We start from the raw sequence: 114,250 nt of genomic DNA on the forward strand, positions 1-114,250 counted from the left end.
ACGGCGCGGATGGCCTCGACAAGACGCGGCTCGAGGGGGACAGCGATGGCCACCTTGAGAGGCTCTGGGGTGGCGTGTGAAGGAGTGCTCGCGGAAAGTGACTCAGGACTCATGTGTCCAGTCTACTGAAAGGCGACTAGTATGCTGAACAGTCAAAGCGACGTCTTCCGGCTCCCATCCCCTCACAGGAGACCCACTCATGACCTCACCCTTCGACCTCTCCGGCCGGACGGCCCTCGTCACTGGCTCGAGCCGGGGCATCGGCCGGGCTCTGGCCCGCGGCCTCGCCGACGCAGGAGCGACTCTCGTGCTGCACGGGCGGGATCCAGAACGGGCGGAGGAGGCACGTCGGGAGTTCGCCACCGCGTACGGCGAAGACCGGGCGTACGCCGTCGCATTCGATGTGACTGACGCCGAAAGCGTGCAAGCAGGCGTACGGGAGGCCGAGGAGAAGGCGGGACCGTTGGCCATCCTCGTCAACAACGCCGGTATCCAGCACCGCGTCCCGCTGTTCGACCTCGATCCCACGGACTGGGACAGGGTGATCCGCACGGACCTCACGAGCGCCTTCCTCGTGGGGCGCGAGGCTGCTCGCGGCATGGCCGCTCGCGGAGGCGGGAAGATCATCAACATCTGCTCCGTCCAGACAGACCTCGCCCGTCCCTCGATCGGCGCCTACACGGCGGCAAAGGGAGGCCTCCGCAACCTCACGCGCGCCATGACGGCCGAATGGGCGGGGTCGGGCCTCCAGATCAACGGCATCGCGCCCGGTTACATCCACACCGAGATGACGCAGAACCTCGTCGACGATCCAGAATTCAACAGCTGGATCCTGAGCCGGACGCCCGCGCGCCGCTGGGGGACGGTCGAGGACATCGCTGGGCCGGTCGTTTGGCTTGCTTCATCGGCTTCGGACTTCGTCAACGGCCAGACGATCTTCGTCGACGGCGGGATGACCGTCGTCGTCTGACCCCCCGAAGCTAGGGGACGGCACGGAATGAAGCGCGAATTGCCAGAATCTCACCGGCACAGCGGCAAATCCGGGACAGAAGTTAGGTTTACCGAAATAGGCTGTTAAGAAACCCCGCCGCAGCGAGAGGTCCACTAGCGTAGTCTGCGGCACTTGCTGCGGCCGCACCCCGCGCAGCGACGCGGGCACGGCCCGAGAAACGGAGAGTACATTGTCTGCACAGATCGGCGTCACCGGACTCGCGGTGATGGGCGCGAACCTCGCCCGCAACCTCGCACGCAACGGCTACACCGTCGCGCTGCACAACCGCTCGGTGGAGAAGACCGACACCCTGCTGGCCAAGCACGGCGACGAGGGAGACTTCGTCCGCACGGAGACTCTCCAGGAGCTCGTCGACTCGCTCGAGAAGCCGCGCCGCGTCCTGATCATGGTCAAGGCCGGCGCTCCCGTGGACGCCGTCATCGACCAGCTCGTGCCGCTCCTGGAAGAGGGCGACATCGTGATCGACGCCGGCAACTCCCACTACGAGGACACGCGCCGCCGGGAGGCCGCGCTGGCCCAGGAGGGCCTGCACTTCGTGGGCGTGGGCGTCTCGGGCGGCGAGGAGGGCGCGCTCAACGGCCCGTCCATCATGCCCGGCGGCTCGAAGGAGTCCTACCAGGCGCTCGGGCCGCTGCTGGAGAAGATCGCGGCGAAGGCCGACGACGGCACCCCCTGCTGCGCGTGGATCGGCACCGACGGCGCTGGCCACTTCGTGAAGATGGTGCACAACGGCATCGAGTACGCGGACATGCAGGTCATCGGGGAGGCCTACGACCTCCTCCGCGCCGGCGCCGGCATCGAGCCCGCCGAGCAGGCGGAGATCTTCGAGGACTGGAACAGGGGCGAGCTCTCCTCGTTCCTGATCGAGATCACGGCCGAGGTGCTCCGCCACGTCGATGCGAAGACGGGCAAGCCGTTCGTCGACGTCGTCGTGGACGCAGCGGGCCAGAAGGGCACCGGCCGCTGGACCGTCCAGTCGGCCCTGGACCTGGGCTCGCCGGTCTCGGGCATCGCCGAGTCGGTGTTCGCCCGCGGCATCTCCTCCCAGCGCGCGCAGCGCGAGATCGCGCAGGAGACGCTCGCCGGCCACGAGGGCGACGTGAGCCTGCCGGAGGACTTCGTCGAGGACGTGCGCCAGGCGCTCTACGCCTCGAAGCTCGTCAGCTACGCGCAGGGCCTGGACATGCTCGCCAGCGCGGCGAAGGAGTACGGCTGGGACCTCAGGCTCGACGAGATCGCCTCGCTGTGGCGCGCGGGCTGCATCATCCGGGCCGAGCTCCTCAAGGACATCATGGAGGCGTACAAGGGCGACGAGAAGCCCGCGAACCTCCTGTTCGCCCCGGCCTTCGTCAAGTCGGTCGGCGACGCCGTCCCGGCCTGGCGCCGCGTCGTCGCGACTGCCGTGCAGCTCGGCATCCCGGTGCCCGTCTTCTCCTCCTCGCTCGCGTACTACGACGGCCTGCGCCGCAAGCGCCTCCCGGCCGCCGTCATCCAGGGCCAGCGTGACCTCTTCGGCGCGCACACCTACCAGCGGGTGGACACCGAGGGCACGTTCCACACCCTCTGGGGCGAGGACCACTCCGAGGTCTCGGCCGTCGACACCCACTGACAGGCCCTGCCGAGTTCTTACAGACGACGGCGCCGCTCACCCCTCAGGGCGAGCGGCGCCGTCGTGCGTAGCAGAGAGGTCGGCCGGTCAGCTGCGGGCGTCCGAGCGCGGCCTGCGCAGGGTGAACGTCTCAAATGCCTCGAGCCCGCCGCCCACTCCGGTCACGTTGTAGTAGGTGACCTTCATCCGCGTCTCGCCACCGGGTACGCCCGGGTCTACCTCGAACGCGCCAAAGCCGTAGGACTTGGCTGCATCCCGGACCGCTGACCAAGGCGCCTGCTCGTGCACGTAGACGGGGGTGCGGTGGCTGGTGGTCGGGTTCGGCTGGGCCGAGACCGAGACGATCACGCGGCATTCGGGAGGAGTGAAGAGGAGCTGGTTCGACAGTGCCGAGGTTCCTCCTCCGCCCAGGACCATATGGACTGTCCCCTGCGTCGTGTCCACGGCTTGCGTGTCGGTGGCCGCCGGGATCGGTGTGAGTGTCTGGTTCGGCTGCTGCCCTCGAATCGGGTGCGAGCGTTCGTAGTGGTGCTCGTGGCCGCACACGACCAGGTCCACGCCGTACTTGTCGAACAGCGGAACCCATTCTTGCCGCACACCCAAATCGGCGCCGTTGAAGTTGTTCGCCGTGCTGACGGCGACTTGGTGCACGCAGACTACGATCCAGTCGACGTCGCGGCTTGCCCGAGCCGCCTTGAGCTCGCCTTCGAGCCATCTCTTCTGGGCGCCCTGAGAATATCCCCGAACGTAGGAGTTTCCGCCGTCCTGGTAGCAGACGTCGTCGTTCGCGAGCGAAATGACACGGACCGCGCCCACCGTGAAGCTGTACCAAAGGCCGCGGGTGACGTCAGTCTGGCCTCCGGCATCGGGAACCTCGAAGTAGGTCTGGTAGGCCGCGTAGCCGATCGGGCCGTTCCCGAGTTCGTTCTCGTGGTTCCCGGCGGACGGCATCCAGGGCCGGTTGCGCGCACTGCGCGAATTGTTGGTCCAGAAGTCCCACCAGGTGCGGATGCGGTCGGTTGCGAGGTTTGCGTAGCAGAGGTCGCCGTTGAAGAGGTGGAACATGGGCTGGACCCGTTCGACGCCGCCCGTCGTGTCGCCAGCCGCAGGGGAGCCGAGGTTGTCATTGACCCAGGTGGTGGTCCCGGCCTGCTGCTTCCCGAGAGTAGGCGTGCCCTGGTCTCCGAAGCTTGTGAACGTCACGCGGGCACGGCCTCGCGGGCCGGTAGTAAAGGTGCCGAAATCTGGAGTCGCTCCCGCATGCACGGCAGCGTAGAGGTAGCCTGTCGAGGGTTTGAGCCCGGAGAGGGCGGCGTGATGGGTGTAGACAGTCCGGCCGGACTTGTCGTCGACGTAGCTCTTCGTCCCGGCAGCGACGGAGGCGGAGAAATTGCCGTGGCCGTCCCCGAGCAGGACGCGAGGGTCGGCCACCGGCTGAAGCGTGTGCCATGAGACGACCATCGTGCTCGAGGCATCGGCGCCGAACTGCAGATGGAGGCCATCAACTGTGGGCACTCCGACGGGGTCTGTTGTCGAAAGGGAACCCGGAAGGTCCTTGCTCGCGCTCTGATCAGAGGCGGCCGCCGCGGGAGACGCGATGGCCGCCGACCCGGCGGCTGCGGCAAGGCCGGCGCCGATGAGCAGGCGCCGGCGGGTGACGGGGGAGTTCTCAGGAGCGTTGTGGTCATGGGGCGAGCATGCTCGCCCCACTCCGCGGGAGCCCCAACCCAGAGTGAACGCCGGGTGCACGTTCAGTGCACTCACGTGTGCTTCAAGGTCGGGTCTCCCGAGGCCGTCAGATGTAGTAGTACTCGGCGGGATCGACTGCCGGCTTGGTCTCCTTGACGGCGTCCCGATGACGCCACGTGGCGGGGATGCCGGTGACGATCGAGTTCGGCGGCGCGTCCTTGACGACGACGGCGTTGGCGCCCACCGCGCTGCCGTGGCCGATGGTGATCGGCCCCAGCACCTTTGCGCCGGCCCCGATCGTGACCCCGTCCCCGATGGTGGGGTGGCGCTTGACCTTCGCGAGCGAGCGGCCGCCGAGGGTCACGCCGTGATAGATCATGACGTCGTCACCGATCTCCGACGTCTCTCCGATGACGACCCCCATGCCGTGGTCGATGAAGAAACGACGGCCGATGGTGGCGCCGGGATGGATCTCGATGCCTGTGATGAAGCGGCCGGCTTGAGAGATGAGCCGCGCGGGGAAGCGCAACTCGGGATTCTGCCACATCCTGTGCGTGAGGCGATGGATCCAGATGGCGTGGAGCCCCGAGTAGGCGAGGAAGTTCTCGACGTTTCCGCGGGCTGCGGGGTCGTGGGCGCGGGCGGACTCGAGGTCCTCCCGCAACCGCGCGAAGGTGCGTTTGATCAGAGACACAGGCTTCTTTCTACCGCAGCCCGCCGGAAGCGGGCGACTTTAGCCGCGGATGTCGTCGAAGAGGACAGTCGAGATGTAGCGCTCGCCGAAGTCGGGGACGACGACGACGATGAGCTTGCCCGCGTTCTCAGGACGCTTTGCGAGCTCGAGAGCGCCCCACACCGCGGCACCGGAGGAGATGCCACCGAGGATACCCTCCTGGGTCGCGAGGGCGCGGGCCGTCGCGACGGAGTCCTCGAGTGTGGCGTCGAGCACCTCGTCGTAGACGTTCGTGTCGAGGACTTCGGGAACGAAGTTCGCGCCGAGGCCCTGGATCTTGTGGGGACCCGGAGCGCCACCGTTGAGGATGGCAGAGTCCTTCGGCTCGACGGCGACGACCTGAAGGCCGGGCTTGCGCTCCTTGAGGAGCTGGCCCGCTCCCGTGATCGTGCCGCCGGTGCCGATGCCACCGACGAAGATGTCCACCTTGCCGTCGGTGTCGTTCCAGACCTCTTCCCCCGTGGTCGTACGGTGGATGGCCGGGTTGGCGGGGTTCGCGAACTGCTGCGCCCAGATCGAGTTCTCGGTGTTCGCGACGATTTCCTGGGCCTTCTCGACGGCGCCGCGCATGCCCTCCGAGCCAGGCGTCAGCACGATCTCGGCGCCGTACGCCCGGAGCAGGACGCGGCGCTCTGTCGACATCGTCTCGGGCATCGTGAGGATGACCCTGTAGCCGCGCGCCGCGCCCACGAGCGCAAGCGCAATCCCGGTGTTCCCGGACGTCCCCTCGACGATCGTGCCGCCCGGCTTGAGCGCGCCGGCCTTCTCCGCCGCATCGACAATCGCGACGCCGATCCTATCCTTGACGCTGTTCGCCGGGTTGTAGAACTCGAGCTTGACCGCGACGTCCGCGCCAAGGCCCTCGGTGAGGCGGTTGAGCCGGACGAGGGGCGTGTTGCCCACCAACTGGGTGACGTCATCGTAGATGCGCATAGGTTCCTCTTGTCGATTCGAAAGGGCGCGTTCAATCCTGGCAGCGCGTGCGGCTGGCCGCGCTCAGCCTAGCCACGGCTTACAAATGAGAGCTAGGCGTCAAGCCATGCCGAGTAATATTTCCGCGCCTTGGCGAGCTTCGGATTGATGATCACGTGGCAATAGCCCGCGTCCGGGTTTTTTGCGTAGTAGTTCTGGTGGAATTCCTCGGCTGGATAGAAGGTGCTCGCCCGGGTGACTTCCGTGACGATCGGCCGATCCCACAGCGGTTGATTGCGGTCGATCGACTCCTCGAACAGGACCTTTTCCTCGTCGTCCACATAGAACATCGAGGACCTGTACTGGGTGCCAACGTCGTAGCCCTGCCGATTCGGCGTCGTAGGGTCGTGGAGGGCGAAGAACATGTCGAGTACGGTTTCGGCGGGTATGACGGTCTCGTCGAACGTCACGGCCACCACCTCGGCGTGTCCCGTCATGCCGCTGCACACGCTGTAGTAGTCGGGATTGGGCAGAGCGCCACCCGTGTAGCCGGAGACGACGGACGTCACGCCCCGCGTCTTCTGGTAGACGGCGTCGAGGCACCAGAAGCATCCGCCGGCCAGAATGAAGGTCTTCATGCTGCCTACAATGTCCGGGACGAGCGGAAGATTCCCGAGAGAGGACCGGGCCTAGTGACTGAGGAGAGCGGTACGGGACAGGGCGCTGGACCTGAGACGTCGGCCGACGGAGCCAGCGTGGACGAGGAACGTCCGCAGCAGATCCCCGAGAAGGCTTCAGAAGAGGGCACGGAGCAGCCTTCCCCGGAAGCGGTGGCCGGAGAAGAGGTGGGCGCGGAAGACGCGGGCGCGAATGACGCCGGAGCGCCGGCTTCGACGGCGACCCTCGCCAAGGTGCTCCTCGCCGTCGAGGAGCTTTGGCCGGAGTCCCTCGCCGAGGGGTGGGACGCCGTCGGCCTCGTGACGGGGCATCCCTCGCAGGAGGTGACCAAGGTGCTCTTCGCGGTGGACCCCGTCCTCGAGGTGATCGAAGAGGCTGCGACGTGGGGCGCCGATCTCCTCATCACCCATCACCCCCTGCTTCTGCGCGGCGTCCATTCGGTCGCGGCGAACACCCCCAAGGGGAGGGCGGTGCACCGCCTGATCGAGTCCGGCACCGCATTGCTGACTGTTCACACCAACGGTGACAGCGCAGTGGGCGGCGTCTCCGACGTCCTCGCCGACGCCCTCGGGCTTGAGAACGTCGAGCCGCTCACGAAGGCGGAGAACGGTCTGCCTGAGGAGGGCATCGGTCGCGTCGGCGAGTTCCCCGAGATCACGAGTCTCGCCGACTTCGCTGGAACCCTGTTCGGGATCCTCCCCACGGTTGCCGGGGGAGTGCGGGTCTCGGGTGACCGTGACGGACTCGTGCGCCGCGTCGCGCTCTGTGGCGGCGCAGGGGACAGCCTCTTCGAGAGTGTCCGAGCCGCGGGCGCCGATGTGTATGTGACCGCCGATCTTCGGCACCACCCGGCGTCTGAGGCTCGCGAATCGAGCCCTGACGGGCGCCCGTACCTCATCGATGTGAGCCATTTCGCGAGCGAGTGGCTGTGGCTGCCCGCGGCGGCGCAGGCGCTCGACAACGTCCTGCACGACCAGGGGCATGCGATCGACATCCGGGTCTCCACGGTCAATACCGACCCATGGGACTTCATCCTCACGCCCGGCGAGGGATAGAGTCGCAGCCACGAGCGGCACGCTCGAACCCGCTAGGAGGAACTATGCCCAAAGCCCCCGCTGCCGAACAGCTCAAGCTGCTCGACCTCCAGGCGCTCGACGCGAAGCTCCATTCCCTGGACTTGCGCAGGCAGGCGCTCGACGCCGACCCGCGGCTTGTACCGATTGCGGAGGAACTGGCGGCTGCCTCGCGCGCCGCACGTGAGGCCGACCTCGCTGTCGAGGAAGCGCAGGCTGAGCTCGTCAAGGTCGAGCAGAGCGTCGAGCAGGTCAGCGCAAGGATCGAAAAGGACGAGGCGCGGCTCTACGCGGGTGGCCTCTCGAAGGACCTCCAGGCGCTCCAGCACGACATCGAGGGGCTCTCTGCGCGTCGCTCGGACCTCGAAGACGCGGAGCTCGAGGTCCTCGAACGGCTCGACGGCCTGCGCGGGCGACAGGCTGCTGCGGCAGCCGAGCTCGCTCAGGCGCAAGCAGCGAGCGCGGCCCTCCGGAGTGAGCTCGACGCTCAGCTCTCCGCCGTGGCCGAGGAGCGCGCCCACGTGGCTTCCGAGAGGTCAGAGGTCGCAGCCCACATTGATGGGGGCCTCGTCGAGGTCTACGAAAAGACCCTCGCAAAACGCGGTGTCGGGGCGGCGCGCCTGTTCCACGGCACCTCTGAGGGGTCGGGCATGTCTCTCAGCCCTGGTGATCTCGCCGCCATTCGCTCTGCCTCCGAGGACGATGTGGTCTTCTGCCCCGATTCGGGCTGCATCCTCGTGCGCTCACCCGAGTGGAGCTGACTAGCCCTCGAGGACGAGGACGAGCGAGGAAGGCTTCCTGCCGGTGCCTTCGTGGAACTCGGCGTTCCAGCGTTCCCGCGCGGCTGTCAGGAGCGCTTCGGGGGTGCCGGCAGTCCGCCCCTTGCGGGTGAGCAGATGCCGGACGAACTCGCCCCGATGATGCTTCGCGAAATGGCTCACCACTGTTCGCTTCCCGTTCCGCTCGCTCAGGACGTCGACCGTGACCGTCCGGCTGGCCGGGGGAGCGTAGGCGGCGGCGTAAGTGCTCGATCGGCAGTCGACGACGAGGCCCTCGGAGGCGCGTTCGACGAGTGCCTCGGCGAGGTGCGGCTTCCAGAAGGAGGCGAGCCTCCCGAGGCCGGGGAGCGCCGTCGACATTGAGAGACGGTAGGCCGGGACGAGATCCGAGAAGCCCACCGCGCCCCACAGCGCCGAAATCACTACGATCGAGGCGTCGGCCTTCCGCCGCTGAGCGGGGGTGAGGGACGAGTAGCCGAGTGCCTCATACAGCACTCCTGAGTAGACCTGGTGCGCGGGCGCCGCCGGCTCGGCGTGAAGCCGCCGGTTGCGCTCGACGTCGTGCGCAAGGGAAGGTCCCACACCTAGGGCTTCAAGCGCATCGTGGCGCGCGCTGACCTCGGCGAGGCTCTCCATCACCTCCTTGCGCGCGACCTCGAGGCCGGGGAAGCTCAAGGCGGAAAGATCGACGGCGGCGCCCTCCGGGGCGGGGGTCTTGCCTTCGGAGGGCGGCAGGAGGATGAGCACCACGGAATCCTACCGTCGCCCAGACGAATCCGCCGTGCGGAGAAGAGGCGCACCGCCGGTAGAATGCTGGGGCGAGGTCAGGTCGGCCGGGCGATCGCGGGACGCTTCTTCCATTCAGGAGGGTGTCGCGAGGAAAGTCCGGGCTCCGCAGGGCAGGGTGGTGGGTAACGCCCACTCGGGGAAACCCGCAGGCCAGTGCCACAGAGAAGAGACCGCCGTCGCGGGCCACGTCATCGACGCTGACCGTGACGGTAAGGGTGAAACGGCGGTGTAAGAGACCACCAGCTCCTCGGGTGACCGAGGAGGCTCGGTAAACCCCACCCGGAGCAAGGCCAGACAGGGCGCGTTCGAGGGCTGCCCGCCCGAGCGCCCGGGTAGGCCGCTTGAGGCCGCCGGCAACGGCGGTCCTAGATGGATGATCGCCTCCCATGCTGGGGCAACTCGGCATGGTGACAGAACCCGGCTCACAGGCCGGCCTGTCCTCGCACCCGAAAGTGAGAGTCTGTGAGTGACTTCACAGGCGTTCCCGGCCTGTCCCTTGGATGCGGCCCGTAGAATTGATAATGAACGTGGAAGTTCAGGAGCCGGCTCTGCGATCGCAGTGTCGGCTTTCTTCGTGTCGGGCGCCAGCACCAGGCCCCGGCCGCGCACGACGGCGTGCGCAAGACCGCAGAGAAAGGCACCTGTGTGAGCATGACGGAGACAGCCCGTAAAGTGGACGCCAGCCTCAACATCTGGGTCGGCCGAGAGGCCGCGGCGGAAGAGATGATCCCCCTGATCGGGCGCCTGTACCGCGAGAACAACGTCGTGACCTCTGTTCACGGCCGCAGTCTTATCAACCAGTCCGTCGTGAGCCTGCTCAAGCTCCACCGTTGGGCCCGGCAGATCGACAGCGAGGAGCTCGACCTCGAGGAGACCCTCCCGATCCTGAGGGTCCTCGATTCGCTTCAGCTCGGCGCCGCGTCGCTAGATCTCGCGCGGCTCAACGAGAAGTTCCGTTCCGAGGGAGCCGGCCGCTCGCTCGAGGCGTTCCTCCGCGACGAACTCGCGCCCATCGTCGGGCAGCACGGAGCCGACCCCCGGCCGAGCACCGACGTCGTTCTGTACGGCTTCGGCCGCATCGGCCGACTCGTGGCGCGCATCCTCATCGAGCATGCAGGCGGCGGCCACGGGCTTCGCCTGCGGGCGATCGTCGTGCGCAAGGGTTCGGACAAGGACCTCGTCAAGCGTGCGAGCCTCCTCCGCCGCGACTCCGTTCACGGTCCCTTCGAAGGAACCCTCACCGTCGACGAGGAGAACAACACCATCCTCGCGAACGGGACGCTCATCCAGGTGATCTACTCCGACAACCCCGCAACGGTCGACTACACCGCGTACGGGATCGACAACGCGATCGTGGTCGACAACACCGGAAAGTGGCGTGACGAGGCGGGCCTTTCGCAGCACCTCGAGAGCAAGGGCGTTGCGCGGGTGCTCCTGACCGCGCCCGGCAAGGGCGGTCTGCCGAACATCGTCCACGGCATCAACCACTCAGACATCACTGAAGCGGAGCGCATCGTCACTGCTGCTTCCTGCACGACCAACGCGATCACGCCGGTCCTCAAGGCCGTCAACGACAAGTTCGGCGTCGTTCACGGCCACGTCGAGACGGTGCACTCGTTCACCAACGATCAGAACCTCACCGACAACTTCCACAAGGGCGACCGCCGCGGCCGTTCTGCCGCCCTCAATATGGTGCTCACCGAGACCGGTGCGGCAAAGGCAGTCGCGAAGGCCCTTCCCGAGCTCGCCGGGAAGCTCACGGGCAACGCGATCCGCGTCCCCACCCCTGACGTCTCGATGGCCATCCTCAACCTGACCCTCGAGCACGAGACCACGAAGGACGAGGTCAACGCCTACCTGCGCGACGTGTCGCTGCATTCGGAGCTGCGGAAGCAGATCGACTACATCGCGTCCCCGGAGGTCGTCTCGACCGACTTCGTCGGGTCGCGTCGGGCTGGGATCGTCGACGGGCTCGCGACAATCAGCAATGGAAAGAACCTCGTGCTGTACGTGTGGTACGACAACGAGTTCGGCTACAGCTGCCAGGTGGTGCGCGTGCTCGAGGAGATGGCGGGCGTTCAGGCTCCTTCCTTCCCGGCTCAGTCCGCAGAGCGGGCGCCGCAGGAACTTTTGGCAACAACTCGGTGACGTCACTGGATTCACCCAGCGAGCGGGGGCAGGATGCACCTATGGAAGCGACTGAGCACGAGAGCACTCTGGAACACGCACTCGACGTGGCCAAGGAGAACGCGAAGCAGGCGCGCCGCTTGCTCGAGCACGCCAGGGCAAAGCTCGAAACCGGCGACGTGAGCCCTGAGCGGGTGACGCAGCTAGAAGAGCTGCTTCGAACCGCTGAGGAGGATCTGGCTCGGGTGACGAGGGAGCAGTAGCCTCCCACCGTCACGGGTGAGAAGAACCGCCGTCTAGTCAGGCCGTCTAGTCAGAAGGACCCGTCTCGAGGAAGGGGGGGGGCGCCGCACGAAAGTGCGGTGCCCCCCTTCTTCTTCTTCTTGCTTCTCTCTTAAGAGCTTCTCTTCCCTCTTGTGAGAGCAGTCGCGTTACGAAAGCTGTCCCGTTATGGGAGACGTCCCCTAAGACGTCCCGTGGTGTCAGTGGCCGAACGGGTCGGGGTCGACCCCTGGCATCCAGGTCAGCCCGGGCACGCCCCACCCGTTCTTCTTGGCGGCTTTCTTCGCCTTGCGCGCGTAACGGTCCACGAGCTTGTCGACGTAGAGCTTCCCGTCGAGATGGTCGTACTCGTGCTGCATCACTCGGGCGAACCAGCCCGTCGCAATGAAGTCCACTGGCTTGCCGTCGCCGTCGAAGCCCTCGACGTGAGCCCAGTCGGCTCGCTTGAGCGGGTAGGACTCGCCGGGGAACGAGAGGCAGCCTTCCTCGTCCTCCTCGGGGTCTGGGGCAGTGCCTGGGACCTTGGTGAGGGTCAGCCGTGGGTTGACCACGACGCCGCGGGGAGGGGCGCCGTCGTCGTTCTTGTACTTGTAGACGAAGATCCGAAGGCCGACGCCGATCTGAGGCGCGGCGAGCCCGACGCCGTTGGCGGCGTCATTGGTCTCGTGCATGTCATCGATAAGGGCCCGCAGCTCATCGTTGAACTCGGTCACCTCCGCGGCCCTCCGGTGCAGGACAGGCTCGCCCCAGATGGTCACCGGATGGACGGTCATGTGTGGCTCCTCGCTCTGGCGGAAGGGTGGGCTGCGGGCCAATACAAGAGGCCGCACGGCGAACCGTGCGGCCTCTTGCGCGGGGACTGCCCGCTGTCAGGGTGAGTAACGGGGGTCGAACCCGCGACCTTCTGGACCACAACCAGACGCTCTGCCGACTGAGCTATACCCACCACGCTGCACCAACGCACAACAAGAGACCATGTCCCTTGAAAAGACCCCGTCCCTTGAAGAGACGATGTCCCTTGCCTGCCGCGCTGGCAACGACCACTAGTCTACCTGCTGTTCACGGATGCTTTTGCCACTTCGAGCCAGTTGCTGCCAATTTTTCACGAACTAGCTTCCGGCTCACATGCTCGCTGCGGTGTCCTCGGTGCCTGCCCGGCCGGATGCCGACTCCACGATCCGCTCGGCGATGCTGTGTGCGGTTGCCGAGTCCGGCCCGGGCTGCGGAACGAAGACGGCCTCCCTGTAGTAGCGGAGTTCGTCGATCGAGTCGCGGATGTCGCCAAGGGCGCGGTGGCCGCCGGTCTTGGCGGGCGACTGGAAGTAAGCCCTCGGGTACCAACGCCTCGCGAGCTCCTTGATCGTCGAGACGTCGATGATCCGGTAGTGGAGGTGCTCGACTACCTGCGGCATGTCCCGGGCGAGGAACATCCGGTCAGTGCCGACGGAGTTCCCGCCGAGCTGCGCCTTGTTGGGCTCGGGGACCCACTGGCGGATGTAGGCCATGACCTCGGCCTCGGCCGCCTCGAGGGTGAGGCCGAGGGGGAGCTCGTCGAGCAGCTTCGACGTCGTGTGCATCTGGCGCACGAAGTCGTTCATGCCGGCGAGCGCTTCGTCCGAAGGCCGGATGACGACGTCGACTCCGTCGCCGAGGACGTTGAGTTCGGAGTCGGTCACGAGCACGGCGACTTCGATGAGAGCGTCGGTGGCGATGTCCAGCCCGGTCATCTCGCAATCGATCCACACGATGCGTTCAGCATGATTTGACACCCTGCCAATGTACCCGAGCGCCTCGTCGACGGCGTTCAGAGAGAGCCCCGGTGCTAAACTGAGGCTCTCTCCCGGCTTTGATCGAAGGGTGACCTATGTCCACGATGCGCTTTGGCTTTCTCGGGAGGATTCTCGAGTGGCTGAAGTCGTTCTGGACCGCCCTGCCCCCAGTCGGGGTGAACCAGCCGCCCCACTGGGCCATCGGCCAAGGCTTCGTCGGATCGCTGCTCATGGTCTACGGCTCGTTCGGCGTGGGCCGGTTCGCGGATGTATCGCCGCTCACCCGCAATCCTCTCCTCATCCCGTTGCGGACGGAGACGTGGGGTGTCACGAGCTGCATCCTTGCCCTCGCGCTGGGTGCGATGCTGCTCACCCGTTCGTGGCTGCGGCTAGGTCAGCGGCTGCGCTACTGGGGTCCGGGCACCATCCGGCCGGTCGGGCTCGCGATCGCCCTCTGGGGGCTCCCGCTCGTGGTTGCGGTGCCGATCTACTCGCGCGATGTCTATGCCTACGTGGGGCAGGGGCGTCTCATGGCAGCAGGGATGAATCCGTACACCACTGGGATCTCCACGCTCAACAATTGGCTCGAGCTCGGGACCGACCCTTCCTGGGCCACCACGCGGACCCCCTACGGTCCCTACTTCCTCTGGCTCGAGCGCTGGGTCGTCCAGCTGACCGCGGGCCAGCCCGACTCCTCGGTGCTGCTGTTCCGCGTCCTCGCCGTCGGCGGCGTCGCCCTGTGTGCCTACTACGGCTACCGCCTTGCCGAACTTCACGGGGTGGACGGGGCCCGGGCGGTGTGGCTCACCGTTGCCAACCCGCTCTTCCTCATCAGCTGCATAGCGAGCGCGCACAATGAAGCGCTCATGATCGGCTTCGCAGTCGCGGGGGTCTATTACGCCGCCAGAGGGAACTGGCTGCTCGGAATCGTGTTCGTGACCCTGTCGATCGGGATCAAGCCGATCACCGCCGTCGTCCTCCCGTTCATCGGGCTCCTCTGGGCGGGTCCGGGGGCGACCTGGCTTCGGCGCTTCGGCTGCTGGGCCGGAACGGGCCTCATCAGCCTCGCCATCTTCGCTGCGAGCGCTCCTGTCTACGGCCTGGGCTTCGGGTGGGTCAACGCGATCGTCGATCCGACGCCGGGCTTCATCTCCTACACGCCCTCGGGTTTCGCGAGCAACATCGTGGACACGCTCACGACCATCGTCGGGCTCGACGGCGGATCGATCGCAGACGGATTCCGCACCGTCCTCAAGTGGATCGGGATCGGCCTGGCCGTCTGGTTCATCCTCCGCGGTGACGACCGCAAGGTCGTGCGACGGCTCGGAATGGCCTTCATGTCGATCGTGGTGCTCGGCCCGATCATCCAGCCCTGGTACGTACTCTGGTTCATCCCGTTCCTCGCGGTGACGGGCATCAGGGACAACTGGGAGACCAAGCTCTGGTACCTGACCGTGGTCTTCTTCGTGGTCTTCGGAGCGCAGGACCAGCTCTACGTGTTCAGCTTCGTGAACACGCCGCTAGCGCCCGAATCGCTCGCGGGACTTGTCGCCTTCGTCTTCCTCGGGTATCTCGTCCTGATCGACCCGAAGACTCGAAGACTCGTCTTCGAGCGGGCGGTCCGGCGTCACGACCTAGCGGCCCGCAGCTCCTGATCCGCTACCGGCCGGCAGTTCCTGGTCAGCGACAGGGGCGCCGCGGCGACCGAGTCGGACCAGACGGATACTCGACCACACGAACAGTACGACGAGCATCACGTTGCGCAGCGTGAGCACGAGTGCCATGAGCGGGTTGTTGTGGCTGAGGGCGTCGTAGAACAGCGGGTAGATGAAGTACGTCGCGACCCCGATGGCGAGAAGAAGGACAGCGGGGATGCGCCAGCCGCGGCGATCCTGTGCGAGGCCCAGTGCGACGACGGGTCCGAGCCAGACCATGAACTGGGGCGAACCGACCTTGTTGAACACGATGAAGGCGCTCACCATGGTCAGTGCGCCGGCGAGCAGGAGCTCCGAACGGTCTTCGTGACCGCGCTTCTTGCCTTGGTGGAGCGCCCAAAAGATGACCGCCGCTACCCCGAGGGCTACGACCACGAAGAGCGGCTGCATGAGGGCGGAAGCTATCGTGCTGCCGGGACCGTCGACCTGCATCGAGTTGATCTCGGTGTTCATGTACATCCGAGCGCCCCCGATGCCGAGCACGGACATCCAGAGCCATGGCGTCGTGAAGGTCGCCTCGAGCTGCATCCCGCGTGAGCCCTGAGTGGTGAGGAAGTCGAGCAGGTGCGAGGTTACGCCGAGCGCGGCGGCGACTGCCGCAACGAGTACCGTCACCGCAGCCCCGCCGGCGACGATCTTCCAGCGGTCGCGGACGACGGCGAAGAGCGGCACGAGCGCGGCAGCGGGCCAGACTTTCATCCACGTTGCGAAGGCCAGGATCGCCGTGGCCGCGAAGGGGCTTGCCACTCCGAGGCTAAGGCCCATGAGCACGATGGGCGCCGTAACCCCGTCCACGCGGGCGAACCCGAGGTTGCCGAGGAGAGCGATGAAGACGAGCCACCACCAGGCTGCGCGCATGCCTTCCGGCTTCTTGCCCCAGCCGCTCAGGACGCCGAGTGCGATTCCGTTGAGGATGGAGACGAGGATCACCCAGACGGCGAGGAACGGACCCGGACCGAAGAGGCCCGAGATCCAAATGGGGAGCAGGCCGGCGAACGGGTAAACCCACGGAGACGGCTGTACGTCTTGGGGGAATCCGGAGGCGGCCCAATCGCGGTAGATGTTGGTGTCGCTGAACGCCTGACCTTGGAAGACGTACACGAGGAAGTAGGCGAGGAAGCCGAGGTGAACCACAAGGTAGCCGACCAAGAGGCCACGGGGAGAGAACAGAAAGCGCTTCAGCAGGTGGAGCCGATTGTTCCAAGGGCTGAGGTTCGCAGGGCGGGGCGTCTCGATGGAAATGGTGCTCTCCTGGGCGTCTTGACGGCCGCAAACGGTCATGGCGGCCACCCGGCAGTCTATCAGCGGGGCCTTCGAGGCCATCCCGCACAGCTGCTGCTGATAGCATCGAATGGATGTCACCCGGAGCGGATGACGCGCCGATCTGGCGCCCCGAGGCGGCGCTTGAGCGCGCGGACTGCTCGGCTCCTGAGAAAACAGTAGGGACTCCGATGCCTCAGCCTTCGGCTGGCCGCAGTCTTAGCGCTGCGCCTAGTGCCCGGACCATTGCCGGGCTCCCCGGCGGGGGAAGCATTGCCGTATGGCAGGGCTTCATTGCGTCGGTCTGCATGATGGCCGGCGGTCTTGGCGTCGGCTGGATGGCAAGCGGGTCCTCGCTTATCCGCGTCCCCTTCTTCATCTTCCTCCGCGACAACCCATTTCTCGTCGTCGCCTGCACGATCCTGGTCACTTTCGGCGGATTGTTCCTCGTCCGGGCTTGGCTGCGTCTAGGACAGCGGGTGGGGGAGTGGAGCTCCGTTCACCCTGCGGCGCTCTTTCGCATCGCAGCCCTGTGGTGCGCTCCGCTCATGCTGACCTTCCCGCTCTTCAGCAGGGATGTCTACGCGTACATCGGGCAAGGCCGTTTGATGATGGCGGGCTTGAACCCGTACGTCAACGGGATTTCGGCGCTGAACAACTACCACAACCTAGGGCCCGACTCGCTTTGGACGGAGGCTCCGACGCCCTACGGGCCCTTGTTCCTCTGGATCGAGCAGGGCATCGTGTGGATCAGCGGGGGAAACCTCGAGGTCGCCATCGCGTTGTTCAGGATCGTCGCCGCGCTTGGGGTCGCCCTGTGCGCCGTCGCCGTCGTCGGGCTCGCACATCATTACCGGCTCCCGACAGCCCGGACGCTCTGGCTGACTGTCGCGAACCCGCTGTTCGTCATCAACTTCGTAGCGAGCATTCACAACGACTCGCTCATGCTGGGCCTCGTCCTGCTGGGGCTGCTCGCCACGGTCCGCGGCCGTCCCATCCGTGGAGTCCTCTGGGTGACTTTGTCGATCGGGATCAAGCCCATCACGCTCATCGCTCTGCCGTTCATCGGCCTCATCTGGGCAGGGCGCCAAGCCGGATGGGGGCGGAAGATCACGTGCTGGGCTTTGACCGTCCTCATCTCGGGCGGCCTGCTGACGATAGAGGGAGCACTCACCGGCTTCTGGTTCGGGTGGCTTCCCGCGATGACCACGTCCGGAACCATCTGGACCTGGTATGCGCCCTTCGGTCTCCTCTCCATCACCGCGGCGACGCTCGTCCAGTACGTGAACGGCCCGGGCGATGCCGTCGGCGAGATCATCAAGGGCATTGGGCGCGGACTCGGCATGGTCGTTGCTCTCTGGTACGTGTTCCGGGGAAGCTTCGACAAGATGATGTTGCGGATTGCGCTTGCTCTCACGGCCGTTGTGGTCACAGCGGCCGCCATTCAACCGTGGTACGTCACGTGGCTCGCCGCCTTCTTCGCCCTCGCAGGGGTGGCGGATGGGTGGTACCTCCGGGCGTACTACTTTGCCACCGTGTTCTTCACGGTCATCGCGCTCACCGATCAGCTCGACGTGTTCGACTGGATCCCGCTTGTCGCGATCCGCGCTGTCGCGATCGCGCTGAGCGTCATCTTCGTTGCGTACATGATGTTCTGGGACTGGAAGACGCGGAGCCTCTTCACGCGAGTCGCTCCACTCAAGCAGGCGTCTCCCGCACGATAGACTGGGCAGGAACGCAGCGCGCTGCGCCCGCCCCAGTAGCTCAGCGGATAGAGCAGGGGCCTTCTAATCCTCTGGTCGGGGGTTCGACTCCCTCCTGGGGCGCGTTTGTGACTGTCTCGGGACGTTCGGCTGTGCCAGTCTCGGACATCGTCGGCACCCCCGGTCTTCTGACCGGGGGTGTTCTGCTTCTGGGGCAGGCTCCTCTTCTGGGCAGGCTCCTCGCGCTTGCCCAAGCGCCGTCCCGTCCGCCATTGGGTCTCCACAGAGGCCATCGCGGCGCGTTGTCCACATAGGGCGCCGGTACAGGAAGACTCCTCCCGCTCGTGACGGACGCTGGTTGTACCCGCAGGAGCGGGAACCGGATTCCGAAGAGACAGGGGATGGCGATGAGCGACACGATCACGGTTCGGGGATTCGTTGCGACGGACCCGAGGACCAACACAACAAACGGCGGGGACATCGTCTCGAGCTTCAGGCTCGCGGTGACCGAGCGACGCTACGATCGCGATGCCAGCGCGTGGATCGACGGCCACACCAACTGGTTCACGGTCGTGGGTTTCAGACAGTTGGCGAGCAACATGTGCGGAAGCCTCAAGAAGGGCAATCGGGTCATCGTGGTCGGCAAGCTCCGCCTCAAGCAATGGGAGAAGGACGGTCGGGTCTACCACTCGGCTGAGGTGGAAGCGGAATCAGTCGGCCATGACCTCTACTGGGGATCCGCCAAGTTCGCTCGCAATCCTCAAGACGGCCAGCGGCAGGAAGCGGCCAGTACTCGTGTGGCCGTCGAGGGAGTCGGCGTGGTGGACCTCGAGACCGGTGAGATGTCGGTGAACGAGGGAGGGCATGTGAGCGCCGCGGCGGGCCCTGATGGCTCCGATGAGGGCGAAACGGACGACGGCGGCGACTCGCTGGCCCCGGTCGGGGCGAGGGAGGATCTCCTGAGCCGAGGCGAGACAGGTCTCAAGGCCGACCTCCTGAGCGCGTGAACTCCCTCAGGAAGGGCGGGCTGTGCTCTCCCGTAGGACGACCTCTCCTGATGCAGGCGCGGGGTCGGCGCCGGTGAGGGCTGCCTCTGCCGCGCTACGGCCGATCTCTTCAAGCGGGAGGCGAACGGTCGTCAGGCCGGGAATGAAGTCTTCGAGGGTCTTGATGTCATCGAAGCCGGCCACGGCGTAGTCCGCTGGTGCATGCAGGCCGCGGTGGCGGAGTGCTGCCACGACGCCCATGGCCATCCTGTCGTTGACGGCGAAGATGCAGCAGGGGCTGCCGCTGTTCCTGGCTTGGCGCACCGTGTCCTCGAGTTCAAGGCCGGTCTCGAATCCGCCGTCCCGATTGAATGGGGCCCGGAGCACTTCGGCCTTGTCGAGTCCTTGCTCGGCGAGTCCTTCCTGAAATCCCGCAACACGCAGGTCGGAGGTCATGAGACCCTCGGGACCTGCGACGATGAGGAATCGGGAATGGCCTTGCCCGCCGAGGGCGCGCGCAAGCTCGCAGGCCAGCGTCTCATTCGGGATGTCGATGAGCACGGGCGGCGTGCCGGCCCCGTGCAGCAGGGTGTCACCATGGCCGGAGGCGTCGTGGCGGGATGGGTCGACAAGGTCATGACCGGCGAGCACGAGACGGCCCCCGTTCGCCAGATAGCGATATGCCTCGCGCAGGAGGGCCGAATTCGCCGCCTCGTCCTCAGGTCGGGTCGAGCGGCTGCCGGCCAGCACGATCGCATCAGCCCGGCGCGACGTGAACGCTTCTACAGCCAGGCGTTCCTCGGCCGGCGTTCCCTCGGTGCTCGTGAGCAAGAGGATCTTGTTGAGCTCCCGAGCCGCGGACTGCACGCCCCGCGCAATGGACGAGAAGTAGGGATCGGCGATGTCGTGGACGATCAGGCCGAGGAGGCCCGAGCTCGAACGGGCTAGGGCCTGAGCTTGGGCATTCGGGATGTATCCGAGCGTGGCAGCGGCTGCTTTGACCCGCTCAGCGATGTCCGCTCCTGGTATACGGCTGGATCCATTCAGGACCCGTGATGCAGTGGCGGGTGATACCCCCGCCGCTCGTGCGACCTCGCTGAGAGTCACCGCAGGCATGAACGTCTCCCTCGTCCGGCTTTCGCCCAGATTATGGCATTGAAGGAAGAGGTGAAGGAATGCGCTTGCCAACAAGAGCAGGTGTGTCGCAGACTTGAGGGATGGAATGCGCTTTCCCAATGAGGTGAAGGCGCTCGAGACGCTCCGCATCCGCCGGAGCCAACGCAAGGAGGCGGCAGTGGCCACCGAGACGAGAACGCTTCGAATCGCCATGAACGGCATCACTGGCCGAATGGGCTACCGCCAGCACCTGTTGCGGTCGATCCTGCCCATCCGGGATGCGGGCGGCCTGCTCCTCGAGGACGGCTCACGCGTACTCATCGAACCGATCCTCGTCGGGCGGAACGAGGCGAAGCTGCGCGAACTTGCCGAGCTTCACAAGGTGTCGGAGTGGTCTACAGATCTCGACGCCGTGATTGCGGATCCGAGCGTCGACGTCGTCTTCGATGCTTCGATGACGAGCTTGCGCGCCGAGACGCTTCGCAAGGCCATGCGTTCGGGCAAGCATGTGTTCACCGAGAAGCCGACTGCCGAGACCCTCGACGAGGCGATCGAGCTCGCCCGCATCGGCCGTGAGACCGGGGTGACCGCCGGCGTCGTGCACGACAAGCTCTACCTGCCGGGCCTCGTCAAGCTCCGCCGTTTGGTCGATGAGGGCTTCTTCGGCCGCATCCTCTCGATCCGAGGCGAATTCGGGTACTGGGTCTTCGAGGGAGATGTCCAGCCAGCCCAGCGTCCGTCGTGGAACTACCGCAAGGAGGACGGCGGCGGCATGACCACGGACATGTTCTGCCACTGGAACTATGTCCTTGAAGGAATCATCGGCAAGGTCAAGAGCGTCAATGCCTTGACCGCGACCCACATCCCTACGCGCTGGGACGAAGCCGGCCAGCCGTACACGGCGACGGCGGATGACGCCTCCTACGGCATCTTCGAGTTGGAGACGCCCGGAGGCGATGCAGTCGTGGGACAGATCAATTCGTCGTGGGCCGTCCGGGTGTATCGAGACGAGCTCGTCGAGTTCCAAGTGGACGGAACACACGGTTCGGCGGTCGCCGGGCTGACCAAGTGCGTGGCACAGCACCGTGCCCATACACCGAAGCCAGTGTGGAACCCGGACCTCCCGGTCACCGAGTCATTCCGCTCCCAGTGGCAGGAGGTCCCCGCGAATCAGGATCTTGACAACGGTTTCAAGCTCCAGTGGGAGGAATTCCTTCGGGATGTCCTCGCCGGCCGCGAGCACCGTTATGGGCTGCTCTCTGCAGCCCGCGGTGTGCAGCTCGCCGAGCTCGGCCTGCAATCGAACGCCGAGCGTCGGACCATCGAGATCCCGGAGATCGTCCTGTGAGCGCGGCGACCGGAGCACGCCTCGAGGTCTCGCTTCCACAAGCAGGAGGCGGGCTGCGCCGCCACGAACTCAGAGCGGCCCGGGAGTGGTCCCGGCCTGAGGCGCCGATTCGGGCCCGAAAGGCCTATGCGGCAGCACACGTCGTTCCGCTCGTGGGGGCGGACAACACGCCGGGGGCCCCCGCGAGCCTCGATTGGGAGAGCACTCTCGCGTTCCGCCGAGAACTGTGGTCGTACGGCCTGGGAGTTGCTGACGCGATGGACACCGCCCAGCGCGGGATGGGCCTCGACTGGACCGCGACCCAGGAGCTGATCACACGGGTCGGGGCGGAGGCGAGGACCGTGGCGATCGCCCGCCGCGGGGCCACCGCGGGCCTGTCCGTGCGGGACCTCGTCGCGTGTGGGGCGGGAACCGATCAGCTGGAGCTGGAAGCGGTTCCGGCGGGGCCAGCGGGAGTCGCGATGGCTCTTGAGGCCTACCGCGAGCAGTTGGCGGTCGTCGAGGACTCCGGGCCCAAGGCGATCATCATGGCATCGAGGGCCCTCGCTCGCGCCGCCACTGGTCCCGACGATTATCTTGGCGTGTATTCCGCGCTGCTCGAAGAGGCTCGGGAACCGGTGGTCCTCCATTGGCTCGGCACGATGTTCGACCCTGCGCTCGAGGGGTACTGGGGGAGCAGCGATGTCGCGTCTGCCACGCGCACTTTCCTTGAACTCGTGCACGCTCATGCGAAAAAGGTCGACGGCGTGAAGGTTTCACTGCTTGACGCCGAGCACGAGAAGGCCCTCCGGGCCGCGTTGCCGTCCGGAGTGCGCCTCTACACGGGTGACGACTTCAACTACCCCGAGCTCATCGACGGGGACGGCGAACGCCATTCGGATGCCCTCTTGGGGATCTTCGCGGCCATCTATCCCGCGGCCTCGGCAGCGCTCCAGGCGTACGACGGCGGCCATGGCGGCGAGGCGAGGACCATTCTGGACGGTACACGGGACTTGGGGCTCCACTTCTTCAGCGCCCCGACCTTCTACTACAAGACCGGAATCGCCTTCATGGCATGGCTCAATGGGCACCAGCCCGGCTTCCAGATGGTGGGCGGGCTCCAGTCCGGCCGGTCGGTCGTGCACCTCGCCCGGACGTTCGAGCTGGCCGACCGCGCCGGACTCCTCCGGGATCCAGAACTTGCGGTTCGTCGAATGTCCGCCTATCTCGAGGTCAACGGAGTAGCCCAGTGATGGCCGAGAGCAGCCGGCTGTCGCTCAACACGGCCACGACCAAGCGCTGGAGTCTGGAAGAGGCAGTGGACGGATGCGTGCGGGCGGGCATCCCTGCTATCGGGCCCTGGCGAGACAGGGTCCACGAGGCTGGCCTCGAGAGGGCAGCATCGATGATCAGGGCCGCCGGGCTCGAGGTCTCGTCGCTCTGCCGCGGCGGTTTCCTGACCGCAGCCGACGCGGAGGGGCGTGAGGCGGCCCTCGCTGACAATCGCACCGCCATCCTGGAGGCTGAGACGCTTGGTACGCGAGACCTCTACCTCGTCGTCGGTGGGCTACCCCGCGGATCGAAGGATGTGGTTGCAGCCAGGCAGCGTGTGGGGGAGCATCTCGCGGAGCTTGTCCCGTTCGCGCGCGACCACGGAGTGAGGATGCTCCTCGAGCCCCTGCATCCGATGTACGCCGCAGATCGCGCCGTCGTGTCAACTCTGGGTCAAGCACTTGACATGGCTGCACCCTTCGATCCTGCGGACGTAGCCGTAGCCGTGGACACGTTCCACGTCTGGTGGGATCCGGAGCTCGCGGAGCAGATTGCGCGTGCGGGCCGGGAGCGGCGTCTCGCGTCCTATCAGGTCTGTGATTTCAACCTCCCCATCGCAGCGGACGCGCTTCTCTCGCGCGGCATGATGGGGGACGGCGTCATCGACTTTCCGACGATCACTGGTTGGGTCCGCGACGCAGGCTACGAAGGCCCCATCGAAGTGGAGATCTTCAATCAGGAGGTCTGGGACACGGACGGGGACAAGACGCTGGCCGTCATGAAGGAACGGTACGAGGAGCTCGTGCTCCCGTACGCCTGAGCAGGGCTTCGTCCGGGCCTTGGGCAGGGTGCAACGGATATGAGATCGCCACGCAGAGCCACTAGATTAGACGGCATGGCGGAATTCATCTACACCATGACCAAGGCCCGGAAAGCCGTTGGCGACAAGGTGATCCTCGACGACGTCAGCATGTCGTTCTTTCCCGGTGCCAAGATCGGTGTCGTGGGTCCGAACGGCGCTGGCAAGTCGACCATTCTGAAGATCATGGCGGGGCTCGACACCCCGTCCAATGGCGAGGCCCGGCTCTCCCCGGGCTACAGCGTCGGTATCCTGCTCCAGGAACCGCCGCTCAACGAGGAGAAGACGGTCCTCGGGAACGTTCAGGAGGGCGTAGGCGAGATCTACGCCAAGATCCAACGGTTCAACGAGATCTCCGAGGAGATGGCGAACCCTGACGCCGACTACGACTCGCTTCTGGGCGAGATGGGCAAGCTCCAGGAAGCGATCGACACCGCGGACGCGTGGGACCTCGATTCCCAGCTAGAGCAGGCTATGGATGCGCTCCGCTGCCCGCCGCCTGACGCGGATGTGCGCGTGCTCTCGGGCGGTGAGCGCCGGCGCGTCGCGTTGTGCAAGCTTCTGCTTCAGAAGCCTGACCTCCTGCTCCTCGACGAGCCGACCAACCACCTTGACGCCGAGAGCGTTCAGTGGCTCGAGCAGCACCTCGCGAGCTACCCGGGCGCTGTGCTCGCCGTTACCCACGATCGCTACTTCCTCGACCACGTCGCGGAGTGGATCTGTGAGGTGGACCGCGGCCGGCTATACCCCTACGAGGGGAACTATTCGACCTACCTCGAGAAGAAGCGGGCCCGTCTCGAAGTGCAGGGCAAGAAGGATGCCAAGCTCGCGAAGCGTCTCGCCGACGAACTCGACTGGGTTCGCTCGAACGCGAAGGGTCGCCAGACCAAGTCGAAGGCTCGTCTGGCACGCTACGAGGAGATGGCCGCGGAGGCCGAGCGCACCCGCAAGCTGGACTTCGAGGAGATTCAGATCCCGCCGGGCCCGAGGCTCGGCCAGATGGTCATCGAGGCGACCAGCCTGAAGAAGGGCTTCGGTGACCGGACGCTCATCGAGGGCCTTTCGTTCTCCCTCCCGCGGAACGGCATCGTCGGCGTGATCGGACCCAACGGCGTCGGCAAGACCACGCTCTTCAAGACGATCGTCGGACTCGAGCCCCTCGACGGAGGCGACCTCAAGGTCGGCGACTCGGTGAAGATCTCGTACGTCGATCAGACTCGCGGGGGGATCGACCCCAACAAGTCGCTCTGGGAGGTCGTCTCCGATGGACTCGACCACATTCAGGTCGGGCAGGTCGAGATGCCGTCCCGCGCCTACGTCTCCGCGTTCGGCTTCAAGGGACCGGACCAGCAGAAGAAGGCCGGCGTCCTCTCCGGCGGGGAGCGCAACCGCCTGAACCTCGCGCTGACCCTCAAGCAGGGCGGGAACCTCCTGCTCCTCGACGAGCCCACGAACGACCTTGATGTCGAGACGTTGGCCAGCCTCGAGAACGCGTTGCTGGAGTTCCCGGGCTGCGCCGTCGTCGTCTCCCACGACCGCTGGTTCCTGGATCGCGTGGCGACCCACATCCTCGCCTACGAGGGAAGCGAGGAGGACGAGTCGAAGTGGTACTGGTTCGAGGGCAACTTCGAGTCGTACGAACAGAACAAGGTCGAACGCCTCGGCCCGGATGCGGCAGCCCCCCACCGCGTGACTCACCGGAAGCTCACGCGCGACTAAAGCCCCCTCGCTGGGACTGAGTCCCCTGATCAATGGTCACCTTCCGCGGCCAGCGGCCCTGGAAGGTGACCATTGGCGTCTAGGGAACCGGGATCCGGACCATCCCCTCCTGACCCACGGTCGCGACATGCACTCCGTCACGTGTGAAGATCCTTCCCACTCCGAGTCCTCGGGCGCCATGCGCGCTCGGGGACTCTTGGACGTAGAGGAGCCACTCATCGACACGGACCGGGCGATGCCACCACATCGCGTGATCCAGGCTCGCGATGTTCAGTTCGGGCGTCACCCAGCTGAGGCCGTGACGTCGCAGGACGGGCTCGAGGACCGTGTAGTCGCTCGCATAGGCGAGGGCCGCCCGGTGGAGCCGGTCGTCGTCGGGCATGGGACCGATCGTCTTCATCCAGACGGCATTCCGGGCCACGTGGTCGCCTGACGCGGAGATGTAGAGGGCAGGATCGACGTGGCGGACGTCGAACGGCCGGTCGAACGCCCAGTATTGCGCCACCGGGTGGTCGATCGAGCCCAGCAGGTCGGCGGTGCTCGGCAGGGATTCCGGCTCCGGCAGCCCTGCGGGCATCTCGGACTGATGGTCAACGCCAACCGACTCGGTCTGGAAGGAGGCGATCATCGACAGGATGGGCACCCCGTCCTGATACGCGTGGACCTGACGTGCCGAGAAGGAGCGCCCGTCCCGAAGCCGCTCGACCCCGAACGTGATGGACTTGTCGGCGTCCCCTGGCCGCAGGAAGTAGCCGTGCATCGAGTGGACGACGCGGTCCTCGGGAACGGTCCGGGTGGCAGCCATGAGGCTCTGGGCCAGGACTTGGCCGCCGAAGACCCGGTGCCGCGGTTGTCGCTCGCTCGGTCCCACGAAGATGTCCTTGTCGGTGCGAGCACCGCCCAGATTGTCGAGGTCGAGCAGTGTCAGCAGCGTGTCCGTGGGGCCGGACGGGCGGGCGGTCGACGTCATGCCTCGACACTAGACGCGCCTGTAGGAAGCCAACAACCCGACGCGGGGCGACGCCGGTTCGCGGCGCGGAAGCCGCGAGGGGGAAGATGGAAGTATGCCTGCTGCTTACCAATTCCCACTTCAGCTGCGTTTCGGCGATGTGGACTCGTACGGGCACGTCAACAACGTGCGCTTCCTGCAGTTCCTCGAGGACGCCCGTGTCCACTGGCTCCGCGAACCGCTTCCCGAGGGAGTCGGGGGCTTCGGCAGCGCATCCGGCCGAGGGGGCGGTACAGAGTCCACGATGTTCGACTACGTGACCGCGGAGAACTTCACCCTCGTCGGGCGGCATGAGATCGAGTACCTCGCCCCCCTCCTGTACCGGCCGGCGCCCATCGCGGTGAACCTCTGGATGACGAGGCTCGGCGGATCCAGCTTCGACCTCGGCTACTCGGTTGCAGAGCCGGACGGCAGTGCGATCTACGCCTACGCCTCGACGTCAATGGTCCTCGTCAGCCGCTCGACGGGCCTCCCGGTCCGTCTCCCAGCAGGGCTTCGGGAGGCCTTCGGACATTATTCCGGCCCCGCGGTGCCGTTCCGCAGGCGGCCGCCATTGCCCGCTGAGGTCACAGCCGGCGCCCCGGGAGCGGCCACCGCTGGAACGTCCGCAAACGGAGGCGCAGCGTGAGCGCCGCCGATCTCCAGACGGTTCTTGACCTCGGCGATCGCGAGGCCGTCGCCGACCTTCGCACCTTTCTCGCCCGGGCCAGGGCCATCGATCCAGCCGGCGCCATCAGGCTTCAGGCCGTCGGCACGGTCCTTGCCATGTACGTGTGCGTCTTGCGGCCACGCATGCTGGGCGAGCGTACACCGACGGTGCTCGGCATGCGGGCGATGCCCCTCGCAAGAGCGGCCGACGTCGACACCACAGTGCCCATGGCATCCGTCGCGGACCGACTCGCGCGCCTCGCCGACGACGGAACGCTCCTCGACGTCCCGCCGTCGTCCGTCCACGTGCCTTGGGCGGCGGTGACGCCGCCGCGCGGCCCTTGGTCCCCGATAGGAGAGGTTCCGGCCGAAGTCCTGGCCGCCGCGGCCGCCGGCGGCATGGCCGAGGTGGCAGCGATGGTTCCAGAGCAGCCGGGAGCGGCGATGGTCGACGGCGCACGGGCCGCCGTGTGGGGGAGAGAGGTCGACGGCGCCGATGGGCTGCCAGCCGGCGCCGCCTTCGCAGCGGAGGCGCTCGGCTTCCTGCGCCCCACCGAATCACTCGGGATGTTCGAGTCGGGACCGTGGCTGCGGATCAGCTCGCTCCGCGGGCATGTACTGTGCCGTGTGCCGGGCAGCAGGGGTTGAGCTGCCCCGGGCGGGTCAGTAGTCGAACGTGTTGACGAGGGAGTGGGCGGCTCGCTCGAGGTAGTCCCAGAGGGTGGCCTCGTGGAGCGGCGAGAGGTGAAGCGCGTCCACACCTGCACGCATGTGGTGCAGCCACCTGTCACGGGCCTCGGGGTTGACTTTGAAAGGCACGTGGCGCATGCGGAGGCGGGGGTGGCCGCGCTCTTGGCTGTAGGTGCCCGGGCCGCCCCAATACTGCTCGAGGAACATCGTCAGCCGCCTCCGGGCCGGGCCCAAGTCCTGTTCGGGATACATCGGACGCAGCACGGGATCCTCGGCGACGCCCTCGTAGAACACGTCCACGAGCTTGACGAACGCCTCGTGTCCACCGATCTCCGCGTAGAACGTGTTCGCGTAGTCCTCTTGGGCGAACGGGTCGTTCACCTTGAGCAGGTTCCTGCGGGCCAGACCCTCGCCCTGATTCTCGGTCACTGGCGTGAGCCGTCCTTCCTCGTGCTGTCCTCGGTCTACCGTAGCCCTTTGCGGGGCGGGGGCGTCATTCGGCGGCGCGCTGGCCCTGTGCATCCGGCTTGGTCGCGGCGGGGGTGGGACCTGTCGCGGTGCTGGGGGCGGGTCCAGCCGCAGCAGGAAGGTAGGAGCCCTGGGAACGGTTCCCCACGCGGAGGATCTCGCCATTGCGCAAGTACCAGATCGCGCCGTCCTCCGCGCGGACCCGAGTAATGCGAAGGCCAACGCTCTCTACGGTCCCGACCACCTCGCCGGCACCGAGCTCGATCACGTCGCCGATGCCGAACTGGTCCTCAAGTGTGAGGAAGATCCCTGAGAGAAAGTCGCGGATGAGCTGCTGGGCGCCGAAGGCGACCGCGACGCCGAGGATGCCGACGCTGGTCAGGAGCGGCGCGATATCGACCCCGAAGGCCTTGAGCACATAGATGAGCACGATCGTCGTGATGACAACGACGACCACGGAGTTCAGGAGCGAACCGATCGTCTTGGCGCGCTGAGCCCGCCGTTCGGAATCCAACGCCCTGAGCGCAGGGGCCGCCCACCGAAACAGGCGGCGCTTGGTCAGCTGGGAACCCGCGAGAACCCGCCTGACGACCTGCCGGATGAGGAACGACGCCGCGAGCCATACGAGGAGGCCGACGCCTATGGCAATGGCCACCTGCAGGAGAGTCGAGTTGAACGTGTTGACGGCGGTATTGAGCTCGGCCGTGGTCAGGTGTGGCAGCGGAGAGCCTGTGGCAGACGGCGTCGGGGTCGGCGTAGGCGTGGGCGACGCCGTGGCGGTGGGTGTGGTCAGGGGCATACGCAGAGCGAACTGCACAGTCCGTGTGCCTCCTCAGCTGGGGGGGAAGTGGGTTGCTTTCCACCCTAGCGAGGTTTGCTGGACGTCAGGGAAACGTCGGTTCGGCGTGGACCGGAAAGTTCACAGAACGTGCGATGAAACACAGATGGTGAGCCTCCTCGTGGAGAGAGTCCGCGAGCTCGCGCTGACTATCGTCGGCGAGTTCCACCCGGGGGTGCAGCACCGCTTCCGTGAACTCCCCGCTGCCGTCCCGATTCAGTCGCATTGTCCCCACGGCCGAATCGCTGTAACCCGTCACAGTGAGTCCATGGTTCACCGCCACGTGGAGGTACGAGAGCATGTGGCACTGCGAGAGGGCGGCCAACAGCAGCTGCTCGGGATTGAACCGGTCTCTGTCGCCGCGGAACGATGGGTCTGCCGAGCCCGGGAGGGTCGGCAGGCCCGGGAGGGCGATGTCGTGCTCTCGCCCGTACTCGCGGTACCCCGACGTGCCCGTCCCCCGATTTCCCGTCCACGTGACGGTCACGCTGTAGTGGTGCTCGCCGAGGGCCATGGGGTTACCGGTCTGCGGCCTGGGCGCGGAGGGCGCGTGCCACCCCGTCGCGATTCTCGAGCATCATGCGGCGCAGGGCGCCCTGATCCTCGCCCAACGCCGAGATGAAGTCGTCGGTGCGCTCGAGGGTCGCCTCGGTTGTCTGCCGAGCCGGGTAGAGGCCGACGACGATCTGCTGGGCAAGCGCGTGCGTGCGGTCTGCGACGATGCCTGGGACCGCGTCGAAGTACTTCTCGGCGTAGGGCGCGATCAGGCTCGCATCGTGCACGCGGACGAAGCCGTTGACAGCGGCCTGCTGGACGGCGTTCGAGAGCTCCCCGGTCTCGACGATCCTGTGCCACGCCTCGGCCTTGGCCTCCTGGGTGGGGAGTGCCGCTTTGGCGAGCGCCGCCGCGCACTGGCCTGTAGAGGTGTTGTCGTGGGAGAGCTCGTCGTCGATGCGATCGGTGCCGATCCGCCCCCCGGCGGCGAGCGAGGCGATGAGTTCCCAACGGAGGTCCTGGTCGACGTGGAGTCCCGGGACGCTCTGGGAGCCGTCGAGCAGCCCGGCGATGGCGTCGAGGTGCTCAGGGGAAGCTGCGAGCGCCGAGAACGCCTTGATGAATTGGAGCTGCGAGTCCGAACCGCCCGCAGCGTCGCGGGCCAGGTCCCACAGGCGTTCGGCGGTTGAGCGTTTGGTCCCGGCTTGGGCTTCTGGGGCGACGTAGAAGTCGAGGGTCGTTGCGAGCTGACGCAGGAGCGTCTGCACGACCGACGAGTCGGTTTCTGCCCCGATGTTCGAGAGCACGAGCTCTACGTAGGCGCGGGCGGGTGTCTCCGCGTCGCGCGCCCCGTCCCAGGCCGAGCCCCACACGAGCGTCCGGGGGAGGCTCTGGGCTATGTCTCGGAGGTGCTCGGTCGCGGTCGCGAGTGAGACGGGATCGAGCCGGACCTTGGCGTAGGCGAGGTCGTCATCGTTGAGCAGGACCAGCTCCGGACGGGCGATGCCCACGAGAGCCGGGACTTCGGTGACCTGCCCTTCGACGTCGAGCTCTTCGCGCTGGGTCCGTGCGAGGCGGCCCTCGCCGTCCCGTTCGTAGAAGCCGACGGCGAGACGGTGCGGCCTGAGGGTGGGCTGCACTTCGGCGGCGCTCTGCTGGATTGCGAACCGGGTGATGACGCCCTCGCCGTCGGTCTCGATCACGGGCGCGAGCGTATTGACGCCTGCGGTCTCGAGCCAGACTCCACCCCACGAGGAGAGGTCGCGTCCGCTTGCCGCTTCGAGTTCGGTCAGGAGATCCGCAAGGACGGTATTGCTCCACGCATGCTTTGCGAAGTAGCTGCGCACCCCGGCCATGAACTGCTCTTGACCTACCCATGAGACGAGCTGCTTGAGCACCGAGGCGCCCTTCGCATACGTGATGCCGTCGAAGTTGACCTCGACGTCGGCAAGGTCGCTGATGTCCGCGAAGATGGGGTGCGTCGTCGGGAGCTGGTCCTGCCGGTAGGCCCACGACTTCTCCACCGAGGCGAACGTCGTCCACGCGTGTCCGAAGTCCGGTGTATGCGCGGCGGCGAGGTGGGACATGTATTCGGCGAACGACTCATTGAGCCAGAGGTCGTCCCACCAGCGCATCGTGACATAGTCGCCGAACCACATATGCGCGAGCTCGTGGAGCACCGTGATGGCCCGCCGCTCGACCGTTGCCTGAGTGGGCTTGGATCGGAAGATGTAGCTCTCGAGGATCGTGACAGCCCCCGCATTCTCCATTGCGCCAGCGTTGAACTCGGGCACGAAGAGCTGATCGTACTTCTCGAACGGGTACTCGCAGCCGAACTGCTCCTCGAAGAACTCGAACCCCTGCTTGGTCGTCGTGAAGATGTTCTCAGCGTCGAGATACTGCATGAGTGACTTGCGCGCGAAGATGCCCAGAGGAATCCTGCGCCCCGCCGAATTCACGAGTTCGTCATGGACGGCCTCGTAGGGACCCGCAATGAGCGCCGTCACATAGCTCGAGAGGCGCGGCGTAGGGGCGAAGTCCCACAGGGAACGGGCACCGCCGTCGTCGGCAGACGAGACGCTGCGTGGCTCGGGGGCCGGGGAGTTGGAGACGACGACCCAGTGAGACGGCGCCGTGACCACGAAGTGGAAGCTCGCCTTCAGGTCTGGCTGTTCGAAGACCGAGAACATGCGGCGCGAATCCGGGACCTCGAACTGGGTGTAGAGGTACACCTCGCCGTCGACGGGGTCGACAAAACGGTGCAGGCCTTCGCCTGTGTTCATGTAGCGTGCATCGGCGTCCACGACCAGCACGTTGCGCGCCTCGAGGCTCGGGAGCTGGATCCGCAACCCGTCCGCGACCTCCGCGGGATCGAGTTCGCGATCGTTCAAGGTCACCGAACGGACAGAGTCGGTGATGGCGTCGATAAAGGTACTGGAACCAGGAACGGCGTCGAAAACCACCGTAGTGCGGGACCCGAAGACCCGTTCGCCGCGCGTCAGGTCGAGCTCGACCTCGTAGCTCTCGACCTTGAGCACGGCCTTCCGCCGCTCGACAGCCTCGGATCGGGTCAGGTTCGTCCCTGGCATGCGCGCCTCCTCGCATTCGCGTCCCGGCGCTGTGGCGCGCCGCACATATTTGAAATTATTCTTTCAGTTCCCGGCGGCGTGCAAGTACCCGCCGGTGTGTGACATCGGGAGGATGTGCTGCGCTAGCGTGGTGGCATGGCTGAGTCGGAGGGGCGCTGGGACCGCAAGGCCGTCCGCTTCGCGATCGGCTACCCGATCCTCCTCGCAGGTGGGTTCCTGCTTGCCGCGACCACCTTCAGGGGGCAGGTCCCGGAGCCGGTCGCGTGGCTGTGGGATGCGGGCGGGGGCCGTTCGTTCATCCCGTTCTGGACCTACCTCCTCGGCGGCGCCGCCCTCGTCGCAGCCATGGGGATCCTCCTGTGCCTGCAGGCGGGGATCCAATCCCGTCCGCCGATCTCCCGGAAGATCTTCATGGCTGGCGGTGTCGGAATGTCCATGTTCCTCGTGACTGTCCTGGGCGCCGGCCTCATAGGCCAAGTCGGTGCGAAGGATGCCCGCGACACCCACCCGGACCCCTTCGTCCTCGCCTCGGGCAGCGGCGCGACAGTGGCGCTCGCCGTCGTCATGTTCATGCTCTTCAAGCCCGACGAGCAATGGAGCCCGAGGGACGAGGAAGCGCTCCTCGAGGCACTGGACCCCGAGCGCGTGCGGAATACGTTTGTCTTCTGGGCCCATGCCCGGTCGTCGGTGTTCGTGATGCTTGCCGTCGTCGGCATCAACCTCTCGCTCCTCATGCTCCTCGTCTCTCCCTGGGTCTCGGCAGTCATCGCGCTCGCGTGCCTCGTGCTCGCGTCGATGCTGATCCTCCGAGTGAGCGTCCAGCCCGACGAGGTGCGGCTCGCCTTCGCCGGCCTCGTGCGCGTCGCGAACATCAGCACGTCACTGGTCCTGCGGGCCGGGGCCGGGGCAGTCTCGGCGCGGGCATATGGCGGGTGGGGGTATCGAAGGCATGGCAAGCTCGTAACGGCGCTCGTCGCCAGCGGCCAGGCCGTCGACGTGCTGTGCCGGGACGGCAGGCGCTACGTGTTCTCCGCGAAGGATCCCGCCCTTGCGGAACATGTCGCGGAAGTGCTCGGCGGGGCTGCGGCAGAGTAGGCTTGATCCGCCCCACCGCTGACCCGAGAGGAACTTCGCCGTGACCAAGCCCCGCGTCCACATCGCCACCGATCACGCTGGGATGGAACTGAGCTCGCATCTCGTGAGCCACCTTGGCGGCCAGGGCTACGAAGTGGTCGATCACGGTCCGCGCGAATACGACCCCCTCGACGACTACCCGGCCTTCTGCATCCGTGCAGCCCTCGCCGTCGTGGCGGACCAGGAGTCCGGCGTCCACGCGCTCGGGATCGTGCTCGGCGGGTCCGGCAACGGCGAGCAGATCGCGGCCAACAAGGTCAAGGGCGTCCGCGCGGCTCTCGCCTGGAACCTCGATACGGCCAAGTTGGCTCGCGAGCACAACGACGCGAACGTCATCGCAGTCGGCGGCCGCCAGCACAGCGTCGACGAGGCGACTGGGCTCATCGAGGCTTTCCTGGCCGAGCCGTTCAGCCAGGACGAGCGCCACGTGCGCCGGATCGGGAAGATCGCGGTCTACGAGACCACCGGCGAGATCGTGGACTGAGGGCAGTGCCCGAAGGCCATTCCATCCATCGCCTCGCCCGCCAGTTCGACGATGTGTTCGCGGGGGAGAGGCTAGCTGTCACGAGCCCCCAAGGTCGGTTCAGTTCGGGAGCGGCCCTGCTCGACGGTCGCGTGCTCGAGTCTGCCCGAGCCCATGGCAAGCAGCTGTTCCTCCGCTTCGAGGGTCCGCTGTATCTCCACGTTCATCTGGGGCTCTACGGCGCATGGGATTTCGGAGGGGACGCGACGTTCCGAGGCGCGTCGAGCATCGGGGCACCTCGTCGTGTGGGAGAGCGGGAAGTCGCGGACGACGACGGCGACGCCGCCTACGCGGGGCCCCCGCCTCCCGTCGGGGCCGTGCGGGTGCGCCTCGCGTCCGAGCATGGGTGGGCAGACCTCCGGGGAGCGACGGTGTGCTCGGTGGCAACCCAGCCGGAGGTCGATGCTGTTCTGGCTCGTCTCGGCCCGGACCCGCTCGGGCCTCCGCCCTTTGGCACCGATCCAGGGGAGGATTTCGCCCAACGTGTGAACCGCCGTCGGACGCCCCTCGCCCGGCTCCTCATGGACCAGTCCGTCGTGGCCGGAATCGGAAACGTCTACCGTGCCGAACTGCTGTTCCGTGCCCGACTGGATCCGGCCCTGCCCGGCGCTGCGCTCGGGACCGGGCGGGCGCTCGGGTTGTGGGCCGATGCGGTCGAGGCCTTGGGCCAAGGCGTGCGCGACGGTCGGATCATCACGACGGACCCCTCGCTCTGGACGGGACCCGAAGGATCCTTGCCGCCCCCGGAGGACGCGCATTGGGTCTACAAACGGCAGGGGCTCGAGTGCAGGGTCTGCGGGACCTTCGTACTGCTTGCGGACGAGGCCGGACGCAAGCTCTACTGGTGCCCCGCGTGCCAGAACGGCTGACATCTGCTCGCTCGGAGGCCGTGTGATTTGACAGGGGTTCGGGCACCCGCTTTAGTTGGAGGCGCCCAAGGGGCTGTAGCTCAATGGTAGAGCGCCAGTCTTCCAAACTGGATACGCGGGTTCGATTCCCGTCAGCCCCTCTCTCGCGCTCATCGACGCGCGAGTGTGCGCCCCTGCAGCGTCGCCTGTATTGTGGTCTGTGCATCGGAGACGGGGTGTAGCTCAGCTTGGCTAGAGCGCCTGCTTTGGGAGCAGGAAGTCGCAGGTTCAAATCCTGTCATCCCGACAGTTCCGCCGTCGGCAAGCCAGCCAGGGCGGCAACCCTACCAGAACATCCAGGAGAGCCACGCTGTGAAGAGCGCCGCCGAGAATCTGACCCCCACCCGCGTCAAGCTGAACGTCGAGGTTCCGTTCGAGGAGCTCAAGCCGAACATCGACGCGGCGTACCGGCAGGTCGCCGAGCAGATTCAGGTTCCGGGCTTCCGCAAGGGCAAGGTTCCCTCCCGCATCATCGACCAGCGCGTGGGCCGCGGCTACGTTCTTGAGACCGCGATCAACGACGGCCTCAACGAGTGGTACCAGCAGGCCGTCGCGGAGACGGGAATCCGCCCGCTCTCGCGCCCCGAGGTCGAGATCACCGAGGTCCCGGATCCGGCCGCAACCGACGGGCAGCTCACCTTCAGCGTCGAGGTCGACGTTCGCCCCGAGGTTGAGCTTCCGGACTACGCCGGCATCAAGGTCGACGTCGAGGCGGTGAAGGCTTCGGACGAGGACGTCGAGAAGTCCCTCAACGATCTTCGTTCGCGCTTCGGCACGCTCAAGACCGTGGAACGTCCGGCCCAGGCCGACGACTTCCTGACGATCGACCTCACCGCGACGGTCGACGGCGAGGAGGTTGACTCGGCGTCCGGGCTGTCCTACCAAGTCGGCTCGGGCACGATGCTCGAGGGCCTCGATGAGGCCGTGACGGGTCTCAGCGTTGATGAAGAGGCCATCTTCGAGACTCAGCTCGCCGGTGGCGAGCACGCTGGCGAGACCGCTCAGGTGAACGTGAAGGTCACGGCTGTCAAGGAGCGCGAGCTCCCCGAGGCCGACGACGACTTTGCGCAGCTCGCTTCGGAGTTCGACACCATCGCGGAGCTCCGCGAGGACCTCGAGAAGCAGGCCGCCGATGCGAAGGTCGCGCAGCAGGGCATCGAGGCCCGTGACAAGGTGCTCGAGAAGCTCGTCGACCTCGTCGAGGTCCCCGTTCCCGAAACCGTCATCGACGAGCAGGTCGCGGCGCACTTCAACCCCGAGGCGGGAGGCCACGCGGCAGCCGAGGACCACGACACCGAGGAACACCGCGCCGAGGTCAAGACCAACACGGAGCGCGCCTTCAAGAACGAGGTCATCCTTGACGCGATCGCTGACAAGGAGGAGATCGGCGTCTCGCAGAACGAGCTCATCGAGTACCTCATCTCGACCGCGTCCCAGTACGGCATGGACCCGAACCAGTTCGCCCAGATCATGGACCAGTCGGGCCAGGTGCCGATGATGGTCGGTGAGGTGCGGCGCCGCAAGGCTCTCGCCGTCGTCCTCGGCCAGGCAGAGGTGACCGACTCGGAGGGCAACGCTGTCGATCTGACTGACTTCGTGCGCCCGGCAACGGAGGAGGCTCCCGAGGCTGAGGCTTCTGAGGAAGCCGCTGCCGAGGTCATCCCGAGCGACGACCCGGCCGCCGCCAAGTTCTGATTGACCCTCATAGGAGGCCGCCGACCCCGCAGAAGAGCGGGGGACGGCGGCCTCTGCCGTTTCGCCCAGAGCGCACGCTTCGCGGCCCTGCGCGGTGCTTCTTCAGGGGCAGCATGCGCCCAAAGCGAACAGTGGCGGCGCACGGAACAAAGCGGCTTCGAAACGGGCTAGTGTCCCTGTAGCAACCGCTTTTGGAGCAGATCGAGAGGTATCGCACGATGCACCAGCAGGAGAGCACGCCGCGACTGGCGGGGCCCGCCGAGGCGAACGGTCAGGACTACATCTACCAGCGGCTCCTCAAGGAGCGGATCATCTGGCTCGGTTCAGAGGTCAGGGACGACAATGCGAACACGATCTGCTCGCAGCTGCTCCTCCTCTCCGCCGAGGATCCCGAGAAGGACATCTTCCTCTACATCAACTCGCCGGGCGGCTCGGTGACCGCGGGCATGGCCATCTACGACACGATGCAGTTCATCCCGAACGACGTCGTGACAGTCGCCACGGGTCTCGCCGCCTCCATGGGGCAGTTCCTGCTCTCGTCCGGGACGAAGGGCAAGCGCTACGCGACCCCGCACGCACGCATCCTCATGCACCAGCCTTCGGGCGGCATCGGCGGCACCGCCTCGGACATCAAGATCCAGGCCGAGCTCATCCTCCACATGAAGCAGGTCATGGCGCAGCTGACCGCGGACCAGACGGGGCAGACGATCGAGCAGATCCTCAAGGACAACGACCGCGACAAGTGGTTCACGGCCCAGGAGGCGCTCGAGTACGGGTTCTTCGACAAGATCGCCGAGCGCGCGGGACACGTGACCGGCGGCGGCGGGACGGACAAGTAAGAGACGCCCGCGGCAACGCACGGCAAGAAGGAGCAAGTGATGAACTACAACATGGGCGCCAATCCGGCGAGTCTGCCGACGAGCCGCTACGTCCTTCCCCAGTTCGAGGAGCGCACGCCGTACGGGTTCAAGCGCCAGGACCCGTACACGAAGCTGTTCGAAGACCGCATCATCTTCATGGGTGTCCAGGTCGACGATGCCTCCGCGGACGACATCATGGCCCAGCTGCTCGTCCTCGAGGCCAACGATCCTGACCGTGACATCACCATGTACATCAACTCGCCGGGCGGTTCGTTCACGGCGATGACGGCCATCTACGACACGATGCAGTTCATCCGGCCTGAGATCCAGACTGTGTGCCTCGGGATGGCCGCGTCTGCAGCGGCCGTCATCCTGGCTGCTGGCACGCCGGGCAAGCGGCTCGCCCTCCCGAACTCGACGGTCATGATCCACCAGCCATCGCTCGCCGGCGGCCAAGGCGGTCAGGCGACCGATCTCGAGATCCAGGCGCGAGAGGTCCTGCGGATGCGCGAGTGGCTCGAGCAGACGTGGGCCAAGCACACCAACAAGACGCCGGAGGAGATCAGCCGCGATATCGAGCGCGACCTCTTCCTGACAGCCCCCGAGGCTCAGGTCTACGGACTCGTGGACGAGGTCCTCGAGTCGCGCAAGATTCGGCAGAGTGCGATCGCCCGCTGACCGAGTGACGCCCCGGGCGCCCGTCGCCACACGCCGGTGCCGCCGAGAAATGTTCGGCGGCACCGGCGTTTGGCTTCACTGCGCTGTCGGTGCGGTGTCCTACAGTGGAGTGGTCACGGCTTCTGCCCCTACACGAAGGGATTCGACGAATGGCTCGAATTGGTGAGAGCGCGGATCTGCTGAAGTGCTCGTTCTGCGGAAAGAGCCAGAAGCAGGTGCGGAAGCTCATCGCGGGCCCTGGGGTCTACATCTGCGACGAGTGCATCGAGCTCTGCAACGAGATCATCGAGGAGGAGCTCGCTGAGGTCTCGGACCTCGGAAGCTTCGAATTGCCGAAGCCTCGTGAGATCTTTGACTTCCTGCAGGAATATGTCGTCGGTCAAGAGCACGCGAAGCGTGCTCTCGCCGTCGCGGTGTACAACCACTACAAGCGGATCCAGGCCGGCCACGGGTCGAAGTCGGGATCGCTTGCGGAGGGACACGGCCACGATGATGTGGAGATCGCAAAGTCCAACATCCTGCTCATCGGCCCTACGGGCTGCGGCAAGACGTATCTAGCGCAGACTCTCGCCCGCCGGCTCAACGTTCCGTTCGCGGTCGCGGACGCTACCGCCCTTACCGAAGCGGGCTACGTCGGCGAGGATGTCGAGAACATCCTCCTCAAGCTCATCCAGGCCGCTGACTATGACGTCAAGAAGGCCGAGCAGGGCATCATCTACATCGATGAGATCGACAAGATCTCGCGCAAGAGCGAGAACCCGTCGATCACGCGGGACGTCTCTGGCGAGGGCGTCCAGCAGGCGCTTCTCAAGATCCTCGAGGGAACCGTCGCCTCGGTTCCTCCGCAGGGTGGCCGCAAGCATCCGCATCAGGAGTTCATCCAGATCGACACGACCAACGTGCTGTTCATCGTTGCCGGGGCGTTCGCTGGTCTCGAGGAGATCATCGGACAGCGCGCAGGCAAGAAGGGCATCGGCTTCGGGGTGCCGCTCAGTTCGATCACGAAGCACGAGAGCACGTACGCGGACGTCATGCCGGAGGACCTGCTGAAGTTCGGGCTCATTCCCGAATTCATCGGTCGTCTTCCCGTCATCACGACCGTGGAGAACCTCGACCGCCCCGCGCTCATGCAGATCCTGACCGAGCCGAAGAACGCGCTCGTCAAGCAGTACCAGAAGATGTTCCATCTCGACGGCGTGGAGCTGCACTTCGAGGATGGGGCACTTGAGGCCATTGCCGATCTGGCGCTCGAACGCGGCACAGGCGCCCGCGGGCTCCGTGCCATCATGGAGGAAGTGCTCCTCCCCGTCATGTTCGATCTGCCGAGCCGCGACGATGTGGCGGGCGTCGTCGTCAACCGCGACGTCGTCCTACGCCATGAGCAGCCGGCGTTGATTCCGCACAGTGTGGTCGCCAAGCGCAGGACCAAGTCCGCATAACGACGGAATGGCTTGCCTGACGGCCGATCGAAGGAGCAGAGGATGACTGACGTGGTAGAGGGAAGCAGGAGCAAGGCCGACTTCTGGTTCGACCCGGCGTGTCCCTTCGCCTGGGTGACGTCTCGCTGGATCGGCGAGGTCGAGAAGGTCCGCGACATCGAGACGGAGTGGCACGTCATGAGCCTCTCGGTGCTCAACGAAGGCCGAGAGCTCGAGAGCGACTACCAGCGTGCCATGGACGAGAACTGGGGGCCCGTACGCGTGATCATTGCCGCGTCCGAGCTGCACGGCAAGGAGCACATCAAGCCGCTGTACGACGCGATGGGAACGCTCATCCACAACGAGGGCATCAAGGACCGGCCAGAGGTGATCCGGCGGGCTCTCGAACAGGTCGGCCTTCCGGCCGATCTGGCTGCATACGCGGACAGCGATGAGTACGACACGCAGCTGCGTGCGAGCCACAAGTCGGGCATCGAGCTCGTCGGGCAGGACGTCGGCACACCCGTCGTCGCGTTCAATGGCACCGCGTTCTTCGGCCCGGTCATGACGCGCGTTCCGCGGGGTGAGGAAGCAGGAGAGATCTGGGACGCCTCGGTTACACTCGCCGGCTACCCGCACTTCTTCGAGATCAAGCGCACCAGAACCGAGCGCCCCAAGGCGGTCTGAGGCGCGGTCCAACGGCCGAGAGAGGGCCGGGCGAATTACGATCCTGTACTTCGCCCGGCCCTCTTGCAGCTGCCTGTGATCACGCTCACAATAATTAGTACCTCCTCCCCAACAGGATGAGGACGTGGAAACCGAAGATCCAGTGACAGTCGTCACGACGCAGCCTCAGGCAAAGTCGACGGCTGGCTCTCAGTGACGGAGAGCAAGACCTGGATGCCAAGGATTCCACCAGACTGCACGACGTCACCGAGGCAGTCGTAAAGTCGAAGCCCCACCAACGCGAGAACGCTGATGGGGCTTCCCCTTTGTCTAAGGCACTTTTGGCGCCCTAAAGCACTTCCGGCGCTCTAAGGCACCTCGGGCGTCGACGCTAGGCGTCGACCGCCGCGAGTTCGACCCCCGAGACCCGCAGCTCATCAGCCGCATCGTCAAGGACGATCTCGCGCGCATTCGCGGCGGCCTGCAGGTCGCCGAGGCCGCCCTTGAGCTGGGCCAGCTGCCCAGCCGGCGCGGAGACGGTGGCCGAGAGAACCTCCGTGCGCTGCTTGACCTTGGCCTCGGACTTGGCCTTGCGGATGCCCGAGAGCGCGAGGCCCACGGTGGACAGCATCGCGAGGTCCCCCTCGACAGGCAGCGGCTCGGGCCACGGAGCCCTGTGGACCGATCCCTCGCGCCACCAGCTCCATACCTCTTCGGTCGCGAATGGGAGGACGGGGGCGAACAGCCGCAGGAGCGAGTCGAGGGTGGTCGCGAGCGCGGCAAGGACGGATGCCTGCTGGGCGTCGCCCTGAGCACCGTACGCTCGGTCCTTGACGAGCTCCACGTAGTCGTCCGTGAACTGCCAGAAGAACGATTCCGTGAGCTGGAGGGCTTTCGCAGGGTCGTAGGCCGCGAACGCGCTGCCGGCCTGGGCGACGACATCCGCGAGCTGGGCGAGGAGAGCCCGGTCGAGGGGGTTCACCAGCACAGGGTCCGACGAGTCACGCAGGACGTTCGCCTCGGTCGCGCCGAGGCCGAGCACGAACTTGGACGCGTTGAGGATCTTGATCGCGAGGCGGCGGCCGATCTTCATCTGGGCCACCTCGAAGGCCGTGTCAGCGCCGAGCTTCGCCGAGGCCGCCCAGTAGCGCACGGCGTCCGCGCCGAACTCCTCGAGGATGTCCGTCGGGACGACGACGTTGCCCTTCGACTTCGACATCTTCTTCCGGTCCGGGTCGAGCACCCATCCGGAGATCGCCGCGTTGGTCCACGGAACACAACCATGAAGCGCGTCGGCCCGCACTGCGGTCGAGAAGAGCCAGGTGCGGATGATCTCGTGCGCCTGAGGGCGGAGGTCGAACGGGAAGACGTTTGCGAAGAACGCGTCGTCACGGCTCCAGCGGCCCACGATCTGAGGGGTAAGGGAGGAAGTCGCCCACGTGTCGAGAACGTCGGGATCACCGGTGAAGCCGCCGGGCTGGTCCCGCTGCGACTCGTCGAACCCAGGTGCAGGCTCGGCCACCGGGTCGACCGGGAGCATGGAGTCCTCGGGGACGATCGGGTTCTCGTAGTCTGGATTCCCGCCCTCGTCGAGGCGGTACCAGACCGGGATCGGCACGCCGAAGAAGCGCTGGCGGGACACGAGCCAGTCCCCGTTGAGGCCTTCGACCCAATTCTCATAGCGCGAGCGCATGAAGGCAGGGTGCCACGCGAGCTCGCGACCGCGCTCGATGAGGCGGGCCCGGCGGTCCGCGTCGCGCCCGCCATTGCGGATGTACCACTGGCGGCTCGTGACCACCTCGAGTGGCTTGTCACCCTTCTCATAGAAGTTGACCGGGTGCATGATCTTCTTCGGCTCGCCGTCGAGCAGTCCTCGCTCGCCGAGCATCTTCACGACACCCTCCTTCGCGGAGAACGCCGTCTTGCCTGCGATCTCAGCGTAGGCGTCACGGCCCTCTTCGGAGGTGATCCACTCGGGGGTCTCTGCGAGCAGGCGCCCGTCCCGGCCGATGATCGAACGCGTCGGAAGCTGCAGCTCGCGCCACCACGTGACGTCGGTGAGGTCACCGAAGGTGCAGACCATAGCGATGCCGGAGCCCTTGTCGGGCTTGGCGAGAGGGTGGGCCTTCACCTCGACCTCGACGCCGAACAGCGGCGAGCGCACGGTCGTGCCGAAGAGCGGCTTGTAGCGCTCGTCGTCCGGGTGCGCGACGAGGGCCGCGCACGCGGCGAGCAGCTCGGGACGGGTGGTCTCGATGTGGACCTCGCGGCCGTCGTCGGCCGTGAACGCATAGCGGTAGTAGGCGCCGGGGACTTCGCGGTCCTCGAGTTCGGCCTGAGCGACTGCGGTGCGGAAGGTGACGTCCCACAGGGTCGGCGCCTCGGCGAGATATGCATCCCCTTCGCCGAGGTTGCGCAGGAAGGCCCGCTGGGAGACGGCGCGCGAGACGTCATCGATCGTGCGGTACGTCATGTCCCAGTCGACCGAGAGTCCGAGTGTCTTGAAGAGGTGCTCGAAGACCTTCTCGTCTTCGACCGCGAGCTCCTCGCAGAGCTCGATGAAGTTGCGGCGCGAGATGACGTCGAAGTCCCGCTGATTCTTGGCGGGCTGGGCGGGCGGCCGGTAATCGGCGTCGTACGGGATGCTGGGATCGCAGCGGACGCCGTAGTAGTTCTGGACACGGCGCTCGGTGGGGAGTCCGTTGTCGTCCCAGCCCATGGGGTAGAAGACGTTCTTGCCCGTCATGCGCTGGTAGCGCGCGAGGAGGTCCGTCTGCGTGAACGAGAACATGTGCCCGACGTGCAGGGAGCCCGAAGCGGTCGGCGGGGGAGTGTCGATCGAGTAGACCTGGCTGCGGCTGGTCTCGGGGTCGAAGCGATAGACGCCTTCGTCGAGCCACCGCTCGGTGAGCTTCGCCTCGAGGCCCTCGAGGGCGGGCTTGTCGGGGACGCCGGGGGTGGCTGGGCGGGAACTGTGGGTGGCTGGGTGGGAGGGGGTGGGCGTGTCTGTACCCGTGGGGTTCGCTTCAGGCATGGTTGCAATTCTACGTACGAATCCCAACCATGGGCCCATGGGTACCGTCAGTCTGCGTCGCGTGTACGAACCATCGCCCGAGGGGACGTTTCGGATCCTCGTGGACCGGATCTGGCCCCGGGGCGTGAGCAAAGAGAAAGCCGGCGTCGATCTCTGGCTCAAAGAGGCCGGCCCCTCGACCGAGCTGCGGAAGTGGTTCGGCCACGACCCAGAGCGCTTCGACGAGTTCGGGCGGCGCTACCGGGAGGAGCTCAAAGGATCGGAGGCGCTCCAGCAGCTCAAGGAAGCAGTCAAGGAGCACGAGAAGGTCGATCTCGTCTATTCCGCGCACGACGAGGAGCACAATCAGGCCGTGGTCCTGCGGGAAGTCCTCGGAACGGGCGGATGAGTGAGCGGGAGTAGTTTGGGTGGCATGACCTCTGACGCCACGCAGCTCACCCCCGCCCCCGACGCAGCCTCTCCAGTCCGTGACCAGAGGGCGGCCCTCGTGACGGGAGCGAGCACAGGCATCGGCGAGGCGTCCGTTCGGGCCCTCGCGGCCGAGGGCTGGCGGGTCTACGCCGTGGCGCGCCGGGCCGAACGCCTCGAGCGGCTGGCTGCCGAGACAGGTGCAGTCGCGCTTCCGGCAGACATAGCGGAGGACGACGACGTCGCCCGCCTCGTGCGCGCAGTGGAGGACGCCGGAGGAATCGACACGCTCGTCAATATCGCGGGCGGGGCTCGCGGCACCGAATGGATCGCCGACGCGAAGACCGACGACTGGGAGTGGATGCTGCGGGTCAACGTGATCGGCACCATGAAGGTCACTCGAGCCTTCCTGCCGATGCTCCGAGCGCACGGGCACGGCACTGTGCTCAACCTGACCTCGGTTGCCGGCCTCGTCTCGTACGAGGGCGGTGGCGGGTACAACGCAGCGAAGTTCGCCGAGCATGGCATGACCCGTGCCCTGCGGCTCGAGGAAGCCGAGCACAACGTTCGCGTCATCGAGGTCATGCCCGGCCTCGTCAAGACCGAAGAGTTCTCGCTCCGCCGTCTCGACGGGGACGCCGCGGCCGCCGAGAAGGTTTACGAAGGCGTCGAGGAGCCGCTGACGGCGGAGGATGTCGCCGACGTCATCCGCTACGCGGTGACGGTGCCGCACCACGTGAACCTGGACGACATCGTGATCCGCCCCGTAGCCCAGGCAGCGGCCCACAAGCTCCTCCGCCGGAGCTGACCCGGAAGCTGCCCAGCGAAGGGTAGACTGGAGGGCAAAGCGTCGACCCGGCCATCACCGGCGAGCTTCCGGAAGAACGGCGAGTTCCCACCACGGGGAATTGCCCAGTAGAACCGGACGGGCAGGCCCGTCATAGCCCTCACGAGAGGCCCCTGCGCCGCATGTGCGAGCACGCAGCGCGCGGGCAAGCGAGGTGGTACCGCGGTGCCGCCCGGCAGATCCGGGCGTACGCCGTCCTCGCGTCCGATGCCATACAGCCAAGGACTTCCGTGAGCGTGTACCCCAAGGCGACCACCTCGCCGCACCCCGAGAACGCGGCCGGTACGCCGGCGACGAGCACCGTTCGGTTCCCCGACCTCGAGGAGCGGATCCTCAAGTACTGGGACGAGGACGGCACCTTCCAGGCTTCCATCGACCAGCGCGACAGCGGCCGCGACGGCTCCAACGAGTTCGTGTTCTACGACGGCCCGCCCTTCGCCAACGGCCTTCCGCACTACGGTCATCTCCTCACCGGCTACGCCAAGGACCTCGTCGCGCGCTACCAGACGCAGCGCGGCAAGCGCGTCGAGCGCCGCTTCGGGTGGGACACGCACGGCCTGCCCGCCGAACTCGAGGCCATGAAACAGCTTGGGATGAGCGACAAGGCCCACATCGAGAAGATGGGCATCGACAAGTTCAACGATGCCTGCCGTGCCTCGGTGCTCAAGTACACCCACGAGTGGGAGGCGTACGTGAAGCGCCAGGCCCGCTGGGTCGACTTCGAGAATGACTACAAGACGCTCAACGTCGAGTACATGGAGTCCGTCGTCTGGGCGTTCAAGACGCTCTACGACAAGGGACTCACCTACAGCGGGTACCGCGTGCTCCCGTACTGCTGGAAGGACGAGACCCCGCTCTCGAACCACGAGCTCCGCATGGACGACGACGTCTACAAGGACCGCCAGGACCAGACGGTCACCGTGACGTTCCCGCTGCTCGCCGGCGAGTCTGAGGCGTCGAAGGCGCTCGCGGGCGTCCTCGCGATCGCGTGGACGACGACGCCCTGGACCCTTCCGACGAACGAAGCCCTCGCGGTCGGGCCCGAGGTGCGCTACGCCGTCGTGCCCGCCGGGCCGCGCGGCATCGCCGCTTCCGACATCCCGGGTGACGCACGCTTCCTGCTCGCGGAGAGCCTCATCCCGAGCTACGCCAAGGACCTCGGCTACGAGGACGGCGAGGGAACGTCTGCCGCTCAGGCGGCGGCTGCCGCCGTCGAACGCTCTTTCCTCGGCTCGGAGCTCGACGGGATCCGCTACGAGCCCCTCTGGGACTACTTCACCGACGCCGAGACGTGGGGGACCGGCAAAGGGTGGCAAATCCTCGTCGCTGACTATGTCACGACGACGGACGGCACCGGCATCGTCCACCAGGCTCCCGCCTATGGCGAGGACGACCAGAAGGTGTGCGAGGCTGCGGGAATCCCCGTGATTCTCTCAGTGGACGACGGCGCGAAGTTCCTTCCGCTGTTCGCCTCCGGCGAGGATGCTCCCCTCGCAGACATCGTGGGACTCCAGGTCTTCGAGGCCAACAAGCCGATCACGCGCGTGCTGCGCGAACAGGGCAGGCTCGTCAAGCAGGCGAGCTACGTGCACAGCTACCCGCACTGCTGGCGGTGCCGCAACCCTCTGATCTACCGCGCCGTCTCGAGCTGGTTCGTGGAGGTCACGAAGATCAAGGACCGCATGCTCGAGCTCAACGAGCAGATCAACTGGATCCCCAGCAACGTCAAGCACGGACAGTTCGGCAAGTGGCTCGAGAACGCCCGGGACTGGTCGATCAGCCGCAACCGGTACTGGGGGTCGCCGATCCCTGTGTGGGTCTCTGACAACCCCGAGTATCCGCGGACGGATGTCTACGGCTCCCTCGCCGAGCTCGAGCGCGACTTCGGTCGGCTTCCGCTCAACCATGACGGGCAGCCCGACCTGCACCGGCCCTTCATCGACGAGCTCACACGGCCCAATCCCGACGATCCGACCGGTCAGTCGACCATGCGTCGAGTCCCCGACGTACTGGACGTCTGGTTCGACTCGGGCTCGATGCCGTACGCCCAGGTGCACTACCCCATGGAGAACCAGGACTGGTTCGAAACGCACAACCCCGGCGACTTCATCGTCGAGTACATCGGCCAGACCCGTGGCTGGTTCTACACGCTCCATATCCTGGCGACCGCGCTGTTCGACCGGCCCGCGTTCCGGAACGTCATCAGCCATGGGATCGTCCTCGGCTCGGACGGGCAGAAGATGTCCAAGAGCCTGCGGAATTACCCCGATGTCTCCGAGGTCCTCGACCGTGACGGGTCGGACGCCATGCGGTGGTTCCTCATGGCGAGCCCGATCCTGCGCGGCGGAAACCTCATCGTCACCGAGCAGGGCATCCGGGACGGCGTGCGCCAGGTGATCCTCCCGCTCTGGAACGTGTACAGCTTCTTCACGCTCTACGCGAACGCCGCGGGGGAGCACGGCTACGACGCCAAGCTCCGCCACGACGGTTACACGGACCCACTGGACCGTTACCTTCTGGCGGAGACCGGTCGGCTCGTCTCCGGCATGCGTGGCCACCTCGACGCGTACGACATCTCGAACGCGTGCGAGCTGCTGCGCGAGTACCTCGAGATGCTCACGAACTGGTACGTCCGCCGCAGCCGGCAGCGCTTCTTCGATGAGGACACGGACGCGTTCGACGCCCTCTACACCGCCTTGGAGGCCGTCTGCCGGGCCGCGGCGCCCCTCCTGCCGCTCATCTCCGAGGAGATGTGGCGGGGGCTCACCGGCGGCCGTTCGGTGCACCTGACCGACTGGCCGGACTCGACGCTGTTCAGCGACGAGCCCACCCTCGTCGAGCAGATGGATCGCACGCAGGCTGTTTGTTCGGCAGGCTCGTCGCTGCGCAAGGCTGCCAAGCTCCGGGTGCGGCTCCCGCTCAAGGCGATGACCGTCGTCGTCCCCTCGGCTGGCTCGCTCGCCGGTTCGGAGGCTGTCATCGCGGATGAGCTCAACCTCAAGTCGGTGCGCCTGCTGGACGCGGAGGAAGCGTCGCCCGAGGAGTTCGGCATCGAGCAGAAGCTCGTGGTCAACGCCCGGGCAGCCGGCCCCCGCCTCGGCAAGGGAGTGCAGCAGGCCATCAAGGGCTCGAAATCAGGCGACTGGTCCGTCTCAGAGGACGGCGTCGTGACAGCGGGCGGGATCGCTCTCGAGCCGCACGAGTACACGCTCGAGACGGTTGTCGACGCCGAGAAGGCTGGCGCGTCGAGCGCGGTCGCGATGCTTCCCGGCGGCGGCTTCGTGGTCCTGGACACCGAGGTCACGCCTGAGCTCGAGGCCGAGGGCTTGGCCCGCGATCTTGTCCGGGTGATCCAGCAGGCTCGCAAGGATGCCGATCTCAACGTGAGCGACAGAATCCGGACGAGCCTCACGGCGCGTCCCTCGGTGATCTCCGCGGCCCTCGCCCACGCCGAACTGCTCAAGGGCGAGACACTGAGCGTCGAGCTCGAGTTCCTCGAGGCGGAGGTCGATCCGACGGCGATCGTCGAACCGGTCGTGGCGACGGAAGGCGCACGGTGACCGAGGCTACGAGCTCCCTGACCACAGTCGACGAGGTCTACGCCGAGCTCCTCGGGCGGGCCCCTGAAAACAAGATGGAGCCGCGGCTGGCCCCGTTGTTCCGCGCCATGGACGTGCTGGGAGAGCCGAACAAGGCCTTTCCGATCGTGCACATCACGGGTACCAACGGGAAGACCTCGACCGCCCGGATGATCGAGGCAGGCCTCCGCGCCCACGGTCTCCGGACGGGCCGCTACACGAGTCCCCATCTGAGCCGCGTCACGGAGCGCATCAGCATCGACGGAGCGCCGGTCCCTGACTCGACGTTCGTGCGGATCTGGAACGAGATTGCGCCCTACCTCGGGATGGTCGATTCGGAGCTGACCGAGGCGGGACAGCCGCGCCTCACGTACTTCGAGTGCGTGACGATTCTGGGCTTCGCGATCTTCGCAGACGAGCCCGTGGACGTCGCCGTCATCGAGGTGGGCCTCGGCGGGATCACTGATGCGACGAACGTGGGTGACGGCGTCGTCTCCGTGGTGACGCCGATCTCGCTTGATCACACGGATCTGCTCGGTGATACGACCGAGGACATCGCCCGTGAGAAGGCTGGCATCATCAAGCGGGGCGGCTTCCTCGTGAGCGCTGCCCAGCCCGCCGACGCCGCGCAGGTCCTGCTTGAGAAGGCGCGTGAGGTCGGGTCGGAGTACCGCTTCGAAGGTGTCGAGTTCGGCGTCGAGAGCCGGATTCTCGCCGTCGGCGGCCAACTCGTGACGATTCAGGGCCTCGCCGGCAGGTACGAGGACCTCACCGTGCCGCTTCATGGAGCGCATCAGGCCGAGAATGCGGCCGTCGCCGTGGCCGCGCTCGAGGCGTTCCTCGGTGGGGGCGAGCGGGAGCTGGATTCGGACGTCCTGCGCGCGGGCTTTGCCACCGTCACATCGCCCGGGCGGCTCGAGGTCGTCAAAACTTCTCCGACGATCGTCGTCGACGCCGCCCACAACCCGGGCGGCATCCAGGTGAGCGCTCAGGCGCTCATCGAGGCGTTCGACTTCAGCAGGCTGGTCGTCGTCCTGGGCGTGTTGCGAGAGAAGGACGCCGAGGAGATCCTCCGGACCCTCGAGGAGGAGTTCCGCGAGCAGCAGGTCGAGTATGTCTTCACCCAGTCCGCTTCGCCCCGGGCAATTCCCGCTGAGGAGCTGGCGGAGATCGCCCTTGACCTCGGCTTCGACGAGGACGCAATCCACGCCGAGGCCAAGCTCGACGAGGCCATCGCGTACGCGGTCGAGCGGGCAGACGAGGTGGGCGATTATGCCGGCGGCGTGCTCGTCACTGGCTCGATCACCGTGGTCGGCGAGGCCCGGATCCTTCTTGGAAAGGCGGTGGATTGATGGCGCGACTCACTAGAGCCCAGCGCGAGTGGCGTCCCGGTATGCCACGGCAGCGGCGTTCGATCCGAGTGCAGTTTGCCTCGATCGTGCTGCTTACAGAGGCGTTCGTCGCGTTCTTCGCGACTCTCGCTGTCTTCGGGCTGCACGCAAGCCAGTACGGCACGGGGCTCGTGCTCGGCGCCGGGTTGGGTCTCGTTGCGGTCCTCGTTTTCTCGTGCGCTGTGGTCAAGCGCGCTTGGGGCATGGCCCTCGGCTGGGTGCTTCAGCTTGCGCTCATCGCGCTCGGGTTCATTGAGCCCATGATGTTCTTCGTGGGGGTGCTCATGGCTCTCGCGTGGTGGTTCGCCATCCGCACCGGCTTGAGGCTGGACCGGGAGAACATCCAGCGTGACCGGGAGCAGGCCGAATGGGAGCGCACCCACCCCGAGGAGGGCGGGTCGGCGGCGTCTGGGGGAGAGGTCCAGACTCAGTAGACTGGCCTCGATCCCCAAGACCCCTATCAAGGAGCATCCGTGAGCGCAGAGCGCACCCTTGTTCTCGTAAAGCCCGACGGCGTTTCCCGCGGCCTCGCCGGCGCGATCCTCGCCCGTGTCGAGGGCAAGGGCTACCAGCTTGCAGAGCTCAAGCTGCTGACAGCCACACGCGAGTTGCTGGAGCAGCACTACGCCGAGCATGAAGGCAAGCCGTTCTACGAACCGCTCGTCGAGTTCATGCTCAGCGGGCCGGTCGTCGCCGCAGTGTTCCAGGGCGAGCGGGTCATCGAGGGCTTCCGGTCCCTCGCGGGCGCGACGGATCCGACGAGCGCGGCCCCCGGCACCATCCGTGGCGACTTCGGCCGCGACTGGGGCCTCAAGGTCCAGCAGAACCTCGTTCACGGGTCGGACTCGCCGGAATCGGCAGAGCGAGAGATCGCCATCTGGTTCCCCGCCTAATCGTTTCGGGTACAGATATCTCCCCGCCTAATCGTTTCGGGTACAGATCTTCCGCCCACCTGATCGTTTCGGGTACAGATCTTCCGCCCACCTGATCGTTTCGGGTACAGATATCCACCCCTTTACGAGACTCGGGTACGCGAACTCCAGCTCTGATTCAGAACAAGTACGACGGCGGGCGGCGACTTCCACGAGAGAGTCGCCGCCCGTCGTCGTTCTTTCGCCGAAAGTACCCTCGCGTCGGGAATCCGGCGGTCCCGACAGCTTTAGGGAGGGGAGTTGGTGTACCCGAGACGCGGTGGGAGGGGAGTTGGTGTACCCGAGACGCGGTGGGAGGGGAGTTGGTGTACCCGAGACGCGGTGGGAGGGGAGTTGGTGTACCCGAGACGCGGTGGGAGGGGAGTTGGTGTACCCGAGACGCGGTGGGAGGGGAGTTGGTGTACCCGAGACGCGGTGGGAGGGGAGTTGGTGTACCCGAGACGGGGAGGGAGGGGAGTTGGTGTACCCGAGACGGGGAGGGAGGGGAGTTGGTGTACCCGAGACGCCGTGGGAGGGGAGTTGGTGTACCCGAGACGGGGAGGGAGGGGAGTTGGTGTACCCGAGACGCGGTGGGAGGTGGGTTGGTGTACCCGAGACGGAGAGGGGTGGGGGTTACATCGTCGACGGGACGAACATCGGCAGGAAGCGGAAGAAGATCGAAGCGATCACGCCGATGTAGAGGATGGCCACGATGATCCAGCCCCACTCGCCGAGCGTCTTCACGAGGCCGGCCCGGGCTGGGATGACCCCGCGCTGGAGGTTGCGGATCGTTGTCCACACGAACATCGGGATCATCATGGCCCAGACGACCATGCAGAGCGGGCAGAGGATGCCGATCGCGTACAGCGCTTGGCTCCACAGCCACACGAAGAACACGAACCCAAGGGTCACTCCCACCTGAAAGCAGACCCAGTACCATCGCCGGAACGCGGCTCCGGCAAAGAGGCCCATCGCCGCAGTCAACGTGATGCCGAACGCGACGATGCCGATGAACATGTTCGGGAAGCCGAAGACCGAGCTCTGCCACGTACTCATGACTTCGCCGCACGAGACCCAGGGGTTCACGTCGCAGACCGTCACGAAGTTCGGGTTGGCCAACTTCTGCAGCTTCTCCAGCACGAGCTCACCGGATGCGAGCCACCCGACGATGCTCGTAATCAGGAGCAGCCATGCGAACGGGATCCTCTTCGTCATGAGCGGGCCGGGCTCGGCTTGGGCCGAGGTCGCGGTCTGGGCGGAGGCGGGGGCCTGCGTCATGACGATGTTTCCTTTCTGGGTGCTTGCCCTGATTCTACGGCGCGCGTCTGACACCGAGCTGATTCGGGCGTATGTGAGACAATGCAGTTGGCCGGGCGTCGATCCACATTCGGCGGCCGGTCCGATGCACTGCCACGAAGACCGCCGGTCCAACGCCGGGCGCAGGGGTGAATTGCCCGTCTGCCGCCCGCTGGCCTCGGCGGCACCTTGCCGGCCGGACAGGCCGCGGGTTCCCTGGGCAGCATCGGCCTGAGTGGCCGGCGACGCCGCAGCCACTCGGGTACCAGAGACGACTTCGTCGGCGCCTGCGGGTGCCGGCATGTGGTGCCGTTCGGGCGCCGAATGTGGCGGCGTTGCGGGCGGCTTGTGGAGTACGCACAAATGGACATTGAACAGCAGGCCCAAGAGGGCCCGGAACGCCCCATCGAAGAGGCTGCCCCCGTGGCCAAGACGCGCAGGGCGCCGCGGAGGGCGAAGGCTGCCGCGGGCAGCCCGAGCGAGTCTGCCGGGGGAGAGTCGCCTGAGCAGGTCGAGGCTCGTCAGGGGGCAGCGGACGACGCCGCAGGCTCGGCTCAGGTGGTCGACGCGCCCGCGGCCGAGGCACCCCAGAAGCCCAAGCGAGCCCCCCGCAGCCGGAAGAAGGCCGTTCAGGCAGCGCCGGAGACTCCCTCCGAGACTGTTGAACCTGAGATGGCGGCTCCTGTAACAGCCGCATCCGCGGAGGCCCAGGCAGAGGTGCCGGTTGAAGCTCCGGCTGCCCCGAAGTCGCGGTCCCGGCGCGCTTCGGCCCGCGCCGCGGCCGCCCACGCGGACTCGAAGTCGGAAGCGGCGACGCCGATGCTCCCGCTTCCCAACGACGGCGAGCAGGGTGAAGAGCCGACGAGCGCTTCTGGTTCCCGAGCCAAGAGTTCCGTGAGGGCACGTCGTCGTGCTGTGGTCGCTGCACAAGCGGCCCAGACCGCCGTCGAGGAGTTGGACGCCTCCGACGAAAGCCGTGAAGCGCAGGTCGAGCCGGCCCCGGACGAGCAGTCGTCGCGTGAGACCAAGCGGCCTGCCCGCCGTCGCGCGAAGGCGCCGTCCCCCGAGCCTGCAGGAGAGCAGGTCGCGGAAGTGGCGGAAGGGCAGGCCACCGCATCCGAAACCACAGAGGAGCCCGAGACGCAGGTCGAGGGCCACGAGGAACCCGTTGCGATGGGCCCGCTTGCCGCGCTCTTCAGCGAGCCGCTCTCCCCGACGTCCATGATCTTCCAGGCGCCTGACCTCAGCGTCGTAACCCGTTCGGCGCCGTCGGTTCCGATCGACGATCAGGCCGAGGAAGACGAGGACGACGAGTCCGGAGGCTCGCGCCGTCGTCGCCGGAGCCGCGGCCGGAGGGGCCGCGGCCGTCTCGACGAGGGTTCGGAGGAGATCGCCGAGGAATCCGAGGGAGCCGAGGGAGCCGAAGATTCCGGGGAGCAGGAAGAGGTCACTTCCCGCCGACGTCGCCGCCGGAGGCGCGGCGAGAGCGATCTCGAGCTCGAGGGCGGCTACGACGACGATCCGCCCAACACCGTCACCCGCGTCCGCGCGCCGCGCACCCGCGCGGAGGTCACGAGCAACCGCGTCCAGAGCGTAAAGGGCTCGACTCGCCTCGAGGCCAAGAAGCAGCGCCGCCGGGAGTCCCGCGAATCGGGCCGGCGCCGGCACGTGATCACCGAGGCGGAGTTCCTCGCCCGCCGCGAGTCGGTGGACCGGCAGATGGTCGTCCGGCAGAAGGAGGACCGCATCCAGATCGCGGTCCTCGAGGACGGTGTCCTCGCCGAGCACTTCGTGTCCAAGACACAGCAGGATTCCCTCATCGGGAACGTCTATCTGGGCAAGGTGCAGAACGTCCTTCCTTCGATGGAGGCCGCGTTCGTCGACATCGGCCGCGGCCGCAACGCGGTGCTCTACGCGGGCGAGGTCAATTGGGACGCAGCTGGCCTCGAGGGTGCGCCGCGCCGTATCGAGAACGCGCTCAAGTCGGGCGACTCCGTGCTCGTCCAGGTCACGAAGGATCCGGTGGGCCACAAGGGTGCCCGCCTCACGAGCCAGATCTCGCTGCCCGGGCGCTACCTCGTCTACGTTCCCGGCGGCTCGATGACGGGCATCTCCCGGAAGCTGCCCGACGTCGAGCGCAACCGTCTCAAGCGGATCCTCAAGGACCGACTCCCCGCGGATGCAGGCGTCATCGTGCGTACGGCGGCCGAGGGTGCGAGTGAGGAAGAGCTCACCCACGACATCAACCGCCTCCGCGCCCAGTGGGAGGCGATCCAGGGACAGGCGACGTCGACCAAGGTCCTCGCGCCCGAACTCCTCTACGCGGAGCCCGATCTCACGATCAAGGTGGTCCGAGACGTCTTCAACGAGGACTTCTCGAAGCTCATCGTGAGCGGGGAGGAGGCCTGGGACACGATCGAGGCCTACGTCACCTATGTGGCGCCGGACCTGTTGGGCCGCCTAGAGAAGTATCAGGGAGATGCCGACGTCTTCGCCGAGTGGCGGATCGACGAGCAGATCCACAAGGCGCTGGACCGCAAGGTCTTCCTGCCGTCGGGCGGCTCGCTCGTGATCGACCGCACCGAGGCGATGACCGTCATCGACGTCAACACGGGCAAGTTCACGGGCTCGGGGGGCAACCTCGAGGAGACGGTGACCAAGAACAACCTCGAGGCCGCGGAGGAGATCGTCCGCCAGCTGAGGCTTCGGGACATCGGCGGCATCATCGTGATCGACTTCATCGACATGGTGCTCGAGTCGAACCGCGACCTCGTCCTGAGACGTCTCGTCGAGTGCCTCGGCCGGGACCGCACGAAGCACCAGGTCGCCGAGGTGACGTCGCTTGGCCTCGTGCAGATGACCCGCAAGCGGATGGGCACGGGCCTGCTCGAAGTCTTCAGCGAGACGTGCGAGGTGTGCGGCGGCCGAGGGGTCATCACGCACGAGGAGCCAGTCGAACGGGGACGTGCTCAGGGCTCCACTTCCGAGCACCAGCCGTTGCGCGGAGACGGCCAGCAGGCGACAGTCCGGCCTGAGCGGCGGCGGCGCCGTGGGCGCGGCCCGCAGGATCAGGAGCCGGCCCCCGCACCCGTGCACCATCAGCCCGTGCCCGTGCCCGTGCCGGAGGCCGACGACGCCGAGCGCCAGGCGCGCGCCCAAGCAACGAGGGCGGCACTCGCCGCGGTCGCTGCTGCGGCCCACGCTGCACACGTGCACGACGACGAGAAGGCCCATCCCGAGGTGCACGAAGAGGCCCCGAAACCGGCTCCGCATCACGAGCCCGTGCCAACCCCAGCTGCCAACACGAGTGCCGCTGTCCCGGTGCTGACGATCGGTGGCGAGCGCATCGAGCTCCCGATCGGCGAGGCGGTTCCCGTCGCTCCGCGGCCCGAACCGAAGCTCAGCCTCGACGCCTTGAGCCATGCGTTCGACGAACTGACCGGCGAACGCCATTCGGGCGAGGAGCGCCCTGGCCGCCGTCGGCGCAGCCGGGGCGCCAAGAGCGGGCAGGGATCGGCTGAGGTCACGCGGGTCGACGAGTCCGCGGGCGCAGTCGGCGGTCGCGCCAGCACGTCGTCGGCACAGTCGACGCCTGCTCCCGAGAAGCCCGAGGGTGATGGCCCGCTCATCCTGGGCGTCGGCGTCCCGGCGTCGGAGCTCTGAGAGGTGGCGCGGCGCATCCCACGGGTCCTGAGCATCGCTGGCTCCGACCCCTCGGGCGGAGCCGGCATCCAGGCCGACCTCAAAAGCATCGCGGCAATGGGCGGTTACGGGATGGCGGCCATCACGGCGCTGACGGCCCAGAACACCCGGGGCGTTACCGGCGTGCACACGCCGCCCCCGGAGTTCCTGACGGCACAGCTTGATGCAGTGTCCTCCGACATCGAGCTCGACGCCGTCAAGATCGGCATGCTCTCGGACGCCCAAGTGATCGGGGCCGTCGGCGAGTGGCTGGACCGGGTGCGCCCCGGCGTCGTCGTCCTTGATCCGGTGATGGTCGCCACGAGCGGCGACCGCCTGCTGGCGGACGACGCCGCAGCCGCCTTGCGCGGGCTCCTCGCCAAAGCGGACCTCGTCACGCCGAATCTTCCCGAGCTCGGTGTGCTCCTCGACGAGCCGACGGCGGAGACGTGGCAGGACGCGCTGGCCCAAGGGGAGCGTCTCTCGGAGCTCATCGGTGCTGTCGTCCTCGTGAAGGGCGGCCACCTCGGGGGCCCCGAGTGTCCGGACGCACTCGTGGATGCGAGTGCACCCAAGGGGAAGCGGATCGTCGAGGTGCCCGGAACGCGGGTCGACACCCGCAATTCTCACGGAACCGGCTGCTCGCTCTCGTCAGCACTTGCCACGATGCAGGCTCGAACGGGTGATTGGGCCGCGTCCTTGAGGGTCGTCAAGGAGTGGCTGCTCGGTGCCTTGGCTGCGTCGGACGAGCTTGAGGTCGGTGGGGGCCACGGTCCGGTTCACCACTTCCATCACGCCGAAGAAACGGTCCCCCTCGCCGAGGGTGAGTTCGCCGCCCGCATGTGGGACGCGACGGCCAAGGTTCGGGCCGAGATCGACGCGCTGCCCTTCGTGGCCCAGCTCGATGCCGGTTCGCTCCCCGAGGCCCAGTTCGCGTACTACCTCGCTCAGGACGCCCAGTACCTCAACGGGTTCTCGCGAGCCTTGGCCCGGGCGAGCGCCCTTGCTCCCACCGAAGAGGAACAGACGTTCTGGGCCAACTCGGCTCAGGTGTGCCTTGAGGTCGAGGCCGAACTGCACCGTTCATGGCTCTCCCGCCACCCTCTCCCATCGGGTGAGACGTCGGTCAAGGGCCCGGTGACGAAGGCCTATCTCGATCACCTCATCGCAGCGTCGGCGGTGGGGAGCTACGCGGTGCTCGCAGCGGCAGTGCTGCCTTGCTACTGGATCTATGCGGTGGTGGGTGAGGACCTGCATCGGCGCCACATCCAGCGGGCCGAGGCCGGAACGGCTTCGATCGAGCATCCGTACGGGGCGTGGATCGAAACGTACGCCGACGAGGGGTTCGCTGAGGCTACGCGGCGTGCCATCGGCTTCGCGGATCGGGCAGGCCGAGACGCCTCGGCTAGCGAACGTTCGGCGATGATGGAGGCATTCCGGCAGTCAACCGTGTACGAGCGAGACTTCTTCGACGCGCCATCGAAGTTCGCCTGAGCCGAGAATGTCCCCGCGGTGGGCTAAACTTGTACAGCGTGCTTCCGGCACGGACTCCTTGCAGCAGGGCGTTTGCCTTGTTGTGGGTGGTCATTTGCGGCCGGGTAGAGGACTGGCGTAGTCTAGATCCTCGGTGCTGACGCCTACACTTGGGTTTTGCTCCCAGGGAATCCCCTCGCGGACTCACGGCATGAAGCACAGTCGAGCGCTTCCAGGCCGCTGCAGAGGCAGCAGTGTGGGGCGCCGCGCGCAAGAGCTTTCAGTAATAACGTCGAGAGAAGTGAGTTCCCAGTGGTGTACGCGATTGTCCGCGCCGGCGGCCGCCAGGAGAAGGTTTCCGTCGGAGACTTCGTGACCCTCAACCGCGTGGCCGGCGGTGCCGGCAGCACCATCGAGCTGCCCGCCCTCCTGCTGGTCGACGGCGAGAAGGTCACGTCCGATTCCGCCGAGCTGGCCAAGGTCAAGGTCACGGCTGAGGTTCTCGAGGACCTGCGTGGCCCGAAGATCGTCATCCAGAAGTACAAGAACAAGACGGGCTACAAGAAGCGCCAGGGCCACCGTCAGGATCTGACCAAGGTCAAGATCACCGGCATCACCGCCTGATCACGGTTCCCGCAGCTCAGTAACCCCAACAGATTCAAGGTAGGCACAGCTCATGGCACACAAGAAGGGCGCAAGCTCCACCCGTAACGGCCGCGACTCGAACGCGCAGCGCCTCGGCGTGAAGCGCTTCGGCGGCCAGACCGTCAACGCCGGCGAGATACTCGTCCGCCAGCGCGGCACCCACTTCCACCCGGGTAACGGCGTCGGCCGTGGCAAGGACGACACCCTCTTCGCTCTCGAGGCGGGCGCTGTGCAGTTCGGCACGCGTCGCGGCCGTCGCGTCGTGGACATCGTCGTCGCCCAGTAGTCTGGGCTGGCCCGGCGCAGGCCGGGACCGCAGGTTTATCACGGTGGAGCGGGCCAGTGGCCCGCTCCGCCTGTTTTTTGCCCATGCACCGTCCAGGAGGACGGTCGCGGGACGCCGGGGACGGCGGGCTCCGCGAACTAGAATCGGGGGAGACCCCGGCGTAAGGAGAATGGCGTGGCGAGCTTCGTCGACCGCGTGGTGCTGCACGTCTCGGGCGGCCATGGGGGCCACGGCTGCGTTTCCATCAAGCGTGAGAAGTTCAAGCCGCTGGGCGGTCCCGACGGAGGGAACGGAGGGAACGGAGGCGATGTCGTCCTTCGGGTCTCGTCCCAGACGACGACGCTGCTCGACTACCACCATTCGCCCCACCGCCACGCCGAGAACGGTGGCCCGGGGATGGGCGACTGGCGGGTCGGCCACCGTGGCGAAACCCTCGTCCTTCCGGTGCCTGATGGCACAGTCGTAAAGTCGCGCGATGGCAACGTGCTCGCCGACCTCGTGGGGGAGGGCGCAGAGTTCATCGCCGCCGCCGGTGGCCAGGGAGGCCTCGGCAATGCAGCCCTCGCTACAGCGAAGCGGAAGGCTCCCGGCTTCGCTCTTCTCGGTATCGAGGGCGAGGAGCGGGACATCGTCCTCGAGCTCAAGTCCATCGCCGACGTAGCTCTCGTAGGCTTCCCCTCGGCCGGCAAGTCGAGCCTCATCGCAGCGATGTCCGCGGCGCGGCCCAAGATCGCCGACTACCCGTTCACCACGCTCGTCCCGAACCTCGGCGTCGTCCAGGCGGGCGATGTACGGTTCACGATCGCGGACGTTCCCGGCCTCATCGAAGGGGCGAGCGAGGGTCGCGGCCTCGGCCACGACTTCCTCCGGCACGTCGAGCGCTGCGCGGCGATCGTCCACGTCCTCGACTGCGGGACGCTTGAGTCCGACCGCAACCCGATCGACGATCTCGACATCATCGAGGGCGAGCTCGCTAAGTACGACGTCGACATGAGCTTCGCGGGCCCTGACGGCGAGGTAGTGCCGCTCAACGAGCGACCACGACTCGTGGCCCTCAACAAGGTGGACCTTCCGGACGGGAAGGCGATGGCTGAGATGGTGCGGGCAGAACTTGAGGGGCGCGGCTACCGCGTGTTCGAGGTCTCGGCTACGAGCCACGAGGGTCTGCGGGCCCTCGGTTTCGCGATGGCCGAGATCGTCCAGCGGGCTCGGGACGAGGTCAAGGCTGCACCGCCCAAGGTGACGCCCGCCGTCCTCCGTCCCCGCGCGGTCAACGAGAAGTCCTTCACGATCCGCAAGGAGGAGCGCAACCTCGAGCCGCTGTTCCGGATCATCGGCGAGAAGCCCGAGCGGTGGGTCAAGCAGACCGACTTCACGAACGACGAGGCCGTCGGCTATCTCAGCGACAGGCTCAACCGGCTGGGTGTCGAGGACGAGCTCTTCAAGGCCGGCGCGCATGCCGGGGACACGGTGGTAATCGGTGAGGACGATGCCGTTGTCTTCGATTGGGAACCGACGATGTCGGCAGGAGCGGAGCTCTTGGCGGGGCCACGCGGAAGCGATGTCCGGCTCAGCGACTGGTCGCGACCTACTCGGGCCCAGAAGCGCGACGAGTTCGAGGACCGGAAGGCGGCCCGGGCGGCCGCGCGCGACGAGCTCGAGGCCGAACGCCGGGCTGGGATCTGGACGGAGTCGAGCCGGCGCAAGGAGTGGGCGCCCGATCTGAAGTCCGAGGAGAGAGATGACGACGGCGAGTTCTGAGCTCGGCGTCCGCGGCCGGGAATGGCTGCCGGAGGCGCGCCGGATCGTCGTCAAGGTCGGTTCTTCCTCGCTGACGACGATCCGTGGCGGGATTTCCGAGCAGTCGCTCGCGGCTCTCGTCGATACGCTCGCCGAACGGTCGAATGCGGGGACTGAGATCGTGCTCGTCTCGTCCGGCGCCATCGCCGCGGGGCTCGCGCCTCTCGGACTCGCGAAGCGTCCGCGTGACCTCGCGACGCAGCAGGCGGCGGCGAGCGTGGGCCAAGGGCTGCTCATGGCGCGCTATACCCAGGCCTTCGGTGCCCACGGTGTCACCGTGAGTCAGGTACTGCTCACCGCCGACGACCTCGTGCGGCGCACGCAGTACAAGAACGCGCATCGGGCGCTCGAGAAGCTGCTCCACCTCGGCGTCGTGCCCGTCGTCAACGAGAACGACACCGTTGCCACTCATGAGATCCGCTTCGGCGACAACGATCGTCTGGCAGCCCTCGTGGCCCACCTCGTCCATGCCGACGCGCTCGTGCTCCTCTCCGACGTCGACTCTGTCTACACCGGGCCACCGTCCGAGGGCGGTGCCCGGATCGCCCATGTGCGCGGGGCGGAGGATCTTGACGGCGTGCGGATCGGAAGCACCGGTGCTGCGGGCGTCGGCACCGGTGGGATGGCGACGAAGATCGAGGCCGCGAGCATCGCTGCGAGCTCTGGCATCCCGGCGCTCGTGACGTCTACTGCGGCGGCGGAGCGGGCGCTGGCCGGAGAAGACGTCGGGACCTGGTTCAGCGTGAGCGGCCGACGGAAACCCGTACGCCTCCTTTGGCTGGCCCACCTTGCTGCAACGAGGGGGACCCTTACGCTCGACGACGGCGCGGTCCGGGCAGTCGTACAGCGCCACCGGTCGCTGTTGCCCGCGGGGATCACCGCCGTTTCGGGTGATTTCGAAGCGGGTGATCCCATTGAAATCGCGGACACCACGGGGAAAGTGGTCGCTCGGGGACTCGTGAACTTCTCGGCCGACGAGCTGCCGGATATGCTCGGGCGCTCCACGAAGGAGCTCGGACGCGAGCTCGGTCCCGAGTACGAGCGTGTAGTCGTTCACACAGATGACCTTGTGATCGTCTAGCTCGTTAGACTTGAAGGCATGACTGACACCGTCGCCCACCGCGAGACTGCCCACGCCGCCGCGCAGGAAGCGGCCACCCCAGCCGCCGCACAGCCGGTGGACGTCGAGCCCGCGGTCCTCGCAATCGGCGACCGTGCCCGCGTGGCATCACGCGCCCTCGGCCGTGCCAACCGCGCGTCGAAGGACCGTGCCCTTCGTGCTATCGGCGGCGCGCTCAGGGAACACGAATCCGGAATTCTTGCCGCGAACGAGAAGGACCTCGAGGCTGGCCGCGAGAACGGGACGTCGAAGGCGCTTCTCGACCGTCTGGCGCTGACGCCAGCTCGGATCGATGGGCTTGTCGCTGCGCTCGAGAACCTCGCGGGGCTTCCTGATCCGGTGGGCAACGTGGTCCGCGGGCAGACCCTGCCCAATGGCCTGCGCATGAGGCAGGTCAACGTCCCCATGGGGGTTGTTGCGGCAATCTACGAGGCGCGTCCGAACGTGACCGTGGACATTGCCGGCTTGGCCCTCAAGAGCGGTAACGCCGTGATCCTTCGCGGGGGAAGCGCGGCAGCGAACACGAATCGCGAGCTTCTTGCCATCCTCCGCGACGCGCTCGTCGAGGTCGGATTGCCCGCGGACGCTGTCCAGAGCGTGGACGAATACGGCCGTGCCGGCGCGGAAGTGCTCATGAAGGCGCGCGGCCGGGTGGACGTGCTGATCCCTCGCGGCGGCCGGGAACTCATCCAGAACGTAGTCCTCAACTCGACCGTTCCGGTGATCGAGACCGGCGAAGGCAACGTGCACATCTTCGTCGACGAGTCGGCCGACGAGGCAATGGCCGTCGAGATCCTGCTCAACGCCAAGACGCAGCGCCCCAGTGTCTGCAACACCGTGGAGACGCTCCTCGTCCACTCCAAGAGCACGGTGCTGCCGGCTCTTGCTCGCGCGCTCTCCGAGCGCGGAGTGCGCCTGCACGTCGACGGGCGATCCATGGATGCGCTGCCCGCCGGCGTCGAAGCCGTCGCTGCGACCGATCTGGACTGGGCTACCGAGTACATGGACCTCGACCTCGCCGTCGGCACCGTGGATTCGATGGACGAGGCGCTCGAACACATCCGGCGCTGGAGCACCGGTCACACCGAGGCGATCATCACGAATGACCTCCGCAATGCGGAGCGCTTCATCGCCGAGATCGACTCCGCCGCGGTCATCGTCAACGCGTCTACCCGTTTTACCGACGGCGGCGAGCTGGGACTCGGTGCAGAAGTCGGCATCTCGACCCAAAAGCTGCACGCTCGGGGTCCCATGGGCCTGACCGAGCTCACGACGACCAAGTGGATCGTCCAGGGCGAGGGACAGGTGCGCGCGTGAGCCGTTCTCCGCACCTCCCGGGGTAGGATGATCGGAAGACTGATCGCAGGGATTTAGCAAGGCTCGGAGGAGTAATCATGCTGGCAACGCTCATGACCACCGCACTCAGCGTAAGTGCAGAGGCCGCGGGGGCTGAGACGAAAGCGCCGACGATCGCGCCGCCGTTCGTCGTCGGCGTCACTCTCTTCGTCTTCTTCATAGTCCTCCTTTCCGTGACGCTTTCGTACACCAACCTCGGCCGCCGCCATGAGCCGACGGACGAGCATGCTGACCCGCACCGTCAGCACCCGAACAAGCACGACCGTCACGTGGGCTCCCCGAGCCACTGACACCTTTGACGGAACCAGTGCAGGTGCCGGGTGGGCGGCGCATTCGCCTCGGAGTGATGGGTGGGACGTTCGATCCCATCCATCACGGGCACCTCGTGGCGGCGAGCGAAGTAGCCTCGAAGTTCGGCCTCGACGAGGTCGTCTTTGTGCCGACCGGCGAACCCTGGCAGAAGTCGAGCCGGCGGGTGAGCCTTGCCGAGCACCGATACCTCATGACGGTGATCGCGACGGCGTCCAACCCGCGCTTCACTGTGAGCCGCGTCGACATCGAGCGGCCAGGGCCCACGTATACCATCGACACGCTCCGTGACCTGCGAGCCGAGCGGCCAGAGGCCGATCTGTACTTCATCACGGGCGCGGATGCCATGGCCCAGATTGTCGGTTGGAAGGACGTGGACGAGCTCTGGAGCCTCGCCCACTTCGTTGGGGTGACTCGGCCCGGGCATGAGCTGCCCGACCTCGGCCGCGCCGAGGTGAGCCTGTTAGAGGTGCCTGCCATGGCGATTTCGTCGACGGACTGCAGGGCACGCGTCGCGTCCCACGAGCCGGTTTGGTACCTCGTTCCGGACGGTGTCGTCCAGTACATCGCGAAGTACGGACTGTACCTCGACGACGCGAATGCGAAGGCGGCGCGGGCTGACGGTGTGATCCACTTGGCCCCCACCCAGACTCCTCCACTCCGCCGAGCGGGCGCCGCAGGAAGCGCCTCGGCGGCTTGGTGAATGAACCTATGAACAATGACGAGAAGCCCATGACGAGTCGCCGGGAACGGCGACTGGCTCAAGCTGCGCGAGGGGACCAGCCTGCCGCGCAGCTGACGCCTGCCCAGGCACGAGCGGAGGCCGAGGCGCGAGCAGAGGCAGAGGCCCGCGCCGCTGCCGAAGCTCAGGCCCGCGGGGGCCAGGGCGCGCGGGAGGCGGCTGGTGGCCTCGATGCTGCAGCCAGCCGTTCCCGCAGAGCCCTTGACGCGCCGCTTGACGCTGTTCGCAGCGAACGAAGCTCTCAGGCTCGAGCGCGAGACCGCGAGGCTCACCGGGTCATGCGCGAGCTCGCCGAGAAGGAGCAGGCGGCCAGGTTCCCCAGCCGACGTGAAATGCGGGAACAGGGCCAGGACACTCCGTCAGCTTCAGCGGAGCGCCCGCAGTCGGCTCAAGGGCCGGCCTCGGCGCCGCGGCCGGCAGCCGCCCCACAAGGTCGTTCGACTCAAGGACCGGCCACGCAGCAGCGTACGGTCTCGCAGCAGCGTCCGGACTCGCCGTCGTCGGACATTCCGGCGGGAAGCCTCCCTGTGGTGCCCCCGCACGGTGGCGGGCAACAGCGCCAAGCCGGGGCGCCGTCGTCGTCCGTGCCGTTTCGTGAGCCGACGCCGACCGCACCCTTCAAGATCCCGCAGAACCCTGCGGGCGAGCCCGTTCTCGGGCCGGAGACGGGCTCGTTCCGCAGACTGAGCCACGAACAGATCGCTGCTGCCCGCGAGCTTCTGCGTGCTCAGGCGAAGGGTGAGGCCGAGGCGCGTTCTGGTCGTCGCAGCGGCGCTCCGGTTGATCCGGAGACCAGGAAGCAGCAGGTGGCCAAGGCCGAGCGCGAAGCCGTGCTGAGCCGGCGTGCGCAGGCGCGCCAGCGGCTTGCGGAGGAGACACGCCGGGAGACTGAGGGGCCTCGCAAGACCGCGCCGGCGTCGGCGAACAATCTCGCGATGGTCACGCCGCTCGAGTACGTCAAGGTCCCGGGGATCCCGCATCCCGTCATGAAGCCGCCGTCGACGCACCACGTGCCGGTGGTGACTGACCGGACCCCTCGGCAGCGCACGGCCGGCGTCGCAGCGCGCGAGGCGGCCCCGATCGCGGCGCAGTCCGCTCATGGTCTCGACCCCCTCGAGCCTCAGAAATCCCGGGTCGATCGGGAGCGCATACTGCTCCTCGGGATCGGCGCCATTGGCATCGTGGCCCTTATTGCGGCCGTTTTGATTGTGCTGCTCGGCAAGTAGCCGGGGCGGCATCGAGTACTTCACAACAAGGAGCTTCATTGAGCGCAGCCGAAACGGTTGTTGAATCCGCAAAGGTGGCCGCAAAGGCCGCCGCGGACAAGCTGGCCGAGAACATCGTGGCCATGGACGTGAGCGAGCGACTCGCGATCACGGATCTCTTCATCATTGCGTCCGCCGCGACCGAGCGTCAAGTCAATTCGATCGTCGACAACATCGAGGACGAGCTCATCAAGCTGGACCGCCGTCCCGTGCGCCGCGAGGGACGCACCGAGGGGCGATGGGTGCTTCTCGACTACGGTGACATGGTCATCCATGTGATGCACGATGAGGACCGTGCCTTCTACGCCCTCGAGCGGCTCTGGAAGGACTGCCCATCTGTTGACCTCGGGATCGAGGAGCCGGGCGCTTCGGCGGCCTCGGCAGCCGGCTGAGCCCGGCTGTGGGGGAACGGCGAAGGATCGTCTTCTGGCGGCATGGGCGCACCGACTGGAATGCGGCGGGACGCTTCCAGGGGCAGACTGACATCCCGCTCAACGACGACGGCGTGCGCCAGGCAGCGCACGCCGCACGCTTGCTCGCGGCGATGGGCCCGACGGCGATCGTTGCCTCGGATCTCGAACGGACGCGGTCGACGGCGGAGGCTCTCGCCACCGAGACGGGTTTGCCTGTCACCCTGGATGCTGGGCTGCGTGAGACGAACGCCGGCAGCTGGCAGGGGAAGACGTTCGCGGAGATTCGCGTCACCGAAGCCGAGCAGCTCGGTCGCTGGGAGGAAGGAGACGTGACGGTGGCCGCCGGCGGGGCTGAGACCCGTCTCGACGTCGCGGCTCGGTCTCGGTCAGCCGTGGAGCGATCTCTCCCGCGCGTGGGGGAGTCGGGCACGCTGGTTGTGGTGAGCCATGGCGGCGCCATCCGTGTTGTACTGGCCGAACTGCTCGGCCTTCCGCACGAGCTTTGGGGCGCGCTGTCCGGCCTCTCGAACTGCAATTGGTCGGTTCTTGAGGAGCGTGCTCCCGCCCCCGACGGCTCCGCGCGCTGGCGCCTCGGGGAGCACAACGCAGGCAGTCTTCTGGTTCCCGTTCCCATCGTGGAGGGGTGACGACGGCGGCCCCTCGGATTTGTGCGGCAGGGTCGCCCCAGCTAAGATGGACGAGTTGCTTCGGACGGGATGAGGGGATCCGTGGATCCTCCGAGAGGTTCTGTCCGCTGCTAGTTCGGGGCTGTGGCGCAGCTGGTAGCGCACCTGCATGGCATGCAGGGGGTCAGGGGTTCGAGTCCCCTCAGCTCCACGGGGGTATGGCGCAGTTGGTAGCGCGTCTGCATGGCATGCAGAAGGTCAGGGGTTCGAATCCCCTTACCTCCACCCTGAGAGGCCCGGAATCCCGGGCCTCTTTTCTTTTGTGTTGAGGTGGAGCCGCACCACCGAGTTAGAGTCTGGAGGCTAGCTCTCCGTGGTGATCCACCCGGATACGATCCGCTCATGAATCGCACTTTGGCGGCCTCGACCCATCACCGCGTCGAAGGAATCTCAGGTTCCGCGGGGCTTGCCCACATTCCGGCGCTGGACGGTTTGCGGGCCGTAGCGATCGTCCTCGTAGTTGTGCATCACGGCCTCATGCCTGTCCCGTTCGGGGGAGCTGTGGGAGTGGACGTCTTCTTCGTCCTGTCGGGCTATCTGATCACCACCATCCTGATTCGCGAGCACGCCAGAACCGGAGTGATATCCCTTGGGCGTTTCTATCTTCGTCGACTTGTTCGGCTGTATCCGCCCCTCCTGCTGATGCTGGCGATCGTCTTCGTCCCTGTGGCGCTGACGACGAGTTGGAAGAGCGCCGCGGGCGGGTCCGCGTTCGCCTTGTTCTACCTCATGCCGATCGGCCTTGAGAGCGGATTCCAGACTGCGTCCGCGTACGCCCATGCTTGGTCGCTTGGGGTTGAGGAGTGGTTCTACTTCCTCTGGCCGGCTCTGCTCCTGTTCCTGGTGGAGCTCCGGCTGAGGATCGTGATTACGACCGGGCTGGCCGGGGCCCTAATCGTGTCGGCTGCACTAGTTAACATCTCCACGGGCCATTCCTCCTACATCCTCCGTGCCTACGGTCTTCTGGGCGGCTGTCTTCTGGCTCTGGTTCTTGAGCGCGGATGGAGGCCCCCGCGCTGGTCTGGAGCGGTTGGGCTTGTTGCCTTGATCGCCGTCGTGCTCGGGTCCACTTTCACACGGCTCACCACGTCTGGGGTCGTGCTTGCGGACGGCGCCACTGCACTGATCATCGCCCACATCGTCTGCAACGGAAGGGGTCGCCTCAATCGCGGGTTCTCGTGGCCCCCCATCGTCTACGTTGGGAGGATCAGCTACGAGATCTACCTGTGGCATTATCCGCTTCTGATCGTCCTCGCCCTTGCCGTAGGCGGAGACTTCGTCGATGTCGCTTGGCTGGCCATTCCGGCCTGCTTAGTCGCGGCCGCTCTGGCGGAGCACTTCACCCGCCCACTGATCGTCAAGCTCCGTCGAGGCGCCACGGGCCGACAAGATGAACTCCTCCCAGCTTGACGCGAATGCGCTTGCGACCCCTACCGGATGGCAGAGTATTCAGGGTCAGGGGGACTCCGGTCACGTGTCATTGGTCCAAGGGAGCGTCTGCCAAGACCTGAGCCAGAAATCCGGACTGGTTCGCCCCCAAGTCGACTGGCGCCGATTTGTGGGCGGACTCGCAGCAAGACCGGGCGTTGGATCGCGCCCGGCAGGTGTCTGCTCGCCACTGAGTTCGGGATGGAGACCAGCTCTCGGTGGTAACGAGGCGGGGTTACGCTCGCTTGTCACCACCACATATTTGGGGGAAGTCGTGTCAAGCACTTACTACGTCCTGTATCCGCGTGGGGTCCGCACGGGAGGTCCCGAGGCCCTGCACCAGCTTGTTCACACCATGCGGGGAATGGGCTTGGACGCCTACCTTGTGCCCACCCCGGGCACTGAACATTCAGAACGCGTACAGGAGTACAGGAGGTATTCGGCACCTGAACGGCCGGAGATCCTTGATGAGGCGGGTGCGGCCGTGATCGCGCCCGAGGTGTCATGGGACCTCTTGAAAGACGTGCGCCATGCCACCCGCTATCTGTGGTGGCTGAGCATCGACTCCGCTGGTCCCTTCAAAGCACAGCGCCAGCTCGAGCGTTGGGAACGAAAGTCCATTTCGTACCGCGGGCGTCTAAACCTTGATCCACCGATCCGCGGCCGTTCCTGAGTGGTTCTGGGGAGCAGCCCAGGTCATTGTTATCGGGCGTGGGGTATCGGCCGGCCTCGCTGCCGGGGTGTTCCACTGGAGTTCGGTTTGGCCGTTGCCGGCTGCGGGCGGGTTCCTACGCTGTGGCCGGAGGTGCGTGGGCGGTGGTGAAGAGCTTTTCCCACGCGGCCTGCCATGGCCAGGTCTCGGGCAGGCGGAGGCGGATCTTCCGGGCGCTGGAGGCGATCCTGGCCGGGACGCTCACGAGCTTGCGGCGGATGGTGCCGGTGCGGGCTCTGGCGAACGCGGTGCCGGCGAGGGTCCCGGCGGCGCGGGCGAGGTTGAACGCCATGGCCGCGGCGACGAGCCAGGCCGAGTTCGCGGCGAACTTTCCGGAGGGCAGGTGGGCCAGGGCCGAGTCCTTCAGATCGGCATGGACCTGCTCGATGACCGCGTGGCCCCGGTGGGTGGCATCGGCGGCCACGGTGCCGAGGTCCTCGGCGGGGACGGTGGTGAAGAAGGCGTGGTGACGGTGGGTGGCGAACAGGGTTCCCTGCCCGTCGGGGACCTTGGGGTTCAGGTCCGGGATCCGGCGCACGACGAGCCGCCCGCTCACGCGCTCGGCCTTCTTCCGGGAGGCGAACGCGGTGAAGGGCACCTCGGCGACCTCCGCGCGGGAGACCCAGGCGCCGGCTGCCTCGTCGAAGACCGCGTCGGTGTACTCGATCGTCGTCCACGCCTCGTCCCGGATGGAGCTGATGGCGCGCTTGATGGCCGGGTCCAGACGGACCGTGACCGAGATCTCGGCCCCTGCGGCGCGGGCAGCGGAGACGGTCGGATGCCCGTAGAAGGCCGAGTCGGCCCGCACCAGCACCCGCCCGGCGGTGCCGGTACGGCGCAGGGCCGAGAGCGCATCGGCGACCAGCCGGGAGGCCCCGCGGGAGGAGTTCGCCGCGCCCTTGCGCAGCCGCTGGGCCAGGATGACCGGGGCGGTGTCCTGCGTGGTGGCCGTGGCCAGCAGGGCGTTCAGCCCGCGGACCCCGGAGTACCCGTACCCGGATCCCTGCTTGGCGTAGCCGTGGACCTCGACGATCGTGTCGTCGAGGTCCACGAACACGAAGTCCCCTTCCTCCCGGTTCCCAAAAAGGGGTGCCCGGGCGGCCAGGCTGGCCAGGAACCGTGCCGCGACCGCGTCGAGCTGGCGGACGTGGCCGAAGGCGAACGCGCGCAGGAACGAGCCCAGGGTCGAGGGCGCATAGCAGCCTTTGAACAGCTTCTTCATGCCCCCGTGCCGCAGCAGGGCCATGTCGTCGATCGAGTCCGCCCCGGCGACCATCCCGGCCACCAGCGCGCCCAGCTTCAGCCCGGCATTCGCGCCCTTGTCCGTCGGCACGCTCAGGTGCTCGTCGGCGAGAGCCTGGAGACCGGCGGCCTCGGCCAGGCGCATCACCGGCACCAGCCCCGCCGCGGAGACCAGATTCGGCTCGTCGAAGGACGCCGCCACCGCGGCGCGAGTGTGGGAAACTAGCACCTACGAGATGCCCTCTCATCCTCAGGCAATTGGTTCTGTCGCAAGTCCAATTTTCCCCGAGATGGCGGGCATCTCGCCTTTAATTACGCAGCGCTACTCACAGGCCCCATCGGTGGATCAAGGCTAAAGCGATTCTTGCGAGTTGCAAAGTCTGTGCCGGATCGAATCTATCTGCGGGGCCAGGGCATTACCCATCTGGTTCAGTCTGATTTCGCTGGTGCGTACTTGGCTCGATGGCTGGGCGTGCAGACCAGCATTGTTTCGGACTTCATTCGCGTCGACGATCTCCCGCAGGACGCCGACTTCGAGCTGAGCCGGCACTCGCGCGTCGCCTTCAACCCCACCAAAGGCCGGGAGGCGATCCAGCTGGTTATGGACAGAGCTCCCAAGGAAATCGAATGGTTGGCTCTGGAGGGCTTGTCGAGGGCCGAGATGATCGAGGCATTACAGAGCAGTGCCATCTACTTGGATCTGGGCCATCATCCCGGGCGGGACCGGATTCCAAGGGAGGCCGCAATGTGCGGAGCTCTCACGCTGGTCGCCGCCCGCGGCGCCGGTGCCAAATATGAGGATGTGCCGATCCCGGACGAGCACAAGATTGCCCTGCGTGGCAACTTCGCAGCCCTGCTGGTGACCAAGCTTCAAGAATCCTTCGAGGATCTCGAGTCAGAAGTCATTAAACAGGACTTCTATCGCCAGACTATCCGGAAATCGGAAGAACAATTTGGTCGCGAGGTCGCTGATGTCTTCGTTCACAGGAAGTTGGGCAGGAGAACCATCGACTATTTAGGCTGAGATCCCTCTGGTGCACGATGCGCCCCGCCCTTGCAAGCTATGCCGGGACGAAGCTATGCAGGAGCGGAGGCCCCGTTCTCCTAGATAGGAGGGCCTTGGACGTGCCCGGAGTTGATATGAGGGCCTTGGACGTGCCCGGAGTTGAGCAGCGGTCAGGGACGCGTGAGCCAGCTACATGCGATGTCCGCGGACCAGTCCTTGGGGACGCCGGTCGGTGTCATCTGAACTCGTGCCGACGATTGAGCGATGCACTCGCGTCGTCCCTGCTCGACACTGTCTGCCCACGACGGACCCCGACTGTTCCAGGGGTCGCCTGTGGAATCGGCGATGAATGCCAGGATCAAAGTTGCCACCGTGAACACCCTCAACCATCGGTCGAAGACGACTGGAGCAAGCCCAGCGGCTGCGAGAATTACGGCCTGACCGATGAGGATGCCCGGGGCGACAGAATAGCGTGAAGCCTGGCCAACCGCCCACGACTCCTTAAGTCTGATCGCCTCGATATCGGCGAACACAAGAGTCGCGGTGAGGAACATGAGCCCGGCAATCGCCAGAGTGGCCGCGAGCAGACGCGCGTCCCGCGGAAGGATTCGAAGCCCTCGAAGGAGGACGATGAGCGGCAGGATCACCGCCACCGCAGCGAGCGGCAGCCCAAGAAGCCGGATAGCAATTTCCGTGGCATTTTGGCCGAACTGCGCGACCATCGGTCCACGCACGAGCAATTGCCGTCAGTACCAGCACGGCCTCCGCGGAGTAAACCCCGCACCTATCAGCAACCGTCTAGGATCGCTCTCAGTAGCTTCCGCCAAAGGTGCTTCAGTGGCTCTGCCTGGTAAACGGACCGCGCGCTGATGCTGGTGGGGAAGCGACCAGGGCCTCACCAACCACTTCGCGTCGGCGTGTGTCCCTTTCGGGCCTCGTCGGGCATTGGCATTTCGGCCCGTAGGCCCAGGAGGCGGATCGGGCGCCCGGGTTCGATTCCGGCCGCGAGGTCCAAAGCCCGGGAGAGAATCTCGTTCCGATCGAACGTCTCCGGAATCTTCCTCGCGTGGGTCTTGGTGACGAACGGCGCGTACCGAACCTTGAGGGTCAGCCCAACGACCGGCCGTCCGTCAGCCACAACGTCCTCAAGGACGCGCGCTGTCAGCTGCCGCACGGCGTCGTCCACTTGCGCTGAGTCGGTGAGGTCGCGCTGGAAGGTGGTCTCACGGCTATGCCCATGGGCAATCCAAGGGGTGTCGTCTACGGTGCTGGATCCGTCCCCGCGTCCGAGCTGCGCGTACCAGGGGCCCATCTTGGGGCCGAACTCCGGGACCAGGGATTGGGGGTCCGAGGCCGCGAGCTCGGCGACCGTCTGGATGCCGAGTGTGGCCAGACGGGCGGAGACTTTTGAGCCGATGCCCCAGAGCTCCTTGGTGGGCCGACTGCCCATGACGTCGAGCCAGTTCTCATCGGTGAGACGGAAGACGCCGGCCGGCTTGCCGAACGCTGTCGCGACCTTCGCGCGGACGAGGGTGTCCCCGATGCCCACGCTGCAGTGCAGCTGCGTTCGTTCAAACACCACGGCCTGCAAGTGCCGGGCGTAGGCTTCCGGATTCTCCGTCTCGATGCCGACGAAGGCCTCATCCCAGCCCAGCACCTGCACAACCGCTTCGGGCTGCGCACGCAGGGTGGCCATGACAGTTTCGGACGCCTCGAGGTACGCCTCCTGATCGACGGGCAGGATCACAGCGTCAGGCACCTTCCGCGCGGCGATGCGCAAGGGCATTCCGGAACCCACTCCGAACGCCCTGGCTTCGTAGGACGCGGTGGATACCACGGCACGTTCCGTTGGATCGCCACGGCCCCCGACAATGACGGGCCTGCCTGCCAGTTCGGGGCGGCGGAGCACTTCGACCGCTGCGATGAACTGGTCGAGATCGACGTGCAGGACCCATGGCATTCCGCTCACGCCATTAGTCTGAACGAAAGATGCCGAGCAAGCATCGACTTTCTACGCCAGGCTCAGCTGCCAGGACACCCCGAAGCGATCGTTGACCCAGCCGAACTTGCTGCTGAACCCGTAATTCCCAAGCGGCATCAGTTCCCCTCCGCCTTCGGCCAGAGCCGCGTAAAGGCGGTCAATTTCGGCCTCGCTCTCGCATTGCACGAAGAGCGACACCGCTGGCGTGAAGGTAAAGTCGTGATGCGCTGGGCTGTCGATGCACATGAACGGCTGGCCAGCGAGCGAGAACGTCGCATGCTGGACCGTTCCTTCCTTGCCCGGGCCATCGGCGCCGTAACGACTCATGCTGATGACTTCTGCATCGTCGAAAAGCGATCGGTAGAAGTCCATTGCCTCTTCGGCATTGCCCTCGAACATGAGAAACGTGGTGATCTTCTGCGAGGTCACGATGTCCATTTCGCTTTCTCCTTTGTAGCGACCGGAAGGGTCGCGGGCGAGCGTCGAGTCCAATAGTTGTTGGCTCGCACCCGGACGGCAACCGTTCGGCTGCCTCATCAGTTCGCTTCTACGCTGATGCCACAGAACAGGGGGGACTCATGCCGGAGAAAGTCAGAGATACCAGATGGCCGAAGACACGCCGCTGGGCTGCCGCGGCGCTGATGTCGCTCGTTGCAGCAGCGGGTGGCTACGTGGCCGGCAGCTATGGCACGGGTGGATCCGAGACTGAGGCGGGGGAGAAGCGGACTGAGCAGTCACAGGCGTCCCCGCCGGTTGTCACGCATGTGAACCCATTGGCGCCGGAAGCGCCGCGCAACATGCTCAAAGACGGACGCCTTGAATCCGAGTTCCTGGACCTCGTTTCCTCGTGCCGCGGGACCCACAGCCAAGAGTCGGAAACGTTCATCGAATGCGTCAACGCCGCAGCGCTGCGTGTGTACGGTCTCGGGTTCGAGGTCTACGGCCGCGCCTGAACCCCTCGACTAGACGGTATGGAGTAACCGCCTTTCGTGGGTGGTTGCGGGCCGGGGCCTCGCTCACGCAGATTCGTGGGTTACCGAGCAGAGTCCCCTGCTCGGCCTATCCGACATGCGTGGGAGGTCCCGAATCTTCTATGTCGCGTCAAGCTGCTGCGAGTGCGTCGCGGTGGAGTGCGTTGAGGGTGCGGTAGAGGTGGCGGGCGAGGTATCTCTTGAGGCAGCGACGGATCTCGCGTGTGGTTCTGCCTTCGGCTGTGCGTCGTTCGGCGTAGGCACGGCTGTCGGGATCGTGGACCATTCGGGTGATGGTGGCCATGTGCAGGGCCCGGTTGAGGCGTCTGTCGCCTCCTCGGTTGAGCCGGTATCGGACGATGTTCCCGGAAGAAGCCGGGACGGGGCTGACCCCGGCAAGAGTGGCGAAAGCGGCCTCGGAGCGGACCCTCCCGAGGTGTGACCAGGCGGTGTAGACCACGGCGGCGGTGACCGGTCCTATGCCGGTCATCTCCAGCAGGGGCGCGGCGGGGCTAGCCTTGACGAGCTCGGATGTGCAGTGCTGGTTGTCCGCGAGCTCCTCGTCCAGAACGCGGATTCGTTTGGCAAGGCGGACCGCCTCCGTCCGGGCGGTGGCAGCCGCGACGCCCTCTTCCCGTGCCCGCCATCGCGCCATCTCCGTGACCTGGGTGGCTGAGAGGGGCCGGCGGGCGTCGATCCCGAGGTCGACGGTCCGGGCCAGGGCAGTGAGTGCGTTGACCTTGGCCGTGCGCTCGAGCGTCATCTGCTCCCTTGCCGCGATGAGCACTCGCAGGGCAGCGCGCACGCCCTCATCCTGGCGTGGGATACGCAGGCGGGTGCCCTCGAGCGGGAGGGCTGCGGCCGCGATCGCGGCCGCGTCCAGCGGATCGGATTTCCCTGTGGTGGTTCGTGAGCGAACGTAGCCCCTGGGGGCTTCCACAGCCTCGAAGCCGGCCTTCACGACTGCCGCTGCGAGCTGGGCTCCATAGCTGCCGATTCCCTCGATGACCCAGAGTGCGTCTGCGTCTCCTCCCGTGCGGCGGGCCGCCCAGTCGAGGGCCCTCCGCATGCCCGCCGCGGTGGCCGGGAATTGCTGGCAGCCGAGCTGTTCACCGGTCGCCGCGCGGACCATGGCAAGGGTGTGGGTGCGGGCGTGGGTGTCCACGCCGATGACGAACGGGCGCGTCTGTGCGACAGTAGTCTTCGCGGCCACGGGGTTCCTTCCTCGAGTAGGGGCAGATGCTTCTGGCCGCGGCGCGGCCGGCGTCGGCCCGGGTGAAGGTCACTCCGAGGCATTCCTGTGATGGGCCACGGCCCCGCAGGGGTCGGGCAGTCTTCTGATCAAGCCATCGGTGTGGGCCGGGCGGGCGCCGGGCACCAACCCCATGGCTGGACAATTCGGGGCGAAGGCCCATGAAGGGGCCAGTGTTCATTCGAGTCACAGCCGAGGAGAAGGCGTCCAGCACCTACCCTGCCAGCCGGTCCCGGACCAGCCGCTCCAAGACTCACAGGTGTTCATTGAGCGTACGAGTGTTGGGCTGGATGTGCACGCCCACTCGATCGCGGCGGCAGCGATCGACGGCGACACAGGCGAGCTGGTCCAGGCCCGGCTTTCCCCGTCCTACGAGGCGGTGAAGTCATGGCTCGCCGGCCTGCCGGGCCCGATCGCCGTAGTCTACGAAGCCGGCCCAACGGGGTTCGGACTTGCGAGGGCCTTGACCTCACAGGGAGTCAGGTGCGTGGTCGCCGCACCGTCGAAGCTCCAGCGGCCATCGGGAGACCGTGTCAAGACCGACGCCAGAGACGCGGTGCACCTGGCCAGGCTGCTGCGCCTGGACGAGGTAACTGCGGTCGCGGTCCCGACCATATCCCAGGAGTCCGCGCGTGATCTGGTGCGGGCCAGGGAGGACTGCCGTGGGGACCTGATGCGCGCTCGGCACCGGCTCTCGAAGCTGCTGCTGCGCCACGGGATCGTCTACGAGGGTGGGGACGCCTGGACCGGCGCCCACGATGCCTGGCTGCGGAAAGAGGCCGCTCTGCAGCTGGGGTCCACGGCTACCCGGACGGCCTTCGACTCCGGCTACGAGGCCGCCCTCGCCACGAAGTCCCGTCGTGGCCGGCTCGACTCCGCGATCGAGGAGCTGGCCGCCGAGAGCGAGTTCGCACCCGTCGTGCGCGCCTGGGGTGCCTACGCGGTGTGAGCACCCTGACCGGGTTCGCCCTTGCGGTGGAGATCGGCGACTGGGGGAGGTTCACCGGGGCCACGATCGGCTCCTTCGTCGGGCTCGTCCCCTCCGAGCACTCCTCGGGCGGCTCCCGCGCCCAAGGCCCGGTCACCAAGACCGGCAACTCCCACGTCCGCCGGCTCCTGGTCGAAGCGGCTTGGCACCACAGGGCCCGCTACACCGTAGGGAAGACCATGCTCGACCGGTGGGATCTGGCCCCCGCAGCCGCGCGGGTCCGGGGCGATGCGGGCAATCGGCGCCTGCACGCCCGCTGGGTCAAGTTCCTCAAGCGCAGCAAGCGGCCCACCGTCGCCAACGCCGCAATAGCACGCGAGCTCGCCGGCTGGTGCTGGTCCCTAGCCGTCATGGACGACGACTGAGCCCCCGCTGACTGCTTCGCCCGGGGTTGGGTGTTGGCGGCAGCGCGTGGAGCCACCCGCGAGAGTTCTATGAGCAGGGCCGAAGGCCTCACGCTCGTTCTTAGACACGCGGACCGGCTCCAGCCGAACCACCGTCCTGCGGTAGCCAACCCGCGCATATCAGTGTGACCGCGCGTCGCCCAATGACACGCTCGACCAACACCCCCCGCTCGCGAAGCAGCGAGGCGCCGGCCGGGAAACCTCCCGACGGCGCCTCACCATGCCCACTTGACAGCAGGCCACTCCATATCAGAACTATTGCGATCGGAATCGCGCCACTCGAATTGCGCCGCTGGAATCGCGCAAGCCGGCGCGCACGGTGCTCTGCCCGATATACGGTCCGGGCGCGCCGACGCATGTCAATTCCTGCGGGCGGCGGGCGTGGACCACGCTAGCTTCGAGTCCTGCCGTCCCGCCACCCTTCGCGCCCAATGTTCTGAGCACCGAAGATTCTGAGCACCGAAGATTCTGAGCACCGACGAGGTCGAGCGGGCCGCCGTTCCAAGCCCGCTCCCAAGTTCCTCCTCTAAGGTCTGCGTGAGCATTCTTCGTACGAGAGGTAATTGGCGTGGTCGCTGAGCGAGTGATCTTCCGGAAAGTCCCTGAGGTGACGGCCCTCTTCTGGGTCATCAAACTCCTGACGACGGCCCTGGGGGAGTCGACCTCGGATTATCTCGTGAACGACTTCAACCCCTATATCGCAGTCGTGTGCTGCACGCTCCTTTTCGTGGGCGCCCTCGCACTGCAGTTCTGGTTCCGCCGCTACGTCCCGTGGGTCTACTGGCTCGCGATCGTCATGGTCGCGGTCTTCGGGACGATGGCTGCCGACGTCCTCCACGTCGTGATCGGCGTGCCGTACTGGCTCTCCTCGGCCGTGTTCGCTGCGGCGCTCGTCGTCATCTTCTGGCTGTGGCACCGGGTTGAAGGCACGCTTTCGATCCACAGCATCACGACGACGCGACGTGAGGTCTTCTACTGGGCGGCGGTGTCAGCGGCCTTCGCGCTCGGAACGGCAGCCGGCGACCTGCTTGCATACACGGCGCACCTCGGATTCTTGGCCGCGGGCCTCGTCTTCGCCGTGCTCTTCGTGGCGCCAGGCGTTGCGTGGCGGGCCGGCTGGCTCAACAGCATCACCGCGTTCTGGATCTCGTACGTCCTCACCCGGCCGCTGGGGGCCTCGTTCGCTGACTGGACCGGGAAAGGCCAGGACACGGGCGGCCTCGGGTGGGGCGACGGTCCCGTCGCTGCCGTCCTTGCCGTCCTCATCGTCGTGTCCGTCGGCTACCTTCAGGCGCGGCAGCGTAGGGAGAGCGAACTCGAGATGGCGGGGCAGGCCGCGAAATAGTCCCGGAGGGCCCGGGATCGGGTGCACGCAGTGCGACGAGGATGGACCGTCAGGAGTACTTCGCCATACGGGCCTTGACCTGCGCGACGTACGCCTTCGTGTCCGGGTACATCCCGTAAGCCTGGACTCCGTAGAGGCCCTGGTAATAGCCGGCGATCGCGATGTCCTGGCTCGCGGCGTTCTTGAGGAGCCAGCGGAGCATGGCGACTCCGGCTGTGATGTTGTCGGTGGTGTTCCTCAGGTCGAGAGTGCGCCCGGAGAGGCTCGAGAGCCAGCTCGCGTTCGCAGGCATGATCTGCATGACGCCGATCGCACCGACGGACGACGTCACATTCTGCCTGAACCCTGACTCCTGCTCGGCGATCGCGAGGGCGAGCGCCGTCGGCACACCCATGCTGCTGGCGACCTGACGCACCATCGACTGGATCTGGGCGACACTCTCCGTGCCTGAGGCGGTGTTGCCGCCGCCCTTCGATATGAGCGTTCCGAGCGGAATGCCGGTCTTCTCCTGAACGCCGTACATGGTCTTCTGGCGTGCGGTGGTTTCGTTCCACATCGAAGAGGACCACGCGGGCTGGGGCGCGACCGCGGCCTTGACGTTCGATGGCGCGGGGGCGGCCGACGACGACGGCTGGCCAGCCGTCGGGGGTTCGGCAGGCGCCGCGCGCAGCACGATGCGCTGGCCTGGGAAGATAGTGGACGTCGCGCCGAGCCCATTGAGGCGGTAGAGGTCGCTGAGGGATACACCGCTCTGCCGCGAGATCCCCCAGAGGGTGTCGCCCCTCTTGACCGTGTACGTCTGAGGGGCGGTGGCCGCAGCCGTGGGTGCGGCGCCCGATCCTGCGGGGGTTCCACTCCCGCTGCCGTCGCCCAGCCGGATCTGTTGGCCTGGGTAGATGATCGAGCTCCAGCCGAGGCCATTGAGCTGGAAGAGGGTATTGAGCGGCACCCCTGTTCGGGAGGCGATACCGCTGAGAGTGTCGCCCGAGCGTACGGTGTAGGTGTCCCCGGCGGCGGCCGCAGGGGCGGCAATCGCGGCGGTCAAGGCAGCGGCTGACGCAGTAACGCTGGCGGCCCTCAGGCGGCGTCCCTTGTTCATGGCGGCGTTTCTTCTCCCCATCTGTTGATTTCCGAGCCGAATAACAAATCCCAAAGGGGATAACGTGCCTGGTTCGGAAAAAGCAGAAAACTCCAGTTGGACGTATCCAATCACATGCCGACACGGATTCGCGGCATCATTGCAGTAGGCTTGCGCAATCTTTGGATTCAGCCTGCCCGGCTCCCGCTCCTCACCCAGCCCAAATCGTCCGAGATGGCGTCCGTACACGCGACGAGGTCGGGGAGGAGCCCGAGCAAGCCTGCCGGATCGAGAAGGACGACTGGAACCGAGCACGAAGCGGCAGCGACGACCCGGCCGGATGCGTCGTGGATGGGCGCGGCGATGCAGTGCACGAATTCCTCGTGTTCTGAAGCGTCGAGCGCCCAGCCCTGAGCAGCCACACGGTCCAGTTCGGCGAGCAGGGTCGAGGGCTCGGTGATCGTCCGATCCGTGAACCGCGTGTAGTCGATCCCCGCGGCGATGCTCGCGCGCCGTTCGTGCGGAAGGTCGGCGAGCAGCACCTTGGCGACGGCGGCTGCGTGAAGGGCGGCGGTCAGCCCGATGCGGGAGTACATGCGCACGGGGTGGCGGGATTCGAGCTTCTCTATATAGGTCACATCGGGCCCCTCGAATGCGGCGAGATGGACGGTGTGCCCAGTCGCCTCGTTAAGGCGCACGAGATGGGGATGGGCAACGGCGCGGAGTCCACGCTGCTCGAGTGCGAGTGATGAGAGCTCGAACAGCTTCCGGCCCAGACGGTAGCGCTGCTCGTCGTCGCGCACCACGAATCGCTTCTCCTCGAGGTCGTGGAGCAGCCGCATGATCGTCGTCTTGTGGACGGTGGCGCGCGAAGCGAGCTGTTCGAGGCTGGCGGGCCCGGCAGCGAGCTCGTCGAGTAGGTCGAGGGCCCGAAGGAGGCTCTGGCTCACGGGAGCCGGGCCTCGACCTCGAAGGCGTCGCCATCGAGCGAGAAACCGTCCCGGGACACCGAAGCCGCCGCCCAGGCCTCGTCCGTGCAGGCGAGGATCCTGTCGAGGACCGCGGGCGCAGGCAACGGGCCGAGGTCTCCCGGGACGACAAGAGTGCAGGCAGCGGCGACATGCCCACGGCGAAGGCTCTCCTTCTGATCGAGCCCCAAAATGACCCCGCTCAGGTAACCCGCGGCGAAGGCGTCTCCCGCGCCCACGGGTTCGACGACGTCGACCGTGAGCGAGGAGACCTCGCAGCGCTCGCCGTTCCGGCCGAGCGCGATAGCGCTCGTTGCCTCATTCTTGACGATGACGGTCTCCGGATCGGGAAGGAGTGCACGAATCTCGGACACGTCCCCGGTCCCGAGCGCGTGCTCTGCCTCGTCCTTGCCCACCAGCACGATGTCAGCCTGATTCGCGAGGCTGCGCAGTACGCTCCGATCGCGTCCCTCCCAAAGGGTGGGGCGCCAGTTGACGTCGAAGCTCACCTTGCACCCGTTGCGCGGGCGCTGCAGGACCGCCTCGAGGAATGCAAGGGAGTCCTCCGACAAGGCTGCGGTGATGCCACTCACGTGGATGAGCGAGGCTTTGCCGAGGAGCGCTGCCACGTGCGGCTCGTCGAGGAGCGCCGGGCTCATGGCGGAGGCGGCCGATCCTCGACGGTAGTAGAGGACGGAGGCCGGCGCCGTCTCGGTCCTCGGGAGCTTGACGTAGAGGCCAGTCGGACGGGAGGGGTCGATCTCGACGCCGGACAGGCCCACGCCGTGGGACGCGAGTTCGGCGAGGATGCGATCACCGAAGCCGTCTCGCCCGACGCGGCTCACCCAGTGGGCGTCCAGACCCATGCTCGCAAACCCCACGGCCACGTTGGACTCCGCTCCGCCGATCCCGACGTGAAGGGTCGCAGCGCCGTCAAGGGCCACTCCGGACTCAGGGGTCAGCATCGCCATGGTTTCGCCCAGGCACACGGCTGTCGGCATGTGGATTTCAGAGCTCCTCGTGGAAGGGCGCAAGCCCTTGGAATAGCCGCGCGGTTGACGGCGGTTTTTCCGCAATGCTAGACAGGGACACAGAAAGTGTGCAACCTGCATTGCAAAATACGCAATGCCGGTCGCCTTGATGCTCCGAGAGGAACGCGCCCATGACCGCCGAAGAACTCATCGCCTTGCTCGCCGAGGATCGCACGCTCGCCGTCGTCCGAGCCAAGTCGATCCCCGACGCCGCAGGCCTGGCTGGCGCCCTCGCCTCGGGCGGCGTGCGCGCCCTCGAACTCACCTTCACGACGCCCGATGTCGTCACCCACGTGCGCCGCGCAGTCGAGACGGCGGGGCAGCACGGTGCGGTGATCGGAGTCGGTACCGTGCTCACGGGGGACCAAGCCCGGGCCGCCATCGACGCGGGCGCCCAGTTCCTCGTCACCCCCGGCATCCGCCCCGCTGTGGCCCAAGTCGCCGTCGATGCCGGCATTCCAGTGTGCCTCGGGGCGATGACCCCCTCGGAGGTGGCCGAAGCGCTGGACCTCGGCTCCGACGTCGTCAAGATCTTCCCCGCACGCCAAGTCGGCCCCGGATTCCTCAAGGACCTCCAGGGCCCCTACCCCGGAGTAAAGCTCCTTCCTTCGGGCGGGATCGATGCGTCCAACGCGCGCTCCTATCTCGATGCCGGCGCGCTCGCGGTCTGCTGCGGAACCTCGGTGGTGCCGCCGTCGGCCGTCGAAGCCGGGGCATGGGATGACATCGCCTCCCGCGCCGCCGCATTCACAGCCGCCCTCGGCGCGACGCCCGAGGGAGCGCGTGCCGCAGGATAGGGGCATGAGCGAACAGGGCGAGCGGATCACCATCCCGACCCCATCGGGCGACGTCTCGGGCGTCTACCTGCGCCCCGAGGCACCGGACGCGACGGTCGTCCTCGCCCACGGTGCGGGTGCCGGGATGGACCACCCGTTCATGGTCGGGTTTGCCGAGGCCCTGGCCGGTCTCGGGATCGCGACGCTGAGGTTCAACTTCGCCTACATGGAGGCGGGGAAGCGGCTGCCCGACCGCGCTCCGAAGGCCATCCCGGTGTGGGCGGCCGCCTTGCAGGAGGCAGGACTCCGCTCTGGCGGTGGGCGGTTGTGGGCTGCCGGCAAATCCTTCGGCGGCCGTATGGCCTCGATGGCCCTCGCCGAGGGCGCGATCGACCCCGCGGGGCTGATCTTCCTCGGCTATCCACTCCATCCCGCGGGCAAGCCCGAGAAGCTCCGCGACGAGCACCTCTACGGGCTCCACGTGCCGATGCTCTTCCTCCAAGGGACGCGGGACACACTCGCGACCCGCGAGCTGCTCGACGCGGTCGTCGCGAAGCTGCCTTCGGCGACGCTCGCGTGGCAGGAGGGCGGGGACCATTCCTTCGGCATCAAGGGCACCAGGCGCAGCGCCTACGACGTCGGCGCGTCCCTCGCGCCGCAGGCAGCGGAGTTCGTCAGGGCCGCGCACTGAGAAGCCGTTGGCGACGGCGTGAACGCTACGGGTCACGCACGTGGATGCCGCAGTGCAAGGATGGGACCATGACTACCGCAGTCGTCGTAGGGAGCGGACCTAACGGCCTGGCTGCGGCCGTGCGCCTCGCCGAAGCGGGCGTCGTCGTCCGGGTCCTCGAGGCGGAGCCAACCATCGGGGGCGGGACGCGCTCGACGACGGAGCTGGCGCTGGCGGGCGAGGGGAGGCTTGTCGTCGACCAATGCTCGGCCTTCCACCCGATGGGGATCGCCTCGCCCTACCTCGCGAGCCTCGGGCTCGAGCGCTACGGCCTGCGCTGGCGATGGCCGGAGATCCAGCTAGCCCACCCGCTCGACGGCGGGCGAGCCGCGGCCGTATGGCGCGACGCTGCTCAGAGCGCCCGGGCCCTCGGCAGGGACGGCCGGGCCTGGGATGCAACGGTGGGTGCCGTCGCCCGGGGTTTCGGCAGGCTCGTCGAGGACATCCTGCGTCCCGTCCAGCACATTCCCCGCCATCCGCTGCTCCTCGCGCGGTTCGGTGCGCTCGCCGCGCTGCCCGCCACCGCTTTGGCGAAGGTCTGGCGCGGTGATGCCGCCCGTGCGCTGTTCGCAGGGGTTGCCGCCCACGCTTTTGCGGACCTGCGCCTGCCGTTCACGAGCTCAGTTGGCCTCGTCCTCACAGCGGCCGCGCAGTCCGTGGGCTGGCCGGTCGCCGAGGGCGGAAGCCAGGCGATCGCCGACGCGCTCGCGGCAAGGCTGAGGGAACTCGGCGGCACGATCGAGACCGGTGAGCGGGTGCGCCGCGCGGAGGACGCCGGCGCGCCTGACCTCCTGCTCCTGTGCGTGGCTCCGACGGCCGCGGCGACGATCCTGGCCGGACGGCTCCCTGCCGCCGTCGCCCGGAGCTATGGCCGGTACCGCTATGGGCCGGCCGCCTTCAAGGTGGACTACGTCGTGGAGGGCGGCGTGCCGTGGGCAGCCGAGGAGGCCCGGCGCGCCGGGACGGTCCACGTCGGCGGCACGATCGAGGAGATCGCCGCGGCCGAGGCGGAGACGGTGCGTGGGCGCATGCCCGCCCGGCCCTTCGTGCTCGTCGGTCAGCAGTATCTCGCGGACCCCTCCCGGTCAGCCGGAAACCTCCACCCCGTGTGGGCGTATGCGCACGTTCCGAACGGCTATCCGGGGGATGCGACCGAGGCCGTGACCGCCCAAATCGAACGGTTCGCGCCGGGCTTCCGTGACTGCGTCCGTTCGGTGTCCGCGCGCTCGGTCGCGGCGACGGAGGCTCACAACGCCAACTATGTCGGGGGCGATATCAGTGCTGGCGCCAACTCGGGCCTGCAGCTTGTCTTCCGGCCGAGGGTCGCGGCGGACCCCTACTCGACTGGGGTCCCCGGCGTCTTCCTGTGCTCGGCGGCCACCCCGCCTGGCGGGGGAGTGCATGGAATGGCCGGCTTCCTCGCGGCTGAGCGGGCCCTGGCGTCGCTGCGCGCCTAGAGTAAACGAGTGCACGACGACGACCGCCTCGCAGGCGCCTTCCCCTACGAGCGGCTGCGCCGCTATCCGGACGTCGAGGCGCCGAACCTCCAGGCTTGGGACGCGACGGATCTGCTCTTGGCAGAGCGAGGCATGGCCGATGCCTCGGAACGAAGGCTGGCCGGCCGTGATATCGCCGTCATAGGCGACAACTACGGGGCGCTCGCGCTGCGCTTAGCCGCGGCAGGCTTCACCGAGGTGCGCGTGCATCAGGACCTTGCAACAGGACGAGAGGCACTCAGCCGGAACGCAGAGGAGCTCGGCCTCTCAGAGTTGCAGGTTCCGTGCGAGCTCGATGGCAGGCTTCTCACGGGGGCGCGGCTCGTCCTCCTGCAGCTGCCCCGCGGGCTGGCTGAACTCGAGGAATACGCGGACGCCGTTGCGCGCTGGGCCGCACCCGACGTCGTCCTCCTCGCAGGCGGCCGCACCAAGCACATGACGCTCGCCATGAACGAGGTCCTGGGCGCCTCCTTCGAGGTGGTCGCGGCCGAACTCGCGGTCCGCAAGTCGCGCCTCCTTGTGGCGTCGGTCCCGCGCCCGGTGCCGGAGCGCCCGCCCTTCCCGGTCTGCGCGACGCACGACGACGTCGGGCTCACCCTTTGCGCCCACGGCGCGGCGTTCGCCGGGTCGCGTTTGGATCTCGGCACGCGCTTCCTCCTCGGATTCCTCGACCGCATGCCGTCGGGTGGGGCGGTCGACCTCGGCTGCGGGACCGGGGCCCTCGCCGCGGCCTACGCGCTGGCGCACCCCGAGGCCGTCGTCGTCGCGACTGATCGGTCGGCCGCCGCGGCGCGCTCGGCTCGTGCAACGATGGAGGCGAATGGCCTCGCGGGCCGGGTGGCTGTGGAGCACGACGATGCTGCCGCCTCCCGCCCTGACGCCTCGGCCGACGTCGTCCTCCTCAACCCGCCCTTCCACCTCGGCGCCAGCGTGCACGCGGGCGCCGGCCTCCGGCTGATCGAGGCTGCAGCCCGCATCCTGCGCCCGGGCGGCGAGCTGTGGACCGTCTACAACTCACACCTCGACTACCGGCGTCAGCTCCGCATCTCGGTCGGACGGACCAGCATCGAGGGGCAATCGGGGAAGTTCACGGTGACCCGATCGTTGCGCCGCCCCTGAAGCCTGTCATTTTCATAACGCAACGCGGCAATTCCACGGCCAAAGTTCAGCCGTTCACGAGGACTGACAGGGTAACTTAACTCACGGGGGCCATGACGCAGTACTTGGGAAGGATCCTGTGACGGAGCACTCACGTCAGCCCGCGCCCCGACGCGGGACGAATCTCCCGCGGATGGGAGACTTCAACCTGACGGTGATCCTCGACGCCATTCGCCGTTCCGAAGCGGGACTGAGCCGTGTCGAACTCGCCCAGATCGTAGGCCTTTCGCCCCAGACGATTTCGAATATCTCTCGCCGCCTGCTCGACCAGAAGCTCATTGTCGAGGCGGGGAAGGAAGGCACTGGGCCCGGCAAGCCGCGCACCATCCTGCGGCTCAACCCGCGCGGCATGTACGCCATGGGCGTCCACCTCGACCCTGCCCTCATCACCGTGGTCATGCTCGACCTCGTTGGGTCCGTCGTCGTGAAGAACACGTTTGTGACCCCGCAGAGCCACGACCCGCAGGAGGTCGTGGATGCGATCGCCGAGTGCGTGGACAAACTGCTCGTGGGTTCCGGCGTGGAGCGGAAGCTCGTCGCCGGCCTCGGCGTAGCGGCTCCGGGTCCTGTGGACCTCGAGCGCGGCGCGGTCGTGGGCCCGCCTCTCCTCAGGGGATGGGTCGACGTCCCGCTCCGGGACATGATGCAGCGAGCTACGGGCCTGCCGACCACAGTGGACAAGGACGTCACAGGCGCGGCCGTTGCCGAGATCTGGGCCGGCGGGCCCGGTGGCTCAGGCAGCTTCGTGTTCTTCTACCTCGGGACAGGCCTCGGCTGCGGCCTCGTCCTCAACGGCGAGGTCTACCGCGGCGCGTCGGGCAACGCGGGGGAGATCGGGCACATCATCGTCGACCCGGACGGGCCGCTGTGCAGCGACGGGTGCGGCATGCGCGGGACCATCGGCACCTCGCTCGAGCCCGCCGTGATCGTGAGCGAAGCGGTCGTTGCCGGCGTTCTCCCCGTCCTGCCGCCCGAACCCACGGCACGCGACTTCCAGGCCGCGTTCGCGCGGCTGTGCGATCTCGTCAAGGAAGGCGACGAGAGAGCCATTCCGATCATGCGTGCGGCCGCGCGGAGCCTGGCGTGGGCTGCCGCCGTCGTCGGAAACATCGTGGACGTCGAACGCATGGTCTTCGGCGGCCCGTTCTGGGACGCGGTGGCGGAGTTCGTGCTCGACGTGCTGCCGGATATGGTCAACGAGCTTCTCGCGACCCGTGGCATCCGTCGCGTGGGCCTCTCCGGGACGCGCCTCGGCGAGGACGTGGGGGCGATCGGCGCCGCCTGCCTCGTCCTCGAGCGGGCGCTCGCCCCGCGCGCCGAACGCTTGCTCCTCGAAGGCTGACGCCGGCAGGGGATCGCTCATGAGGGACGACGACGGTTCCTCCGCCAGCCCGTGCGTCACGGTGCGTCACGCAAGGTCTTCTTCGTAGCATTTGCGCGATTTGGCCTTCCTGACGCGCGAGTGCTTGAAGCGCGCGGGGCGGCTCCGTAGGCTTTTACGCAAGTTGCTCCTGCAACGTGTCAGCGATCCCCCTTGGGGATGTGGGTGCCCCCGTGAGGGCCTGACATTTGCCGCAGGTAGCCGGTCCCTCCGGGACGCCCGCCGCGGCGGTGTCCCCGGACCGTGCTGTCCTGCGTTCCTGAATACCCTTCACAGCCGACCCAGTCGGCCCGCATCGGAATCCAAGGTCTGCAAATGTCACCACCCACACTCATCGAGGCACCCTCCTCAAGCGCTCTCGCGCCTCCCGTCGCTCTCTCCTACGAACTCTTCCCGCCGCGCAGCGATGCCGCTTCGGCCACGCTCTGGAAGACCATCCACGAGCTCGAACGCACCGATCCCGACTATGTCTCGGTGACGTACGGGGCGAGCGGGTCGAATCACGCCAAGGCACTCGACCTCGTGGACCGGCTCCAGATCGAGACGACGCTCCGCCCGCTGGCCCATCTCACGTGTGTGGGCGGCACGCCGGCCGAACTGAGCGCGATTGTGAACGAGCTCCTCGACCGGGGCGTGCGGGGCATCCTCGCCCTGCGAGGGGACCGGCCGCAGGATGGCGTCCTGCCACACGGCGGCCTCCAGTACGCCCAGGACCTGATCGAGCTCATCCGCCGGATCGAGATGCGCCGCTCGGCGCAGTTCGCTGCCGGCAAGATCGCGATCGGGGTCGCGGCATATCCGACCAAGCACCCGGAATCGCCGAGCGAGGCCCACGATGTCGAAGTGCTCCTTGCGAAGCAGCGCTCGGGGGCGGACTTCGCCATCACGCAGGTGTTCTTCCACCCGGGCCAATACTCGTCGCTTGTGCATCGTGCACGCCGGGCCGGAGTGACGATCCCCATCATCCCGGGAATCATGCCGCTCACCAGCCTTCGGCGCATCCTCAAGCTCTCGCAGCTGAGCGGCGTCGAGCCCGACGGTGCCCTCGTGGACCGGATCCGTTCGGTCGGCGACGACGCCGCACTCGCGCGCAAGGTCGGCGTCGAAGCCACGGTGGCCCTCGCCGAGGCCGCGCTGGGCGCCGGAGCCCCCGGCCTCCACCTCTACACGTTCAACGAGCACGAGAGCGCGCTCGATGTGCTTGCACGACTCAACCTGCCACGGCCGTCCCGGCCCTCCCTCATTGCCCGGCACCGGGCTCGCTGAGACCGAACCCCAACCGAAGGATTCACCATGACCTCACAGTTCCCGTCCGCCACCATCCTCGGCTACCCGCGCATCGGCCGCCGTCGAGAGCTCAAGAAGGCCGTCGAGGCCTACTGGGCTGGCAAGAGCAGCGCTGCCGAGCTCCAGGCTGCCGCTGAGGGCATCCAGCTCGCGACGCTCCGTCGCCTCGCCGAGCTCGGCCTCAAGGAGAGCTCCGCGATCCCCGGCACGTTCTCGTTCTACGACCAGGTTCTCGACACTGCCGTCGCCCTGGGCGCGGTCCCCGCGCGCTTCGGCGCCCTGCACGACGGCGAGGGCCGGCTCGGGCTCGACGCCTACTTCACGCTCGCCCGCGGCAACGCCGAGCAGCAGCCGCTCGAGATGACCAAGTGGTTCGACACGAACTACCACTACCTCGTGCCGGAAATCGGTCCCGAGACCGAGTTCTCGCTCTCCTCCGAGCGCGTCGTCGAGGAATTCCTCTTCGCAAAGTCCCACGGCTTCGTCACGCGCCCCTACCTCGTGGGCCCGGTGACGTTCCTGCTCCTGAGCAAGCCAGCCGACGGTGCTCCCGAGGACTTCGACCCGCTCTCGCGCCTCGAGGATGTTCTGCCCGTCTACACCGAGCTGCTCGCCCGCCTCCGCGCCGCCGGCGCCGAGTGGGTCCAGCTCGACGAGCCGGCCCTCGTCGCGGACCTCGACACCCCCGCGCTCGAGGTGAGCGACGCCGTCGAACGCGCCTACGCGGCCCTTGCCGGTGTGCCCGCTTCCGCCGATTGGCGCCCGAGCATCCTCCTCTCCGCCCCGTACGGTTCCCTCGGAGCCCAGGCGCCGGTCGTTGCGGCCACCGGTGTCGAGGCCGTTGCCCTCGACCTCTTCAAGGGAGCCGTCCCGTCGGATGAGGACCTTGCAGAGTTTGCAGGCAAGACCGTCGTCGCAGGCCTCGTCGACGGCCACAACATCTGGCGGAACGACCTTGCCGCTTCCGCGGCGAAGCTCGACGCACTGCGCTCCGCCAGCGTTCAGACCGCCGTCGGCACGTCGACGTCGGCCTTCCACGTCCCGCACGACGTCGAGGAGGAGACCCAGCTCGACGCCAACCTCCGCAGCTGGCTCGCGTTCGCGGACCAGAAGGTCGGCGAGGTTGTGACGCTCGCGACCTATCTCAGCCAGCCCGAGGCCGCCCGTGCCGCCATCGATGAGGCCTCCCGGATCATCGCCTCCCGGGCCCAGGCCCCCGGGGTCCGCCGCCCTGAGGTGCGGCAGCGCACGGCTGCGCTGACCGCGGCGGACTTCTCCCGCTCCGACTACGCAGTCCGTGCCGCGACGCAGGACGCGGAGCTGCACCTGCCGCCGCTGCCGACGACGACGATCGGCTCGTTCCCGCAGACCTCGGAGGTTCGCGGGGCCCGCGCCCGCCTGAACAAGGGAGCCATCGACGCGGCCGAGTACGAGCGGCTCATGAAGGACGAGATCAAGCGCGTCATCGACCTCCAGGAGGAGCTCGGCTTCGACGTGCTCGTGCACGGCGAGCCCGAGCGCAACGACATGGTCCAGTACTTCGCCGAGAACCTCGACGGCTTCGACGTCACGGTCCACGGCTGGGTCCAGTCGTACGGCTCGCGCTGCACGCGCCCATCGATCCTGTGGGGCGACGTCTCCCGCCCGGCCCCCATCACCGTGCCGTGGGCCGAGTATGCGCAGTCGCTCACGGAGAAGCCGCTCAAGGGCATGCTCACCGGGCCGGTGACCATTCTTGCGTGGTCCTTCGTGCGTGATGACCAGCCTCTCGCGGAGACCGCCAACCAGGTCGCCCTCGCGCTCCGCGACGAGATCGCGGACCTCGAGACCGCCGGCATCAAGGTCATCCAGGTCGACGAGCCGGCGCTGCGCGAGCTGCTCCCGCTCCGCCGCGCAGACCAGCCGGCCTACCTCGACTGGTCGGTGAAGTCGTTCCGTCTTGCGACCGCGGGCGCCGCAGATGCGACCCAGATCCACACGCACCTGTGCTACTCGGAGTTCGGCGTGATCATCGACGCGATCGACGGCCTCGACGCTGACGTGACCTCGATCGAGGCCGCTCGCTCCCGGATGGAGGTCGTCAACGACCTCGAGACGCACGGCTTCGGCCGCGGCGTCGGCCCGGGCGTCTACGACATCCACTCGCCGCGCGTCCCGTCGCAGGAGGAGATCGAGGAGCTGCTCAAGACGGCGGTCGCCCACGTGCCGTCGCGCCAGCTCTGGGTGAACCCGGACTGCGGCCTCAAGACCCGCGGCTACGCGGAGACCGAGGCCTCCCTGCGGAACCTCGTGGAGGCTGCGAAGGCTGCGCGCGGAGTGCTCGCCGCGAAGGCCTAAGTGACCACTCGTCTGTAGAAAGCTGGCCACTCGTCTGTAGAAAGCCGGCCACTCGTCGGAAGACGAGTGGCCAGCTCTTTTGCGTCGAGTGGCCAGGTGGCTAATCCCACTCGACTTCGTCGTCGACGACGCCGTCCTCGTCGGCAGCCGCGAGGAGCACCTCGTCAGTGAAGCCCTCGCCGAGGGTGAAGCCAAGCACGAAATACCGCTCCGGCTGGCCCGGGAAGATCCCGACCTTGGTGAGCCGCAGCGCCTGGACGAACCGTTCGCCGTCGACCTCGTCCTGTGAAGTGACCCCGAAAAGCTCCCGGACCCTTCCGTCGCTCAGGTTCTGGCAATGGAAGTGCCGGTATTCGACGGCCGGGGAATCGTCGTCCTGGAGGTCGAGGACGATGCGTTCGCGAGCCGCGTCGATGAGTTCGGGGAGGAAGCGCAGCCGGTAGTCCACCTTGTGGAGGCACGCCTCGTCGATCCGATCGTGCTCGCCGATGCTGAGGTCCAGCGGGATCGGCACGCCGTCGTGCTCGTACAGGCCCGAGATGATCCGTTGCCCCACCGGCGTGAGGGCAATTTCCCCGAAATGCCGGCTGACTGCCGTCTCCATGAGAAAAACATAGTCCTCTCAGGCAAGCCGCGCGAGCAGATTCACGGCATCGTGCGGGGCACGCCCGTCGGCGTCGTTGTCGAAGTAGACGTAGGTGTCGAGGCCGTCGTCGAGCCAAGCCCTCACCCGCTCGGCCCACCGGTCGAGCGAGGCTTCGGTGTAGCCGCCGCCGTACAGCCTGGCCTCGCCATGGAGCCGCACGTAGCGGAAGTCCGCGGTCTCGTCATGGAGTACGGGCCACCGGCCGGCGCTGTCCGCGATCACCGTGCAGATTTCCCGCTCCGCGAGGAAGGCCCGTGCGGCGGGAGTGTCGAAGCTCTCGTGCCGTGGCTCGAGCGCGTGGCGCAGCGGCACCTCGGCGAGAACATCGAGGAACGCCCGCTGCTCCGGCACCTTGTCGTCGTGTCGCTGGGCGAGAGCGGCGGCCGACGACGCCGAGCGGGGGACCAGGTCGAAGAACCCCGAGAGGACTTCCTCGTCGAAGGCCATGCGCTCCGGGAGCTGCCACAGGATCGGGCCGAGCTTGCCCCCGAGCGCGAGCACTCCCGAAGCGAAGAAGTTGGCCAGCGCTGTTTCGACGTCACGCAGCTGCTTCATGTGGGTGATGAAACGGCCGCCCTTTACGGCGAAGACGAAGCCTTCGGGCGTGGCATCGCGCCAGGTCTCGTAGGACGAGGGGCGCTGGAGCGAGTAGAAGGAGCCGTTGAGCTCGACGGAGGACATTCGTTCCGCTGCGTAGGCAAGTTCGTCCCTCTGGCGGAGGCCGTGCGGATAGAAGTCGCCGCGCCAGCTTGAGTAGCGCCAGCCGGAGACGCCGATGTAAGCAGTGGCCACGGTGCCCAGAGTAGGGCCGGTTGCGCGGTCTGGGCCGTTCAGCGGCGCGCCGCGCCGGGGCCCCGGGGTGGGAGGGACTTGAGCGTCTCTGCGACGAGATCCAGGAAGAGGCCGGTCTGGGGATCCGTGCTGCCACCCGGGCGCAGCGCGAAGATATTGCGCGCGAGCCGGATCTCCGGGACATCGACGACGACGATGCCTTCCGGCCGCGACTGGAGGGCGAGCTCTGGGACGAGGGCGGCTCCGAGACCCGCAGAGGTGAGCCCCAGGCTTGCGTTGAAGTCGTCGCTGTAGGCGACGACGCGGGGTTCGAGCCCGCAGCTCGCGAAGAGACGGTCGATGACGGCCGCGTCGCTAGTGCCCGGGTGATGGACTATCCACGGCATGCCACCGAGCTGGGCGGCCGTGACCTGCGCTCCGTTGGCGATGCCCCACGAGGCGGGGAGGACTACGCAGAATGGATCGTCGCCGATCCATTGGCGGTCCATCGTGTGCGGCCACGCGAGCCCGCTCTGGCCCACCTGGTAGACGAGGACGACGTCGAGCTCGCCTCCCGCGAGAAGGCCGCGGATCGTTTCGCCGGGTTCGGCGACGGCGACATGGAGGTCTAGGCCGAGGTGGCGCCATCGTTCGTTCCTCAGGACGCCTGGGAGGACGTAGGTAGCGAGACTGGGGAAGATGCCGAGCCGGAGCTGGCGTGCGGCGGCTTCGGCCGCGCGCGCGGTCGCCGCCTTGAGCGCGTCGATGTCAGTGAGCACCTTGGTCGCGTGCCGGGTCATGACGGCGGCGGCCTCCGTTGGCACGACGCTCTTGGCCGAGCGGATGAACAGCTGGACTCCCGTCTCCCGCTCGAGGGCTGCCATCTGCTGGGAGACCGCGGAGGCTGTGTACCCGAGGCGATGGGCTGCGGCGGCGAAGGAGCCCTGCCGCACCACCTCGAGGAGGGTCTGAAGGTGGATGGGGTTAACCACGGCGGCCTCCTCTCTCGATCACGGGGCCCGCATTCAGCGTACGGCACGTGGGACGCCGGGGAACCCGGTCTTGAATCGCGGATGCGACACGCCGACGCTGGGCGACACGCAGTTTTTTCGGGGTGTGCATCCAGCGCTCCACATCCTGTGGACAAGGTCACGTGAATGGCGGAATTTCGCGGCTCGGACGGTGCGTTAACTGTGTAGGAAGTGTGGACTCGACGCGTGATGAATGACATACTTGTAAGACATCATCTTGGGGTTCACAGCGGCGCCGACCACTACATGTAGTATCGAGTCACGCCGAGGCAGTCCGATCCATTGGGGAAGGCCGCCGGCCAAATGGGGGGCCCAGAAATGGGCCGAAGCCAGCAAGTCTTCCAGGAGGGAAGGAACCATGAACGTCACGGTCTACACGAAGCCTGCGTGCGTGCAGTGCAATGCCACCTACCGTGCACTGGACAAGAAGGGCATTGCCTACCAGAGCGTTGACGTGACCCAGAACCCTGACGCGCTCGAGCGCCTCAAGGCCATGGGCTACATGCAGGCTCCCGTTGTCGTGACCGATGGTGGCCACTGGTCGGGCTTCCGTCCCGACAAGATCGAAGAGCTCGCCCAGACGGCGGACCCGTCCGCATCGGTGGCCTGACGCGCCGTCGTCCGTTTCTCTTGCAGGGGGTGCTGAGGTGACCTCTCTGGTCACGGCCGCGGCAGGCGCTGACGCGCCGGGCGCGCAGCCCGAGCCCCGCCTCGTCTCGAGCCGACTCATCTACTTCTCCTCTGTCTCCGGCAACACCCATCGCTTTGTGGGCAAGCTCGGCCTCGAGGCCGAACGGATCCCGCTCCACCCGACCGACCAGCCGCTCCGCGCGACGGAGCCGTTTGTCCTGGTCGTCCCGACGTATGGCGGGACCGGGGGCGCGGGTTCGGTGCCGAAGCAGGTCATCAGGTTCCTCAACGATCCGCAGAATCGGTCCCTCATCCGGGGGGTCATCGGCGCGGGCAACACGAATTTCGGGGACAACTACTGCGCAGCCGGTGACATCGTCGCCGTGAAGTGCAAAGTGCCCCACCTCTACCGATTCGAACTCATGGGAACGACGGACGACGTCGCCCGGGTCACCGAAGGATTGGACGCATTTTGGACACGACTGTCGCAGAACCGGCGCTAGCGGCTGTGGACGCTAAGGCCAAGGATTCGAAGGAATTGCCCGCGAAGTTCAAGGGCCTGGGCTACCACGAGCTCAATGCGATGCTGAATCTGTACGGGGACGACGGCAAGATCCAGTTCGAAGCCGATCGGTATGCAGCGCGCCAGTACTTCCTCGACCACGTCAACACCAACACGGTGTTCTTCCACGATCTGGACGAGAAGCTCGAGTACCTCGTCAAGCACGACTACTACGAGCGCGAGACGCTCGACCAGTACACGATGAACTTCATCCGCGAGCTGTTCAGCCGCGCGTACAAGAAGAAGTTCCGGTTCGAGACGTTCCTCGGTGCCTTCAAGTTCTACACGTCGTACACCCTCAAGACCTTCGACGGTAAGCGGTACCTCGAGCGCTACGAGGACCGCGTCTGCATGGTGGCGCTCCACCTCGCGCGCGGCGATGAGAAGCTCGCGACCCAGCTCGTCGACGAGATCGTCGCCGGCCGCTTCCAGCCCGCGACGCCGACATTCCTCAATGCGGGGAAGAAGCAGCGCGGCGAACTCGTCTCGTGCTTCCTCCTGCGCATCGAGGACAACATGGAGTCGATTGCCCGCGGCATCAACTCTGCGCTTCAGCTCTCCAAGCGAGGCGGCGGGGTTGCCCTCTCGCTCACGAACATCCGCGAGCACGGCGCACCGATCAAGCAGATCGAGAACCAGTCCTCTGGCGTCATTCCCGTCATGAAGCTGCTCGAGGACTCGTTCTCATATGCGAATCAGCTCGGCGCTCGTCAGGGCGCCGGTGCCGTGTATCTGCATGCGCACCACCCGGACATCTTCCGCTTCCTCGACACGAAGCGCGAGAACGCGGACGAGAAGATCCGGATCAAGACGCTCTCCCTCGGCGTCGTCATCCCGGACATCACGTTCGAGCTCGCGAAGCGCAACGAGGACATGTACCTGTTCTCCCCGTACGACGTCGAGCGGGTCTACGGTGTGCCGTTCTCGGACGTCTCCGTAACCGAGAAGTACTACGACATGGTCGACGATTCGCGGATCAAGAAGACGAAGATCAACGCGCGCGAATTCTTCCAGACGCTCGCGGAGATCCAGTTCGAGTCGGGTTACCCGTACATCATGTTCGAGGACACGGTGAACCGAGCGAACCCCGTCGCCGGCAAGGTGACCATGAGCAACCTGTGCTCGGAGATCCTCCAGGTCTCATCGCCGTCGTTGTACAACGAGGACCTCACCTACGCCCAGGTGGGCAAGGACATCTCCTGCAACCTCGGGTCCATGAACATCGCCAAGACGATGGACTCGGGGGACTTCGGCCTCTCGATCGAGACCGCGATCCGCGCCCTGTCTGCCGTTTCGGACATGAGCTACATCCAGTCGGTGCCTTCCGTGGCCGAGGGCAATGCGAAGTCGCACGCGATCGGCCTCGGCCAGATGAACCTGCACGGGTACCTCGCTCGTGAGCGCGTGCACTACGGCTCCGAAGAGGGCCTCGACTTCACGAACATCTACTTCTACACCGTGCTGTTCCACGCGCTGCGGGCCTCGAACCTGCTCGCGCAGGAGCACGGGGCTCCGTTCGGTGGGTTTGAAAACTCGAAGTACGCGTCGGGGGAGTTCTTCGACAAGTACACCGAGCAGGAGTGGGTGCCGGAGACAGACAAGGTCCGTCAGCTCTTCGCGGATGCCAAGGTGCACATTCCGACCCAGGACGACTGGCGGGAGCTCAAGGCTTCGGTCATGAAGCACGGCATCTACAACCAGAACCTTCAGGCGGTCCCGCCGACGGGCTCGATCAGCTACATCAACAACTCGACGTCGTCGATTCACCCTGTGGCGTCGAAGATCGAGATCCGCAAGGAAGGCAAGATCGGGCGTGTTTACTACCCGGCGCCCTACCTGACGAACGACAACCTGGAGTACTACCAGGACGCGTACGAGATCGGCTACGAGAAGATCATCGACACGTACGCCGCCGCTACGCAGCACGTGGACCAGGGCCTTTCGCTCACGCTGTTCTTCAAGGACACGGCGACGACGCGCGACGTGAACAAGGCGCAGATCTACGCGTGGCGCAAGGGCATCAAGACGCTCTACTACATCCGGATCCGCCAGCTCGCCCTTGAGGGGACCGAGGTGGAGGGTTGCGTCAGCTGCATGCTCTAGTGATTGCTTACTCCCACTTCGTTCGGAAGGACCTCCCATGACCCCCGAGAAGCTCAAGCTCCTCGACCACGTCCAAGCGATCAACTGGAACCGCATCCAGGACGACAAGGACGTCGAGGTGTGGAACCGCCTCGTGAACAACTTCTGGCTGCCCGAGAAGGTGCCGCTCTCGAATGACGTCCAGTCCTGGGCGACGCTGACCCCGCAGGAGCAGCAGCTCACCATGCGCGTGTTCACGGGGCTCACTCTGCTCGACACCATTCAGGGGACCGTCGGGGCGGTGTCGCTCATTCCGGACGCTGTCACGCCGCACGAGGAAGCCGTCTACACGAACATCGCGTTCATGGAGTCGGTCCATGCGAAGAGCTACTCGTCGATCTTCTCGACGCTGTGCTCGACGAAGGAGATCGACGACGCGTTCCGGTGGAGCCTCGAGAACGAGAACCTCCAGCGCAAGGCCCACATCGTCATGGACTACTACCGTGGCGACGAGCCCCTGAAGCGGAAGGTCGCCTCGACCCTGCTGGAGAGCTTCCTCTTCTACTCGGGCTTCTACCTGCCCATGTACTGGTCGTCGCGGGCGAAGCTCACGAACACCGCGGACCTCATCCGCCTCATCATTCGGGATGAGGCCGTTCACGGGTACTACATCGGCTACAAGTTCCAGAAGGGCCTTGAGAAGGTCTCCGAGGAGAAGCGCCAGGAAATCAAGGACTACACGTTCGAGCTGCTCTTCGAGCTCTACGAGAACGAGGTCCAGTACACCCACGACCTCTACGACCCCGTTGGGCTTTCCGAGGACGTCAAGAAGTTCCTGCACTACAACGCGAACAAGGCGCTCATGAACCTTGGGTATGAGGCGATGTTCCCGTCTTCGGTGACTGATGTGAATCCGGCGATCCTCTCGGCTCTTTCACCGAATGCTGACGAGAACCACGACTTCTTCTCGGGGTCGGGGTCGAGCTATGTGATCGGCAAGGCCGTGAATACGGAGGATGAGGACTGGGACTTCTGAGAGTGATCTCAGCCCGGCGCCCGTGAAGGGCGGCAGAGGTCTAGTTGCAAGTCTGAGCATCTATCTGCCGGAAATGGACGGCCTATCTGCAAGTTTTGGCAGATAGGCCGTCCATATTCTTTATTTGGAAGCGGCAGCCGCCGGGGCACGTGCCTCTGTCAGAGGGGTGACCCCCGCTGACGCGTTTTCGCCTTCTGGGAGATCCGGCGTCATGCGATGGGCTGGACGAGGCCCGCGGCAACCTGACCTTATCTCCGGAAATTTGCGCCACGGTATCGATCTGCCGACAAGTCCAGCCCGCGGCTGACTCGAGACCTCGCATGGAACCGCCGCGAAAGCCTTCGATGGATGCTATTGGCCCAGCATCTGCCGAACAGGGTCTTGTGTGTCGCGGTCGTCGACCTTCACCCACCCCCGAGTGCGGGGGCAGGGGGGATCGGCTGAGACGATTTCATCGACGAGCCCCGCGCCCTGGGCGCCGGTTGATGGGATGGATCGGGAATGGGGTTGGCTAGGCGACGTGTCACGACCAAGGTCGACCAGTGGATTTGCACCGAGGCGACCCCGACACCGGCACCGCTCCTCGGGACTGCGGTACCCGTCCAAGTTCGGCTTCGCCGAGGGCGGCTATTGATGTAACTGCCCAGTGTCTAGGGCCGTAAGAAGCTGTGCTTTCACCCGCCCCGGGGGGCGGAGCGGGCATTCGCCTGGCTGCCGCCGCGGATGCGGTCAGGCCAGCCAGCGGCGCCAGCCGCGTGGCTGCTCCGGCTCCGGGGTCGGATCCGGTTCCGGCTCCACGCCCAGGGCCAGCGCGGCCTCCTCGAGGTCGTCGGCGGTGAGTGTCGTGACGGCCTCGCGGTCGAGCGCTTCGAGGCTTTGTTCCTCGTCGCGGGAGAGCCGCAACGCCTGGCGGTTGAGCGCCTGCTCGAACAGCGTACGGGCGAATCGTGCGTTGCCGGAGTCCTCTCCCGCGTGGAGCCCAGTGAAGATGCAGCGCAGCATCTCGTCCGCACCCGGCCCCAGCGTGTACTCGTGCTGGGCCAGCATTTGGTGGAAGATCGTCTGGAGCTCGTCGACCGAGTAGTCGGGGAACGTGATCTCGCGGGCGAACCGGGAGCGCAGTCCGGGGTTCGAGAGCAGGAAGGACTCCATCAGCCGCGGGTACCCGGCCACGATCACGACCAGATGGTGGCGGTGGTCCTCCATCCGCTTGAGCAGGACCTCGATCGCCTCGGGGCCGAAGTCCATCCGACCGTCCTCCGGGGCCAGCGCGTAGGCCTCGTCGATGAACAGCACGCCGTCCAGCGCCCGCCGGACCACCCGGTCCGTTTTGATGGCGGTCGCACCGACGTACTGCCCCACCAGGCCCGAACGGTCGACCTCGACCAAGTGGCCTTTCTGCAGCAGGCCGACCGCGCGGTACATCTCGGCCAGGAGCCGCGCCACGGTGGTCTTCCCCGTGCCCGGGTTTCCGAGGAACACCAGATGCTGTGATGTGGCCACCTCCGGCAGGCCGTGCGCCTTGCGGCGGGCCTGGACCTGGAGCAGTGCGACCAGGGCCCGCACCTGTTCCTTCACGGTCTCCAGCCCGACCAGCGCGTCGAGCTCGGCCTGCACCTCGGACAGCGGCCGGCCCGGCCCGGGCCTGGCACCGATGAGGTCGCCGACCAGCTCGTCGACACGCTCCGAACCGGGCAGCTTGAGCTGATCGGCCAGATAGCTGAGGGTTCCGCGCAGGTCATCGAGCGGATTGCGGCTGGCAGCCATGCATCAATGCTAGTGCCCAACTCCCTGCCGGGGTGGGCGGCCTCACGAATAGCGACTCCCTTTTGATCGTATATTCCCCTGGGTATGGGACCCGGGCTCTCCTTTGGATGATCGTCCCGCAAAAGCCAGAGCTAGATCTTTCTGTCCAACTTCTGCGACCAGTTCATGTTGGAGCCGCCTTCCTCGAACGCGATCGGCCAGCCTGCACGGTCCAGGGCCAGGCCTCCTCCGCCTTGGACCGCGATCTCCGCAAGGCCGTCCTCCGCGCCGGCATTGGCGTCAGCTGAGGCCATCACCGGCCGGCCGGGGCTCCGCCTGCGGGCCGCAGGAGGGCTTCGCGTTGGGCGAACACCCGGGGCTGGGCACATGGCAGACCGGATGCTACTTTCATGTGGCGGTCATCACGCAGAGCGGGGCACCTGATGCCCCGGCCTGCGTCGCGACCGACCCCGCCAAGAGCATCGGCCGGGATCAGGTCTCCTGCAATCGGAGCTGGTACCGGTCCGCGGCAGCAGGGGTGACGTGCCGTCCACACAAGGAAGCGAGGATGAATCAATGGAGATCATCGTCGGATCCCGGTCCGCCGCACACGGCAGGCCGGGGCTGGCCGGGCACCCGGAGGATCCCCAGTTGGGGAGGCGCCAGAACGGGATGCTCCGGGCACTGCTGAAAGCAGGGATGAGCGAGGAGACTGCCCTGGAGCAGATCGCCCGCCTCTGCGCCGGAGACATCTGGTGCGGCTGAGGCGATAGCCCCGCCTCCGGCGTCAGAGGATCCGTTGGTGCATGCGGTGGTCCTGCCAGGACCCCGCGATCTTCAGGTAGTCGCGGGCGAGCCCGTAGCACTGGAAGCCGTTCCTGGCCAGCACCCGCTGAGAGGGCAGGTTGCGGGGGAGCGTCGCGGCCTCGATGCGGTGCAGCCCAAAATGTCCCGGGCGATCTCCACAACGGCTGCGGCCGCCTCGGTCATGATCCCGCGCCCCTGGGCGCGCTCGGCGATCCAGTACCCGAGGTGCGCCTTCTGGAAGGCGCCGCGCACGATCGAGGAGAGGGTGGCCCTGCCGACGATGGTGCCGTCCTCGACCAGGACCAGCGGCAGCTCGGTTCCCCGGACGAGCTCCCCGAGACTGTGGGCGATGGCGTGCTTCTGCCCCTCCTCGGTGTAGTGCTCCTCCGGGCGCTCCGGCTCCCAAGGCGCGAGGTGCGTCCGGTTCACGGAGTAGGCCTCAGCCATAGGGCCGGCGTCCTCGGCATCCAGGAGGCGCAGGAGGACTCCGCTCACGAGGCTCCCCTGGGTCTCCATCAGCAAAGCCTAGTGTTGGGAACCAGGGATGAGCGGAAGCGCTCGCAAGAGGGCATCGGCCTCCTCCCGTTGGGCTCCGTCCTCCTACCGGGCGGCGGCGATTGAATCCTTGGCGGCGAGGGTGACTGCCTCCGAGGTGATGCCGAACTCGGTGAAGAGGGTCTTGTAGTCCGCGGAGGCGCCGTAGTGCTCGAGGCTGATGCTTCGGCCGGCGTCGCCGACGAACTGGGCCCAGCCGAGGGCGAGGCCGGCCTCGACGGAGACGCGGGCCTTCACGGACGCGGGCAGGACGGACTCGCGGTATTCGGGGTCCTGCGCCCTGAACCACTCGACGCAGGGCATCGACACGACGCGGGCGGCGATGCCCTCCGCGGCGAGCGCCTCGCGGGCGGCGACGGCGAGCTGGACCTCGGAGCCGGTGCCGATGAGGATCACGTCCGGGGTGACGTCGGCCCCGTCGCGCTGGGCCTCGGCGAGGATGTAGCCGCCCTTCGCGACCCCTGCCGCGGAGCCGAAGCCGCCCTCGCCGCGGTCCCAGGTCGGGAGGTTCTGGCGGGTCAGGACGATCCCGGCCGGGTTCGAGGTGCGCTCGAGGATGGTCTTCCAGGCTACGGCGACCTCGTTCGCGTCGCCCGGGCGGACGACGTCGAGGTTCGGGATCGCGCGCAGCGAGGCGAGCTGCTCGACCGGCTGGTGGGTCGGGCCGTCCTCGCCGAGGCCGATCGAGTCGTGGGTCCACACGTAGGTCGAGGGGATGCCCATGAGCGCCGAGAGGCGGATGGCGGGGCGCTGGTAGTCGGAGAAGATCAGGAAGGTGCCCGAGAAGGCGCGCGTCTTCCCGCCCAGGGTGATGCCGTTGACGATCGAGGCCGCGGCATGCTCGCGGATGCCGAAGTGCAGCACCCGGCCGTAGGGGTTGCCCTTCCAGGCGGCGGTCGAGCGGGAGGCCGGGATGAACGAGGGAGAGCCCTCGATCGTGGTGTTGTTCGACTCGGCGAGGTCGGCCGAGCCGCCCCACAGCTCGGGCAGGACCGGGCCGATGGCGTTGAGGACCTTGCCCGACGCGGCGCGGGTGGAGACGTCCTTGCCCGCGGGGAACTCGGGGAGGGACTCCTCCCAGCCCTCGGGCAGGCGGCGGGCCTCGATGCGCTCGTGCAGCTTCGCGGCCTCGGGGTTGGCGGCGGCCCAGGCGTCGAAGGACTCCTGCCACGCGGCATGCTCCTCGCGGCCGCGCTCGATGGCGCCGCGGGTGTGCTCGAGGACCTCCGGGTCGACGTCGAACGACTTCTCGGGGTCGAAGCCCAGGACCTGCTTCAGGGCCGCGACCTCGTCGGCGCCCAGGGCCGAGCCGTGGATCTTGCCCGTGTTCTGCTTCGTCGGGGAGGGCCAGCCGATGATGGTCCGCAGCGAGATGATCGAGGGGCGGCCGGTCTCGGCCTTGGCAGCCAGCAGCGCCCGGTAGAGGCCCTGGACGTCTTCCTTGTATTCGCCGCCGGCGGTCCAGTCCACGCGCTGGGTGTGCCAGCCGTAGGCCTCGTAGCGCTTGAGGACGTCCTCGGTGAACGCGACGTCGGTGTCGTCCTCGATGGAGATGTGGTTCTCGTCGTAGATCACCACGAGGTTGCCGAGCTCCTGGTGCCCGGCGAGCGAGGAGGCCTCGGAGGTCACGCCCTCCTGCAGGTCGCCGTCGGAGGCGATGACCCACACGGTGTGGTCGAACGGCGACTGGCCCTCGGGAGCCTTCGGGTCGTACAGGCCCCGCTCGCGGCGCTGCGAGTAGGCGAAGCCGACCGAGGACGCCAGGCCCTGCCCGAGCGGGCCCGTCGTGATCTCCACTCCCTTGGTGTGCCCGTACTCGGGGTGGCCCGGGGTGAGCGAGCCCCAGGTGCGCAGCGCGGCCAGGTCCTCGACCTCGAGCCCGTACCCGGCCAGGAACAGCTGGATGTAGAGGGTCAGGGAGGAGTGCCCGGGGGAGAGGATGAACCGGTCCCGGCCGATCCACCGGGGGTCCGCCGGGTCGTGGCGCATGAGCTTCTGGAACAGCAGGTACGCCGCCGGCGCCAGGCTCATCGCCGTGCCCGGGTGCCCGTTGCCGACCTTCTGCACCGCATCGGCCGCCAGCACGCGGATCGTGTCCACCGCCTTGCGGTCAACGTCAGTCCACGTCAGTTCTTCAACATCCACAGCAGGCGGCGTCACGGATGGTCATCTCCTTCAGTTCAGGGGGCTGTCGATCAGGTTGCAGATTCGGGGTCAGAGAACGACTGGCCTCGCTCCCTGTCATCGCGCTCTACCAGGCCTGTTCTTCCTGGCGGATCCCGTAAGGGACGGCAGGGTCGAGCTTCACAGTGAAGTCGTGTGCCGAGTGCCGGATTACCCCCGGATGCCACGGTCACCTCGGGCAAGGGCGGAGCCGAGCAGCATCTCGACAGCGTCATCGAGGCGCACCTCCAGCTCGCGGCGCTGCTCGATCCGCAGGCGCGGCTCCTGGGGAAGCGCGGCAGGCACGCCTCGTTCGGCTCCCAGAGTGGGCAGATCCAGCCATGCGGGTTCGGATCGACGGGCTTCGGCAGTATGCATGCTTGCTCCTTTGAGACGCCCGCGGGGAGAGGAGCCCTTCTAGCGCTAGCGGAGGCGGCCCCGGTGGTCCCTCAGCCCTCGTCGGCGACGGAGTGCCCGAGAGCCCTGGGCCGGGACTGTCTGGCGGAGGCCCTCGGTGACGGCCTCCGCCAGACAGTCGGGCAGTCGGCTAGCGCTTGACCTTGTCGAGCTTGAGCATCTCGGCGATGACGGTGTCGAGTTCGGTGTCCTGGAAGATCTTCTTCCAGTCGTCCTTGATGATGCTCCGCTTGCCGTACTGGATCGCGATTTCGCAGGCTTCGGAGAAGGGGTTGGATCCTCGGAGGGCGTTGGTAAGGGCGATCTGGGTGTGGCCGAAGAGCATGGCCTTGGCCGCTTCCTCGGGGACGCCGACAGTGTGGACGGTCTCGTGCAGTGCCTCGTTCAGCAGGGTCCCGATCATGCAGGCAACGGTCTCCACGAGGGTGGGCTCGAGGACGGCGAGCTGGTAGACGGTCACCCAGTGGACGTCGATTACAGGGGCGTACATGGTCCGGATGACGGCCTCGGCGCGCTCGCGCGCATTGGCGGGGGCGTCGTCGTCGATCGCGGCGACGACGTTCTGCGGTGCGCCGGCGCCGCCGAAGGTGTCGGCCCACTCCTCCTTCGTGGTGCGCTCGAGGAACACCGAGGGGTGGCACGGGTGCGCGACGGCCTGGACGACGTCCTCGCGCTGGGCGAGAAGGCCGGCGTAGGCGGCGGCCGGGTCGAGGGTCAGCAGGATCGCGCCGGGCTTCAGCTGCGGCACGACGCCCTCGGAGACCTTGCCCAGGACGACGTCGGGCACGGCGAGGATGACGACGTCGGCGTCCTTGATCGCCTCCTCGGTGGGGGTGATGTCGCGGCCGAAGCCGCGCACGCGCTCCTGCCCGGCGGGGGAGTTCTCGCTGTAGTAGACGGTGTGCTCGGACTTCTGCAGGTTGGCCGAGACCCGGAGCCCCATCTTCCCTCCGGCCCCGATCACGGCGACGGTCAGCTGCTCGGCGGTTCCGTTTGCTTGCTCAGTCATTTCCCTTGCTCCTCAGATATTCGATGGCTTGGTCGGTCCACCGGCGCTCGGCGGCGAGGGTCTCCTCGGGGGAGCCCTGCCAGGGCAGCCAGTGTTCGATGATCTGGTTGATGTTCTTCTCGGCCGGTCGGATCGCGGCGGCCATGTGGTCATAGTCGAGGAGGCCCTCGCCCATCGGGGCGCCCGAGTAGACGAACCCGACCCAGCCGTCCTGGCGGCGGAAGGCGAAGTCCTTGACGTGCATGTTCAGCACGTACGGGGCCACGGCCTCGACCACGGCGCGCGGGTTCTCAAGCGCCGCGACGCTGTTGGCCGGGTCGGAGCAGACCCCCAGGTTCGGGCTCCCCACGGCGCGGACGACGGCGAGGAGGTCGGCGGTGGGGACCTGCTCGTAGGTCTCGAGGGCAAGCCTGACCCCTGCTTCCTCGTACTCGCCGATCAGCTCCCGCAGGATCGTCACGGCCTCAGCCACCGAGGGAGCGTGCCCGATCTCGCCTGCGCCCGCGAAGATGTCTGGGTCCGGGGTGTTGAGCATGCTGCGCACCACGGTCGCGCCGAGCAGTTGGGCGATGCGCAGGAAGCGGCGGAGCCGCTCTGGGCGGATGCCCTTCGTGCCGACCTCGAGCGCGACTCCCCGGGCGTCGGCGTGCCCGCGGAGTTCCTTGAGCGCGACCTCGTCGAGGATCTCGAGCGGAGGGTAGTCGCAGATCTGCAGCAGGCCCAGCCCGAGCTCGCGCGCGCGGTCGACGGCGCCGGCGAGGCTCAGCGGGTCCGGGACCCGGTCGCTGAGCTCCCAGAACAGGGCGTAGGTGCTCAGGCCGATCCTGCCCTGGCCGACGCTGCCTTGGCGGGTCATGCCGCTGCCCCCTGCCCTGCGCGGGCGGTGGCCTCGGCCAGGACCGCGCCGAAGGCGGCCGGATCGTGGGCGAAGCGGCCAAGGAACAGGCCCGCGACGGCGGGGGAGAGCCTGGCGAGCAGGCCCGGTCCGGCGCTGCCGCCGTAGAGGACCTGGCTGCCCTCGCGCCCGGGGAGGGACGCGAGGGTCTCGGCCAGGCCCTCGGCGACGGCGGAGACGTGCGCCGGGGAAGCGGGCTCCGGGGCGCCGATGGCCCAGTGGGGCTCGTAGGCGAGGATCAGGCGTCCGGCTGGGGCGGCGTCGAGTCCCGGGGGATTCACCACGGCGGCGAGCTCGCGGCAGCAGTGCTCGACGGCGTCCTCCGCGGTTCCGCGCTCGGGCTCGCCCACGCACAGGACGGGGGTGAGGCCGTTGCGCAGGGCGGCTGCGGTCTTGGCGGCGACCATGGCGTCGTCCTCGCCGAGGAGCCGGCGGCGCTCTGCGTGCCCGACCTCGGCATAGCCGCAGCCCAGCTCGGCGAGCACGGCGCCGCTGAGCTCGCCGGTGAACGCGCCCGCATCGGCCCAGGAGAGGTCCTGGCCGCCGACGCCGATCCCGGCTGGGGCGAGGATCTCGCGGGCGGCGAGGACGGCCGGTGCGGTGGGCAGGACGAACAGCTCGACCTCGCCTTCGGCCACCGCACGGCGGGCCGCAGCGTTCGCGGCGACTGCCCCGGCGACGGCCCGTGACCAGGCGAGGGTGCGCTCGTAGCCGAAGTACATCTTCAGGCTCACGCCCAGCACGGTGCGGGCGGGAGCAGTGCGGGCAGGAAAAGTGTCAGCAGGACGAGGGGACACCTTCGTAGTCCTTCAGGATCTGGACCTTCGCGGCCGAGGGCGAGGTCTCATCGAAGCGGTAGGCGAGCCATTCCTTGGCCAGGCGTCGGGCGAGCTCGAGGCCGACGACTCGCTGGCCAAAGCACAGGATCTGGGCGTTGTTGCTCAGGACCGAGCGTTCGACGGAGAACGGGTCGTGGGCGGTCACCGCGCGGACGCCGGGGACCTTGTTCGCCGCGATCGCCACCCCGAGTCCGGTGCCGCACACGAGCAGGGCGCGATCGGCCTTGCCTGCCGCGACGAGCTCGGCGGCGGCGATCGCGACCGAAGGGTAGGGGGTGTGCGATTCGGCGTCGACGCCCACGTCGGCCACGGCCTCGACGAGCCCGCTGGCCTCGAGGTCGGCCTTGAGGGCCTCCTTGTACTCGTAGCCGGCGTCATCGGAGCCGACGACGATCCTCAGCTTCTGGCTCATACTTCTGCTTCCTTCCATTCCGGTGCTTCGTTCCTGGTCAGGGTCGTGTGGACGGCCCGGACCACGAGGGCGAGGGAGACCGCGCCGGCGTCCGGGGTGCCCAGGCTCTTCTCCGCATGCGGGCGGGCGCGGCCCATGCGGGGGAGCAGGTTCGCCGTGCCGGCGGCTGCGCGCTCGGCTGCCGTGGCCGCCTCGTCCCAGGCGCCGGCCAGCCCCGCTGAGGCGGCGCGCTGGGTCAGCGTGCTGCTGAAGGGGAGCAAGGCGTCGACGAGGGTCTTGTCGCCGATCTGGGCCTTGCCGAAGCCGACGATCGCGTCGGCTGCGGCTGCGACGCCGGCTGCGACGCGGGCGGCGTCGGGGGCGTCGTCGTCGCCCACTGCCTCTCCGAGCGCGCGCAGGGCCATGCCCCAGAGTGCGCCGGAGGTGCCGCCGGCCTTGTCGGCCCAGGCGTCCCCGGCCCATACGAGGGCGGTGCCTGCCCCGGCGCCGTGGGCGACACCGTCCCGAGCCATGTCGTAGGCGGCATGGACGCCGCGCTGCATCCCGATGCCGTGGTCGCCGTCGCCGGCGACGGAGTCGATTCGGCCGAGCTCGTCGGCGTTCGCGTCGATCGTCGCGCGGGCGGCCTCGAGCGCGGCCAGGACGCGGGCGGCGGACTGACGGGATTCAGCTGACGACGGTGGGACGTCGGCCTCCGCGGCGGCGGTTGCGTCGGGGAGGACATCGCCTTCGGCCTCGACGCTGCCGCGGCGGAACGTGGGGGCGTCGACGGGGGCGAGCCAGAGCCTCTCGAGCTCCTCGTCGAGCCAGAACAGGGTCAGGGAGGTCCCGGCCATGTCGAAGGAGGTCACGAGCTCGCCGACCTGCGGATCCACGGCCTCGATTCCGGCCTCGGCGAGCAGCTCGGCCACCCGCCGGTAGACCACGAACAGCTCCTCGTACTTGACCCCGCCGAGACCGTTGAGGATCGGCACCACTCTGGCGCCGCTCGCCCGAACGCCCTCGGGCACCTCGTCCAGCAGCCGGGAGACGAGCAGCTCGGCGAGCCCGTCGGCCGTCGGGACGTCCTGTTCGCCGATGCCCGGCTCGCCGTGGATGCCCATGCCGACGGCCATGCGGCCCGCGGGGACCGTGAACAGCGGCTCGCGGGCGCCCGGGAGGGTGCAGCCGGTGAAGGCGACGCCGAGGGAGCGGGTTCGCTCGTTCGCCCTCACGGCCAGGGCGTGGACCTCGGCCAGGGGCCGGCCCTCCTCTGCGGCGGCGCCGGCGACCTTGAACACGGTCAGGTCGCCCGCGATGCCGCGGCGCTTGTGCTTCTCGGCGAGGGAAGCGCTCGAGACGTCGTCGGTCACGGCGATGCTCAGGCAGTCGATGCCCTCGGCCCGCAGCCGCTCCTGGGCCTGGGTGAAGTGCAGGACGTCGCCGGCGTAGTTGCCGTACGCGAGCAGAACGCCGCCGCCGGCCTCCACAGACTTCGCGACCGAATGGACCTGCTGCGCCGAGGGGGAGGCGAACAGGTTCCCCATCGCCGCGGCGTGCGCCAGGCCCGGGCCGACGAGCCCGGCGAACGCGGGGTAGTGGCCCGAGCCGCCGCCGACGACGATCGCCGCCCCGCCCTCGCGGGTCGCCGTCCGCCGGGCGACCCCGCCGGGCACGCGTCGCACCCAGCGACGGTGGCTCGCGACGAAGCCTTCGGTCATCTCGTCGGCGAACGCGGCCGGGTCATTGAAGAGGCGGGTCATAGGGAGGCTCCTGCTTGGGGGCGTCGATGGCTGAGAGGTTGGGAAGAGGCAGCTGGCTAGTGCGCGACGGCCGTCGCGGAGGCGTCGTCCTCGGAGGCCGCTCGCCCGGCGCCCCCGCGGCGGGCGAGCACCACCATGAGGACCGCGGAGAGGACCATGAACCCGCCGACCACGGACATCGGGACGAGGTAGCCTCCGGTCCAGTCCTTGAGCGCACCGGTGACGTACCCGGCGGCAAAGCCGGCGATGTTGCCCACCGTGTTGATCAGCGCGATGCCTGCGGCCGCCGCAGCCCCTGTGAGGAACTGCGTCGGGACGGTCCAGAAGTTCGGCAGGGCCGCGAAGATCGCACACGCGGTCACGGTGATGACGGCGACCGTCGCGGCCGGGTTGTTCGTCGCCAGGGCGAGGGGGATGCTCACGCCGCCGACGGCGGCCGGGACCGCGATGTGCCAGGTCCTGACGCCGCGGCGTGTGGCGTCCCGGGACCAGAGCCAGAGCACGACGGCGGCGGGGAGGTACGGGATCGTGGTGATGAGCCCCTGCTGGAAGACGTCGAACCTGGTGCCGAACTGGGCCTCGAAGCCCTTGATGATCGTCGGCAGGAAGAACCCGAGCGCGTAGAGGCCGTAGATGAAGCCGAAGTAGATGAGGGAGAGGGTCCACACGCGGCCGTTGCCGAGTGCCTTCCATGCGCTGACGTGCTGGCCCGCGGTCGAGGTCTTCGCCTCCTTGGCGAGCGTGGCCGTGAGCCATTCCTTCTCGGCGGGCGTGAGCCACTTGGCCTGGCCCGGCCTGTCGGAGAGGAAGAACCAGCACAGGACGCCGATGGCGATCGCCGGGAGCGAGACGGCGAGGTACATGAAGCGCCAGCCCTCGAGGCCGAAGACGCCGTGCTGCATGAGCGCGCCGGCCAGCGGCGCGCCGATCACGGTCGTCAGCGGCTGGGCCAGGTAGAACAGGGCGAGGATCCTGCTCCGGTGCTTCGCGGGGACCCAGAGGCTCAGGAACAGGATGGCCCCGGGGAAGAAGCCGGCCTCGGCGACGCCGAGCGCGAAGCGCAGGAGGTACAGGCCCTCCGAGTTGGGCACCCACGTGAAGAGGGCGGCCACGATGCCCCAGCTGACCATGATGCGTGCCAGCCAGCGGCGGGCGCCGAACCGGTGGAGCGCGAGGTTGCTGGGCACCTCGAGCAGGATGTAGCCGATGAAGAACACGCCCGAGGCGAATCCGAACTGCGCGGCTGAGAGGGCGAGGTCGTGGTTCATCCCGTTGGGGCCGGCGAAGGAGATCGCCGTCCTGTCGAGGTAGTTGATGAAGAACATCAGCGCCACGAAGGGCACGAGGCGGAGGGCGACCTTCTTGACGGCCGACCGCTCCACGGAAGTGGGGGTGTCCACACTGACTCCTGGGAACTGGTCTGGGGGCTGCTCGTCGAACTGCCTCCATCCAAGGTAGGCGGAAGGTTCGGATTGGTCAACCGGTTGCTTGGGATGGGAAAGTGTGGTGATACTGGTCACCAGCTCCAGAGGCCCGGCGAACCATCGCCTGCTCCAGCGCGGCCCTCGGAAACCACTTCCCCCACGTCCAGTCGAAGGAGATTCGGAATGCGCAAGACTGTGCGGTTCGCAGCCACGGCGGGCATCGCGGCGCTCATGGCCGCGGGCTTGGCCGCATGCGGCCAGGGAGGGTCGAACGGGGCCTCGGGCGGCAGTGCCGGGGCGAGCGGGCCGCCTACCGTCGCCCTGTCGAACGCCTACATCGGCAACTCCTGGCGTCAGTCGATGATCGACGACTTCCAGAACGCGGCCAAGCAGGCCCAGGCTGCCGGGACGATCAAGAGCTTCACGGTTGCCAACGCCCCCGGCAACAACTCGGCCACCGACCAGATCTCCCAGATCAAGACCGTCCTGCTCTCGAAGCCGGACATCCTCCTGATCGACCCGGCATCCCCCACCGCGCTGGTTCCCGTGATCAACCAGGCGTGCAACATGGGGGTGAAGGTCGTGGTCTTCGACAGCGGCATCGGTTCTGACGCCAAGTGCGCCTACGTGGTGACGGACAGCTTCACGCAGTGGGCGAAGACGGCCACCGAGGCGGTGGCGAAGGGCATGGGCGGCAAGGGCAACCTGCTGATCTCGCGCGGGGTCGTGGGCTCGGCCCCCGAGGCCGAGTACTACGCGGAGCAGAAGGACGTCCTGAAGGGCTACCCGGGCATCAAGGTCGTCGGGACCGACACCGGGTACTGCAGCAGCGCCGAGGCCCAGAAGGCGGTGCTCGGGATGATCGCCAGCCTTCCCAAGGTCGACGGCGTCGCCGGCTGCGGCGACGGGTTCGGCATCGCCCAGGCATTCGCCTCCGCCGGCCGGCCGATTCCCGCGGTGACCTTCGAGCCCAGCGGCCAGGCGCTGCGCTACTGGAAGGGCAACCAGGTCGGGGCAGGATCGGTGGCGATCATGTCCGACCCGGGCGAGTCCGTCGCCGCCCTGTACACCGCCCTGGACATCTACCACGGCAAGGACGTCAGCAAGACCACGACATTCCCCTCCGTGGAGATCACCCAGCAGACCCGCGACCAGTGGCTGAAGGTCGTCGGCCAGGACCAGATCGCCTCCTGGCAGTGGACCCAGCAGCTCGTCGACCAGCAGATCGCCCTGTCCAAGCAGGGCGACCAGTTGGTCGCCCCGCCCATCCCCACCAACTAGAGAGCCTACGAAGAAGAGGCACCATGTCCATGGCCAGAGACACCAGCACAGGAGCCCGGTCGGCCGCCCATGCCGCCGCAGGCCCCCGAAAGACGGACGAGCCCGTCATCCGCATCAGCGCGGCAGTCAAACGCTACGGCCCGACCCTGGCGCTGAACGGCGTCGACCTCGAGGTCGCCCCCGGCGAGATCCTCGGCGTCGTCGGGCACAACGGAGCCGGCAAGAGCACCCTGATGAGGGTCATCAGCGGCATCGAAGCAGCCGATTCCGGCAGCGTGAAGGTCGGCGGCAAGCCCCGCCGCGCCCGCGAGGGCTTCGCATGCGTGCGGATGGCCTACCAGGAGACCTCGCTGGCCCCCGAGCTGACGGTCGCCCAGAACATCTACCTCTCCAGCGCCTCGATGCTCCCGGGCCTCGGCTGGCGGCAGGCAGCGGCAGGGAAGGCGGTCGCAGCGCTCGACGAGATCTTCCCCGGCCACGGCGTCCACCCCGGGGACTACGTCGACAGCCTCTCCATCGGCGCACGGCAGATGGTCGAGATCGCCCGCGCCGTCGTCGCCGAGGACCTGAGGGTGCTCATCCTCGACGAGCCGACCGAGTCGCTGACCCGCGAATCCGCCGATGCCCTGTACGCCTACGTCCGGCGCATCGCAGCGGACGGCGTCGCGGTCGTGCTGGTCTCGCACCGCCTCAACGAGGTGCTCTCGGTCTGCCACCGGGTCGCGGTCCTGAAGGACGGTGCGGTGGTCTCCGAGCACGACGCGGCCTCGATCGACGAGAGCGGCCTGTTCGCAGAGATGGGCGGGGACATCGAGGCCCGCCACATCGTCCGCCGTGCCAGCACAGCCGCGACCGGAGACCCCACGGTACGGGTGCCCGTGACCACGGTGCAGGGGGCCGCGGCCGAGATCGTCGCCCGCCCCGGGGAGGTGATCGGGCTGGCCGGCATCGCGGGCCAGGGCCAGGAGGAGATCCTCGAACGCCTCTGGCGCGGGAGCCGCGGCGTCCGCATCGGCCGCCGCCGCGCGTACGTCCCGGGGGACCGGCAGCGCTCCGGGATCCTTCCGCTGTGGGACGTCGCCGGGAACCTCACCATCTCGGCCATGAGGCTGTACTCCAAGGCCGGCGTGCGTTCGCCCGGCCAGGAGGCGGGCCTGGTCGGCAGATGGGTCGACCGGCTCGCCATCCGCGGCGGGGCGCACGCCGCGATCACGAGCCTGAGCGGGGGCAACCAGCAGAAGGTGATCGTCTCGCGCGCCTTCGCCTCGGACGCGGACACCATCCTGCTGGACGATCCCTTCCGGGGCGTCGACGTGCACACCAAGGCCGACCTGTACGGGCTCATCCGCGACGAGGCCGAACGAGGCCGCACCATCATCTGGTACTCGAGCGAGAACACCGAGATGGCCCACTGCGACCGCGTCTACGTCCTGCGGGCCGGCCGGCTCGCCGGAGAGCTCGTCGGGGACGACATCGACGAAGACCGCATCATCGCCATGTCCTTCGCCGTCAAGGAAGATGCAAAGGAGACAGCATGACCGCCCAGCAGCTCACCGCCCCGCCCGCACGGGTGCTCAAGACCAGGGTGGCGCTCCCGAAGGGGACGGCGTACCGGCTCGCCCCCGCCGGGACGACCGTCGTCGCCCTGGCCGCGATCATGGTCGCGTGCGGGGCCATCCAGCCGAACGTCTGGTCCGTGGACGGGCTCTCCCTCGTCTTCTCCTCGATCGTGCCGCTCGTGCTGGCCGCCCTGGCCCAGATGGTCATGATGTCCATCGGCGACATCGACCTGAGCATCGGCGCGTTCGTCGGGCTGGTCACAGCCGTCAGTGCAACCCTCCTGGCGACCTCGCCGCTGCTCGGCCTCCTGGTCCTCGTCGGCCTCGTCGCCGGCTACGCCGTCCTCGGAGCCCTCGTGCAGCTGCGCGGCGTCCCCTCCCTGGTCGCAACCCTCGGAGCGTCGTTCATCTGGCTCGGCATCGGCCTGTTCCTCCTGCCCACGCCGGGCGGGATCGCCCCCGGGTGGCTCTCGGACTACAGCCTCTGGTCCCTGCCCCTCATCCCCGTGCCGGTCTTCGTCGCCGTCGTGCTCACAGCCGGTGTCTGGGCGCTGACCCAGCGGACCGGGACCGGCGTGAAGTTCCGCGCCCTCGGCAGCAACCCAACCGCCCTCCTCCGCGGCGGCAGCTCCACCCTCGCAGTGCGCGTCGGGGCGTACACCGCCGTGGGCGTCCTCGGCGTGCTCGCCGGACTGTCCCTGACCTCCCAGATCGGCGGCGGAGACCCCAACTCCGCCAACGGCTACACCATGATCAGCGTCGCCGCGGTCATCCTCGGCGGAGGAACGTTCTCGGGCGGACGGGCCGTCGCCTGGGGAACCCTCTTCGGCGCCGCCACCCTGGGCATGCTCACCGTCCTTCTGAGCCTGCTCAACCTCTCCTCGAACATCCAGCCGGCCATCCAGGGCCTCATCGTCATCGCCGCCCTGGCCGGACGCCGCCTGGTGGAAAGGATCGCCAAATGAAGCTCCTGAACCGTGCCCTGCCGCCCTGGACGTGGTCCTTCGCCTTCGCAGCGGTCGTCTTCGTCCTCACCGTGTTCCTCGCCGGACGTGGAGGCGGCTCGACCCTCTCGTTCGCCTTCGCCCTCGCCCCCTACCTGGTGCTCGTGGGCATCGGCCAGATGCTCGTCATCAGCGCAGGCGCCGGCAACATCGACCTCTCCGTCGGCCAGGTCCTCTCCCTGGCCGGGTTCACGGCGATCAGCGCCACGGACAGCGCCGGCTCCTGGCTGATCGGACTGCTGGCCGGCGTCGCCACAGGCCTGGGCATCGCCGTCATCAGCGTCATCGCGATCACACTGGTCAGGATGCCCCCGCTCGTGGCCACCCTGGCATCGGGGCTGATCGCGACAGCGTTCACCCAGACGCTGGGCAACAACTTCCAGGGCGGTCCGTCCCCGGCCCTGCACGGTTTCCTGAACTGGGCGCCGGGGGGCGTCCCCGTCTTCGCCCTCTGCCTCGTCGCCTTCTCGGTCCTGGTCGTGCTCGTGCTGCACCGCACGACCTACGGGCGCTCGCTCCTGGCTGTTGGCCAGTCCCGCCGCGCGGCCGAATACGCGGGCGTGCGCTCCTGGCAGACAGTGGCCGTCGCCTACCTCACCAGCGGCGCCCTCGCAGGGCTCGCCGGGGCGCTGCTCTCCTCCTACATCGCCCCCACCATCGACCTGGGCAACGACTACCTCCTCGACTCGATCGCCGTTGTCGTCATCGGCGGGACCCTGATCTCGGGGGGCCGTGCCGTCCCCACCGGCGTGTGGGGCGGGGCCCTGTTCTTCATCCTGCTCGATGGCCTGCTCAACCTGCTCGGCTGGAGCCTGGCCGGCCAGGACGTCCTCAAGGGCCTGCTCCTGCTGGCCGTGCTCTTCCTGGCCGGAGGAGTCGGCCTCAAGCGAACGGGGCGCCCGAAGGCGGCGCCGGCAACAGACCCGGCAGCAGACACCGCGTCAGCAGGCCTCGGAGAGCGCTCGGTTGGGCTCTGAGGCACCCCCCAGGCAGGGGGCTTCCAAGGCAGCAGAACACTGGTCGGTGGTGGGCCTCGAGGGGCTGGTCGAGCCCAACGCCCTCGTGGAGGAGGTCCACACGGGCGGCAGCTGGTTCGAGGGGCCTACATGGCTGCCCTGGCGGGGGGCCCTGCGCTGGAGCGACATCCCCGAGGACCGGATACTCGAATACTCGACCCGGACGAACCGGACGACCGTCTATGCCTCCGGCGTCGAATTCGTCAACGGCCGGACCCTCGACCGCGACGGCAGCGTCGTCCAGTGCTCGCACGGCCGACGCAGGGTCGAGCGGGACCGGGACGGCACAGTCACCGAGATCGTCGGCACCTGGTCGGGCCACCGCCTGAACTCCCCGAACGACGTGGTCATCGCACCCGATGGTGCGATCTGGTTCACCGACCCCTTCTACGGGATCACCCAGCCGAACGAGGGCCACCCCGGAGACCTCGAGTACGGGGACCAGTGGGTCTTCCGGGTAGACCCCGTGACAGGGGACGCCGTCCCGGTGGTCACCGATGTCGAGGAGCCCAACGGCCTGGCGTTCTCGCCAGACGGGAACGTCTTCTACGTGGCGGACTCCTCGGCCATACGGAAGCCCTCCGGCGTGGGAAACAGATGGATCCGGGCCTACGACGTCGTCGACGGCCGACGCTGCAAGAACGGCCGTGTCTTCGCAGCCATCGACCACGGCGTGGCGGACGGCATCGCCGTGGACGACCTCGGGAACGTGTGGTCCTCGAGCTTCTCGGGAGTGCGCGTCTTCAGCCCGCGAGGAGAGCTGCTCGGCCGCATCCTGCTCCCGCAGATCGTCGGCAACCTCTGCTTCGGGGGCCCAGACGGCCATGACCTGTGGATCGCCGCAACCGACCGCATCCTCCGGCTCAGGACCCTCCGCACCGACGCCTGGGCCGCAGCGACCCGAGCCTGAGCCGCCGTCGTTCCGGCCGGGGTCGGCAGCTGGCAGCAGCGTCGGGAGCCCTTTCGAACTCCAATGGTTCGACTCAATCCCACACGGTTCCCGGATGCGGCGAAGACCGCCTCGAAGCGGGGCGAAAAAAGAAGATCCTTCCAACCGGTTGACGAGTGTTATGCATAACACTCATACTCGATGCAGCGCCGCAAGTCAGCACTGGAGGACGGGCGGCCCTGGCCGAAGGCCCACGGGGAATCCCCGGCCACCTCGGACTGAGGCGAAAGAGCCTCATTCCCCCCACAGATCAAATGTTCCTCACAATCCACGGACAGAGGAGTCCTCATGAGCGAATCGAAAATGTCCCGGCAAGGATTCAGGAGCGTTCTGGCTTCTGATGTGTCCCGCCGTTCGATGCTGGGAGGCGGCGCAGCAGTCCTGGCTGGGATCGCCCTCAGCGCCTGCACAGGCGGCGGTTCGGGCGGGTCCTCGGGAGGCGGCTCTGGGAGCGCGCTGACGCTGGCCACCTACGACGACGCCCCGAAGATCCCGGGTTTGAAGGACCAGCTGGCGCAGTTCACCAAGCAGACGGGCATCCAGGTCAATGTGGACGACCTGCCCGGTTCGGGCGCCGCAGTCTACCCTGGCAAGATCCGCACCGAGCTGGTGGGAGGCAAGGGCCCCGATGTGTTCCGCACCTGGGGCGGCTCCCTCGGCGGACCATTCGGGACGAGCGGACTCGCGATCGACCTTTCAAAGTACGTCCAGCAGTACGGCTGGGACAAGATCATGCCCTCGAACCTCATGTCCGGCATGAAGTGGAACGGCACCCAGTACGGCCTTCCCATCTACCAGGCGGCGATCGAGGCGTGGTACTCCAAGACTGCGTTCG

General features: G+C 67.2%; 105 protein-coding genes, 6 tRNA genes and 1 other RNA gene (2 of these 112 cut by a window edge). 72 read left to right on the forward strand and 40 right to left on the reverse strand.

Translation table 11 applies throughout. The features are described 5' to 3' along the window. Positions 1–113, reverse strand: the 5' portion of a protein-coding gene (locus L0M17_RS08200) for a D-2-hydroxyacid dehydrogenase (protein ID WP_241053445.1). Its footprint begins 982 nt before the window's first position; the window shows 113 of its 1,095 coding nt (coding positions 1–113); the start codon lies at positions 111–113; its stop codon lies off the left edge, out of view. A gap of 86 nt (positions 114–199) precedes the next feature. On the opposite strand from L0M17_RS08200, the gene L0M17_RS08205 reads away from it, so the two are divergent. Both L0M17_RS08205 and gnd read left to right on the forward strand, forming a co-directional pair. After that, entirely contained in the window at positions 200–970 is a 771-nt protein-coding gene (locus tag L0M17_RS08205) for a glucose 1-dehydrogenase (protein WP_241053447.1), read from the forward strand. Positions 971–1,181: 211 nt separating this feature from the next. Continuing rightward, the gene (gnd, locus tag L0M17_RS08210) at positions 1,182–2,621 is read left to right on the forward strand and encodes an NADP-dependent phosphogluconate dehydrogenase (RefSeq protein ID WP_241053448.1); all 1,440 of its coding nucleotides are present in this window, start codon (positions 1,182–1,184) and stop codon (positions 2,619–2,621) included. 87 nt (positions 2,622–2,708) lie between these two features. Here the strand turns inward: gnd and L0M17_RS08215 are convergent, their stop codons facing one another. From L0M17_RS08215 to msrA, 4 genes are all read right to left on the reverse strand, one after another. Continuing rightward, the gene (locus L0M17_RS08215) at positions 2,709–4,385 is read right to left on the reverse strand and encodes a purple acid phosphatase family protein (protein ID WP_241053449.1); all 1,677 of its coding nucleotides are present in this window, start codon (positions 4,383–4,385) and stop codon (positions 2,709–2,711) included. 31 nt (positions 4,386–4,416) lie between these two features. After that, positions 4,417–4,995, reverse strand: coding sequence for a serine O-acetyltransferase EpsC (epsC, locus tag L0M17_RS08220; protein WP_241056365.1), 579 nt, complete (start codon positions 4,993–4,995; stop codon positions 4,417–4,419). 48 nt (positions 4,996–5,043) lie between these two features. Continuing rightward, positions 5,044–5,976: a cysteine synthase A gene (gene cysK, locus L0M17_RS08225; protein WP_241053450.1), complete on the reverse strand. Its 933-nt coding sequence runs from the start codon at positions 5,974–5,976 to the stop codon at positions 5,044–5,046. 92 nt (positions 5,977–6,068) lie between these two features. Beyond that, entirely contained in the window at positions 6,069–6,593 is a 525-nt protein-coding gene (gene msrA / locus L0M17_RS08230) for a peptide-methionine (S)-S-oxide reductase MsrA (RefSeq protein WP_241053451.1), read from the reverse strand. 207 nt (positions 6,594–6,800) lie between these two features. Here msrA and L0M17_RS08235 point away from each other — a divergent pair, with 207 nt between their 5' ends. Together L0M17_RS08235 and L0M17_RS08240 are read left to right on the forward strand one after the other, a co-directional pair. Then, positions 6,801–7,688 (forward strand): Nif3-like dinuclear metal center hexameric protein, encoded by an 888-nt coding sequence (locus L0M17_RS08235; RefSeq protein WP_241056366.1) that lies wholly within the window; start codon positions 6,801–6,803, stop codon positions 7,686–7,688. A gap of 44 nt (positions 7,689–7,732) precedes the next feature. Next, positions 7,733–8,467 (forward strand): zinc ribbon domain-containing protein, encoded by a 735-nt coding sequence (locus L0M17_RS08240; protein WP_241053453.1) that lies wholly within the window; start codon positions 7,733–7,735, stop codon positions 8,465–8,467. Here L0M17_RS08240 and L0M17_RS08245 read toward each other — a convergent pair whose 3' ends face one another. Beyond that, positions 8,468–9,232: a YaaA family protein gene (locus tag L0M17_RS08245; RefSeq protein ID WP_241056367.1), complete on the reverse strand. Its 765-nt coding sequence runs from the start codon at positions 9,230–9,232 to the stop codon at positions 8,468–8,470. It abuts the gene before it with no gap. A 78-nt stretch (positions 9,233–9,310) separates the two neighbouring features. Here L0M17_RS08245 and rnpB point away from each other — a divergent pair. The 3 genes from rnpB to L0M17_RS08260 all read left to right on the forward strand — a co-directional run bounded on the left by rnpB (position 9,311) and on the right by L0M17_RS08260 (position 11,664). Continuing rightward, an RNA gene (gene rnpB, locus L0M17_RS08250) (RNase P RNA component class A) lies at positions 9,311–9,715 on the forward strand. 210 nt (positions 9,716–9,925) lie between these two features. Beyond that, complete coding sequence (locus tag L0M17_RS08255; protein WP_241053455.1) at positions 9,926–11,422, forward strand: glyceraldehyde-3-phosphate dehydrogenase; 1,497 nt, start codon at positions 9,926–9,928, stop codon at positions 11,420–11,422. Positions 11,423–11,463: 41 nt separating this feature from the next. Next, on the forward strand, positions 11,464–11,664 hold the full coding sequence (locus tag L0M17_RS08260; protein ID WP_241053457.1) for a hypothetical protein: 201 nt from the start codon (positions 11,464–11,466) through the stop codon (positions 11,662–11,664). 219 nt (positions 11,665–11,883) lie between these two features. Here the strand turns inward: L0M17_RS08260 and def are convergent, their stop codons facing one another. The 3 genes from def to orn form a co-directional block, all read right to left on the reverse strand. Further along, on the reverse strand, positions 11,884–12,456 hold the full coding sequence (gene def, locus L0M17_RS08265; RefSeq protein ID WP_241053460.1) for a peptide deformylase: 573 nt from the start codon (positions 12,454–12,456) through the stop codon (positions 11,884–11,886). Positions 12,457–12,556: 100 nt separating this feature from the next. Next, positions 12,557–12,629 (reverse strand) — tRNA-His (locus tag L0M17_RS08270). Positions 12,630–12,804: 175 nt separating this feature from the next. Continuing rightward, complete coding sequence (orn, locus tag L0M17_RS08275) at positions 12,805–13,452, reverse strand: oligoribonuclease (RefSeq protein ID WP_308196841.1); 648 nt, start codon at positions 13,450–13,452, stop codon at positions 12,805–12,807. Between the two features lie 95 nt (positions 13,453–13,547). Here orn and mptB (L0M17_RS08280) point away from each other — a divergent pair, with 95 nt between their 5' ends. After that, on the forward strand, positions 13,548–15,107 hold the full coding sequence (gene mptB, locus L0M17_RS08280; protein ID WP_241053462.1) for a polyprenol phosphomannose-dependent alpha 1,6 mannosyltransferase MptB: 1,560 nt from the start codon (positions 13,548–13,550) through the stop codon (positions 15,105–15,107). Here the strand turns inward: mptB (L0M17_RS08280) and L0M17_RS08285 are convergent. Next, positions 15,087–16,457, reverse strand: a complete 1,371-nt coding sequence (locus L0M17_RS08285; RefSeq protein WP_241053464.1) for a glycosyltransferase 87 family protein — start codon at positions 16,455–16,457, stop codon at positions 15,087–15,089. The genes mptB (L0M17_RS08280) and L0M17_RS08285 overlap by 21 nt on opposite strands. 65 nt (positions 16,458–16,522) lie before the next feature. On the opposite strand from L0M17_RS08285, the gene mptB (L0M17_RS08290) reads away from it, so the two are divergent. The 3 genes from mptB (L0M17_RS08290) (at position 16,523) to L0M17_RS08300 (ending at position 19,137) form a co-directional block, all read left to right on the forward strand. Continuing rightward, positions 16,523–18,151 (forward strand): polyprenol phosphomannose-dependent alpha 1,6 mannosyltransferase MptB, encoded by a 1,629-nt coding sequence (gene mptB, locus L0M17_RS08290; RefSeq protein ID WP_241053466.1) that lies wholly within the window; start codon positions 16,523–16,525, stop codon positions 18,149–18,151. A gap of 29 nt (positions 18,152–18,180) precedes the next feature. Next, a tRNA-Arg gene (locus L0M17_RS08295) sits at positions 18,181–18,253 on the forward strand. Between the two features lie 284 nt (positions 18,254–18,537). Next, the gene (locus tag L0M17_RS08300) at positions 18,538–19,137 is read left to right on the forward strand and encodes a single-stranded DNA-binding protein (protein ID WP_241053467.1); all 600 of its coding nucleotides are present in this window, start codon (positions 18,538–18,540) and stop codon (positions 19,135–19,137) included. A gap of 6 nt (positions 19,138–19,143) precedes the next feature. On the opposite strand, the gene L0M17_RS08305 is transcribed toward L0M17_RS08300, so the two are convergent. Next, positions 19,144–20,232 (reverse strand): LacI family DNA-binding transcriptional regulator, encoded by a 1,089-nt coding sequence (locus L0M17_RS08305; RefSeq protein WP_241053468.1) that lies wholly within the window; start codon positions 20,230–20,232, stop codon positions 19,144–19,146. 178 nt (positions 20,233–20,410) lie between these two features. On the opposite strand from L0M17_RS08305, the gene L0M17_RS08310 reads away from it, so the two are divergent. The 4 genes from L0M17_RS08310 (at position 20,411) to ettA (ending at position 25,409) form a co-directional block, all read left to right on the forward strand. Further along, positions 20,411–21,580: a Gfo/Idh/MocA family protein gene (locus L0M17_RS08310; RefSeq protein ID WP_241056369.1), complete on the forward strand. Its 1,170-nt coding sequence runs from the start codon at positions 20,411–20,413 to the stop codon at positions 21,578–21,580. Further along, positions 21,577–22,812: a dihydrodipicolinate synthase family protein gene (locus L0M17_RS08315; protein ID WP_241053469.1), complete on the forward strand. Its 1,236-nt coding sequence runs from the start codon at positions 21,577–21,579 to the stop codon at positions 22,810–22,812. The genes L0M17_RS08310 and L0M17_RS08315 overlap by 4 nt, the downstream gene beginning before the upstream one ends. After that, a complete protein-coding gene (locus tag L0M17_RS08320) occupies positions 22,812–23,651 on the forward strand; it encodes a sugar phosphate isomerase/epimerase family protein (RefSeq protein WP_241053470.1) in 840 nt (279 codons plus the stop codon). Before L0M17_RS08315 ends, L0M17_RS08320 begins: the two co-directional genes overlap by 1 nt. A gap of 75 nt (positions 23,652–23,726) precedes the next feature. Continuing rightward, positions 23,727–25,409: an energy-dependent translational throttle protein EttA gene (gene ettA / locus L0M17_RS08325; protein WP_241053473.1), complete on the forward strand. Its 1,683-nt coding sequence runs from the start codon at positions 23,727–23,729 to the stop codon at positions 25,407–25,409. A gap of 79 nt (positions 25,410–25,488) precedes the next feature. Here ettA and L0M17_RS08330 read toward each other — a convergent pair whose 3' ends face one another. Next, positions 25,489–26,379: an acyl-CoA thioesterase gene (locus L0M17_RS08330; protein WP_241053475.1), complete on the reverse strand. Its 891-nt coding sequence runs from the start codon at positions 26,377–26,379 to the stop codon at positions 25,489–25,491. A 94-nt stretch (positions 26,380–26,473) separates the two neighbouring features. On the opposite strand from L0M17_RS08330, the gene L0M17_RS08335 reads away from it, so the two are divergent. Then, the gene (locus L0M17_RS08335) at positions 26,474–27,046 is read left to right on the forward strand and encodes an acyl-CoA thioesterase (protein ID WP_241053476.1); all 573 of its coding nucleotides are present in this window, start codon (positions 26,474–26,476) and stop codon (positions 27,044–27,046) included. Then, on the forward strand, positions 27,043–27,714 hold the full coding sequence (locus tag L0M17_RS08340) for a DUF8185 domain-containing protein (RefSeq protein ID WP_241053477.1): 672 nt from the start codon (positions 27,043–27,045) through the stop codon (positions 27,712–27,714). Before L0M17_RS08335 ends, L0M17_RS08340 begins: the two co-directional genes overlap by 4 nt. Before the next feature lie 15 nt (positions 27,715–27,729). Here L0M17_RS08340 and L0M17_RS08345 read toward each other — a convergent pair whose 3' ends face one another. The 4 genes from L0M17_RS08345 to pepN form a co-directional block, all read right to left on the reverse strand. Beyond that, a complete protein-coding gene (locus L0M17_RS08345; RefSeq protein WP_241056370.1) occupies positions 27,730–28,146 on the reverse strand; it encodes a globin in 417 nt (138 codons plus the stop codon). A gap of 103 nt (positions 28,147–28,249) precedes the next feature. Then, entirely contained in the window at positions 28,250–29,023 is a 774-nt protein-coding gene (locus tag L0M17_RS08350) for a mechanosensitive ion channel family protein (RefSeq protein ID WP_241053478.1), read from the reverse strand. Between the two features lie 85 nt (positions 29,024–29,108). Continuing rightward, positions 29,109–29,576 carry an OsmC family protein gene (locus tag L0M17_RS08355; protein WP_241053479.1) on the reverse strand — a complete coding sequence of 156 codons (468 nt, stop codon included), beginning with the start codon at positions 29,574–29,576 and terminating at the stop codon, positions 29,109–29,111. Positions 29,577–29,580: 4 nt separating this feature from the next. Continuing rightward, positions 29,581–32,145: an aminopeptidase N gene (gene pepN / locus L0M17_RS08360; RefSeq protein WP_241053482.1), complete on the reverse strand. Its 2,565-nt coding sequence runs from the start codon at positions 32,143–32,145 to the stop codon at positions 29,581–29,583. Between the two features lie 135 nt (positions 32,146–32,280). On the opposite strand from pepN, the gene L0M17_RS08365 reads away from it, so the two are divergent. From L0M17_RS08365 to L0M17_RS08410, 10 genes are all read left to right on the forward strand, one after another. Continuing rightward, the gene (locus tag L0M17_RS08365; protein ID WP_241053483.1) at positions 32,281–33,240 is read left to right on the forward strand and encodes a hypothetical protein; all 960 of its coding nucleotides are present in this window, start codon (positions 32,281–32,283) and stop codon (positions 33,238–33,240) included. Between the two features lie 40 nt (positions 33,241–33,280). Then, on the forward strand, positions 33,281–33,763 hold the full coding sequence (locus tag L0M17_RS08370) for a ribose-5-phosphate isomerase (protein ID WP_308196842.1): 483 nt from the start codon (positions 33,281–33,283) through the stop codon (positions 33,761–33,763). Between the two features lie 5 nt (positions 33,764–33,768). Further along, positions 33,769–34,671, forward strand: coding sequence for an Fpg/Nei family DNA glycosylase (locus L0M17_RS08375; RefSeq protein WP_241053485.1), 903 nt, complete (start codon positions 33,769–33,771; stop codon positions 34,669–34,671). Positions 34,672–34,740: 69 nt separating this feature from the next. Next, positions 34,741–34,811 (forward strand) — tRNA-Gly (locus L0M17_RS08380). A gap of 71 nt (positions 34,812–34,882) precedes the next feature. Beyond that, positions 34,883–34,957 (forward strand) — tRNA-Pro (locus L0M17_RS08385). Between the two features lie 65 nt (positions 34,958–35,022). Continuing rightward, on the forward strand, positions 35,023–36,405 hold the full coding sequence (gene tig, locus L0M17_RS08390; RefSeq protein ID WP_241053486.1) for a trigger factor: 1,383 nt from the start codon (positions 35,023–35,025) through the stop codon (positions 36,403–36,405). Between the two features lie 218 nt (positions 36,406–36,623). Next, positions 36,624–37,244 (forward strand): ATP-dependent Clp protease proteolytic subunit, encoded by a 621-nt coding sequence (locus L0M17_RS08395; RefSeq protein WP_241056372.1) that lies wholly within the window; start codon positions 36,624–36,626, stop codon positions 37,242–37,244. A 39-nt stretch (positions 37,245–37,283) separates the two neighbouring features. Next, positions 37,284–37,943, forward strand: coding sequence for an ATP-dependent Clp protease proteolytic subunit (locus L0M17_RS08400; RefSeq protein WP_241053488.1), 660 nt, complete (start codon positions 37,284–37,286; stop codon positions 37,941–37,943). 149 nt (positions 37,944–38,092) lie between these two features. Then, entirely contained in the window at positions 38,093–39,382 is a 1,290-nt protein-coding gene (gene clpX / locus L0M17_RS08405; protein ID WP_241053490.1) for an ATP-dependent Clp protease ATP-binding subunit ClpX, read from the forward strand. 42 nt (positions 39,383–39,424) lie between these two features. Next, positions 39,425–40,048: a mycothiol-dependent nitroreductase Rv2466c family protein gene (locus tag L0M17_RS08410; protein ID WP_255731814.1), complete on the forward strand. Its 624-nt coding sequence runs from the start codon at positions 39,425–39,427 to the stop codon at positions 40,046–40,048. 370 nt (positions 40,049–40,418) lie between these two features. On the opposite strand, the gene valS is transcribed toward L0M17_RS08410, so the two are convergent. Beyond that, complete coding sequence (valS, locus tag L0M17_RS08415) at positions 40,419–43,061, reverse strand: valine--tRNA ligase (RefSeq protein ID WP_241053492.1); 2,643 nt, start codon at positions 43,059–43,061, stop codon at positions 40,419–40,421. Between the two features lie 37 nt (positions 43,062–43,098). On the opposite strand from valS, the gene L0M17_RS08420 reads away from it, so the two are divergent. From L0M17_RS08420 to ndk, 6 genes are all read left to right on the forward strand, one after another. Further along, positions 43,099–43,449 (forward strand): DUF488 domain-containing protein, encoded by a 351-nt coding sequence (locus L0M17_RS08420; RefSeq protein ID WP_241053494.1) that lies wholly within the window; start codon positions 43,099–43,101, stop codon positions 43,447–43,449. A gap of 24 nt (positions 43,450–43,473) precedes the next feature. Continuing rightward, positions 43,474–44,277 (forward strand): SDR family oxidoreductase, encoded by an 804-nt coding sequence (locus L0M17_RS08425; protein WP_241053495.1) that lies wholly within the window; start codon positions 43,474–43,476, stop codon positions 44,275–44,277. Between the two features lie 269 nt (positions 44,278–44,546). Then, the gene (ileS, locus tag L0M17_RS08430; protein ID WP_241053496.1) at positions 44,547–47,876 is read left to right on the forward strand and encodes an isoleucine--tRNA ligase; all 3,330 of its coding nucleotides are present in this window, start codon (positions 44,547–44,549) and stop codon (positions 47,874–47,876) included. Further along, positions 47,873–49,246 carry a bifunctional folylpolyglutamate synthase/dihydrofolate synthase gene (locus tag L0M17_RS08435; RefSeq protein WP_241053497.1) on the forward strand — a complete coding sequence of 458 codons (1,374 nt, stop codon included), beginning with the start codon at positions 47,873–47,875 and terminating at the stop codon, positions 49,244–49,246. Before ileS ends, L0M17_RS08435 begins: the two co-directional genes overlap by 4 nt. Next, positions 49,246–49,719, forward strand: a complete 474-nt coding sequence (locus tag L0M17_RS08440) for a DUF4233 domain-containing protein (RefSeq protein ID WP_241053498.1) — start codon at positions 49,246–49,248, stop codon at positions 49,717–49,719. Before L0M17_RS08435 ends, L0M17_RS08440 begins: the two co-directional genes overlap by 1 nt. A gap of 39 nt (positions 49,720–49,758) precedes the next feature. Continuing rightward, complete coding sequence (gene ndk, locus L0M17_RS08445) at positions 49,759–50,178, forward strand: nucleoside-diphosphate kinase (protein ID WP_241053500.1); 420 nt, start codon at positions 49,759–49,761, stop codon at positions 50,176–50,178. Positions 50,179–50,829: 651 nt separating this feature from the next. Here the strand turns inward: ndk and L0M17_RS08450 are convergent. Further along, complete coding sequence (locus L0M17_RS08450) at positions 50,830–51,474, reverse strand: vitamin K epoxide reductase family protein (protein WP_241053502.1); 645 nt, start codon at positions 51,472–51,474, stop codon at positions 50,830–50,832. Between the two features lie 381 nt (positions 51,475–51,855). Here L0M17_RS08450 and L0M17_RS08455 point away from each other — a divergent pair, with 381 nt between their 5' ends. The 16 genes from L0M17_RS08455 (at position 51,856) to L0M17_RS08530 (ending at position 67,369) form a co-directional block, all read left to right on the forward strand. Then, positions 51,856–55,155: an Rne/Rng family ribonuclease gene (locus L0M17_RS08455; protein ID WP_241053503.1), complete on the forward strand. Its 3,300-nt coding sequence runs from the start codon at positions 51,856–51,858 to the stop codon at positions 55,153–55,155. A gap of 3 nt (positions 55,156–55,158) precedes the next feature. Further along, positions 55,159–56,667, forward strand: coding sequence for a bifunctional hydroxymethylpyrimidine kinase/phosphomethylpyrimidine kinase (locus L0M17_RS08460; protein WP_241053504.1), 1,509 nt, complete (start codon positions 55,159–55,161; stop codon positions 56,665–56,667). A gap of 291 nt (positions 56,668–56,958) precedes the next feature. Further along, a complete protein-coding gene (rplU, locus tag L0M17_RS08465; RefSeq protein ID WP_043124956.1) occupies positions 56,959–57,270 on the forward strand; it encodes a 50S ribosomal protein L21 in 312 nt (103 codons plus the stop codon). Between the two features lie 52 nt (positions 57,271–57,322). Beyond that, positions 57,323–57,577, forward strand: a complete 255-nt coding sequence (gene rpmA / locus L0M17_RS08470; RefSeq protein ID WP_043124953.1) for a 50S ribosomal protein L27 — start codon at positions 57,323–57,325, stop codon at positions 57,575–57,577. A gap of 174 nt (positions 57,578–57,751) precedes the next feature. After that, entirely contained in the window at positions 57,752–59,338 is a 1,587-nt protein-coding gene (obgE, locus tag L0M17_RS08475) for a GTPase ObgE (RefSeq protein WP_241053505.1), read from the forward strand. Further along, positions 59,319–60,458 carry a glutamate 5-kinase gene (gene proB / locus L0M17_RS08480; RefSeq protein ID WP_241053506.1) on the forward strand — a complete coding sequence of 380 codons (1,140 nt, stop codon included), beginning with the start codon at positions 59,319–59,321 and terminating at the stop codon, positions 60,456–60,458. Before obgE ends, proB begins: the two co-directional genes overlap by 20 nt. 18 nt (positions 60,459–60,476) lie before the next feature. Continuing rightward, positions 60,477–61,814, forward strand: coding sequence for a glutamate-5-semialdehyde dehydrogenase (locus L0M17_RS08485; RefSeq protein ID WP_241053507.1), 1,338 nt, complete (start codon positions 60,477–60,479; stop codon positions 61,812–61,814). Between the two features lie 77 nt (positions 61,815–61,891). Continuing rightward, the gene (locus tag L0M17_RS08490; protein ID WP_241053510.1) at positions 61,892–62,143 is read left to right on the forward strand and encodes a hypothetical protein; all 252 of its coding nucleotides are present in this window, start codon (positions 61,892–61,894) and stop codon (positions 62,141–62,143) included. A gap of 56 nt (positions 62,144–62,199) precedes the next feature. Then, positions 62,200–62,865: a nicotinate-nucleotide adenylyltransferase gene (gene nadD / locus L0M17_RS08495; protein ID WP_241053512.1), complete on the forward strand. Its 666-nt coding sequence runs from the start codon at positions 62,200–62,202 to the stop codon at positions 62,863–62,865. Between the two features lie 8 nt (positions 62,866–62,873). Continuing rightward, on the forward strand, positions 62,874–64,130 hold the full coding sequence (locus tag L0M17_RS08500) for a hypothetical protein (RefSeq protein ID WP_241053513.1): 1,257 nt from the start codon (positions 62,874–62,876) through the stop codon (positions 64,128–64,130). Positions 64,131–64,168: 38 nt separating this feature from the next. Beyond that, positions 64,169–64,561, forward strand: coding sequence for a ribosome silencing factor (gene rsfS / locus L0M17_RS08505; RefSeq protein WP_241053514.1), 393 nt, complete (start codon positions 64,169–64,171; stop codon positions 64,559–64,561). 8 nt (positions 64,562–64,569) lie between these two features. Next, entirely contained in the window at positions 64,570–65,229 is a 660-nt protein-coding gene (locus tag L0M17_RS08510) for a histidine phosphatase family protein (RefSeq protein ID WP_241053515.1), read from the forward strand. Positions 65,230–65,346: 117 nt separating this feature from the next. Then, positions 65,347–65,419 (forward strand) — tRNA-Ala (locus L0M17_RS08515). Position 65,420: 1 nt separating this feature from the next. Beyond that, positions 65,421–65,493: transfer RNA gene (locus tag L0M17_RS08520), tRNA-Ala, on the forward strand. A 117-nt stretch (positions 65,494–65,610) separates the two neighbouring features. Beyond that, positions 65,611–66,678 carry an acyltransferase family protein gene (locus L0M17_RS08525; RefSeq protein ID WP_241053516.1) on the forward strand — a complete coding sequence of 356 codons (1,068 nt, stop codon included), beginning with the start codon at positions 65,611–65,613 and terminating at the stop codon, positions 66,676–66,678. A 292-nt stretch (positions 66,679–66,970) separates the two neighbouring features. Continuing rightward, positions 66,971–67,369, forward strand: a complete 399-nt coding sequence (locus tag L0M17_RS08530) for a hypothetical protein (RefSeq protein WP_241053517.1) — start codon at positions 66,971–66,973, stop codon at positions 67,367–67,369. A 115-nt stretch (positions 67,370–67,484) separates the two neighbouring features. Here L0M17_RS08530 and L0M17_RS08535 read toward each other — a convergent pair whose 3' ends face one another. After that, the gene (locus tag L0M17_RS08535; protein WP_241053518.1) at positions 67,485–68,879 is read right to left on the reverse strand and encodes an IS1380 family transposase; all 1,395 of its coding nucleotides are present in this window, start codon (positions 68,877–68,879) and stop codon (positions 67,485–67,487) included. Between the two features lie 243 nt (positions 68,880–69,122). Here L0M17_RS08535 and L0M17_RS08540 point away from each other — a divergent pair, with 243 nt between their 5' ends. Further along, the gene (locus L0M17_RS08540; RefSeq protein ID WP_241053519.1) at positions 69,123–69,674 is read left to right on the forward strand and encodes a hypothetical protein; all 552 of its coding nucleotides are present in this window, start codon (positions 69,123–69,125) and stop codon (positions 69,672–69,674) included. A gap of 152 nt (positions 69,675–69,826) precedes the next feature. Here L0M17_RS08540 and L0M17_RS08545 read toward each other — a convergent pair whose 3' ends face one another. From L0M17_RS08545 to L0M17_RS08555, 3 genes are all read right to left on the reverse strand, one after another. Then, positions 69,827–70,378 (reverse strand): hypothetical protein, encoded by a 552-nt coding sequence (locus L0M17_RS08545; protein WP_241053520.1) that lies wholly within the window; start codon positions 70,376–70,378, stop codon positions 69,827–69,829. 173 nt (positions 70,379–70,551) lie between these two features. Then, positions 70,552–71,616: a DNA polymerase IV gene (locus L0M17_RS08550; RefSeq protein ID WP_241056374.1), complete on the reverse strand. Its 1,065-nt coding sequence runs from the start codon at positions 71,614–71,616 to the stop codon at positions 70,552–70,554. A 51-nt stretch (positions 71,617–71,667) separates the two neighbouring features. Next, the gene (locus L0M17_RS08555) at positions 71,668–72,075 is read right to left on the reverse strand and encodes a VOC family protein (RefSeq protein ID WP_241053521.1); all 408 of its coding nucleotides are present in this window, start codon (positions 72,073–72,075) and stop codon (positions 71,668–71,670) included. A 140-nt stretch (positions 72,076–72,215) separates the two neighbouring features. Here L0M17_RS08555 and L0M17_RS08560 point away from each other — a divergent pair, with 140 nt between their 5' ends. Continuing rightward, positions 72,216–72,590 carry a hypothetical protein gene (locus L0M17_RS08560; protein ID WP_241053523.1) on the forward strand — a complete coding sequence of 125 codons (375 nt, stop codon included), beginning with the start codon at positions 72,216–72,218 and terminating at the stop codon, positions 72,588–72,590. A gap of 148 nt (positions 72,591–72,738) precedes the next feature. On the opposite strand, the gene L0M17_RS08565 is transcribed toward L0M17_RS08560, so the two are convergent. Then, positions 72,739–73,821 (reverse strand): IS110 family RNA-guided transposase, encoded by a 1,083-nt coding sequence (locus L0M17_RS08565; protein ID WP_241050952.1) that lies wholly within the window; start codon positions 73,819–73,821, stop codon positions 72,739–72,741. Positions 73,822–74,119: 298 nt separating this feature from the next. On the opposite strand from L0M17_RS08565, the gene L0M17_RS08570 reads away from it, so the two are divergent. The 3 genes from L0M17_RS08570 to L0M17_RS22685 all read left to right on the forward strand — a co-directional run bounded on the left by L0M17_RS08570 (position 74,120) and on the right by L0M17_RS22685 (position 76,597). After that, complete coding sequence (locus L0M17_RS08570) at positions 74,120–74,809, forward strand: IS110 family transposase (protein ID WP_241053524.1); 690 nt, start codon at positions 74,120–74,122, stop codon at positions 74,807–74,809. Next, positions 74,806–75,213: a transposase gene (locus L0M17_RS08575; RefSeq protein ID WP_241053525.1), complete on the forward strand. Its 408-nt coding sequence runs from the start codon at positions 74,806–74,808 to the stop codon at positions 75,211–75,213. Before L0M17_RS08570 ends, L0M17_RS08575 begins: the two co-directional genes overlap by 4 nt. 607 nt (positions 75,214–75,820) lie before the next feature. Continuing rightward, positions 75,821–76,597 (forward strand): COG4705 family protein, encoded by a 777-nt coding sequence (locus tag L0M17_RS22685; RefSeq protein ID WP_241053526.1) that lies wholly within the window; start codon positions 75,821–75,823, stop codon positions 76,595–76,597. 49 nt (positions 76,598–76,646) lie between these two features. Here L0M17_RS22685 and L0M17_RS08585 read toward each other — a convergent pair whose 3' ends face one another. From L0M17_RS08585 to L0M17_RS08595, 3 genes are all read right to left on the reverse strand, one after another. Continuing rightward, positions 76,647–77,696: a lytic transglycosylase gene (locus L0M17_RS08585; protein ID WP_241053527.1), complete on the reverse strand. Its 1,050-nt coding sequence runs from the start codon at positions 77,694–77,696 to the stop codon at positions 76,647–76,649. Positions 77,697–77,863: 167 nt separating this feature from the next. Continuing rightward, the gene (locus L0M17_RS08590; protein WP_241053528.1) at positions 77,864–78,625 is read right to left on the reverse strand and encodes an IclR family transcriptional regulator; all 762 of its coding nucleotides are present in this window, start codon (positions 78,623–78,625) and stop codon (positions 77,864–77,866) included. Next, a complete protein-coding gene (locus L0M17_RS08595) occupies positions 78,622–79,644 on the reverse strand; it encodes a sugar kinase (protein ID WP_241053530.1) in 1,023 nt (340 codons plus the stop codon). The genes L0M17_RS08590 and L0M17_RS08595 overlap by 4 nt, the downstream gene beginning before the upstream one ends. A 161-nt stretch (positions 79,645–79,805) precedes the next feature. Here L0M17_RS08595 and L0M17_RS08600 point away from each other — a divergent pair, with 161 nt between their 5' ends. From L0M17_RS08600 to metE, 7 genes are all read left to right on the forward strand, one after another. Beyond that, the gene (locus L0M17_RS08600) at positions 79,806–80,471 is read left to right on the forward strand and encodes a bifunctional 4-hydroxy-2-oxoglutarate aldolase/2-dehydro-3-deoxy-phosphogluconate aldolase (protein ID WP_241053531.1); all 666 of its coding nucleotides are present in this window, start codon (positions 79,806–79,808) and stop codon (positions 80,469–80,471) included. Positions 80,472–80,475: 4 nt separating this feature from the next. Next, a complete protein-coding gene (locus L0M17_RS08605) occupies positions 80,476–81,141 on the forward strand; it encodes an alpha/beta hydrolase family protein (protein ID WP_241053532.1) in 666 nt (221 codons plus the stop codon). Positions 81,142–81,209: 68 nt separating this feature from the next. Beyond that, positions 81,210–82,637, forward strand: a complete 1,428-nt coding sequence (locus L0M17_RS08610) for a phytoene desaturase family protein (RefSeq protein WP_241053533.1) — start codon at positions 81,210–81,212, stop codon at positions 82,635–82,637. Between the two features lie 9 nt (positions 82,638–82,646). After that, positions 82,647–83,795, forward strand: coding sequence for a class I SAM-dependent methyltransferase (locus L0M17_RS08615; protein ID WP_241053534.1), 1,149 nt, complete (start codon positions 82,647–82,649; stop codon positions 83,793–83,795). A 172-nt stretch (positions 83,796–83,967) separates the two neighbouring features. Beyond that, positions 83,968–85,176: an ROK family transcriptional regulator gene (locus L0M17_RS08620; RefSeq protein WP_255732626.1), complete on the forward strand. Its 1,209-nt coding sequence runs from the start codon at positions 83,968–83,970 to the stop codon at positions 85,174–85,176. 354 nt (positions 85,177–85,530) lie between these two features. Further along, positions 85,531–86,481, forward strand: a complete 951-nt coding sequence (locus tag L0M17_RS08625; RefSeq protein WP_241053537.1) for a methylenetetrahydrofolate reductase — start codon at positions 85,531–85,533, stop codon at positions 86,479–86,481. A gap of 27 nt (positions 86,482–86,508) precedes the next feature. Then, complete coding sequence (metE, locus tag L0M17_RS08630) at positions 86,509–88,839, forward strand: 5-methyltetrahydropteroyltriglutamate--homocysteine S-methyltransferase (RefSeq protein ID WP_241053538.1); 2,331 nt, start codon at positions 86,509–86,511, stop codon at positions 88,837–88,839. 100 nt (positions 88,840–88,939) lie between these two features. On the opposite strand, the gene L0M17_RS08635 is transcribed toward metE, so the two are convergent. Genes L0M17_RS08635 through L0M17_RS08645 form a run of 3 tightly spaced genes read right to left on the reverse strand, consistent with a single transcriptional unit; the run spans position 88,940 to position 91,248 of the window. Beyond that, positions 88,940–89,443 carry a DUF2004 domain-containing protein gene (locus L0M17_RS08635; RefSeq protein ID WP_241053539.1) on the reverse strand — a complete coding sequence of 168 codons (504 nt, stop codon included), beginning with the start codon at positions 89,441–89,443 and terminating at the stop codon, positions 88,940–88,942. A gap of 18 nt (positions 89,444–89,461) precedes the next feature. Further along, positions 89,462–90,277: a DUF72 domain-containing protein gene (locus tag L0M17_RS08640; RefSeq protein ID WP_241053540.1), complete on the reverse strand. Its 816-nt coding sequence runs from the start codon at positions 90,275–90,277 to the stop codon at positions 89,462–89,464. Between the two features lie 38 nt (positions 90,278–90,315). After that, positions 90,316–91,248, reverse strand: coding sequence for a LysR family transcriptional regulator (locus L0M17_RS08645; RefSeq protein WP_241053541.1), 933 nt, complete (start codon positions 91,246–91,248; stop codon positions 90,316–90,318). A 397-nt stretch (positions 91,249–91,645) separates the two neighbouring features. Between L0M17_RS08645 and nrdH the strand changes: the two genes are divergently transcribed. From nrdH to nrdF, 4 genes are all read left to right on the forward strand, one after another. Next, entirely contained in the window at positions 91,646–91,897 is a 252-nt protein-coding gene (gene nrdH, locus L0M17_RS08650; RefSeq protein WP_241053543.1) for a glutaredoxin-like protein NrdH, read from the forward strand. Positions 91,898–92,015: 118 nt separating this feature from the next. After that, positions 92,016–92,420, forward strand: a complete 405-nt coding sequence (gene nrdI, locus L0M17_RS08655) for a class Ib ribonucleoside-diphosphate reductase assembly flavoprotein NrdI (protein WP_241056375.1) — start codon at positions 92,016–92,018, stop codon at positions 92,418–92,420. Positions 92,421–92,455: 35 nt separating this feature from the next. Next, positions 92,456–94,582: a class 1b ribonucleoside-diphosphate reductase subunit alpha gene (gene nrdE, locus L0M17_RS08660; RefSeq protein ID WP_255732630.1), complete on the forward strand. Its 2,127-nt coding sequence runs from the start codon at positions 92,456–92,458 to the stop codon at positions 94,580–94,582. Positions 94,583–94,619: 37 nt separating this feature from the next. Further along, on the forward strand, positions 94,620–95,597 hold the full coding sequence (gene nrdF, locus L0M17_RS08665) for a class 1b ribonucleoside-diphosphate reductase subunit beta (protein WP_241053546.1): 978 nt from the start codon (positions 94,620–94,622) through the stop codon (positions 95,595–95,597). 729 nt (positions 95,598–96,326) lie between these two features. Here nrdF and L0M17_RS08670 read toward each other — a convergent pair. After that, on the reverse strand, positions 96,327–97,364 hold the full coding sequence (locus tag L0M17_RS08670; RefSeq protein ID WP_241053547.1) for an AAA family ATPase: 1,038 nt from the start codon (positions 97,362–97,364) through the stop codon (positions 96,327–96,329). A 131-nt stretch (positions 97,365–97,495) separates the two neighbouring features. Beyond that, positions 97,496–97,657 carry a hypothetical protein gene (locus L0M17_RS08675; RefSeq protein WP_241053548.1) on the reverse strand — a complete coding sequence of 54 codons (162 nt, stop codon included), beginning with the start codon at positions 97,655–97,657 and terminating at the stop codon, positions 97,496–97,498. A 262-nt stretch (positions 97,658–97,919) separates the two neighbouring features. Between L0M17_RS08675 and L0M17_RS08680 the strand changes: the two genes are divergently transcribed. After that, complete coding sequence (locus L0M17_RS08680; protein WP_241053549.1) at positions 97,920–98,108, forward strand: hypothetical protein; 189 nt, start codon at positions 97,920–97,922, stop codon at positions 98,106–98,108. A gap of 72 nt (positions 98,109–98,180) precedes the next feature. Here L0M17_RS08680 and L0M17_RS08685 read toward each other — a convergent pair whose 3' ends face one another. The 9 genes from L0M17_RS08685 to L0M17_RS08725 form a co-directional block, all read right to left on the reverse strand. Then, complete coding sequence (locus L0M17_RS08685) at positions 98,181–98,666, reverse strand: GNAT family N-acetyltransferase (protein ID WP_308196843.1); 486 nt, start codon at positions 98,664–98,666, stop codon at positions 98,181–98,183. An 84-nt stretch (positions 98,667–98,750) separates the two neighbouring features. After that, positions 98,751–100,865 carry a transketolase gene (tkt, locus tag L0M17_RS08690; RefSeq protein ID WP_372498006.1) on the reverse strand — a complete coding sequence of 705 codons (2,115 nt, stop codon included), beginning with the start codon at positions 100,863–100,865 and terminating at the stop codon, positions 98,751–98,753. 174 nt (positions 100,866–101,039) lie between these two features. Continuing rightward, positions 101,040–101,246: a hypothetical protein gene (locus L0M17_RS08695; RefSeq protein ID WP_241053550.1), complete on the reverse strand. Its 207-nt coding sequence runs from the start codon at positions 101,244–101,246 to the stop codon at positions 101,040–101,042. Between the two features lie 169 nt (positions 101,247–101,415). Next, positions 101,416–102,294, reverse strand: a complete 879-nt coding sequence (locus L0M17_RS08700) for a phosphogluconate dehydrogenase C-terminal domain-containing protein (RefSeq protein WP_241053551.1) — start codon at positions 102,292–102,294, stop codon at positions 101,416–101,418. Next, positions 102,287–103,150 (reverse strand): sugar phosphate isomerase/epimerase family protein, encoded by an 864-nt coding sequence (locus L0M17_RS08705; RefSeq protein WP_241053553.1) that lies wholly within the window; start codon positions 103,148–103,150, stop codon positions 102,287–102,289. Before L0M17_RS08705 ends, L0M17_RS08700 begins: the two co-directional genes overlap by 8 nt. Further along, positions 103,147–103,986 carry a triose-phosphate isomerase family protein gene (locus L0M17_RS08710; protein WP_241053554.1) on the reverse strand — a complete coding sequence of 280 codons (840 nt, stop codon included), beginning with the start codon at positions 103,984–103,986 and terminating at the stop codon, positions 103,147–103,149. The genes L0M17_RS08705 and L0M17_RS08710 overlap by 4 nt, the downstream gene beginning before the upstream one ends. After that, a complete protein-coding gene (locus L0M17_RS08715; RefSeq protein ID WP_241053555.1) occupies positions 103,967–104,440 on the reverse strand; it encodes a ribose-5-phosphate isomerase in 474 nt (157 codons plus the stop codon). Before L0M17_RS08715 ends, L0M17_RS08710 begins: the two co-directional genes overlap by 20 nt. After that, positions 104,437–106,182, reverse strand: coding sequence for a dihydroxyacetone kinase family protein (locus tag L0M17_RS08720; RefSeq protein ID WP_241053556.1), 1,746 nt, complete (start codon positions 106,180–106,182; stop codon positions 104,437–104,439). The genes L0M17_RS08715 and L0M17_RS08720 overlap by 4 nt, the downstream gene beginning before the upstream one ends. 56 nt (positions 106,183–106,238) lie before the next feature. Further along, a complete protein-coding gene (locus L0M17_RS08725) occupies positions 106,239–107,582 on the reverse strand; it encodes an MFS transporter (RefSeq protein ID WP_241053557.1) in 1,344 nt (447 codons plus the stop codon). A gap of 207 nt (positions 107,583–107,789) precedes the next feature. Between L0M17_RS08725 and L0M17_RS08730 the strand changes: the two genes are divergently transcribed. The 6 genes from L0M17_RS08730 to L0M17_RS08755 all read left to right on the forward strand — a co-directional run. Further along, positions 107,790–108,887 carry a substrate-binding domain-containing protein gene (locus L0M17_RS08730; RefSeq protein WP_241053558.1) on the forward strand — a complete coding sequence of 366 codons (1,098 nt, stop codon included), beginning with the start codon at positions 107,790–107,792 and terminating at the stop codon, positions 108,885–108,887. Positions 108,888–108,910: 23 nt separating this feature from the next. After that, entirely contained in the window at positions 108,911–110,425 is a 1,515-nt protein-coding gene (locus L0M17_RS08735; RefSeq protein WP_241053559.1) for a sugar ABC transporter ATP-binding protein, read from the forward strand. Next, the gene (locus L0M17_RS08740; RefSeq protein WP_241053561.1) at positions 110,422–111,411 is read left to right on the forward strand and encodes an ABC transporter permease; all 990 of its coding nucleotides are present in this window, start codon (positions 110,422–110,424) and stop codon (positions 111,409–111,411) included. The genes L0M17_RS08735 and L0M17_RS08740 overlap by 4 nt, the downstream gene beginning before the upstream one ends. Beyond that, entirely contained in the window at positions 111,408–112,427 is a 1,020-nt protein-coding gene (locus L0M17_RS08745; protein ID WP_241053562.1) for an ABC transporter permease, read from the forward strand. Before L0M17_RS08740 ends, L0M17_RS08745 begins: the two co-directional genes overlap by 4 nt. 46 nt (positions 112,428–112,473) lie before the next feature. Then, positions 112,474–113,376 carry an SMP-30/gluconolactonase/LRE family protein gene (locus L0M17_RS08750; RefSeq protein ID WP_241053563.1) on the forward strand — a complete coding sequence of 301 codons (903 nt, stop codon included), beginning with the start codon at positions 112,474–112,476 and terminating at the stop codon, positions 113,374–113,376. A gap of 327 nt (positions 113,377–113,703) precedes the next feature. Then, positions 113,704–114,250, forward strand: partial view of an ABC transporter substrate-binding protein gene (locus L0M17_RS08755; protein WP_241053564.1) — the start only. It continues 788 nt past the right edge of the window; the window shows 547 of its 1,335 coding nt (coding positions 1–547); it begins with the start codon at positions 113,704–113,706; its stop codon lies beyond the right edge, outside the window.

The sequence above is a fragment of the Sinomonas terrae genome (assembly GCF_022539255.1).
Taxonomy (GTDB): Bacteria; Actinomycetota; Actinomycetes; order Actinomycetales; family Micrococcaceae; genus Sinomonas; species Sinomonas terrae.

What these genes read in the sequence shown, in the direction of transcription:
- L0M17_RS08425 (WP_241053495.1), top strand. Translation starts at nt 43,474, where the DNA reads ATGACCTCTGACGCCACGCAGCTCACCCCCGCCCCCGACGCAGCCTCT.
- L0M17_RS08440 (WP_241053498.1), top strand. Translation starts at nt 49,246, where the DNA reads ATGGCGCGACTCACTAGAGCCCAGCGCGAGTGGCGTCCCGGTATGCCA.
- L0M17_RS08300 (WP_241053467.1), top strand. Translation starts at nt 18,538, where the DNA reads ATGAGCGACACGATCACGGTTCGGGGATTCGTTGCGACGGACCCGAGG.
- L0M17_RS08670 (WP_241053547.1), bottom strand. Translation starts at nt 97,364, where the DNA reads ATGGCTGCCAGCCGCAATCCGCTCGATGACCTGCGCGGAACCCTCAGC.
- L0M17_RS08550 (WP_241056374.1), bottom strand. Translation starts at nt 71,616, where the DNA reads ATGCCATGGGTCCTGCACGTCGATCTCGACCAGTTCATCGCAGCGGTC.
- L0M17_RS08260 (WP_241053457.1), top strand. Translation starts at nt 11,464, where the DNA reads ATGGAAGCGACTGAGCACGAGAGCACTCTGGAACACGCACTCGACGTG.
- L0M17_RS08560 (WP_241053523.1), top strand. Translation starts at nt 72,216, where the DNA reads ATGCCGGAGAAAGTCAGAGATACCAGATGGCCGAAGACACGCCGCTGG.
- L0M17_RS08695 (WP_241053550.1), bottom strand. Translation starts at nt 101,246, where the DNA reads ATGCATACTGCCGAAGCCCGTCGATCCGAACCCGCATGGCTGGATCTG.
- mptB (WP_241053462.1), top strand. Translation starts at nt 13,548, where the DNA reads ATGTCCACGATGCGCTTTGGCTTTCTCGGGAGGATTCTCGAGTGGCTG.
- nrdF (WP_241053546.1), top strand. Translation starts at nt 94,620, where the DNA reads ATGACCCCCGAGAAGCTCAAGCTCCTCGACCACGTCCAAGCGATCAAC.
- L0M17_RS08450 (WP_241053502.1), bottom strand. Translation starts at nt 51,474, where the DNA reads ATGACGCAGGCCCCCGCCTCCGCCCAGACCGCGACCTCGGCCCAAGCC.
- clpX (WP_241053490.1), top strand. Translation starts at nt 38,093, where the DNA reads ATGGCTCGAATTGGTGAGAGCGCGGATCTGCTGAAGTGCTCGTTCTGC.
- L0M17_RS08500 (WP_241053513.1), top strand. Translation starts at nt 62,874, where the DNA reads ATGAACAATGACGAGAAGCCCATGACGAGTCGCCGGGAACGGCGACTG.
- L0M17_RS08420 (WP_241053494.1), top strand. Translation starts at nt 43,099, where the DNA reads ATGGGTACCGTCAGTCTGCGTCGCGTGTACGAACCATCGCCCGAGGGG.
- msrA (WP_241053451.1), bottom strand. Translation starts at nt 6,593, where the DNA reads ATGAAGACCTTCATTCTGGCCGGCGGATGCTTCTGGTGCCTCGACGCC.
- L0M17_RS08205 (WP_241053447.1), top strand. Translation starts at nt 200, where the DNA reads ATGACCTCACCCTTCGACCTCTCCGGCCGGACGGCCCTCGTCACTGGC.
- L0M17_RS08555 (WP_241053521.1), bottom strand. Translation starts at nt 72,075, where the DNA reads ATGGACATCGTGACCTCGCAGAAGATCACCACGTTTCTCATGTTCGAG.
- def (WP_241053460.1), bottom strand. Translation starts at nt 12,456, where the DNA reads ATGACCGTCCATCCGGTGACCATCTGGGGCGAGCCTGTCCTGCACCGG.
- L0M17_RS08350 (WP_241053478.1), bottom strand. Translation starts at nt 29,023, where the DNA reads ATGCCCCTGACCACACCCACCGCCACGGCGTCGCCCACGCCTACGCCG.
- L0M17_RS08610 (WP_241053533.1), top strand. Translation starts at nt 81,210, where the DNA reads ATGACTACCGCAGTCGTCGTAGGGAGCGGACCTAACGGCCTGGCTGCG.
- L0M17_RS08305 (WP_241053468.1), bottom strand. Translation starts at nt 20,232, where the DNA reads ATGCCTGCGGTGACTCTCAGCGAGGTCGCACGAGCGGCGGGGGTATCA.
- L0M17_RS08335 (WP_241053476.1), top strand. Translation starts at nt 26,474, where the DNA reads ATGCCTGCTGCTTACCAATTCCCACTTCAGCTGCGTTTCGGCGATGTG.
- L0M17_RS08595 (WP_241053530.1), bottom strand. Translation starts at nt 79,644, where the DNA reads ATGCCGACAGCCGTGTGCCTGGGCGAAACCATGGCGATGCTGACCCCT.
- L0M17_RS08485 (WP_241053507.1), top strand. Translation starts at nt 60,477, where the DNA reads ATGACTGACACCGTCGCCCACCGCGAGACTGCCCACGCCGCCGCGCAG.
- L0M17_RS08320 (WP_241053470.1), top strand. Translation starts at nt 22,812, where the DNA reads ATGGCCGAGAGCAGCCGGCTGTCGCTCAACACGGCCACGACCAAGCGC.
- L0M17_RS08545 (WP_241053520.1), bottom strand. Translation starts at nt 70,378, where the DNA reads ATGGTCGCGCAGTTCGGCCAAAATGCCACGGAAATTGCTATCCGGCTT.
- L0M17_RS08730 (WP_241053558.1), top strand. Translation starts at nt 107,790, where the DNA reads ATGCGCAAGACTGTGCGGTTCGCAGCCACGGCGGGCATCGCGGCGCTC.
- metE (WP_241053538.1), top strand. Translation starts at nt 86,509, where the DNA reads ATGACCTCACAGTTCCCGTCCGCCACCATCCTCGGCTACCCGCGCATC.
- L0M17_RS08400 (WP_241053488.1), top strand. Translation starts at nt 37,284, where the DNA reads ATGAACTACAACATGGGCGCCAATCCGGCGAGTCTGCCGACGAGCCGC.
- L0M17_RS08605 (WP_241053532.1), top strand. Translation starts at nt 80,476, where the DNA reads ATGAGCGAACAGGGCGAGCGGATCACCATCCCGACCCCATCGGGCGAC.
- L0M17_RS08745 (WP_241053562.1), top strand. Translation starts at nt 111,408, where the DNA reads ATGAAGCTCCTGAACCGTGCCCTGCCGCCCTGGACGTGGTCCTTCGCC.
- L0M17_RS08620 (WP_255732626.1), top strand. Translation starts at nt 83,968, where the DNA reads ATGGGAGACTTCAACCTGACGGTGATCCTCGACGCCATTCGCCGTTCC.
- nadD (WP_241053512.1), top strand. Translation starts at nt 62,200, where the DNA reads ATGGGTGGGACGTTCGATCCCATCCATCACGGGCACCTCGTGGCGGCG.
- L0M17_RS08685 (WP_308196843.1), bottom strand. Translation starts at nt 98,666, where the DNA reads ATGGAGACCCAGGGGAGCCTCGTGAGCGGAGTCCTCCTGCGCCTCCTG.
- ettA (WP_241053473.1), top strand. Translation starts at nt 23,727, where the DNA reads ATGGCGGAATTCATCTACACCATGACCAAGGCCCGGAAAGCCGTTGGC.
- L0M17_RS08740 (WP_241053561.1), top strand. Translation starts at nt 110,422, where the DNA reads ATGACCGCCCAGCAGCTCACCGCCCCGCCCGCACGGGTGCTCAAGACC.
- cysK (WP_241053450.1), bottom strand. Translation starts at nt 5,976, where the DNA reads ATGCGCATCTACGATGACGTCACCCAGTTGGTGGGCAACACGCCCCTC.
- L0M17_RS08680 (WP_241053549.1), top strand. Translation starts at nt 97,920, where the DNA reads ATGGAGATCATCGTCGGATCCCGGTCCGCCGCACACGGCAGGCCGGGG.
- proB (WP_241053506.1), top strand. Translation starts at nt 59,319, where the DNA reads ATGACGACGGCGAGTTCTGAGCTCGGCGTCCGCGGCCGGGAATGGCTG.
- L0M17_RS08455 (WP_241053503.1), top strand. Translation starts at nt 51,856, where the DNA reads ATGGACATTGAACAGCAGGCCCAAGAGGGCCCGGAACGCCCCATCGAA.
- pepN (WP_241053482.1), bottom strand. Translation starts at nt 32,145, where the DNA reads ATGCCAGGGACGAACCTGACCCGATCCGAGGCTGTCGAGCGGCGGAAG.
- L0M17_RS08255 (WP_241053455.1), top strand. Translation starts at nt 9,926, where the DNA reads ATGACGGAGACAGCCCGTAAAGTGGACGCCAGCCTCAACATCTGGGTC.
- nrdH (WP_241053543.1), top strand. Translation starts at nt 91,646, where the DNA reads ATGAACGTCACGGTCTACACGAAGCCTGCGTGCGTGCAGTGCAATGCC.
- L0M17_RS08720 (WP_241053556.1), bottom strand. Translation starts at nt 106,182, where the DNA reads ATGACCCGCCTCTTCAATGACCCGGCCGCGTTCGCCGACGAGATGACC.
- L0M17_RS08600 (WP_241053531.1), top strand. Translation starts at nt 79,806, where the DNA reads ATGACCGCCGAAGAACTCATCGCCTTGCTCGCCGAGGATCGCACGCTC.
- L0M17_RS08585 (WP_241053527.1), bottom strand. Translation starts at nt 77,696, where the DNA reads ATGAACAAGGGACGCCGCCTGAGGGCCGCCAGCGTTACTGCGTCAGCC.
- L0M17_RS08525 (WP_241053516.1), top strand. Translation starts at nt 65,611, where the DNA reads ATGAATCGCACTTTGGCGGCCTCGACCCATCACCGCGTCGAAGGAATC.
- L0M17_RS08700 (WP_241053551.1), bottom strand. Translation starts at nt 102,294, where the DNA reads ATGACTGAGCAAGCAAACGGAACCGCCGAGCAGCTGACCGTCGCCGTG.
- L0M17_RS08635 (WP_241053539.1), bottom strand. Translation starts at nt 89,443, where the DNA reads ATGGAGACGGCAGTCAGCCGGCATTTCGGGGAAATTGCCCTCACGCCG.
- L0M17_RS08735 (WP_241053559.1), top strand. Translation starts at nt 108,911, where the DNA reads ATGTCCATGGCCAGAGACACCAGCACAGGAGCCCGGTCGGCCGCCCAT.
- L0M17_RS08715 (WP_241053555.1), bottom strand. Translation starts at nt 104,440, where the DNA reads ATGAGCCAGAAGCTGAGGATCGTCGTCGGCTCCGATGACGCCGGCTAC.
- L0M17_RS08330 (WP_241053475.1), bottom strand. Translation starts at nt 26,379, where the DNA reads ATGACGTCGACCGCCCGCCCGTCCGGCCCCACGGACACGCTGCTGACA.
- L0M17_RS08705 (WP_241053553.1), bottom strand. Translation starts at nt 103,150, where the DNA reads ATGACCCGCCAAGGCAGCGTCGGCCAGGGCAGGATCGGCCTGAGCACC.
- L0M17_RS08365 (WP_241053483.1), top strand. Translation starts at nt 32,281, where the DNA reads ATGGCTGAGTCGGAGGGGCGCTGGGACCGCAAGGCCGTCCGCTTCGCG.
- L0M17_RS08395 (WP_241056372.1), top strand. Translation starts at nt 36,624, where the DNA reads ATGCACCAGCAGGAGAGCACGCCGCGACTGGCGGGGCCCGCCGAGGCG.
- L0M17_RS08675 (WP_241053548.1), bottom strand. Translation starts at nt 97,657, where the DNA reads ATGGCCTCAGCTGACGCCAATGCCGGCGCGGAGGACGGCCTTGCGGAG.
- L0M17_RS08240 (WP_241053453.1), top strand. Translation starts at nt 7,733, where the DNA reads ATGCCCAAAGCCCCCGCTGCCGAACAGCTCAAGCTGCTCGACCTCCAG.
- L0M17_RS08355 (WP_241053479.1), bottom strand. Translation starts at nt 29,576, where the DNA reads ATGGCCCTCGGCGAGCACCACTACAGCGTGACCGTCACGTGGACGGGA.
- mptB (WP_241053466.1), top strand. Translation starts at nt 16,523, where the DNA reads ATGTCACCCGGAGCGGATGACGCGCCGATCTGGCGCCCCGAGGCGGCG.
- rpmA (WP_043124953.1), top strand. Translation starts at nt 57,323, where the DNA reads ATGGCACACAAGAAGGGCGCAAGCTCCACCCGTAACGGCCGCGACTCG.
- L0M17_RS08490 (WP_241053510.1), top strand. Translation starts at nt 61,892, where the DNA reads ATGCTGGCAACGCTCATGACCACCGCACTCAGCGTAAGTGCAGAGGCC.
- valS (WP_241053492.1), bottom strand. Translation starts at nt 43,061, where the DNA reads ATGCCTGAAGCGAACCCCACGGGTACAGACACGCCCACCCCCTCCCAC.
- L0M17_RS08625 (WP_241053537.1), top strand. Translation starts at nt 85,531, where the DNA reads ATGTCACCACCCACACTCATCGAGGCACCCTCCTCAAGCGCTCTCGCG.
- L0M17_RS08410 (WP_255731814.1), top strand. Translation starts at nt 39,425, where the DNA reads ATGACTGACGTGGTAGAGGGAAGCAGGAGCAAGGCCGACTTCTGGTTC.